General features: G+C 60.4%; 111 protein-coding genes and 1 tRNA gene (2 of these 112 cut by a window edge). 75 read left to right on the top strand and 37 right to left on the bottom strand.

All coding sequences use genetic code 11. From position 1 onward, the window contains the following. The 10 genes from ACQZ45_RS04800 to ACQZ45_RS04755 all read left to right on the top strand — a co-directional run. Nucleotides 1-869 carry the 3' portion of a putative monovalent cation/H+ antiporter subunit A gene (locus tag ACQZ45_RS04800; RefSeq protein ID WP_003512011.1) on the top strand. It extends 1,501 nt beyond the left edge of the window, so only the last 869 of its 2,370 coding nucleotides appear in the window; the start codon falls outside the window, past its left edge; its stop codon occupies nucleotides 867-869. Next, nucleotides 866-1,285 carry a Na(+)/H(+) antiporter subunit B gene (locus tag ACQZ45_RS04795; RefSeq protein WP_003512013.1) on the top strand — a complete coding sequence of 140 codons (420 nt, stop codon included), beginning with the start codon at nucleotides 866-868 and terminating at the stop codon, nucleotides 1,283-1,285. The genes ACQZ45_RS04800 and ACQZ45_RS04795 overlap by 4 nt, the downstream gene beginning before the upstream one ends. Continuing rightward, nucleotides 1,285-1,662, top strand: a complete 378-nt coding sequence (locus ACQZ45_RS04790) for a Na+/H+ antiporter subunit C (protein WP_080799100.1) — start codon at nucleotides 1,285-1,287, stop codon at nucleotides 1,660-1,662. The genes ACQZ45_RS04795 and ACQZ45_RS04790 overlap by 1 nt, the downstream gene beginning before the upstream one ends. Nucleotides 1,663-1,682: 20 nt before the next feature. Continuing rightward, nucleotides 1,683-3,260 (top strand): Na+/H+ antiporter subunit D, encoded by a 1,578-nt coding sequence (locus ACQZ45_RS04785; protein WP_003512023.1) that lies wholly within the window; start codon nucleotides 1,683-1,685, stop codon nucleotides 3,258-3,260. Beyond that, entirely contained in the window at nucleotides 3,257-3,736 is a 480-nt protein-coding gene (locus ACQZ45_RS04780) for a Na+/H+ antiporter subunit E (protein WP_003512024.1), read from the top strand. The genes ACQZ45_RS04785 and ACQZ45_RS04780 overlap by 4 nt, the downstream gene beginning before the upstream one ends. Continuing rightward, entirely contained in the window at nucleotides 3,733-4,119 is a 387-nt protein-coding gene (locus ACQZ45_RS04775; RefSeq protein ID WP_003512027.1) for a cation:proton antiporter, read from the top strand. The genes ACQZ45_RS04780 and ACQZ45_RS04775 overlap by 4 nt, the downstream gene beginning before the upstream one ends. Continuing rightward, entirely contained in the window at nucleotides 4,116-4,448 is a 333-nt protein-coding gene (gene mnhG, locus ACQZ45_RS04770; protein WP_003512029.1) for a monovalent cation/H(+) antiporter subunit G, read from the top strand. Before ACQZ45_RS04775 ends, mnhG begins: the two co-directional genes overlap by 4 nt. 431 nt (nucleotides 4,449-4,879) lie before the next feature. After that, nucleotides 4,880-5,308 (top strand): MucR family transcriptional regulator Ros, encoded by a 429-nt coding sequence (gene ros / locus ACQZ45_RS04765; protein ID WP_003512037.1) that lies wholly within the window; start codon nucleotides 4,880-4,882, stop codon nucleotides 5,306-5,308. Nucleotides 5,309-5,699: 391 nt separating this feature from the next. Beyond that, the gene (locus ACQZ45_RS04760; protein WP_003512040.1) at nucleotides 5,700-6,122 is read left to right on the top strand and encodes a helix-turn-helix domain-containing protein; all 423 of its coding nucleotides are present in this window, start codon (nucleotides 5,700-5,702) and stop codon (nucleotides 6,120-6,122) included. Continuing rightward, nucleotides 6,115-6,972, top strand: a complete 858-nt coding sequence (locus tag ACQZ45_RS04755; protein WP_113291417.1) for a DUF6456 domain-containing protein — start codon at nucleotides 6,115-6,117, stop codon at nucleotides 6,970-6,972. The genes ACQZ45_RS04760 and ACQZ45_RS04755 overlap by 8 nt, the downstream gene beginning before the upstream one ends. 4 nt (nucleotides 6,973-6,976) lie before the next feature. On the opposite strand, the gene ACQZ45_RS04750 is transcribed toward ACQZ45_RS04755, so the two are convergent. Together ACQZ45_RS04750 and ACQZ45_RS04745 are read right to left on the bottom strand one after the other, a co-directional pair. Beyond that, nucleotides 6,977-7,393 carry a SufE family protein gene (locus ACQZ45_RS04750; RefSeq protein WP_025592801.1) on the bottom strand — a complete coding sequence of 139 codons (417 nt, stop codon included), beginning with the start codon at nucleotides 7,391-7,393 and terminating at the stop codon, nucleotides 6,977-6,979. A 195-nt stretch (nucleotides 7,394-7,588) separates the two neighbouring features. Further along, nucleotides 7,589-8,014: a DUF5330 domain-containing protein gene (locus tag ACQZ45_RS04745; protein WP_025592804.1), complete on the bottom strand. Its 426-nt coding sequence runs from the start codon at nucleotides 8,012-8,014 to the stop codon at nucleotides 7,589-7,591. Nucleotides 8,015-8,499: 485 nt separating this feature from the next. On the opposite strand from ACQZ45_RS04745, the gene ACQZ45_RS04740 reads away from it, so the two are divergent. The 3 genes from ACQZ45_RS04740 to ACQZ45_RS04730 all read left to right on the top strand — a co-directional run bounded on the left by ACQZ45_RS04740 (nucleotide 8,500) and on the right by ACQZ45_RS04730 (nucleotide 11,391). Beyond that, entirely contained in the window at nucleotides 8,500-10,029 is a 1,530-nt protein-coding gene (locus tag ACQZ45_RS04740; protein ID WP_038490306.1) for a sensor histidine kinase, read from the top strand. Beyond that, nucleotides 10,001-10,924 carry a peptidoglycan-binding domain-containing protein gene (locus ACQZ45_RS04735; RefSeq protein ID WP_013635711.1) on the top strand — a complete coding sequence of 308 codons (924 nt, stop codon included), beginning with the start codon at nucleotides 10,001-10,003 and terminating at the stop codon, nucleotides 10,922-10,924. Before ACQZ45_RS04740 ends, ACQZ45_RS04735 begins: the two co-directional genes overlap by 29 nt. 113 nt (nucleotides 10,925-11,037) lie before the next feature. After that, the gene (locus tag ACQZ45_RS04730) at nucleotides 11,038-11,391 is read left to right on the top strand and encodes a DUF1491 family protein (RefSeq protein WP_013635712.1); all 354 of its coding nucleotides are present in this window, start codon (nucleotides 11,038-11,040) and stop codon (nucleotides 11,389-11,391) included. 58 nt (nucleotides 11,392-11,449) lie between these two features. On the opposite strand, the gene ACQZ45_RS04725 is transcribed toward ACQZ45_RS04730, so the two are convergent. After that, nucleotides 11,450-12,358 (bottom strand): DUF2336 domain-containing protein, encoded by a 909-nt coding sequence (locus tag ACQZ45_RS04725; protein ID WP_003512047.1) that lies wholly within the window; start codon nucleotides 12,356-12,358, stop codon nucleotides 11,450-11,452. Between the two features lie 555 nt (nucleotides 12,359-12,913). On the opposite strand from ACQZ45_RS04725, the gene ACQZ45_RS04720 reads away from it, so the two are divergent. Then, nucleotides 12,914-13,102, top strand: a complete 189-nt coding sequence (locus ACQZ45_RS04720) for a hypothetical protein (RefSeq protein ID WP_013635714.1) — start codon at nucleotides 12,914-12,916, stop codon at nucleotides 13,100-13,102. Between the two features lie 20 nt (nucleotides 13,103-13,122). On the opposite strand, the gene ACQZ45_RS04715 is transcribed toward ACQZ45_RS04720, so the two are convergent. Next, nucleotides 13,123-13,671, bottom strand: coding sequence for a DUF1254 domain-containing protein (locus ACQZ45_RS04715; protein WP_013635715.1), 549 nt, complete (start codon nucleotides 13,669-13,671; stop codon nucleotides 13,123-13,125). Next, complete coding sequence (locus ACQZ45_RS04710) at nucleotides 13,664-14,251, bottom strand: DUF1214 domain-containing protein (RefSeq protein WP_003512054.1); 588 nt, start codon at nucleotides 14,249-14,251, stop codon at nucleotides 13,664-13,666. Before ACQZ45_RS04710 ends, ACQZ45_RS04715 begins: the two co-directional genes overlap by 8 nt. A 108-nt stretch (nucleotides 14,252-14,359) precedes the next feature. On the opposite strand from ACQZ45_RS04710, the gene ACQZ45_RS04705 reads away from it, so the two are divergent. Next, a complete protein-coding gene (locus ACQZ45_RS04705) occupies nucleotides 14,360-15,748 on the top strand; it encodes a M20 family metallopeptidase (RefSeq protein WP_113291418.1) in 1,389 nt (462 codons plus the stop codon). Here ACQZ45_RS04705 and ACQZ45_RS04700 read toward each other — a convergent pair. Then, complete coding sequence (locus tag ACQZ45_RS04700; RefSeq protein ID WP_113291419.1) at nucleotides 15,745-16,353, bottom strand: LysE/ArgO family amino acid transporter; 609 nt, start codon at nucleotides 16,351-16,353, stop codon at nucleotides 15,745-15,747. The two genes, ACQZ45_RS04705 and ACQZ45_RS04700, sit on opposite strands and share 4 nt — an antisense overlap. Before the next feature lie 296 nt (nucleotides 16,354-16,649). Here ACQZ45_RS04700 and ACQZ45_RS04695 point away from each other — a divergent pair, with 296 nt between their 5' ends. Continuing rightward, nucleotides 16,650-17,549 carry a LysR family transcriptional regulator ArgP gene (locus ACQZ45_RS04695; RefSeq protein ID WP_065658145.1) on the top strand — a complete coding sequence of 300 codons (900 nt, stop codon included), beginning with the start codon at nucleotides 16,650-16,652 and terminating at the stop codon, nucleotides 17,547-17,549. A gap of 6 nt (nucleotides 17,550-17,555) precedes the next feature. On the opposite strand, the gene ACQZ45_RS04690 is transcribed toward ACQZ45_RS04695, so the two are convergent. Both ACQZ45_RS04690 and ACQZ45_RS04685 read right to left on the bottom strand, forming a co-directional pair. Further along, on the bottom strand, nucleotides 17,556-18,014 hold the full coding sequence (locus tag ACQZ45_RS04690) for a VOC family protein (protein ID WP_113291420.1): 459 nt from the start codon (nucleotides 18,012-18,014) through the stop codon (nucleotides 17,556-17,558). Between the two features lie 181 nt (nucleotides 18,015-18,195). Then, nucleotides 18,196-20,391 (bottom strand): transglycosylase domain-containing protein, encoded by a 2,196-nt coding sequence (locus tag ACQZ45_RS04685; protein ID WP_013635720.1) that lies wholly within the window; start codon nucleotides 20,389-20,391, stop codon nucleotides 18,196-18,198. A 255-nt stretch (nucleotides 20,392-20,646) separates the two neighbouring features. On the opposite strand from ACQZ45_RS04685, the gene ACQZ45_RS04680 reads away from it, so the two are divergent. The 4 genes from ACQZ45_RS04680 to cueR all read left to right on the top strand — a co-directional run bounded on the left by ACQZ45_RS04680 (nucleotide 20,647) and on the right by cueR (nucleotide 23,306). Then, a complete protein-coding gene (locus ACQZ45_RS04680; RefSeq protein WP_019564095.1) occupies nucleotides 20,647-21,126 on the top strand; it encodes a YcgN family cysteine cluster protein in 480 nt (159 codons plus the stop codon). 150 nt (nucleotides 21,127-21,276) lie between these two features. Further along, nucleotides 21,277-22,098: a class D beta-lactamase gene (blaOXA, locus tag ACQZ45_RS04675; RefSeq protein WP_003512067.1), complete on the top strand. Its 822-nt coding sequence runs from the start codon at nucleotides 21,277-21,279 to the stop codon at nucleotides 22,096-22,098. Between the two features lie 34 nt (nucleotides 22,099-22,132). Beyond that, nucleotides 22,133-22,741: a class I SAM-dependent DNA methyltransferase gene (locus tag ACQZ45_RS04670; protein WP_003512068.1), complete on the top strand. Its 609-nt coding sequence runs from the start codon at nucleotides 22,133-22,135 to the stop codon at nucleotides 22,739-22,741. A 139-nt stretch (nucleotides 22,742-22,880) separates the two neighbouring features. Continuing rightward, a complete protein-coding gene (cueR, locus tag ACQZ45_RS04665) occupies nucleotides 22,881-23,306 on the top strand; it encodes a Cu(I)-responsive transcriptional regulator (protein WP_065688126.1) in 426 nt (141 codons plus the stop codon). 28 nt (nucleotides 23,307-23,334) lie between these two features. Here cueR and ACQZ45_RS04660 read toward each other — a convergent pair whose 3' ends face one another. Then, complete coding sequence (locus tag ACQZ45_RS04660; RefSeq protein WP_065688127.1) at nucleotides 23,335-23,583, bottom strand: hypothetical protein; 249 nt, start codon at nucleotides 23,581-23,583, stop codon at nucleotides 23,335-23,337. Between the two features lie 175 nt (nucleotides 23,584-23,758). Here ACQZ45_RS04660 and ACQZ45_RS04655 point away from each other — a divergent pair, with 175 nt between their 5' ends. After that, nucleotides 23,759-25,147 carry an MFS transporter gene (locus ACQZ45_RS04655; RefSeq protein WP_162696069.1) on the top strand — a complete coding sequence of 463 codons (1,389 nt, stop codon included), beginning with the start codon at nucleotides 23,759-23,761 and terminating at the stop codon, nucleotides 25,145-25,147. A gap of 22 nt (nucleotides 25,148-25,169) precedes the next feature. On the opposite strand, the gene ACQZ45_RS04650 is transcribed toward ACQZ45_RS04655, so the two are convergent. The 3 genes from ACQZ45_RS04650 to ACQZ45_RS04640 all read right to left on the bottom strand — a co-directional run bounded on the left by ACQZ45_RS04650 (nucleotide 25,170) and on the right by ACQZ45_RS04640 (nucleotide 28,253). Then, the gene (locus tag ACQZ45_RS04650; protein ID WP_003512077.1) at nucleotides 25,170-25,343 is read right to left on the bottom strand and encodes a hypothetical protein; all 174 of its coding nucleotides are present in this window, start codon (nucleotides 25,341-25,343) and stop codon (nucleotides 25,170-25,172) included. A 57-nt stretch (nucleotides 25,344-25,400) separates the two neighbouring features. After that, nucleotides 25,401-27,119 carry a glycoside hydrolase family 32 protein gene (locus tag ACQZ45_RS04645; protein ID WP_038490330.1) on the bottom strand — a complete coding sequence of 573 codons (1,719 nt, stop codon included), beginning with the start codon at nucleotides 27,117-27,119 and terminating at the stop codon, nucleotides 25,401-25,403. 63 nt (nucleotides 27,120-27,182) lie between these two features. Next, on the bottom strand, nucleotides 27,183-28,253 hold the full coding sequence (locus tag ACQZ45_RS04640; protein ID WP_233284935.1) for a sensor histidine kinase: 1,071 nt from the start codon (nucleotides 28,251-28,253) through the stop codon (nucleotides 27,183-27,185). A gap of 177 nt (nucleotides 28,254-28,430) precedes the next feature. Here ACQZ45_RS04640 and ACQZ45_RS04635 point away from each other — a divergent pair, with 177 nt between their 5' ends. Then, complete coding sequence (locus ACQZ45_RS04635; protein ID WP_113291521.1) at nucleotides 28,431-29,891, top strand: protein adenylyltransferase SelO; 1,461 nt, start codon at nucleotides 28,431-28,433, stop codon at nucleotides 29,889-29,891. 137 nt (nucleotides 29,892-30,028) lie between these two features. Here the strand turns inward: ACQZ45_RS04635 and ACQZ45_RS04630 are convergent, their stop codons facing one another. Next, on the bottom strand, nucleotides 30,029-31,129 hold the full coding sequence (locus ACQZ45_RS04630) for a saccharopine dehydrogenase family protein (protein WP_003512083.1): 1,101 nt from the start codon (nucleotides 31,127-31,129) through the stop codon (nucleotides 30,029-30,031). 147 nt (nucleotides 31,130-31,276) lie between these two features. Between ACQZ45_RS04630 and ACQZ45_RS04625 the strand changes: the two genes are divergently transcribed. After that, nucleotides 31,277-31,708 carry an Lrp/AsnC family transcriptional regulator gene (locus tag ACQZ45_RS04625; protein ID WP_003512084.1) on the top strand — a complete coding sequence of 144 codons (432 nt, stop codon included), beginning with the start codon at nucleotides 31,277-31,279 and terminating at the stop codon, nucleotides 31,706-31,708. 104 nt (nucleotides 31,709-31,812) lie between these two features. Here the strand turns inward: ACQZ45_RS04625 and ACQZ45_RS04620 are convergent, their stop codons facing one another. Then, the gene (locus ACQZ45_RS04620) at nucleotides 31,813-32,184 is read right to left on the bottom strand and encodes a winged helix-turn-helix transcriptional regulator (RefSeq protein ID WP_019564087.1); all 372 of its coding nucleotides are present in this window, start codon (nucleotides 32,182-32,184) and stop codon (nucleotides 31,813-31,815) included. Nucleotides 32,185-32,327: 143 nt separating this feature from the next. On the opposite strand from ACQZ45_RS04620, the gene ACQZ45_RS04615 reads away from it, so the two are divergent. Further along, on the top strand, nucleotides 32,328-33,167 hold the full coding sequence (locus ACQZ45_RS04615) for an SDR family oxidoreductase (RefSeq protein ID WP_013635729.1): 840 nt from the start codon (nucleotides 32,328-32,330) through the stop codon (nucleotides 33,165-33,167). 26 nt (nucleotides 33,168-33,193) lie between these two features. Here ACQZ45_RS04615 and ACQZ45_RS04610 read toward each other — a convergent pair whose 3' ends face one another. After that, nucleotides 33,194-34,834 carry an alpha/beta hydrolase gene (locus tag ACQZ45_RS04610; RefSeq protein ID WP_065688130.1) on the bottom strand — a complete coding sequence of 547 codons (1,641 nt, stop codon included), beginning with the start codon at nucleotides 34,832-34,834 and terminating at the stop codon, nucleotides 33,194-33,196. Nucleotides 34,835-35,087: 253 nt separating this feature from the next. Here ACQZ45_RS04610 and ACQZ45_RS04605 point away from each other — a divergent pair, with 253 nt between their 5' ends. The 11 genes from ACQZ45_RS04605 to ACQZ45_RS04555 all read left to right on the top strand — a co-directional run bounded on the left by ACQZ45_RS04605 (nucleotide 35,088) and on the right by ACQZ45_RS04555 (nucleotide 43,540). Then, the gene (locus ACQZ45_RS04605) at nucleotides 35,088-35,615 is read left to right on the top strand and encodes a hypothetical protein (RefSeq protein WP_113291421.1); all 528 of its coding nucleotides are present in this window, start codon (nucleotides 35,088-35,090) and stop codon (nucleotides 35,613-35,615) included. Then, nucleotides 35,612-36,871 carry a DNA-packaging protein gene (locus ACQZ45_RS04600; RefSeq protein WP_162736160.1) on the top strand — a complete coding sequence of 420 codons (1,260 nt, stop codon included), beginning with the start codon at nucleotides 35,612-35,614 and terminating at the stop codon, nucleotides 36,869-36,871. Before ACQZ45_RS04605 ends, ACQZ45_RS04600 begins: the two co-directional genes overlap by 4 nt. A gap of 451 nt (nucleotides 36,872-37,322) precedes the next feature. Continuing rightward, complete coding sequence (locus tag ACQZ45_RS04595) at nucleotides 37,323-37,961, top strand: hypothetical protein (RefSeq protein WP_113291523.1); 639 nt, start codon at nucleotides 37,323-37,325, stop codon at nucleotides 37,959-37,961. Nucleotides 37,962-38,004: 43 nt separating this feature from the next. Further along, on the top strand, nucleotides 38,005-38,328 hold the full coding sequence (locus tag ACQZ45_RS04590; protein WP_003512096.1) for a Dabb family protein: 324 nt from the start codon (nucleotides 38,005-38,007) through the stop codon (nucleotides 38,326-38,328). A gap of 186 nt (nucleotides 38,329-38,514) precedes the next feature. Beyond that, nucleotides 38,515-39,681 (top strand): phage portal protein, encoded by a 1,167-nt coding sequence (locus ACQZ45_RS04585; RefSeq protein WP_003512098.1) that lies wholly within the window; start codon nucleotides 38,515-38,517, stop codon nucleotides 39,679-39,681. 187 nt (nucleotides 39,682-39,868) lie between these two features. After that, a complete protein-coding gene (locus ACQZ45_RS04580; protein ID WP_003512100.1) occupies nucleotides 39,869-40,189 on the top strand; it encodes a DUF6107 family protein in 321 nt (106 codons plus the stop codon). Between the two features lie 41 nt (nucleotides 40,190-40,230). Further along, nucleotides 40,231-40,821, top strand: coding sequence for an HK97 family phage prohead protease (locus ACQZ45_RS04575; protein WP_113291423.1), 591 nt, complete (start codon nucleotides 40,231-40,233; stop codon nucleotides 40,819-40,821). A 37-nt stretch (nucleotides 40,822-40,858) separates the two neighbouring features. Next, the gene (locus tag ACQZ45_RS04570) at nucleotides 40,859-42,127 is read left to right on the top strand and encodes a phage major capsid protein (protein WP_113291424.1); all 1,269 of its coding nucleotides are present in this window, start codon (nucleotides 40,859-40,861) and stop codon (nucleotides 42,125-42,127) included. 112 nt (nucleotides 42,128-42,239) lie between these two features. Beyond that, a complete protein-coding gene (locus ACQZ45_RS04565; RefSeq protein WP_003512105.1) occupies nucleotides 42,240-42,809 on the top strand; it encodes a head-tail connector protein in 570 nt (189 codons plus the stop codon). 3 nt (nucleotides 42,810-42,812) lie between these two features. After that, complete coding sequence (locus ACQZ45_RS04560) at nucleotides 42,813-43,148, top strand: phage head closure protein (protein ID WP_112681489.1); 336 nt, start codon at nucleotides 42,813-42,815, stop codon at nucleotides 43,146-43,148. Continuing rightward, nucleotides 43,145-43,540 carry a DUF3168 domain-containing protein gene (locus ACQZ45_RS04555; RefSeq protein ID WP_112681488.1) on the top strand — a complete coding sequence of 132 codons (396 nt, stop codon included), beginning with the start codon at nucleotides 43,145-43,147 and terminating at the stop codon, nucleotides 43,538-43,540. Before ACQZ45_RS04560 ends, ACQZ45_RS04555 begins: the two co-directional genes overlap by 4 nt. A gap of 7 nt (nucleotides 43,541-43,547) precedes the next feature. Here the strand turns inward: ACQZ45_RS04555 and ACQZ45_RS04550 are convergent, their stop codons facing one another. After that, nucleotides 43,548-44,747 (bottom strand): MFS transporter, encoded by a 1,200-nt coding sequence (locus tag ACQZ45_RS04550; RefSeq protein ID WP_162736161.1) that lies wholly within the window; start codon nucleotides 44,745-44,747, stop codon nucleotides 43,548-43,550. 107 nt (nucleotides 44,748-44,854) lie between these two features. Here ACQZ45_RS04550 and ACQZ45_RS04545 point away from each other — a divergent pair, with 107 nt between their 5' ends. From ACQZ45_RS04545 to ACQZ45_RS04445, 21 genes are all read left to right on the top strand, one after another. Further along, on the top strand, nucleotides 44,855-45,262 hold the full coding sequence (locus ACQZ45_RS04545; RefSeq protein ID WP_003512111.1) for a phage major tail protein, TP901-1 family: 408 nt from the start codon (nucleotides 44,855-44,857) through the stop codon (nucleotides 45,260-45,262). After that, nucleotides 45,262-45,618, top strand: coding sequence for a gene transfer agent family protein (locus ACQZ45_RS04540; RefSeq protein WP_013635742.1), 357 nt, complete (start codon nucleotides 45,262-45,264; stop codon nucleotides 45,616-45,618). Before ACQZ45_RS04545 ends, ACQZ45_RS04540 begins: the two co-directional genes overlap by 1 nt. Continuing rightward, entirely contained in the window at nucleotides 45,615-45,836 is a 222-nt protein-coding gene (locus ACQZ45_RS04535; protein ID WP_013635743.1) for a rcc01693 family protein, read from the top strand. Before ACQZ45_RS04540 ends, ACQZ45_RS04535 begins: the two co-directional genes overlap by 4 nt. A 97-nt stretch (nucleotides 45,837-45,933) precedes the next feature. Next, the gene (locus ACQZ45_RS04530) at nucleotides 45,934-46,515 is read left to right on the top strand and encodes a phage tail tape measure protein (protein WP_111783215.1); all 582 of its coding nucleotides are present in this window, start codon (nucleotides 45,934-45,936) and stop codon (nucleotides 46,513-46,515) included. Between the two features lie 90 nt (nucleotides 46,516-46,605). Further along, nucleotides 46,606-47,244, top strand: coding sequence for a TIGR02217 family protein (locus ACQZ45_RS04525; RefSeq protein ID WP_013635745.1), 639 nt, complete (start codon nucleotides 46,606-46,608; stop codon nucleotides 47,242-47,244). After that, nucleotides 47,241-48,125 carry a DUF2163 domain-containing protein gene (locus ACQZ45_RS04520; protein WP_113291425.1) on the top strand — a complete coding sequence of 295 codons (885 nt, stop codon included), beginning with the start codon at nucleotides 47,241-47,243 and terminating at the stop codon, nucleotides 48,123-48,125. The genes ACQZ45_RS04525 and ACQZ45_RS04520 overlap by 4 nt, the downstream gene beginning before the upstream one ends. Continuing rightward, entirely contained in the window at nucleotides 48,122-48,556 is a 435-nt protein-coding gene (locus ACQZ45_RS04515) for a C40 family peptidase (protein WP_113291426.1), read from the top strand. Before ACQZ45_RS04520 ends, ACQZ45_RS04515 begins: the two co-directional genes overlap by 4 nt. 17 nt (nucleotides 48,557-48,573) lie before the next feature. Continuing rightward, nucleotides 48,574-52,377: a baseplate multidomain protein megatron gene (locus tag ACQZ45_RS04510; protein ID WP_448742185.1), complete on the top strand. Its 3,804-nt coding sequence runs from the start codon at nucleotides 48,574-48,576 to the stop codon at nucleotides 52,375-52,377. Between the two features lie 34 nt (nucleotides 52,378-52,411). Then, nucleotides 52,412-52,618 carry a hypothetical protein gene (locus tag ACQZ45_RS04505; protein ID WP_019564069.1) on the top strand — a complete coding sequence of 69 codons (207 nt, stop codon included), beginning with the start codon at nucleotides 52,412-52,414 and terminating at the stop codon, nucleotides 52,616-52,618. A 139-nt stretch (nucleotides 52,619-52,757) separates the two neighbouring features. Continuing rightward, nucleotides 52,758-53,012, top strand: a complete 255-nt coding sequence (locus ACQZ45_RS04500; protein ID WP_003497070.1) for a hypothetical protein — start codon at nucleotides 52,758-52,760, stop codon at nucleotides 53,010-53,012. Between the two features lie 96 nt (nucleotides 53,013-53,108). Continuing rightward, a complete protein-coding gene (locus ACQZ45_RS04495) occupies nucleotides 53,109-53,780 on the top strand; it encodes a response regulator transcription factor (protein ID WP_003512135.1) in 672 nt (223 codons plus the stop codon). Continuing rightward, nucleotides 53,770-55,170 carry a sensor histidine kinase gene (locus tag ACQZ45_RS04490; protein WP_003512137.1) on the top strand — a complete coding sequence of 467 codons (1,401 nt, stop codon included), beginning with the start codon at nucleotides 53,770-53,772 and terminating at the stop codon, nucleotides 55,168-55,170. Before ACQZ45_RS04495 ends, ACQZ45_RS04490 begins: the two co-directional genes overlap by 11 nt. A gap of 107 nt (nucleotides 55,171-55,277) precedes the next feature. After that, nucleotides 55,278-55,706 (top strand): membrane protein, encoded by a 429-nt coding sequence (locus ACQZ45_RS04485; RefSeq protein WP_025592860.1) that lies wholly within the window; start codon nucleotides 55,278-55,280, stop codon nucleotides 55,704-55,706. A 143-nt stretch (nucleotides 55,707-55,849) separates the two neighbouring features. Next, a complete protein-coding gene (ccmI, locus tag ACQZ45_RS04480) occupies nucleotides 55,850-57,004 on the top strand; it encodes a c-type cytochrome biogenesis protein CcmI (protein WP_162736162.1) in 1,155 nt (384 codons plus the stop codon). After that, entirely contained in the window at nucleotides 57,001-57,513 is a 513-nt protein-coding gene (ccmE, locus tag ACQZ45_RS04475; protein ID WP_003512141.1) for a cytochrome c maturation protein CcmE, read from the top strand. Before ccmI ends, ccmE begins: the two co-directional genes overlap by 4 nt. Further along, on the top strand, nucleotides 57,510-59,504 hold the full coding sequence (locus ACQZ45_RS04470) for a heme lyase CcmF/NrfE family subunit (protein WP_003512142.1): 1,995 nt from the start codon (nucleotides 57,510-57,512) through the stop codon (nucleotides 59,502-59,504). The genes ccmE and ACQZ45_RS04470 overlap by 4 nt, the downstream gene beginning before the upstream one ends. Then, complete coding sequence (locus ACQZ45_RS04465; protein WP_025592862.1) at nucleotides 59,501-59,965, top strand: cytochrome c-type biogenesis protein; 465 nt, start codon at nucleotides 59,501-59,503, stop codon at nucleotides 59,963-59,965. The genes ACQZ45_RS04470 and ACQZ45_RS04465 overlap by 4 nt, the downstream gene beginning before the upstream one ends. Before the next feature lie 156 nt (nucleotides 59,966-60,121). Continuing rightward, nucleotides 60,122-61,675, top strand: a complete 1,554-nt coding sequence (locus ACQZ45_RS04460) for a Do family serine endopeptidase (protein WP_448742184.1) — start codon at nucleotides 60,122-60,124, stop codon at nucleotides 61,673-61,675. Between the two features lie 270 nt (nucleotides 61,676-61,945). Then, nucleotides 61,946-62,704: a response regulator transcription factor gene (locus tag ACQZ45_RS04455; protein WP_013635754.1), complete on the top strand. Its 759-nt coding sequence runs from the start codon at nucleotides 61,946-61,948 to the stop codon at nucleotides 62,702-62,704. A gap of 9 nt (nucleotides 62,705-62,713) precedes the next feature. Then, on the top strand, nucleotides 62,714-64,123 hold the full coding sequence (locus ACQZ45_RS04450; RefSeq protein ID WP_113291525.1) for an ATP-binding protein: 1,410 nt from the start codon (nucleotides 62,714-62,716) through the stop codon (nucleotides 64,121-64,123). A 191-nt stretch (nucleotides 64,124-64,314) separates the two neighbouring features. Further along, a complete protein-coding gene (locus ACQZ45_RS04445) occupies nucleotides 64,315-64,740 on the top strand; it encodes a thiol-disulfide oxidoreductase DCC family protein (RefSeq protein WP_003512153.1) in 426 nt (141 codons plus the stop codon). A 113-nt stretch (nucleotides 64,741-64,853) separates the two neighbouring features. Here ACQZ45_RS04445 and ACQZ45_RS04440 read toward each other — a convergent pair whose 3' ends face one another. Further along, entirely contained in the window at nucleotides 64,854-65,717 is an 864-nt protein-coding gene (locus ACQZ45_RS04440) for a MipA/OmpV family protein (protein WP_162736163.1), read from the bottom strand. Nucleotides 65,718-66,040: 323 nt separating this feature from the next. Here ACQZ45_RS04440 and ACQZ45_RS04435 point away from each other — a divergent pair, with 323 nt between their 5' ends. After that, complete coding sequence (locus tag ACQZ45_RS04435; RefSeq protein WP_113291429.1) at nucleotides 66,041-69,010, top strand: bifunctional [glutamine synthetase] adenylyltransferase/[glutamine synthetase]-adenylyl-L-tyrosine phosphorylase; 2,970 nt, start codon at nucleotides 66,041-66,043, stop codon at nucleotides 69,008-69,010. A 62-nt stretch (nucleotides 69,011-69,072) separates the two neighbouring features. Here the strand turns inward: ACQZ45_RS04435 and ACQZ45_RS04430 are convergent, their stop codons facing one another. The 3 genes from ACQZ45_RS04430 to pepN all read right to left on the bottom strand — a co-directional run bounded on the left by ACQZ45_RS04430 (nucleotide 69,073) and on the right by pepN (nucleotide 74,760). Further along, entirely contained in the window at nucleotides 69,073-71,409 is a 2,337-nt protein-coding gene (locus ACQZ45_RS04430; protein WP_019564062.1) for a PAS domain-containing sensor histidine kinase, read from the bottom strand. 238 nt (nucleotides 71,410-71,647) lie between these two features. Continuing rightward, complete coding sequence (locus ACQZ45_RS04425) at nucleotides 71,648-71,968, bottom strand: carboxymuconolactone decarboxylase family protein (RefSeq protein WP_113291430.1); 321 nt, start codon at nucleotides 71,966-71,968, stop codon at nucleotides 71,648-71,650. A 143-nt stretch (nucleotides 71,969-72,111) separates the two neighbouring features. Beyond that, nucleotides 72,112-74,760: an aminopeptidase N gene (gene pepN, locus ACQZ45_RS04420; protein ID WP_113291431.1), complete on the bottom strand. Its 2,649-nt coding sequence runs from the start codon at nucleotides 74,758-74,760 to the stop codon at nucleotides 72,112-72,114. A gap of 493 nt (nucleotides 74,761-75,253) precedes the next feature. On the opposite strand from pepN, the gene ACQZ45_RS04415 reads away from it, so the two are divergent. Next, on the top strand, nucleotides 75,254-76,192 hold the full coding sequence (locus tag ACQZ45_RS04415) for a DMT family transporter (RefSeq protein ID WP_003512165.1): 939 nt from the start codon (nucleotides 75,254-75,256) through the stop codon (nucleotides 76,190-76,192). Between the two features lie 161 nt (nucleotides 76,193-76,353). Here ACQZ45_RS04415 and ACQZ45_RS04410 read toward each other — a convergent pair whose 3' ends face one another. The 3 genes from ACQZ45_RS04410 to ACQZ45_RS04400 form a co-directional block, all read right to left on the bottom strand. After that, nucleotides 76,354-76,545, bottom strand: coding sequence for a hypothetical protein (locus ACQZ45_RS04410; protein WP_003497027.1), 192 nt, complete (start codon nucleotides 76,543-76,545; stop codon nucleotides 76,354-76,356). 153 nt (nucleotides 76,546-76,698) lie between these two features. Then, nucleotides 76,699-77,598, bottom strand: a complete 900-nt coding sequence (locus tag ACQZ45_RS04405; RefSeq protein WP_113291432.1) for a uracil-DNA glycosylase — start codon at nucleotides 77,596-77,598, stop codon at nucleotides 76,699-76,701. 43 nt (nucleotides 77,599-77,641) lie between these two features. Next, on the bottom strand, nucleotides 77,642-78,940 hold the full coding sequence (locus tag ACQZ45_RS04400; RefSeq protein WP_003512167.1) for an Hsp70 family protein: 1,299 nt from the start codon (nucleotides 78,938-78,940) through the stop codon (nucleotides 77,642-77,644). Nucleotides 78,941-79,239: 299 nt separating this feature from the next. On the opposite strand from ACQZ45_RS04400, the gene ACQZ45_RS04395 reads away from it, so the two are divergent. Beyond that, the gene (locus tag ACQZ45_RS04395) at nucleotides 79,240-80,217 is read left to right on the top strand and encodes a sensor domain-containing diguanylate cyclase (protein ID WP_162696048.1); all 978 of its coding nucleotides are present in this window, start codon (nucleotides 79,240-79,242) and stop codon (nucleotides 80,215-80,217) included. Between the two features lie 22 nt (nucleotides 80,218-80,239). Here the strand turns inward: ACQZ45_RS04395 and ACQZ45_RS04390 are convergent, their stop codons facing one another. Then, on the bottom strand, nucleotides 80,240-81,028 hold the full coding sequence (locus ACQZ45_RS04390) for an SDR family oxidoreductase (protein WP_065688149.1): 789 nt from the start codon (nucleotides 81,026-81,028) through the stop codon (nucleotides 80,240-80,242). A gap of 143 nt (nucleotides 81,029-81,171) precedes the next feature. Here ACQZ45_RS04390 and ACQZ45_RS04385 point away from each other — a divergent pair, with 143 nt between their 5' ends. From ACQZ45_RS04385 to ACQZ45_RS04370, 4 genes are all read left to right on the top strand, one after another. Beyond that, nucleotides 81,172-82,092 (top strand): cation diffusion facilitator family transporter, encoded by a 921-nt coding sequence (locus ACQZ45_RS04385; protein WP_003512170.1) that lies wholly within the window; start codon nucleotides 81,172-81,174, stop codon nucleotides 82,090-82,092. Between the two features lie 218 nt (nucleotides 82,093-82,310). Beyond that, on the top strand, nucleotides 82,311-83,075 hold the full coding sequence (locus tag ACQZ45_RS04380; RefSeq protein WP_065658115.1) for an isocitrate lyase/PEP mutase family protein: 765 nt from the start codon (nucleotides 82,311-82,313) through the stop codon (nucleotides 83,073-83,075). 504 nt (nucleotides 83,076-83,579) lie between these two features. Then, complete coding sequence (locus ACQZ45_RS04375; protein WP_003512172.1) at nucleotides 83,580-85,244, top strand: electron transfer flavoprotein-ubiquinone oxidoreductase; 1,665 nt, start codon at nucleotides 83,580-83,582, stop codon at nucleotides 85,242-85,244. Nucleotides 85,245-85,546: 302 nt separating this feature from the next. After that, complete coding sequence (locus tag ACQZ45_RS04370) at nucleotides 85,547-86,287, top strand: pentapeptide repeat-containing protein (protein ID WP_013635767.1); 741 nt, start codon at nucleotides 85,547-85,549, stop codon at nucleotides 86,285-86,287. Nucleotides 86,288-86,342: 55 nt separating this feature from the next. Here the strand turns inward: ACQZ45_RS04370 and ACQZ45_RS04365 are convergent, their stop codons facing one another. Continuing rightward, nucleotides 86,343-87,359, bottom strand: a complete 1,017-nt coding sequence (locus tag ACQZ45_RS04365; RefSeq protein ID WP_013635768.1) for a zinc-binding alcohol dehydrogenase family protein — start codon at nucleotides 87,357-87,359, stop codon at nucleotides 86,343-86,345. A 103-nt stretch (nucleotides 87,360-87,462) separates the two neighbouring features. Between ACQZ45_RS04365 and ACQZ45_RS04360 the strand changes: the two genes are divergently transcribed. Beyond that, on the top strand, nucleotides 87,463-87,852 hold the full coding sequence (locus tag ACQZ45_RS04360) for a winged helix-turn-helix transcriptional regulator (protein WP_003512185.1): 390 nt from the start codon (nucleotides 87,463-87,465) through the stop codon (nucleotides 87,850-87,852). Between the two features lie 120 nt (nucleotides 87,853-87,972). Continuing rightward, nucleotides 87,973-88,809, top strand: coding sequence for an undecaprenyl-diphosphate phosphatase (locus ACQZ45_RS04355; protein ID WP_003512187.1), 837 nt, complete (start codon nucleotides 87,973-87,975; stop codon nucleotides 88,807-88,809). 68 nt (nucleotides 88,810-88,877) lie between these two features. On the opposite strand, the gene mgtE is transcribed toward ACQZ45_RS04355, so the two are convergent. After that, the gene (mgtE, locus tag ACQZ45_RS04350; RefSeq protein ID WP_003512189.1) at nucleotides 88,878-90,251 is read right to left on the bottom strand and encodes a magnesium transporter; all 1,374 of its coding nucleotides are present in this window, start codon (nucleotides 90,249-90,251) and stop codon (nucleotides 88,878-88,880) included. 286 nt (nucleotides 90,252-90,537) lie between these two features. Next, nucleotides 90,538-91,782, bottom strand: coding sequence for an MFS transporter (locus ACQZ45_RS04345; protein WP_113291433.1), 1,245 nt, complete (start codon nucleotides 91,780-91,782; stop codon nucleotides 90,538-90,540). A gap of 235 nt (nucleotides 91,783-92,017) precedes the next feature. Here ACQZ45_RS04345 and ACQZ45_RS04340 point away from each other — a divergent pair, with 235 nt between their 5' ends. The 3 genes from ACQZ45_RS04340 (at nucleotide 92,018) to ACQZ45_RS04330 (ending at nucleotide 95,042) form a co-directional block, all read left to right on the top strand. Then, the gene (locus tag ACQZ45_RS04340; RefSeq protein ID WP_113291434.1) at nucleotides 92,018-92,926 is read left to right on the top strand and encodes a diacylglycerol/lipid kinase family protein; all 909 of its coding nucleotides are present in this window, start codon (nucleotides 92,018-92,020) and stop codon (nucleotides 92,924-92,926) included. A 209-nt stretch (nucleotides 92,927-93,135) separates the two neighbouring features. Further along, nucleotides 93,136-94,512, top strand: coding sequence for an aspartate aminotransferase family protein (locus tag ACQZ45_RS04335; RefSeq protein WP_038490419.1), 1,377 nt, complete (start codon nucleotides 93,136-93,138; stop codon nucleotides 94,510-94,512). Between the two features lie 59 nt (nucleotides 94,513-94,571). Next, complete coding sequence (locus tag ACQZ45_RS04330; protein ID WP_113291435.1) at nucleotides 94,572-95,042, top strand: OsmC family protein; 471 nt, start codon at nucleotides 94,572-94,574, stop codon at nucleotides 95,040-95,042. Nucleotides 95,043-95,254: 212 nt separating this feature from the next. Here the strand turns inward: ACQZ45_RS04330 and amn are convergent, their stop codons facing one another. From amn to ACQZ45_RS04305, 5 genes are all read right to left on the bottom strand, one after another. Beyond that, nucleotides 95,255-96,760, bottom strand: a complete 1,506-nt coding sequence (gene amn, locus ACQZ45_RS04325; protein ID WP_003512205.1) for an AMP nucleosidase — start codon at nucleotides 96,758-96,760, stop codon at nucleotides 95,255-95,257. 102 nt (nucleotides 96,761-96,862) lie between these two features. Next, nucleotides 96,863-97,036, bottom strand: a complete 174-nt coding sequence (locus ACQZ45_RS04320) for a hypothetical protein (protein ID WP_003509979.1) — start codon at nucleotides 97,034-97,036, stop codon at nucleotides 96,863-96,865. A 10-nt stretch (nucleotides 97,037-97,046) separates the two neighbouring features. After that, on the bottom strand, nucleotides 97,047-97,229 hold the full coding sequence (locus ACQZ45_RS04315) for a hypothetical protein (RefSeq protein WP_013635780.1): 183 nt from the start codon (nucleotides 97,227-97,229) through the stop codon (nucleotides 97,047-97,049). Between the two features lie 159 nt (nucleotides 97,230-97,388). Next, a complete protein-coding gene (locus ACQZ45_RS04310; protein WP_113291437.1) occupies nucleotides 97,389-97,985 on the bottom strand; it encodes a hypothetical protein in 597 nt (198 codons plus the stop codon). 121 nt (nucleotides 97,986-98,106) lie between these two features. Further along, nucleotides 98,107-98,445: a DUF2147 domain-containing protein gene (locus tag ACQZ45_RS04305; RefSeq protein WP_038490428.1), complete on the bottom strand. Its 339-nt coding sequence runs from the start codon at nucleotides 98,443-98,445 to the stop codon at nucleotides 98,107-98,109. 481 nt (nucleotides 98,446-98,926) lie between these two features. On the opposite strand from ACQZ45_RS04305, the gene ACQZ45_RS04300 reads away from it, so the two are divergent. Then, nucleotides 98,927-99,193 (top strand): SEL1-like repeat protein, encoded by a 267-nt coding sequence (locus ACQZ45_RS04300; protein WP_113291527.1) that lies wholly within the window; start codon nucleotides 98,927-98,929, stop codon nucleotides 99,191-99,193. 408 nt (nucleotides 99,194-99,601) lie between these two features. Here ACQZ45_RS04300 and ACQZ45_RS04295 read toward each other — a convergent pair whose 3' ends face one another. Together ACQZ45_RS04295 and ACQZ45_RS04290 are read right to left on the bottom strand one after the other, a co-directional pair. Next, nucleotides 99,602-100,714, bottom strand: coding sequence for a pyridoxal phosphate-dependent aminotransferase (locus ACQZ45_RS04295; RefSeq protein WP_013635783.1), 1,113 nt, complete (start codon nucleotides 100,712-100,714; stop codon nucleotides 99,602-99,604). A gap of 159 nt (nucleotides 100,715-100,873) precedes the next feature. Then, entirely contained in the window at nucleotides 100,874-101,221 is a 348-nt protein-coding gene (locus ACQZ45_RS04290) for a hypothetical protein (protein ID WP_013635784.1), read from the bottom strand. 328 nt (nucleotides 101,222-101,549) lie between these two features. Between ACQZ45_RS04290 and ACQZ45_RS04285 the strand changes: the two genes are divergently transcribed. Both ACQZ45_RS04285 and ACQZ45_RS04280 read left to right on the top strand, forming a co-directional pair. Beyond that, nucleotides 101,550-102,767: an NAD(P)/FAD-dependent oxidoreductase gene (locus ACQZ45_RS04285; protein ID WP_003512213.1), complete on the top strand. Its 1,218-nt coding sequence runs from the start codon at nucleotides 101,550-101,552 to the stop codon at nucleotides 102,765-102,767. 7 nt (nucleotides 102,768-102,774) lie between these two features. Further along, nucleotides 102,775-103,575, top strand: a complete 801-nt coding sequence (locus ACQZ45_RS04280; protein WP_003512214.1) for an aldolase/citrate lyase family protein — start codon at nucleotides 102,775-102,777, stop codon at nucleotides 103,573-103,575. A gap of 3 nt (nucleotides 103,576-103,578) precedes the next feature. Here the strand turns inward: ACQZ45_RS04280 and ACQZ45_RS04275 are convergent, their stop codons facing one another. Both ACQZ45_RS04275 and ACQZ45_RS04270 read right to left on the bottom strand, forming a co-directional pair. Continuing rightward, complete coding sequence (locus ACQZ45_RS04275; protein ID WP_192810515.1) at nucleotides 103,579-103,755, bottom strand: hypothetical protein; 177 nt, start codon at nucleotides 103,753-103,755, stop codon at nucleotides 103,579-103,581. A gap of 94 nt (nucleotides 103,756-103,849) precedes the next feature. After that, nucleotides 103,850-104,191: a hypothetical protein gene (locus ACQZ45_RS04270; protein WP_003512218.1), complete on the bottom strand. Its 342-nt coding sequence runs from the start codon at nucleotides 104,189-104,191 to the stop codon at nucleotides 103,850-103,852. 163 nt (nucleotides 104,192-104,354) lie between these two features. On the opposite strand from ACQZ45_RS04270, the gene ACQZ45_RS04265 reads away from it, so the two are divergent. From ACQZ45_RS04265 to ACQZ45_RS04255, 3 genes are all read left to right on the top strand, one after another. Then, nucleotides 104,355-104,445: transfer RNA gene (locus ACQZ45_RS04265), tRNA-Ser, on the top strand. Between the two features lie 778 nt (nucleotides 104,446-105,223). After that, the gene (locus tag ACQZ45_RS04260; protein WP_003512221.1) at nucleotides 105,224-106,264 is read left to right on the top strand and encodes a porin; all 1,041 of its coding nucleotides are present in this window, start codon (nucleotides 105,224-105,226) and stop codon (nucleotides 106,262-106,264) included. Between the two features lie 605 nt (nucleotides 106,265-106,869). Continuing rightward, nucleotides 106,870-107,916 carry a porin gene (locus ACQZ45_RS04255; RefSeq protein ID WP_003512223.1) on the top strand — a complete coding sequence of 349 codons (1,047 nt, stop codon included), beginning with the start codon at nucleotides 106,870-106,872 and terminating at the stop codon, nucleotides 107,914-107,916. A 145-nt stretch (nucleotides 107,917-108,061) separates the two neighbouring features. On the opposite strand, the gene ACQZ45_RS04250 is transcribed toward ACQZ45_RS04255, so the two are convergent. Beyond that, a complete protein-coding gene (locus ACQZ45_RS04250; protein WP_041694347.1) occupies nucleotides 108,062-110,134 on the bottom strand; it encodes a lytic transglycosylase domain-containing protein in 2,073 nt (690 codons plus the stop codon). Nucleotides 110,135-110,521: 387 nt separating this feature from the next. On the opposite strand from ACQZ45_RS04250, the gene dapA reads away from it, so the two are divergent. Further along, nucleotides 110,522-110,915, top strand: the start of a protein-coding gene (gene dapA / locus ACQZ45_RS04245) for a 4-hydroxy-tetrahydrodipicolinate synthase (protein ID WP_019565353.1). The gene runs 491 nt beyond the window's last position; the window shows 394 of its 885 coding nt (coding positions 1-394); the start codon lies at nucleotides 110,522-110,524; its stop codon lies off the right edge, out of view.

The raw sequence follows: 110,915 nt of genomic DNA, 5'->3' as shown, positions 1-110,915 counted from the left end.
CCCATATCGGCGTGCCGCTCGGCCTGTCGCTGCTGACGATCGCGCTCGGCATCGTCCTCTATATGCAGCTTTCCGCCGTTCGCGGCCTGATGGTGCGCACCTTCAAGGCGCTGGGTGCAGGGCCGGACAGGGGCTTCGATGTTTTCATCGAAACGCTGGTCAAAATCTCGTTCCACGTTGTCAGGCTTATCCAGCCCGGCAGGCTGGAATTTTACGTCACCGCCACTTTCGCCGTCATCGCCGTCGTGCTGCTTGCGCCGCTGTTTCTCTATGGCGAAATGCCGTCCATGCCGGCGTGGCCGCACGACATGAAAATCCATGAGCTGACCTTCATTGCCATTGCGGTTGCGGGCCTTGTCGCTGTCCTCACGGCGTCCAGCCGGCTTACGGCCATCATCGCGCTCGGCATTCAGGGGTTTGCGGTGGCGGTCATCTTCCTGCTGTTCGGCGCGCCCGATCTGTCGTTTACGCAATTCATGGTCGAAACCCTCTCCGTGGTCATTCTGACGCTGGTCATGACAAGGCTTCGTCTGTCGCCGTCAGACCACCGCGGCCCTGGCCAGAAGCTTCTGGACAGCACCATCGCCATTGCCTGCGGAACCGGCTTTGCCCTGTTCCTGATGCGGGCGACGGAAGCGTCGTTCGATAATCGCCTCACCGATTTCTACAACACCTATTCCAAGGTCATCGCCCACGGGGCGAATGTGGTGAACGTCATCATCGTCGATTTCCGCGGCACGGATACGCTGGGCGAGATTGCGGTGGTGATGATAACAGGCCTGGCCATTCTCGCGCTCATCCGCATCCGCCCGGCTGCTGCCATCAAGGGACCAGCAAAAATAGCGAAGAAGAAGGGAGCGCGGGCTTGAACACGCTTATCCTGCGCACCGTCGCCCCCGTAGTCACCAGCCTCATGGTGTTGTTTTCCATCTTTGTATTGCTGCGCGGCCATAACGAGCCGGGCGGCGGTTTCATCGGCGGGTTGATCGCGGTCTCGGCGCTGGCGATCTACGGCATCGCTTATGGTGTGGCCGCAGTCCGGCGCGCAATCGTGTACCATCCGCTGTCCATTGCCGGCGCGGGGCTGCTGTTGGCGATGTTGTCTGGTCTCGTCTCGATTGCAGCCGGCGTGCCCTTCATGACCGGGCTGTGGGTCTATCCGAGCCTGCTCGGTGTGGAAGTGCCACTCTCCACCGTCATGTCCTTCGATATCGGCGTTTATCTCGTCGTGGTCGGTGCCATCACCTCCATTGCGCTGGCTCTGGAAGAAAGGGATAGCGACTGATGGAAGCTGTTTTCTCCATTCTCGTCGGCATCTTCTTCTCGGTGGCGATCTATCTCATGCTCTCGCGTCACAGCATCCGCATGCTGCTCGGCATCGCCATTCTCGGCAACGCAGTCAACCTCCTACTGTTCACGGCGGGAAGGCTGACGCGCGAAGTGCCGCCGATCATTCCAACCGGCATGGACACGCTGCCGGCGGGTGCCGCCAATCCGCTGCCGCAGGCGCTTATCCTCACGGCAATCGTCATTTCCTTTTCCTTCTTCTGTTTCCTGCTGGTGCTGACCTGGCGCGCGTTCCAGGAATTGCAGACCGACGACACCGACGAAATGCGCACCGCAGAACCGGCAGGCGAGCCTTTGCCGCCGCTCGGTTATTGAGCGGGGCGGGGCACAGACACATGGCTTCATCCACCACTTCCGCAATATCAGATCTTTCCGCAGCGCTGGTCACGGCACCCGTGCCGCTATCCGACTGGCTGATCATCCTTCCCGTCGCGCTCTCAATCGGCGCAGGTGCGGTGCTGATGATGCTGCGCCACACCATGCGTCTGCATGCGCCCATTGCAATCACGGCACTTGTTCTGCTGGTACTGCTCGATGCTGCGCTTCTGTGGAAGGTCGTGACCCAAGGGCCGTTCACCATGGTCATGGGCCGCTGGCTGCCACCCTTCGGCATTGCCTTTACGGCTGATCTGACTGGCACGCTGCTGTCGCTCGCCGCCGCCATCGTAGCGCTGGCCGGTGCCATCCACGCCAGCGCCGATATCGACGCCAGCGGCAGGCGATACGGTTTTTATCCATTCCTGATGCTGTTGATGGCGGGTGTCACCGGTGCGTTCCTGACCGGCGACCTCTTCAACCTCTATGTCTGGTTCGAGGTGCTGCTGATCTCGTCCTTCGGCCTCATCGTGCTGGGCTCCACGCGCGAGCAGATCGATGGCGCGCTGAAATACGCCATCCTCAACCTCATCGGCACGACGCTGTTCCTGATCACGGTCGGTTATCTCTATGCCATCTTCGGCACGCTCAATATGGCCGATATCGCGCTGAAGGCGACGCAGCTGCGCGGCACGGCTCCGCTGATGACGCTTGCCAGCCTGTTTGCTCTCGCCTTCGCCATGAAGGCGGCGGCCTTTCCCGTGAATTTCTGGCTGCCCGCCTCCTATCACACGCCGCGCATCGTCGTTTCCGCCCTGTTCGGCGGCCTGCTTACCAAGGTCGGCATCTACGCGCTGCTGCGCGTCATGGTCATGCTGTTTCCGGTCGAGCGGGAGGAGCTGAGTATCGTCATCGCCATCTCTGCGGCGCTGACAATGGTGCTCGGCGCCATGGGTGCGTTGGCACAGAACGATATCCGCCGCATGCTCGGTTACATCGTCATATCGGGCATCGGTTACATGATGGCGGGCATCGCCATCGGCACGCCCTCCGGCGTTGCCGGCGCGATCTTTTACGCGCTGCACTCCATGGTGCTGATGACGGCGCTTTATCTCGCCGCCGGCCACGCCGCCCGCCTTGGCGGCAGTTTTACCCTGACTTCGCTCGGTGGCCTTTATCGGCAGGCGCCGTGGTTTTCGGGCCTCGCGCTCGCCTTGTTTTTCGCCGGTTCCGGCCTGCCGCCGTTTTCCGGCTTCTGGCCGAAGGTGGTTCTCGTCAAATCGGCGATCGATATCGGCGCCTGGTGGCTTGCCGCCGCCCTTCTCCTGTCCGGCTTCATCGCCACCATCGCCTTCGGGCGTGTCTTCCTCTTATGTTTCTGGCGCCCGGCAGTGGCCTCAACCGGCCAGGCGCCGTCGCTGCCTGCGTCGCCTCTGGCGGCCCCTTCTTTCGTCCCGCTGGTCGGGCTGACATTGCTGGTGGTGTTCTTCGGCCTGTTTCCGGAAAGCCTGCTCAATCTCAGCCAGCAGGCGGCTGCGGGGCTTGGCAACCCCGAAGCCTATATCCAGTCGGTGTTTCCCGAAGGGAGCAGACCATGAGCCGCTACATCCTGTTACTGCTCTTCGTTGGCGTATGGCTCGCCGTAAGTGGCAGCGTCACGCCGGCGAACATTCTCTTCGGCCTCATCGTCTCGGCGCTGGCTCTGGGCCTTATCCGTCACCAGATCCCCAAGGGCGGCCGTCATCGGCTGCGTCCGGTCCGCGTGCTGTCGCTGCTTATGCTGTTCTTCAAGGAGCTGGCGCTGTCGGCCTGGAAGGTGGCGGTGATGGTGACGCGGCCGAAGCTCGATGTGCAGCCCGGTATCTTCGCCTATCCGCTCAGGCTGACAACGGATTTCGAGATCACGCTGCTTGCCAATCTCATCACGCTGACCCCCGGCACACTTTCGGTCGATGTTTCCGAGGATAAAACAACGCTCTACGTCCACGCGATCGATTGCAGCAATATCGAAGCCGCAAAGAATGACATCCGAAACGGCTTCGAAAAAAAGATCATGGAGGCGTTTCAGGGATGACGCCGGAACTCATAGTTTCATTTGCAACTGTACTTGCCACGGTTGTACTGTCCGCTGCCTTTTTGCTGACAGTATATCGCGTCGTCGTCGGTCCGACCTTGCCGGACCGAATCGTCGCGCTCGACATGCTGGTCGGTATCGCCATCGGCTTCATTGCGGTTATCGCCATCCGCACCGGCGTCGATCTTTATGTCGATATCGCCATTGCGCTCGGACTGGTGGGTTTTCTCGCAACGGTGGCTTTTGCCCGCTTCGTCCTGTCGCGCGGTGCAGATGGCAGGCGCAGGACAAAGGCTGTTCTCGACGGCGAGCGGGCATCGGAAGTTGTTGAAAAGCCTGAAAAACAAGTATCCAGGCGTGGAAAAAGAAGGGGCGGTCGATGATGGGCTGGATCGTGGCTATTCTGGTTGCGGCACTGACGGTCTCAGGTGCCGCCTTCTCGCTGATTGCGGCAATCGGGCTTAATCGCCTGCCGGATGTCTACACCCGCATGCATGCGGCTTCCAAGGCGGGAACGGTGGGCTCAGGCCTGTTGCTGCTGGCCGTTGGCATTCATTCCACGGAAATATCGACGCTGGCACGGGCACTTGCCGGTTTCTTTTTCTTTGTTCTGACAGCACCGGTCTCCGCACATCTTCTTGCAATGGCTGCACACAAGGCAGGTTATCCACTTGCTGATAAATCGGTAGTTGATGACCTAAAGAAAATTTGAAGTTGAATTACCCCCTAATAATGGGGGGTCTTCGTTTTGCATTACTACTTGGCATAGTATTTTATTACCCGTGATTTTTTGTATTCCAATTAGACTGTTTTGAACTGAAAAAATCATAATAGGAATTTGACTTTTGCTGTTTTGATGCTATCCAAATTAAGTGTAAAATTGCTTATTGCGATTTGCATCTAGCCTCTTCATGGTCGGCATAGGCATTTTATTAATGTCTAATCTATGGTTGATCAGACCTTTGTTGGCCATGTCGCGGGCTACAAGTTGAATCTCGGATCAATTCGTTTCCGGTTTCGCTTGAAATCTAGGGGTAGATTTCACGTTGGTTTCAACAGGGCGAAGGAGGGGCACCGGGTAACTTCACATCGCTCGATGCGGCGTTCATCCGTGTCTGGAGATAAATAACAGGAGATACTTAAATGACGGAAACTGCATACGGTAACGCCCAGGATCTGCTGGTCGAACTGACGGCGGATATTGTGGCTGCCTATGTTAGCAACCACGTCGTTCCGGTAACTGAGCTTCCCGGCCTTATTTCGGATGTTCATACGGCACTCAGCGGAACATCGGCACCGGCATCGGTGGCGGTCAATGTTGAAAAGCAGAAGCCTGCTGTGTCCGTTCGCAAGTCGGTTCAGGACGATCATATCGTCTGTTTGGAATGTGGTGGCTCGTTCAAGTCGCTCAAACGCCACCTGACGACGCATCACAGCATGACGCCGGAAGAATATCGCGAAAAATGGGATCTGCCGGTCGATTATCCGATGGTTGCTCCCGCCTATGCCGAAGCCCGTTCGCGGCTCGCCAAGGAAATGGGTCTCGGTCAGCGCCGCAAGGCGAACCGTTGATTTTCTAAGACGGATTGTGTCGCGGCTGTATTTTCTCCCCGTCCGGGGAAAGATGGCCCGAAGCGCCGGATAAAGGGGACCTTGGCAGCATATTGCTGGCCTTGCCCCTTAACTCGCCGCCGTGACCTTTTCCCTTAGCAGGAGATGGCGGCAGGGCGCACATGCCCGCTCCATACACATCTTGCACCATAGTGTTATGTCCAGCTGGTCCTTAGACCGGCTTTTTTATTGCCGCGCGCAATTTCGGCAGAGGAAAAAAATCCTTGTCGAGGCGTCACCTTTATTCAAAAACAAAGCGAAATCAATCGCATGTTTTTCGACGCCAAATTTGCCCTTCCCCGCGTCCATCCTCAGGTGTATGAATTAATTCCTATTCGTAAAGGAGTTGCATATGCCTTCGGACATATCGTCTTTGCCTGCCCCCTTTCGGCCCTGTGTGCAGGTTGCCGATAGCAATTTCCGCCGTTTTCCGCCTGCTGCCGGGCGGGATGAGATTTCCCGGATTTGCCGGCTGGTCCGGCAACTGGCCGGGGAAATGGTGCAATTGACCGGCGATCGTGTGGCTGCGCGCCGGGACAGGCGGCGCACCGAATGCCATATCCGCCAGATCGCCATGTATGTGTGCCATGTGCAGCTCGGTATTCCCATGTCGGATATCGGCCCCTGTTTCGGCAGGGACAGAACGACAGTCGGCCATGCATGCCAGGTGGTTGAGGATCGTCGCGACGAACCCGCCTTTGACGAGTTCGTCGCCACACTGGAGCGGCTTTCCGGCAGCATTTTCAACGTGATGAAAGGTGTTCGGGATGAGTGAGACAAAAAGCGCTCCATCGATACTTCCCGATCCTGTCCTGTTGCGGCTCCTGCGCTGCATTGCTGCGGGCACGGCTGAGATATCGGAGGAGCGCGGCGATATGGTATTGCAGCGACCGGAGGCCGGGAACGGCAGGACAGGGCGTCCGGCGTTGCGGTTTCCGGCCGCCACGGTGCAGCTCGCCCTCTCTTCGGGGCTGATCGAGAGACGTGAAAACACGCTCTCCGCCGCGCCGCCGCTCGCCTCCTATTTGAAGCGCGCTATAGCCAGGGATCGCGACGAGATTTTTCAGGAACAGCACTGGGATTTGCAGACGGTGGTTCTGGATGTCGGCAAGGACAGGCAGCCGGCCCGGCGCAACCTCAATAGCTCGCCACTGACAGGCCTTTCACGGCTGAAGGAAAAGGATGGCACGGCATTCTTCCCCAGCGACGCCTTGCAGGCTGGCGAACGCCTCGCCGCCGATTTTCACCGCGCGCAATTGAACCCAAAGGTGACGGCAACTTGGGAACCGAAAATTGCAAGCCGCACGAAGGGGGAGGCGGGTGGCAAGCTCGATCTTACCGATGCGGCGATTTCCGCCCGGACGCGGTTTTTCCGTGCAGCCGATGCTATGGGGCCTGAACTTTCAGGTGTCGCCATCGATATCTGCTGCTTTGAAAAGGGGCTGGAGGCCGTAGAGCGCGAGCGGCAATGGCCGGCGCGTTCGGCAAAACTGCTGCTGCGGGCCGCTCTGCTATCGCTTGCCCGGCATTATGCGCCGCAAGCGCAACGCAGCAGAAGGACAAGCCACCATTGGGGCGACGAAGATTATCGCCCGCCGATGGCGCCAACGATGGCAAAAGAATGAAGGCTCAGGCGGTCAGAAGTCTCGCTTCCTCGCGGATACGTTTGACCATGGAACGCAGGCCATTGGCGCGCTGCGAGGACAAATGTTCCACCAGCCCGATCTTGTCGAACACCTCAATGGCGTCCAGACCGGCGATTTCGGAAGCTTTTTTACCGGAATAGACGGCAAGAACGATGGCGACGAGGCCGCGCACGATATGCGCATCGGAATCGCCCTCGAAGGTCATGAGAGGATCTTCCGCACCATCGCTGTGGCTGACGAGCCAGACCTGGCTTGCGCAGCCCTGCACCTTGTTCTCAGGCGTGCGCTTGTCTTCCGCAAGGTCGGGAAGCGCCTTGCCGAGTTCGATGACGTAACGATAGCGATCCTCCCAGTCGTCGAGGAAGGCGAAATCGTCAAGGATCGTATCGAGAGAGGCCATGTTGCGCGCCGTACCGTTCGTTATTGCCATGCTTTGCTACGATATAGGGCAAGTGTGGACGGTTTTGAACCATGCGGACCATGAAAAAGCCCACGGAAACAGGTTTCCGTGGGCAAGTTTGGCAGGCAGTCACGCAGGCGGACATATCCGGCTGCAGAGAAGGGGCGGCGCGGCGTCAAGCGGCGGCGCAAAATATCAGGGGGTGGGGCGCTTCTGCGGCAGGGGAATGATGGTGCCGGTCTTCAGCATGTCGGCATTCCCAGGGAATTCGACGCTGATCGCCGGTGCTGCGGCCAGTTTTTCGCTCTCGCTGGCGAGTTCGGCTGCGGGTGCCGTTTTATCACCGGATGCAAGCTGCGCGTCGAGCAATTCATAGGCGACCTTGGCGCCTTCCTTTGCCCGTTCACCGAGCGCGTGGAAGGTTTCGGCGCCCTTGACGCAGACGTCGGGTTTTTCGATGCAGATGGCGCTGACATAACGATAGGCCTCACCGGCTGCCGAAACGGCGCTGGGAATATCGAATGCCGAAGGTTCCTTGGTCGGATCGTTGCTGCTACCGAAATAGGACAGCGCGACCAGCACCAGCGAAAACCAGAATGTTCCTTTGATCAGAAACCACATTGTCAGACTACCCTGCCAGATGATCTTTGTTTTGAAGCCCCGCCCGTTTTGGGTCATCGGCCTTTGTCCCGTTTTTCGGGCTTGGAGAGAAGCTACAGGCGACCGGCGAACAGCCAATTGCAAAAAGCCGCGCAATTTAATTCAAATTGTATCTATTCTCCTCGCATCGGGACCGGCTCCAGCAATTCCGTCGCATTTTAACAGTCCATGTTAAGCATAATTGCGACAGATGCCGTCTGTTCCGGGCAAAAGTGCTCACCCGTGCTGCCACAAAGGTTAACGCGATGGCAAAAATAAAGCGAAATCCGTCGCTTACCCGTCATTAACCATGATTGTCAAAGCTTGGTTGAAATGCTCCGTAATGGGACTGCGGCGCATTTCGAGGCTGTTTGGTGCCGTTCTTTTTATCCATTCCTTAAGCCGCGGGCTTCTATTGTCGGAGCCGTTAGATCCGTCTCAGGGATTCAGGTTTGGTATTGCGTAATATGAGAAAAAAAGCGGTCGCATTGGTCGACCATGCCGCAGGCAGATGGCTTGCGCGTATGGAGGAGGACGCCGAAAGGCGTGCCGGCACCGTTGCGCGCCTGCGCCGCCTGTTTGCCTTCAGCGCCGTCGGCTTTCTGGTCGTTCCCGCCCTGTTCAGCCTCGTCTTCAGCCCCGCCATCGCGCTGCCCATCGGCGCCGCTCTGGTGCTGGCGCTCTATCTGGCCGCAGCCGCCCTGTTGATCGCCTTTTCGCGTCCTGCCCGTGGCGCAGCGTCCCTGTCCGCTCAAGCCGGCGACGATGACCTCGTTGCGGCATCACAGGTGCCCGGCCTCGTGCTCACCATCAATGAAAACGGCCTCGTCGAGCGCGTCTCCGGCCGCGACCTTGAAACGTTTCCAGCCGATCTTCAGGCCTGCAAGGGCCATGTCTTTGCCGAATATGTCTATGTTTCTGATCGCATCGAGCTGATGCAGGCTTTCGACCTTCTGCGGCAGGGCGAGGAAAAGTCCAGCGTGGAACTGCGGTTCGAAACCGGCGCGAAATCGCGCCAGGCGCAGTTCATTCACGCACGTATGGAAATGACGGCGATCCGCAATGCGGCCGGCAGGCTGCGCCGCGTCGTCGCCCAGCTCTCCGACGTCACCGAGATGGAACTTCTGCGCCGCGATGTCGCCCGCAAGGCGGCGGAGGCGGAATCGGCCAACGACGCCAAGTCGCGGTTCCTCGCTGCCGTCAGCCACGAGCTGCGCACCCCGCTCAACGCCGTCCTCGGCTTTTCCGACATTCTGGCGGGCGAATATTTCGGCCGGCTGGAAAACGACCGCCAGCGGGAATATGTCGGCTTGATCCGCCAGTCCGGCGCGCATCTCCTGTCGGTGGTCAACACCATGCTGGATATGAGCAAGCTGGAAGCGGGCCGTTACGAGCTGATGATGGAAAGCTTCCCGATCGGCGAAACCATCTCGTCCTGCGAGGCCATGCTCGGCTTGCAGGCGAAGGAAAAAGGTCTGACATTGACCAGCCGCATCCAGCGCGGTATCGGCGAAATCTCCGCCGACCAGCGCGCCATCCGCCAGGTTCTCATCAATCTGGCCGGTAACGCCATCAAGTTCACCGATGCCGGCGGTGTGGTGTCGATCGATGCTGCGCGCGAAGGCAGGATGCTGAAACTGACGGTCAGCGATACCGGCATCGGCATCGCATCCGACAAGATTGAACTCCTGGGCCAGCCTTTCATGCAGGTCCAGAACGAATATACCCGTCGCTATGAGGGCACGGGTCTGGGATTGTCCCTGGTCAAGGGTCTGGTGGCACTGCATGGCGGCACTTTCGCCATCACCAGCCAGCCCGGCGCGGGGACGGTCGTAACGATCATGTTGCCTGCCGACGGTTCCGGCATGGCAGGTGGCGAAAACGCTGAAACCGAATGCATGGTGGAGTTTCCGCCGCGCATCAAACGGCTCGGCGAAATGGCCGCGATTATGAGGAAGGATGGTGACGATGGCCCCGCGAAAGCGAAAATCGCCTAAGAAAACAACGGCCCAGATTGGCGCCGGGATTGTTTCCTTGGTGGTTTCGGCCATCGGGCGCGAACTCCTGCGCCGTCCGAAACTGGTGGGCGGCTCAGGCGCCTTCGTGGTCGTTTTCGGTTTTGTCGCCGCCAACGCGCTCTGGTACCAGCCGGGCGTTCATCCTTCTCCTTTCCTGCGTACCCGCGATGCGGCAAACCCGAACGGCATTGCCGGTTATCGCGCGGCAGAGCCGCTCGGCACGCAGGGTCATGTCACGACCTTCCGCATAGAACGCCCGAGCGAAACCGAAACGGCGCAGCAACCGGCGGCCGCAACGGCGACGCCTGCGACATCGGTTGCGGCGGAAAACCAGAAGCCGCAGCAGATCGTTGCCGATATTCAGGCCGAACTTAAAAAACGCGGGCTTTACGAAGGCGAGGCGGACGGCAAGATGGGACCGCGCACGGCTGCCGCCATCATGTTCTTCGAAGAAACGCTTGGCATGGAACAGACCGGCGAACCGACGACACGGGTGCTGGCGGCGCTCAGGATCGACGGCGCAACCGTCGCGGCAATCCCGAAGGATCGGCCTTCCGACGCCAACACCGGCGGCGGCGTTGAGATCGACCCGGTCGCGGCCGCAATCCGCAAGGCTGAAGCGCCTCGTCCCAAGGCCGAACCGGTCTCCTTGAACAGCGCTGCCGCCGCTTCAAAGCCGGTGAGCCGCGATCTGATTGCAAAGATCCAGCAGGGACTGATCAATATCGCCTATGCCGATGTGAAGGTGGACGGTGTGGCCGGCGAGCAGACCCGCAACGCCATCCGCCATTTCGAAAAACACTACCGCCTGCCGGAGACTGGTGAACCGAGCGAAGCCGTGCTGAAGAAGCTGAAATCGATCGGGGCGCTTTAGGGCACTGGGTCTCAATTCTCCCCATTCCTGTGACAAGCGCAGGAACGAGGAAAGAAGAGAGCGTAACAACACGGACAGGCAGCGGCCTGCCGCCTCCATCGAAAGCACCCCCAATGCGCCTCAAATCCGAAATCTTCGTATCAGCCCTTATCCGCCGCGTGTTTTCCGCTGGTGGTTTTGCCGCTGTCGAAAAGAAGGGTGCGGAAGAGGCCGGGGCGATCTTCATCCGCCAGCGCCTTCGTGATGGCCGCGAAAACCTCTATGGACCCGCGCCGCAGAGTTTTGCCGAGGACGAGCAAGTCCGGGCCGAACGCCGTTTCGAGACGCGTCTTGCAGGTGTGGAGGGGGAGGAAAGTACTGCTCTTCTCGAAAGGGAGCGGCGCTTCGACAGCGATCTGTGGGTCGTCGAGATCGAAACGGACGAGATCGGCACTCTCCTGACGCTGGTGGACCAACCGAAGATTTAAAGCGTGCAGCAGCTTTGCGCCCGGAATTGCTCCGGGCGAGGGGTGGCCGCCTTAACCCTCACGTCCCCGTTCTGTGAATGACAGGTGCGCTGTGGTTCGGTCGTTCGCGGCCGTGGGTGTAGCTGTCGGCGCGCCGCCAGCTTTCCACCCGCTCTTCGCATTCAATGATTTCGAGGCGGTCGAGCATGGCCTCGGCGCGGCTCATGTCGCCTTCGGCGGCGGCAAGATGCGGATAGAAGCATTGCAATATGAAGGCGGCTTCGGAAAATTCCATGCCGAGCCCGATGAGGGTGGTGGCGAGCTGCGTGCCTGATATGTCGAGCATGATGCGCTCCGACAGCCAGTAGCTGGACGACAGCGAATCCGCCAGCGTCACGGCAAACTGCCGCGCATCACGCTCGCGCGCGAACCGCACGAGCAGCGCTTCCTGCACGTCACTCAGGCGGCGCAGGCCAAGAACGTCGCTTTCCGGGCGGCTGAGCTGATGCGCCATCCGTTTGATGCGCTGGCGCATTTCCTCTTCCACGGCGGTGGATTTGATCTGGGCGTCTGCCGGCTGCGCAATGGCGGGCTCCGGCATGGCGGGAGGCGTCGCGTCATCGGGTCGCTTCAGGTCTTCCATGTGCCGCAGGCCGACTAGCGCGTCGATGACGGTCGGCGACAGGTCCTCGCGCCGCACGATGGCGCGCGCATGGGCGGCCCCTTGCGTGCGGGCAATGGTGATCAGCGTGTCGTCATCAAGGCACTTCGACGAAATCAGGAAGGGGGCGGCAATGGAAATCGGCTGGCAGGCGATGAAGAAGGCAACCGCCGAAGGCACGTTTGGATGCTGGGAAAGCGCTGCAATGGCTTCCCGCTTGGCCTCTTCGGTGGAAGCGTTGAAAAGCGGCATGAAAAGCTCGGCAAACTGCCGAAGGTCCGTTTTTGACGGATGGGGAACAGTCTCAAAATTCGTGACAGTGGCCATTAGCACCACATCTTTCTTCCTCACGGCTCTTGGCCTCTCAAGTTCTCGAAACCGGTCGGTCAACGCACTACCCAACAAAAACGCAAACACAATATCGGTTCAAATTAGAGCAAATCCGTTGACACCCTGTTAACTATGGGGGGTGGCAAGCGTTATTGTGCGTTTATCAACAAGGAAATTTTAAAACCTTCGTGACGGACAAAACGTCATGGAACCTTGCCGTCTCGCCTTTGTTTTCAACGGGTGCAGCTTTATGAAGGATAAGTTGGCGCCCGGCGATTAGGGTTAACGGATCATTAACCTCTGTCTGTTTCTAATTTCATGGGCAGTATTAGGATTCCATGTTATTCTGATTGATAGAATAATTTCGAAAATGGCATGCCGAAGCCTTGATATGCGCACGACACCTTGCAAAATCGCCATCGATTTTTGGGTCGTGCGAAAACCAGTCTGTGGGCTGGATTATGCGCAATGTGATGGTGATGAAATTCCCGACGCAAGACGAGGCTTGCGCGGTTCCCATGGGCAACATTGACTCCCGAAGAGGAGACGAGCATGGCAGTTATTATTCCAATCGCCGAAGCCCGACGAAGCCTGCGCCCGGCCGGAATGTCCGGCAAGGTTATGGGCCCGGCAAAGGTCGTGCTGTTTACCGGCGTGCGTTATGAAAAACGCGATACGGAACCGGCTGGCAAGGATGCGCGCAAGCGCAAGCCCGCACCGGAAACCGCCTTCAAATCCTGATTACGCTTGGTTGACCGGCGCTATTTCCAGGGTGTCGGCTGGCATTTCGCCTCGTTCAGGAACCGTTCCGCTTCTTCCCCGAAGCTCGGCTGCGGCACCATGGTCCGCAACACCACATACCCTTCCGTCTGATCCGATTCCGCCAGAATGGCCTGTGAAAGCGATGGCGGCTGCGCCTTGCGAATGGCCGCGATCTGCACCGAATCCGCCACCAGAATATCCATCACCCCGCCTGCGGACGTGCGGTCGTTCATGCTGAACACCTCGTTCGACGCCTTGTCGTAAACCGCGACCGACCAGAAGGGCACCGCGCCGATGGCCGTCAGCCTGACGGGCTTTTCCTCGATATTGAAGGTGCAGACGGCAACCCGCATGAAGGGATCGCCGCTTCCCAGCGTCTTTTTCTCCGTCGTCTCTTCGAGAAGATGAAACTGATGCGGCTTACCTTCCGCCAAGGCGCGGGTATAGGCGTCGCGATTGCTGAAATGCGGTATCGCCAGAAGAATGACGACATGCAGCACGGCGGCGGCGACAAGGCCGGTGAGGATGGCGAGCAGGGTCCTAAGCATTGCCACACCCCAGCTTGCGGATTTGCGGCATGGCGATGTCGATAAGGCCGGAACTGCCGGCAACCGGCGTGTCGAGCAGCGTCATGACCAGCTTGAATGTCTGCCCCTGCGGCACGGCCAGCCAGTTATAGGTCTGGGCATCGGGTGCAATGGTGATGTCGATGCCGCCATCGGCGCTGCGCAGCAGCGTGCGCGAATTGAGCGCAAAGGGTCGTCCGGCATCTTCCGCCAGAACATTGCCCTGCTGGTCTGCGGTATAGAGCGTCCAGAAGCGCGAGGGCGGCACGGCGCCCGCCAGCTGGTAACGGCATTCGCCGGTCAGGCGCTGGCCGTCGCTGTCGACGGAGGCGGTGAAGGCCAGCCCCTCGGCCGTTCCATAAAGCAGCTTGCCGGCATCGGCGCGGTGCGACTTGGCGTAGGGATCGGCCTCGATCGTCTGCGCTTCCGGAAAGGCATCCCATGAGCCGATGCGGATCGAGCCGAAGCCGGATGTCGCCTCAAGTGCTGCCAGCGTCGCGGCAATGCCGCCGCCAAAGGCGATCAATAGGGCGATGCCGACAAGGAATGGAACTCGAAACACGCTGTTTTCCCGTTTTTGAACAGGTCGAGGACTATCACTGATTCCCTGTTTGGAAAATGGTACGCCTTGTTTAGTCTTGATGGAAATGACCAGAAGAGGGATTCCACCATGTCGCGACAAGCCGCCATCGACCACGCCACCCGCTTTTTCGACGATGGCAGGTTCGAGCAGGACTTGGCGCGGCGCGTTTCGCTGCGCACCGAAAGCCAGGATAAGGCGCGCGGTGCCGAGCTGGCGCTCTATCTGGAGCGCGAAATGCAGCCCGCTTTCACCGCCATGGGGTTTTCCTGCACGATCCTGCGCGACCCGGCGGCGGATTTGCCGTTTCTGATCGCCGAACGTTTCGAGGATGAAGATCTCCCGACCGTGCTGGGTTATGGCCACGGCGATGTGGTGCGTGGTCTTGATGACGGCTGGGCAGAAGGCCTTTCGCCTTTCGTGATGTCCGAGCGCAATGGCAGGTGGTACGGGCGCGGCACCGCCGACAACAAGGGGCAGCATTCGGTCAACATGGCGGCGCTGAAAGCGGTGCTGGAGACGCGTGGAAGACTTGGGTTCAACGCCAAATATCTGATCGAGATGGGCGAGGAGAGGGGTTCTCCCGGCTTGAGGGAAGTTTGCCGGGACTATAGCGAGCGGCTGAAAGCCAATCTTCTGATCGCCTCCGACGGCCCGCGCCTGAATGCGGAGCGGCCGACCGTTTTTCTCGGTGCGCGCGGCGGCATTACCTTCGATCTGGTGATCGAGGCGCGGGAAGGCGGCCATCATTCCGGCAATTGGGGCGGGGCATTGTCCAATCCCGGCGTGCAGCTGGCGCATGCCATGGCAAGCCTCGTTGGCCCATCCGGGCAGATCCGCGTGCCCGAACTGGTGCCCGAAGAACTGCCGCAGGCCGTGCGTGCCGCGCTTTCCGATTGCGAGATCGATGGCGGCCCGGATGGTCCGAAAATCGATCCTGACTGGGGCGAGCCCGGCCTTTCCACCGCCGAGCGTGTGTTCGGCTGGTGTGCGCTGGAGGTGCTGGCCTTCGAGACCGGCAATCCGCGCGCGCCGGTCAATGCCATTCCGCCACGGGCATGGGCGCGGCTGCAATTGCGCTTCGTTGTCGGCATCGATCCGGAAGCGGTGCTGCCCGCCATCCGCCGCCATCTCGACCGGCAGGGATTCAGCATGGTGCGGATCGTACCCGCCGGCGACGAGATTTTCCGCGCCACGCGGCTTGATCCGCAGGACCCATGGGTCGGCTTCACTCTGAGTTCCATGGCCCGCACGACGGGCAGGAAACCGGCACTTCTTCCCAATCTGGGTGGCTCGCTGCCCAACGATATCTTTGCCGATATACTGAAACTGCGCACCATCTGGGTGCCGCATTCTTATCCCGGCTGCTCGCAGCATGCGCCGAACGAACATCTGCCGAAAGAGATTGCCCGCGAGGCGCTTGCCATCATGGCTGGGCTTTACTGGGATCTCGGAGAGGGAGATACCCCTCCGCTTTAAGCGCCCATGACCAGCTTGAAGGCGATGGCCCACATGGTGAAGGCGATAACCCCTTCGAGGATGCGCCAAGCGGACGGCTTTTCGAAGATCGGGCGCAGCCAGCGCGCGCCGTAACCCAGCGAAAAGAAGAACAGCAGGGAGCCGGTGGCGGCACCCGCCGCGAAGGTTTTTTCAAAGCCGGGAAATTGCGTGGAGATGGTGCCGAGCAACACGACGGTATCGAGATAGACATGCGGGTTGAGAAAGGTCAGCGCCAGGCAAATGGCAAGCGTCTGCCACAGGCTCGCCTCCCGCCTTTCCGCCACCGAAAGCACCTCCGACGAACGCAGGGCCGAATTTAGGCTTTTCGCGCCATACCAGATGAGAAACGCCGCACCGGCATACCGCATGATGGGATCGAGCGCCGGCATGACGGCGCTTATCCGCTGAAAACCGAAGACGCCGACGGTGATCAGCAGCGCATCGGAAATCGCGCAGGTGGCACAGACGGCAAAGACATGGGAGCGCGCCAGCCCCTGCTTCAGAACGAAAGCATTCTGCGCGCCAATGGCAACGATGAGGCTGAGACCCATCGTCAGGCCGGTGAAGAAGATCTGAATGTCCATGTGCTGGCTGCTGCCTTTTGTCTCTGCCTGTGCGGATGGATGATGCCACCGCTTCCAGACCGAGTGCTTTGATATTTCCCTCACATGGTTTAATCAAATTAAACAAACTCAGTTCAAGTAAGTAAATCTAATGACGGGCAAAAACTATGCGACAGTGCGATGTTATGTGCGGGCACCTCGCCTGACCCTCATTCCTGTGACAAGGACAGGAATGAGGGAAGAGGAGAGTGCTACTGCTACTGCCCGGACGCTTCCCGCCCACCACGCCCATATCAATCTTTACAAGGAGGCCTTTGATGCTGGACTATCCTTCCATGCGCGCCGTGGCGCTCGTGGCCCAGACTGGCAGCTTTGAGAAGGCGGCACAGGTGCTGTGTGTCACGCCCTCGGCCGTTTCCCAGCGTATCAAGCAGCTGGAGGAGCGCCTCGGCGTGGTGCTGATAGTGCGCGGTAATCCTTGCGTGGCGACGGAAAAGGGCGAATGGCTTTGCCGGCACATGGACCATGTCGGCATGCTGGAAACCGAACTGTTCCGGCAGCTTCCGGTTCTTTCGGAAGCGGGCGCGGCGGCAGAGCGTGTCACACTCAACATTGCCACCAATGCCGATAGTCTCGGCACATGGTTTCTCGACGCGGTTTCGAAATTCACCGGTGGCAGCGACTATCTCGTCAACATCGCGGTGGACGATCAGGACCATACGGTGGAATGGCTGCGCGGCGGCAGGGTGCTCGCCGCCGTCACCGCCCATGCCAAGCCTGTGCAGGGCTGCCGGGTCTTGGCTCTCGGTGTGCTCAGATATCACGCCACCGCCAGCCCGGCTTTCATGGCGCGCCATTTCTCCGATGGCGTCACGCCCGCCACGCTTGCCCGCGCGCCGGGGCTTACCTTCAACCAGAAGGACAGGCTGCAGGCCAGCTGGATCAAAAAAGCGCTGGGTGAGGATATATCCTATCCCACCCACTGGCTGCCCTCGACCGACGGTTTCGTGAAGGCAAGTCTTGCCGGCATGGGCTGGGGCCTCAACCCGGTGCAACTGGTGGGAGAGCACCTTCAGGCGGGGCGGCTTGTGGAAGTCGTTCCCGGCACGCCGCTCGATATCCCGCTTTACTGGCAGGTCAATCGGCTCGCCGCTGAACGCCTCGGCACGCTCACCGCCCATGTGGTGGAAACAGCACGGGCGGCGCTTCTTTCCTGAGGCAGATCAAATAGTCTGCCATTCGCTCCAGTTCAACACGCGCGGAATCTGCGGTTTTGCTTCGCCGCCAAGAAACGCGATATATTCCAGCGAGTGGCCGTCGGGATCCTTGAAATAGACGCTGGCTGCCGGCATCCATGGAAAGACGACGGGCTCGTCGATCTCGTTTTCGCCGTCAAAACCGAGCGGCGTTACGCCGGTACGGCGTAGATAGTCCGGTGCGGCGAGAAGCTGATCAAAATCGACGCTGAAGGCGATGTGCAGTCTCATATTGATGGGTGCGGAATGGATGGACCATAGGCCAAGCATCGAATGCCCACGTTCGCCGGTCCAGAAGAACGCCACATTCCGTTCAGGGAATCGTTGTGCCAGCTCCAGGCCGACAACATTACGATAAAACTCAACCGAGCGTTCCAGGTTCGAAACCGTCAAATGCGTCTCGAACAATGCTTTTACTTTCACCATTTCCTGTCCTCAATTGCCTTAGCGCTGCGCCTTTCGGGCATTCGCTTTCTTGCAATCGGACTGTGCAACCTCAACCATGATTGAGGTCAAGCACCAAATGTGGATTTTTCTAAAGCCGAGTGCAGGCAGCAATCTGGAGGGAAAAACGCCTTCAGCATTATGAGCCAAGGTTGCCAAGCCGTCACCGCCGGGCCGCATCCCCCGGGCCATCCCGCAACGACGCATCCGCAACCTTTTGCGTCGTGACGGTCAAAGGCGCGGCTTCCTTCATCTTCTTGGCGATGGAACGGATGACGCGGGTTGCTTCGGCCGAGAGCGAGCGTGGGCGGGTGAGTGCCGGCATGGCGGGTGCAGCGGTGGCGGATGCGGCAGCGACCTGGGCCGAAGGCTGCGGGCGCGCGCCTGTCGGCAGCGGGTTCTGGATGCCGGGAATGGGGCGCAGCTCCATGCCTTGATGGGCGTAGTCCATAAGCCGCTTGAAGGTCATGGCGGGAAGCGCGCCGCCGGTCATGTTGTTCATCGGCGTGAAATCGTCGTTTCCGAACCAGACCGCCGTGGTGTAATTGCCGGTGAAGCCCACATACCACGCGTCGCGGTAAGCCTGCGACGTGCCGGTCTTGCCACCGGAAACGATGCCGTTTTCAAGCGCGCCGCGCCGCGCCGTTCCCATCACGGGAATGGTAACAAGCATCTGGTTCATCTTCGAATTGGCCTCTTCGGAAAGCACCCGCTTGGCGGGTTCCTCGTCACGGCCGAAATCGTAGAGAACCTTGCCCTCGTAATCCAGCACCTGCTCGATGCCGTGGCGGCGCGATTGCATGCCATCGGCCGGGAACACGGCATAGGCCGTCGCCTGATCGAGAACCGTCAGTTCCGATGTGCCGAGCGGAATGGTCTTGTCGCTGCGCAGCGGCGTGGCGACGCCCATCGCCTTGGCGGTGTCGACGATCACCTGCGTGCCGAGGACGTCTTTGGCGAGACGCACCGGCACGGTGTTGTAGGATTTGGCAAGCGCCACCTGCAACGTCACCTTGCCCGCGTAGGAGCGGCCATAATTCTGCGGAGACCAGCCGCGCCAGGTCACGGGCGCGTCGGAAATCAGCGTCTCCGGCTTCATGCCCTTTTCCATGGCGGCCGAGTAGGTATAGACCTTGAAGGAGGATCCCGGCTGGCGCAGCGCCGCCGTCGCGCGGTTGAACTGGCTTTCGCCGTAGTCACGCCCGCCGACCATGGCGCGCAACGCGCCGCCGTTCTCGATCATCACCATCGCGCCCTGCTTGACGCGGTAGCCCTCGCCATACTCGCGCAGCTCCATTTCCATCGCCTGCTCGGCTGCCTGTTGCAGCCCGGTATCGATGGTGGTGCGCACGACGACGGTATGGTCCTTGAACCTGCCCTGCGCCGCCAGTCGCTGTACCTCGTCAAACGCCCAGTCGAGGAAATAATCCGGGGCCTTCACATCGGCGCGGTCAATGACGGTGGCCGGATTGCGCCGCGCGCCGATCACCTGACCCTCGGTCATCAGCCCGCTCTGCACCAGGTTGGAAAGCACGGTGTTGGCGCGCGCACGTGCGGCTGGCAGGTTGACATGCGGTGCGTATTTGGCCGGCGCCTTGAACAGGCCGGCGAGGATGGCGGATTCGGCAAGCGTGACATCGGTCAGGTTCTTGCCGAAGTAAAATTGCGCCGCCGCTGCCGCCCCGAACGTGCCGCCGCCCATATAGGCGCGGTCGAGATAAAGGCTGAGGATTTCCTTCTTCGACATGTTGGCCTCGAGCCACAGGGCGAGGAAGGCTTCCTTGATCTTGCGCTCCAGCGAGCGCTCATTGGTAAGGAACAGGTTCTTGGCAAGCTGCTGCGTCAGCGTCGAGCCGCCCTGCACCACGCCGCCGGCGCGGGCATTCTCGCTCATGGCGCGTGCAAGGCCAATGAAATCGATGCCGAAATGGTCGAAGAAGCGTCTGTCTTCGGTGGCCAGAACCGCCTTGATGAAATGATCCGGCATCTGGTCGATCGGGACGGAATCCTCATGGATGATGCCGCGATGGCCGATAGTGTTGCCGTAACGGTCAAGGAAGGTCACGGCAAAATCACCGCGATAACGCCAGTCCTTCTTGGTCTCCTCAAAGGCGGGCATGGCAAGCGCCAGAAGCACGACACAGCCGGCCGTTCCGAATGTCAGCGCGTCGCATGTCAGGTTGACGAGAAGCTTCTTCCAGCCGCGCACATGCAGTTTGCGCGAGGCAATGGTTACGTCTTCCCAGAAATCCACCAGCCTTGCCGCAGCCGTCCACAGGCCGGAGTCGATAAAGCTATCGATTCTCAGCAGGATGTGCCGCTTTTTGCGACCGTTTTTATCGTCTTTTTCTTCCTGCACCTGGCGATGTTTTCCTGTTCAACGCAACGCGGATTGTCGATGTTTCTGCGCTTCATCCAATTCCGGACGCAAAACCATGACATGGTTCTGCGGGAATTGCTTGACGCGACGGCCTCTCGCGGGTCAATGACCCATTGCCACTCGCCAAAATGCTAAAATATCGTACAAACCAGCCCTTGGCGATACGATATTAAGGATTAGGGATCGGTTAAACCTTGCCCTCCAAGAGATCAAAATGGAACGGAAATGTTAACGATGAATGACGCGCCGTTCTGGAAAACCAAATCACTGGAAGAGATGAGTGGCCAGGAATGGGAAAGCCTGTGCGACGGCTGCGGCCTGTGCTGTCTGAACAAGCTGGAAGATTGGGACACCGGCGAAGTGGTGTTCACGTCGGTCCGCTGTCAGCTGCTTGACGGTGAAAGCTGTCGGTGCTCCGACTATGAGAACCGCCGCGCCACCGTGCCGGACTGTATCCAGCTGGATTTGAAAAAGGTGCACGAAATCGGCTGGCTGCCGCCCACCTGCGCCTACGCGCTGGTACGCGATGGCAAGGATCTGTACTGGTGGCACTATCTCGTCTCCGGCGACGTGAACACGGTGCATCAGGCCGGCATTTCCGCGCGCGGCCGCACCGTCAACGAGCTGGACGTGGAGGTTGACGATTTCGAGGATTATGTGGTGGACTGGCCGCTCACAGTGGGTGAGACGGCGGGCGAAAAAGAGAATAGCTGACGGAAGTCGCCAATTTTCGTGTTGGTCCTATTCCTGCCCCATCGTTTTCTTAAGGCATGTTTCGGAAGCACGGCATGCCTGAAACAAGGGCCGCCGTTCATCCATTCCGGCATATGATCCGCAGAATGCGGACGAGGGACATCAAAACGCATGCGCTATCGGCTGCCCGCCATCGTTCTTTCGTGCATTGCCCTTCAGGGTATTCTGCCGCTTTCCGCCTCCGCCCAGCAATCGCAGGCTTTTGAATGCACGCTGGTCACCTCCATCGAGACCGGCGCTGTCATCAACCAGCAGGGCGCCTGCGATCAGCGCGTGGCGCCGGCCTCCACCTTCAAGGTGCCGTTGGCTCTGATCGGTTATGACGCCGGCATCCTGCTGGATGACAAGACCCCTGCATGGGACTGGAAACCCGGCACGGAGGCCCGCGCGCAGGACCGCAAGACGGTTGATCCGACCATATGGGAGCAGGATTCGGTGCTGTGGTATTCGCGCGAACTCACCCGCCGCCTCGGCCCGGAAAAATTCGCCGCCTATGTCAAACGTCTGGGTTACGGCAATGCCGATGTATCCGGTGAACCCGGCAAGAATAACGGTCTCACCCATTCCTGGCTCGGCGCTTCCCTGACCGTTTCCCCGGTCGAGCAGGTGGGATTCATCCGCCGCCTTCTGGCCGGAAATCTGCCGGTTTCGCGCGACGCGCAGGCAAAGACGCGGGCGATCGTGCCGGTGTTCGATGCGCCGGAGAGCTGGAGCGTGCACGGCAAGACCGGCACGGGCTTCATGCGCGACGAAAAAGGCAACCCCGACCGAAGCCGCCCCTTCGGCTGGTTCGTTGGCTGGGCGGAGCGCGAAGGCCAGCACATCGTCTTCGCAAGGCTTCGCGTTGCCGACAAGCCCTCGAGTGAACCGCTCGGCCCCGCAGTGCGCGACGCCTTCCTGCGCGATATTGCCCGGCTGGCGGTGCACAGATGATTACACGGCTGGCCAGCCCCAAGGAAAAGCGGACATGGCGGATGCCTCCAACGATGTGATCAAGCTCTACACCGACCATGGGGTTGATTTCGACAGGCTGCGCGGTCGCTCCCTCGCCGAAAAACCCTGGCTGGATCGGTTCACGTCGCTTTTGCCGCAGGGCGGATCCATCCTCGATATCGGCTGCGGTTCAGGCGAGCCGATCGCCGGCTACTTCATCGGCAACGGATATGACGTGACCGGCATCGATACGTCATATCCCCTGATAGAAATTTGCCGCACCAGATTTCCGGAAAAGCGCTGGGTGGTCGCCGATATGCGTGAACTCGTGTTGAGTTGCCGCTTCGACGGGTTGATTGCCTGGCATAGTTTTTTCCATCTGAAGGCCGACGATCAGCGCCGCATGTTCGGTATTTTCCGGCAGCACGCCAATGACGGCGCCGCACTGATGTTCACGGCCGGGCCGGGACACGGGGAAGCGACTGGGACCCTTCAGGGAAAACCGCTTTACCATGCCAGCCTCGCTCGCGAAGAATATGAAAGCCTGCTTGCCGCGCACGGGTTTCGACTTCTCGACCACATCGTCAACGATCCCGATTGCGGTGGGGCGACGATTTATCTCGCCAGACGTGTGGCGGCGTAACCATCGAATTCAGACCCTTGCCAGGCTCTCACGATTGTGCGTGCGATAAAAAATGTCGTTATCCCTTGACCTTCCCATGATGGGAATCCTTACATAGTAGCCATAAACGGGCGAAAGTCGCCCTGAGGGAAGTGGCATTATGAATATCGGACAGGCTTCGGATGCATCCGGCGTTTCCGCCAAGATGATCCGTTATTACGAACAGATCGGCCTCATCACCCCCGCCGCCCGCACCGGCAACAACTACCGGGTCTATGGCGAGCAGGACGTGCATAATCTTCGCTTTATCAAGCGGGCGCGCACGCTTGGCTTCTCGCTGGAGGAGACGGAAACGCTCCTGAAACTCTGGCAGGACAAGAGCCGCGAGAGTTCGGCGGTGAAGGACATTGCGCTCGGCCATATCGCCGATCTCGAACAGAAGATTGCCGAGATGAAGGGCATGGTGAAGACGCTGTCCCACCTTGCCCATTGCTGCGGCGGCGACCACCGGCCGGATTGCCCGATCCTCGATGATCTAGCGGCAGGCGTCGAAAAGGCCGTCCACAAGCCTGCGAAGGCCCACTGACGGCCGCATCCCGCCTCGCCGCCAGTCCCTAAACCTCGTCGAACGCACCGCCTTCGCGCGAGGGATTGCGGTCGATCACGCGCTCTTCCGCGTCATCGGGAAGGGCCTCGTCGCTTTCCTGATAGGGGTCGTCCTCGCTCTCGGCCTCTTCTTCCTCGATTTCATGTTCGATGGACTGCGGAATTTCTCCCTTTGCCGGAAGGGCGTCGATATCGAGATCGAGCAGTTCCTCGTCCATGGCGTCTTCGTTGAGAGGTGTGATTTTATTGCGGTCCATGGTGGTATCCTTTCTGTCTGGTCATTGCGCAAACGACCGGGGAGGCAGAGGGTTCCTGATGCCTGCAAGTTCGCTCGAGCGGAATAGGTGAAAAGGCGCCTTGACCTCAATGGTGCTTGAGGTTCTAGTTTGCCCGCCGTATCGCAAGAATGGAAAGGATACGGCTTTGACGAGTATGGAAATGACGGAGAAAAATAGCTGGTCGGAATTGCTTGGTGGGGCGAACCTCTCGCTTCTGACCGTCATTTCCTCCGGTATCGGCCTGCATGCCTTCAACCAGTTTGCAGTAGTCACGGCCCTGCCGGTCGCGGTGCGCGAGATTGGCGGCGCGGCCTTCTATAGCTGGGCCTACAGCCTCTATTTCGTCGGTTCCGTGGCAGGCGGTGTCACCGCCGTTCTGTTTCGCGAGCGTTTTGGCGCGCGCAGCGTTCTATTCCTGTGCTGCCTTATCTTCTCCTTCGGCTCCGTCATGTCGGCGCTCGCGGACAGCTTTTTATGGGTCGTCATCGGCCGGGCGTTGCAGGGACTTGCCGATGGCTTGATCGTGGCGGTGTGTTACAGCCTCATACCTGCCGGCTTTCGCTCGGCTCTACTGCCGAAGGTCTTTGCCATCGAGGCGGCCATCTGGGCGGTCGCGTCCTTCGTCGGGCCGCTCACCGGCGGGTTTGCCACGGAGCACATCTCCTGGCGCGCCACATTCCTGCTGTCTGCGCCGCTGATCGTGCTGCTGCTGGCCTATACGGCGATTGCGGTTTCGGCAGAACGGTCGGTCGCGACCTCGCGCAAGCCGATGGTGCCGCTGCTCCTTTGCCTTGTTGGCGCATTGGCTTTCTCCGCACCCTCCGCCTTTGAGGATGCCGGTCTGCGCATCATGTCGCTGCTGGTTGGTGCGGCCCTGTTGTGGGCATCGCTGAAGGCGGGCATCCAGCCTTCCACCGGCCTGTTCCCCAGGGATTCCTTCCGGTTGAAGACGGTACTTGGCAGCGGTTTCTGGGTGCTGTTCCTGATGTCCTATGCCCATGCACTCGGCAGCGTCTATCTCGCTTATGTCGCCATCAATCTCTGGCACCATGAGCCGACCTTCGCCGGTTTTATTGTCGTGACGATGCCGCTTGCCTGGAGCTTCGTGGCAATGCTGATCGGCAGCCTGCGTTCGGGCCGCCTGCGGCAGCTTTGCCTGCATTACGGACCCTACCAGATGGTGCCGGGTTGTGCGCTGCTGGGGCTTGGGCTGGCGACGGGGAACTGGCCGGAAATGCTGATCGGGCAAATATTGATCGGTTCAGCTTTCGGCATGTCCTGGGCAGGCATCAGCCAGGCAGCCATGGAAGCCGCGCCGGAAGAGGAACGCAAGATGACGGGCGCGCTGCTGCCTACGGTCGCGACGCTGGGTGCCGCGGCCGGTGCGGGCGCAAGCGGCACCGTCGCTGCCGCGAGCGATCTCGTTCTGCAGATCGATCGTGCGGATGTGACGATACCGATGCTCTATCTCTATGGGCTGGGTGTCATCGTCTCGCTTCTGGCGATCCTGACAACCCGCGGCTTGCGAAGCGGACAGCGCTGACGCCTCTGCGGCGTGTGTGCGGTTAAGACTGTGTGGTGGCGATGGTGATCGCCGCCAGATAAACCACGAAAGCCATGATCGCGACTGCGCCAATAATGATGACGACACCCTTGCCCGCGCGTTTTTTCTCGGTCTTGTTTTCGTTGGCTTCTGTCGGAAACAGGATGGGATCGCGGGAATCGCTGATTTTTGTCATGCCGTTTCTCCTTTGAGCGGTTGCTGCTTATCAACAGCAGATCCGCCAAAAGGTTCCTCACGGACGCAGCGCCCAGCTGGTGGCGTGCACTACAGCCCCCGGCGCTGCCTTGAGGAGCGCTGAACGCACGGGCTCGAAACCCTCTATGCGTTTTGTTCCCACATACCGGCCCCGGTTGGCGAACACTTCGATGGATCCGTAGTCCAGAAAGACGCGGATGTGCGAGGCCCTTGCCCCTCTGGCGATATAGTGCGGCGAGGGGCCATCGCGCCCGTCATCATGGCGGATCCACAGGCCCGTTTCATCGGCGATGAGGCCCAGTGTGACCACGGGATGATCGAGCACCAACTCGAACGGTGTGCCGGGCGAAGCAAGCTCGATCAGCATCTCCACCGCACCGTTGATGAAGGTGACGCGCTCCCCGGCCGCCAGCCGCGTGCGATCGACAATATGGCTTCGCAGGCTTTCCGCCGCACCGATGGGCGGGGTCAGTAGCTCGCCGTTCGAATAGTGGATCCGGCGCGGCAGCGTCATGGATGTCGGGAAATCGATCTCCGGATTGGCATCCGCCCAATTGGCGAGCCAGCCGATGCCGATGATGCTGTCGCCATCCAGAAACGCCTGGAAGGCGTAATTGTCGGTGCCGAAATCCAGCTCCTGCCCAAATTCCTTGGTGAAGACCTTGCCGTCGAACCAGCCGACATCGGCCATGGTCAGGTTCTTGCGGCCGGTTTCAGGGTCTTCTGAATGCATCAGCCCATAGACCAGAACCCAGCGCGTGGATCGGGCATTGGCCGGGCCGTCGAGCGGCAGAAGGCAGGGGCATTCAATGGCAGTGGTCTTGTAGCGCGTTTCCACCCAAAGCTTGCCCACATAGGTCCAGCCTGACGCCGCCGTCGGGTCCAGCGTCTCGTAAAGCAGGATGACGCCGCCACCGTCGCTCTGACTTCCGAGCAGCATTTTCCAAAGTCCATCCGGGCCGCGAAAGACGTAAGGATCGCGGAAGTCCGGCGTCAGCCCCTGTCCGTCCGGGCGATGGCCGAGAATGACTTCGGCCTGTCCGGCCATGATGAGATCGGAAGAAGTGGCGGTGAGCTGGATCTGCTGTTCGGGAATGCGATCCTGCACCTGCTCGGTGAAGAACACGCGGATGCCCGAACCTTCGACCAAAGGAATTGTCGAGCCGGAATAAGCGCCGCCGCGCTTGTCCGGCCGCGTTGTCAGGTCCTCTGAAGGGAAGAGGAAGATCGGCAGATGCCGCCAGCGCAGGTAATCGGAGGAAACCGCGTGGCCCCAATGCATGGTGTTCCAGCGCAGCCCGTGTGAATAATGCTGGTAGAACAGATGCGGCCGTCCTTCGAACCGGCCAAAGCCGTTCGGATCGTTCATCCAGCCGAAGGGCGGGCGGAAGTGATAGCTGTCAGGCAGTTCCGGTGCGGCATTGTCCGGCTTGGTATGGACGACGGTTATGCCGGTTTCCAGCACGTCGGCGGCGGTGAACCAGTAGATGACGGAAACGGCGGTCGTGACAGTATCGTAGCTCAGTTCCACATGGCCGCCGCCGAAGACCTGATAGATTCTAAATCCGAACTCTTCCGTGTTGAGGCTTGAAACCTCAGCGAATTTTCCATTCGCATTGGAAAAGGAGACGGCACCGGGTTCCGCCGGTTTTTTCGCCTTCAGCCATACATGGAAAGTGGCGTTAACAGGCAGATCGGTGTGCAGGATGCGGATTGCGCTTTCCGGCTCGGCGGCTACGGCTTCAACGACGGTCATTCCCGTTCCTTTCGTTGCGGCTACTTTGGTTCAGGAAACGCAACGAATGGGACGAAAGAAAGTTCAACCGCCAGAGGTTTCGCCGTCGCCAGCCTCGTATTTGCCATCCAGCTCGAACAGCAGCCCGTCTGGATGATAGAAGGTGCGGCCTTCGCCGGAGAAGTAAGCCGCAACGATCTGGTTGGTCAGCCGCGAGCCGAAACCCGTACGCGTCGGCGTCCTGACCGCAGGTCCGTCCGTCTCGCGCCAGCGCAGTTCGAAGCGGTCATCCTCGTCCAGCGTCCAAAAGATTTCGATTTTGCCGCTCTCGTTGGAAAGTGCGCCATATTTCATCGCGTTGGTGGCCAGTTCATAAATGGCCAGAGACAGGCCCAGCGCCTGTTGCGGCGCGATTTCCATGTCCGGTCCGGAAATCGTTACGCGCGCCTTGTCGTCGAGATGCGGATAAACGGACTCGCGGACAAGCGCGGAGATGCTGGCACCCTTTCCCGAAGCATGAATGAGGTTCTGGGCGTTGCCGAGTGCGGCGATACGTCTTTTGATGGTGTCGCGCGCATCCTCAAGCGTCTGCGAATGGCGCAGGGTGGCGCTGACGACCGCCGTGGTGATCGCCATCGTATTCTTGACCCGGTGGACGAGTTCGCGCCGCAGAAGATCCTCCCGGCTGCGGCCCTGCACCGCTCCGGTCGTGTCGACGGCTATGTCTATCAGCCCTGCGATCTTGCCCTGGTCGTCGTAAAGCGGGCTGTATGAAAAGGTCCAGTAGGTGTCTTCGGGGTAGCCGTTGCGGTCCATGACGAGATGCATGTCCTCGGCGAACGTGCCCTTGCCGGAGAGTGCCTGATCAACGAAGGGTTTCACATCGTTCCAGACATCGGACCAGATGATGTGAAACGGCTTGCCGAGCGCACCCTCTTCCTTCAGCCCAAGAAACGGGCGGTAGGCGTCGTTGTAGACGATGTTGAGGTCAGGCCCCCAGAACAGACAGATTGCATGGCCTTGCTTGAGGATCATCTGCACGGTGGTTTTGAGTGATACCGGCCATGTCTCTATCGGCCCCGTGCTTGTCGACGCCCAGTCGAAGCGGCGGATGGCCTCGCCCATTTCACTGTCGTCATAGGGGAACTCTGGCACGAATTTATCCTGCTTGCATTGCGGCTCATTCATTGGATGTTTGTATGTTCAAATATACCTGTAGTTCAAATTGATTTTTCCAAACTCCGCTGCGGCTTCCCGTAATTGTGGCTATTCACCCCTCGCAACCGGGCGGAAAAAGGGCCATATCAGGTAAAAGCAGGGAGTTTACCCGTGATCACATTCGACAATTCCTATGCCCGCCTGCCGGAAAGGTTCAGCGCCGCCGTCTTGCCAACGCCGGTGAAGGCGCCACGCCTCATCGCCTTCAATCGCGCGCTGGCAGACGAGCTTCTTCTCGACGTCTCAGGCCTCGACGACGACAGGCTGGCGGCGATCTTTTCCGGCAATGTGGTACCGCAAGGGGCCGAGCCGCTGGCGATGGCCTATGCCGGCCACCAGTTCGGCGGTTTCGTGCCGCAGCTCGGCGATGGTCGTGCCATTCTTCTCGGTGAAGTCATCGACAAACACGGCAAACGTCGGGATATCCAGCTGAAGGGCTCCGGCCCGACGCCGTTTTCGCGAAGGGGCGACGGGCGCGCGGCGCTCGGCCCGGTGCTACGCGAATATATCGTCTCCGAGGCAATGTTCGCGCTCGGCGTTCCCGCGACAAGGGCGCTCGCCGCCGTCCTGTCCGGTGACAGGGTGCAGCGCGAGGTGGGTCTGCCGGGCGGGGTTTTCACCCGTGTTGCGGCAAGCCATATCAGGGTCGGCACCTTCCAGTTCTTCGCCGCGCGCGAGGATGATGAGGGGATCAGAAATCTTGCGGATCATGTGATTGACCGCCACTATCCCGAAGTGAAAAACGCGGACAATCCCTATCTCGCCCTGTTGCAGGGCATCGCCCAGAGGCAGTGCGAACTCATCGCCCGCTGGATGATGGTTGGCTTCATCCACGGCGTGATGAATACCGACAATATGGCGATCTCCGGCGAGACGATAGACTTCGGTCCATGCGCCTTCCTTGACGAATACAATTCTAACAAGGTGTTCTCCTCCATCGACGCACAGGGGCGCTACGCCTTCAACAATCAGCCGGGCATCGCCCAATGGAACATTGCAAGGCTGGCGGAATGCCTGTTGCCGCTGCTTGACCCTCAAGTGGAGAAAGCAGCCGAACTCGCAAACGCCGTGCTCGCTGATTTCGCCGCCGCGTTTCCCAAGCGCTGGCTTGCCGGCATGCGCGAAAAGCTTGGGCTGACGGGCGAAGAGGAGGGCGATATCGAGCTGGTGCAGGCGCTTCTTTCGCTGATGCAGGCATCGGAAGCCGATTATACGCTGACCTTCCGGCGTCTTTCTCACGCGGTAGAGGGCGATGCCGAGCCGTTTCGCGGCATGTTCATCGATATCGCGGCGGCGGATGCATGGCTGGCGCGCTGGCGGGAGCGGGCCGGGCGGGAAGAAGTTTCTGCCTCCGAGAGGTCGCGGGCGATGCTCGCCGTCAACCCGGCCATCATTCCCCGCAACCACCGCATCGAGGAACTGATCGAGGCGGCGGTGGAAGACGGCGATTTCGAACCGTTCCACGCCATGCTGGCGGCGATTGCCACGCCATTTGAGGAACGGCCGGACAATTTCGTCTACATGCAGCCGCCGATGAGCGATGAGAAGGTGTTTCGGACCTTTTGCGGGACGTGATTTGGGAGAGGCATTCCGCCGCTCGTCGTCATGCTCGGGCCTGTCCCGAGCATCTGCGACCTATCGATTTCGTGAGACGTTAGATCCTCGGGACAAGCCCGAGGATGACAGTGTCGGGGCCGATTGCTCCCCTTAACTCACCCAACCCGGGCCAGCGGCTCATGCGCGCCGTAATATCTTCCAAACCGGTTTTCCAGGAATTTCGGCAGGGCCACTTCTTCCTGCCGGACAAATCCCTTCTGCGGCAGGGCGCCTTCCGCAAGCAGGTCGAGAACCGTGCAGATACCGGCTGCGGTGGTGATCTGGATTGCGCTCATCATCCGGCCGGAAACGGGGCCGGCATAGACCTTGTTGGCATAGGTTTCCTGCAGGAACCGGCCGTTGCGGGTGCCGCAGACGGTAACGAAGACAATGACCACGTCCTGCATGGTGCCGGGCAGGGCGTTTTCGAACAGGTCCTTCAGCACATCGCGGCGGTTGCGCAGGTTGAGGTCGTTCAAAAGCGCCTTCATGATTGCGACATGGCCGGGATAACGGATGGTGCGGTAATTCATCGTCCGCACCTTGCCTTCCAGCGTCGCACATAGCGTGCCGAGGCCGCCCGAGGTGTTGAAGGCCTCATATGTCACGCCGTCGAGCGAGAACTCTTCGCGCTCTTCCAGCGCCGGAACGGCGGTGAGGCGGCCTTCGACGATGGCTTCGCAGGGCTCGATATACTCGTTGATCAGCCCGTCCGTGCTCCATGTAAGGTTGTAGTTGAGCGCATTGGACGGATATTGCGGCAGCGCGCCGACACGCATGCGCACGCTGTCCAGCTTGTCGAACCGGGCGGCAAGATCTGCGGCGACGATGGAGATGAAACCGGGGGCGAGGCCGCATTGTGGAATGAGCGCGGTCTCAGCTGTTTCCGCCAGTGCCTTGACCTTGCGGGTGGATTCGACGTCTTCAGTCAGATCGAGATAATGCGTGCCGACTGTAACCGCAGCTTCCGCAATGCCCGCCGTCAGGTGGAAGGGCGCAGCGGAAAGCACGGCGAACTTGCCTTTCAACAGCGCTTCCAGCGCCGGACGGTCGCCAATGTCGACGATTTCAGTGTCGACACGCTCATGCGCCGGCACATTCGTCAGCTGGTCTGCCGAGCGATCGGCAACCGTGATGCGATAATCGCCGGTGACAGCCAGCATCCAGGCGATGGCTGAACCGATATTGCCCGCGCCGATGACGACGATGTTTTTCATGTTTTTGTTCCCCGCAGTAAATTCATATGCCTCTGCGCACCGGATGCGCTTCATAGACAGAATGCCAGCTTTTTTGGACGATTCGCAGCTTCACTATGTGCGGATAGCGGGTTAATAATGGACAATTAGACGACAGGATTGGTCATTATGACGATTGCCGACAAGGACCGGGCGCTGCTCGCCCTGCTTTCCGAAAACGCCCGCATGCCGGTGGCGGAACTGGCCCGCAAACTTGGCCTTTCGCGCACCACTGTGCAGGCTCGCATCGAGCGGCTCGAGGCCGAAGGGGTGATCGCCGGTTATGGCCTGAGACTTTCGGAAAGTTATCTTTCCGGGCTGGTGCGCGCCCATGTGCTGATCACCATCGGGCCAAAGGCGCTGCCTGGCGTGACGGCGGCGCTCACCGCCATCAAGGAGGTGACAACGCTGCATTCGGTCAGCGGCACTTTCGACCTGATCGCCATTCTGGCAGCACCTTCCATTCTCGACCTTGACCGGTTGATCGACAGGATCGGCGCGCTGGACGGCGTGGAACGCACGCTATCGTCGATCATTCTTTCCACGCGGATTTCGCGGTAGGCGTTGGAGGGTTTGGCAGGTAAAAGGTGGACGAGTGCCCGCAATGCTCTCGTCTCCCCTCATTCCTTTGACAAGCACAGAAATCAGGAAGGTGGGGGTCTGCCTTAACCTAACCCACCCCTCTCGTCATAAGCCTTCTGCGCCGCCAGCACCGCGTCCATATTGCCCTCCGCCCAGTGGGCCAGTGCCGCAACCGTGTCGGTCAGTGTGCGTCCGAGCGGCGTCAGGGAATATTCGACCGTGACCGGCACTGTCGGAAAGGCCTGCCGCGAAATCAGGCCGTCGCGCTCGAGCTTTTTCAGCGTCTGAGACAGAACCTTCTGCGAAATGCCCTTGATTTCCCGCCGCAGCAGGTTGAAGCGCACCGCGTCCACCCGAAGCTTGTCGAGGATCAGCAGTGCCCATTTGTCAGCGATCCTGTCCAGCACCATGCGTGTGGGGCAGCGATCCTCGTAAACGTCATAGACATGTTCCATGGGTCTCATCCCGCTCTGAAAAGCCCGGGTCGGTTTCCTTGAGGATACCAGATAACCGGAAAGTGCTCTCTTTTCCTGATTTCGAATACGCAGTACGTATGTTTTCGAAACATGGTTTCTACTAGATACTACGGAGATTTGAGATGACTGGCAAGATACTCGTAATCGGTTCCACCGGCACCATCGGCACGCCGCTGGTAAAGGCGCTTCTGGCCAAGGGCGAAAGCGTGAAAGCAGCCTCGCGCACCGGCAAGGCAGCCGAAGGCGCGGAAGGGGTGCGCTTCGATTACACCGACGCCTCGACCTACACGGATGCCTTCGATGGCGTCGATCGTCTGTTTCTGATCCTTGCTGGCGGGCGTCTGGATGCAATCGACGCGCTGACGCCGGTTGTCGAGGAAGCTGCCCGCCGCAATGTGAAGATCGTGTTCCTCAGCGTCTTCGGCGTCGACGCCGACGATTCCATTCCCTATCGCCAGGTGGAACTGAAGATCATCGCTTCCGGCGCGCCTTACGTCATTCTGCGCCCCAACTGGTTTGCCGATAATTTCCACACCTACTGGAAGGCCGGCATCGAACACGGCCAGATCGCCGTTCCGGCAGGCGAGGGCAAGTCGAGCTTCATCGACGTGCGCGACATCGCCGACAGTGCGGCGGCAGCGCTGACCTCGACGGCTTTCGACAATAAGGCGTTCAACCTGACCGGGCCGAAGGCTTTGAGTTACGGCGAGGCGGCCGCGATCATCTCGCAGGCCATCGGCAAGCCGGTCGGCTATAGCGCGGTTTCGGACGATGTTTTCATCGGCATTCTGACCGGCGCTGGCGTTCCGAAGGATTACGCCGCCTTCCTCGCGTCGATCTTCTATCCGGTGCGCGAAGGCTGGACGTCGGCGGTCACCGGTGATGTCGAGACTTTGACCGGCCACGCACCGCGCTCGCTGGAAACCTATGTGGCCGACCATGTGGCCGCGCTGAAGGACTGACGCTAAGAAACGACACGCCCGTCGCGTCACGCCGGATCGGTGGAGCCGCGGCGGGCCTTGAACAACATCTTGAGCCGCTGGATATCATCCGCATTCCAGCCCTGCGGTGCGGTTACCTCCATCCACGCATCGATATAGTGCTCCGGCGCGTAGACATGGCCGTAACCGATCGGCGCCGTGGTGGCGGCGGCAACATCAAGACCGAGCTGCAGCAGGGTCACGACGGGGAACCAGCGGAAGGATGTGGAGACGTCAGGGCCGTGATGAACCATCCATTGCGGTCGCCGGTAAAGCGATGCGGCCTCGAAGAAGGTGATCGGGTCGCTGGCATATTGCAGATAGACGATGCGCATCGGGCCCCACTTCGCATCAGGCATATGCGCAGTGGTATATTGGTTGGCGAAGCGGATGACCGAGGAATCGCGGAAACGCGGCAGCCATTCCGGCGTACCCGCCACGCGCCCATTGGTGGCCATGCGCCATGTGGGGCTGGAAAAGGGCGGACCGCTCCACAGCGCACCCTGGAACGGGTCCGAGAGCACGTCGTAAAGATCGGATGATTTCTGCGAGTTCAGCGAACCGAGGCTCAGCCCGTGCAGATAGAGTTTCGGGCGCGTCTCCTTCGGCAGGGTGGTCCAGTAACCGTAGACGGCCTGAAACAGCGCGCGCGCCGTTTCCACACCGTAATCCGGTTCGGTCAGAAGCGCGATCCAGCTGGAAAGATAGGAATATTGCACGGCAACGCTGGCGATATCGCCGTCATGCAGATATTCGACCGTATCAAGCGCTTCCGGATCGATCCAGCCGGTGCCGGTGGGAATGACGACCAGCAACACCTTGCGCTCGAACCCGCCAACCCGCTTCAGCTCCTCCAGCGCAAGTGCTGCCCTTTCCTCGGGCGTTGCCGCAGAATTCAGGCCTGCATAGACCCTGAGCGGTTCCTTGGCCGGGCGGTGGGTGAAGGCGGAAATCTCTTGTGCCTCCGGCCCGCCGGCCACAAATTCGCGGCCTCTGCGGCCAAGCGATTCCCATGTCATCAGGGAAGCGCTGCTGCCGGTTTTGAGCGCATCGGAAGGGCGCGGTACATCCGGCTCGATCAGCGCATCCACCTGTTTCAGCGAGGAATCGGCAAACTTCAGGCCGATATCGAAGATCAGACCGTTCAGCAGCATCCATGACAGCACGATGGCGGCGGCTATACCGAGCACATTGGCGAGCCGGCGCGGCAGGAAGTGACGGCTGCGCACCGAGAAGAATCGCCGGATGAGCTGGAAAAGCCGTCCAGCGCCGATGAGGAGGGCGGAGACCAGCACCGCAACGCCGCCAGTCTTGGTGGGGTGGGCGCTGGACAACGGATCTAGCTCCATCAGGATACGGATGGAATTCTGCCAGTCTTTCGCCTGCCAAAGAAACGCGATCGCCGTTATCGCGCTGGCAAGGGCGATGAGAAAGCGGATGCTGCGCCGGTTATGGCGCGAGGGGTGGGGCAATTCCAGATAGGTCCAGATGGCGGTGAGCGCCACGCCGATCAGATAACCGATGGCAAAGGAAAATCCGCACAGCACACCCTGCATCAGCCATGTGCGCGGCAGAAGAGACGGCGTGAGCGAAGCGCAAAACAGAATAGTGCCAAAGACGATGCCGGTTGCCGAAAGACCCGCAAACAACCGCCCAACCCATTGTTTCAACAACTTGACTTGCCCCTTTTTCCCGCCGTCTGGCACGAGTGTAGTATGCGGCGGGCGAGGGTGCAAACCCTGTTAGCAGGATAAAAATCACAATTATAGGAAAATAATCCTTTACAGCGTGACGGTGGTTTGATAGGTTTAGGTCACAGTCGGAGATTTGCGGCTGAGCGGCAAAGGTCGGTTTATCCGATGCTCTTTCCGCGACACGTCATTTCTCTCGCAGGTCCACCTCATGGCAAATATCCGCAATTGTGATCTGGCGCTCCACGGCGTCTGGCAGGAAAGCTGCGCCTATGGCGGCGAGGGCAGGCTGGAGGCCGCACCCGAGATAAAATCGCGGGCCGACAAGCTGGCTGCCGAAGATGCGGCGCGCAATGGCAATCTGCGGCAATTGCTGAACGAGCTGACGGTGGAGATGCGCGAACAGTTCTGCATGTACCGCAACCTGCGGCAGACAAGCGAAGCGGCATTTTTATCAACGGTGGAGGATGCCTCGGGCAAACAGGCGCGCGCCGACGTGAAGGCCGCAACGGATCAGCTTTCGCTGATTGTGCGCACACTGGAACGGATCGATGCCCTGCAACGGGTGCTGGCAGAAGAGAGGCAGGCTCTTGCCGGCGAGGACGAAGCCGATACCGAACATTACGAAATGGCGGTGGCGCATTTCCTCAAACGCATCGACGAACTGGCGGAACAGAAATGCCGCGCGAGGCTGGAGGTCGATTTGGCTCGTAGTGCATCAACAGAAGCTGACACATGACGGATGTTTCGAGCGAACCCCAACTGCAAAAGCAGGTCTTCACCCTTCTGCGCGACTGGCGTTTCATCGGCAACCTGCCGCAACAGCCGCCTGAGGGTGACTGGCGGACGTGGCTTCTGATCGGCGGGCGCGGATCCGGCAAGACCCGCGCCGGGGCCGAATGGGTGCACAGGATTGCGTCCGCCGGCAAGCAATCTGATTTGCGCATCGCGCTTGTTGCGGAAACCCTGGGGGATGCCCGTGAGGTGATGATCGACGGCATTTCCGGTATCTGCCGTATCGCCCGCCGTTGCCGCCCCGCCTTCGAGGTATCGCGCCGCCGGCTCATCTGGCCAAACGGGGCCATGGCGCAGGTGTTTTCCTCTGAAGACCCAGAAAGCCTGCGCGGCCCGCAATTTCACATGGCTTGGGCCGATGAACTTGGAAAATGGAAATATCCGCAGGAAACCTGGGACATGCTGCAATTTGGCCTGCGTCTTGGTGAGGCCCCACGGCAATTGGTGACGACGACGCCACGGCCCATTCCGCTCCTGAAGGCGCTTCTCGCCGACCCTTCGAGCCGGGTGGCCAAAATGCCGACGGCGATGAATGCGCAAAATCTCTCACCCGGTTTCCTGAAAGCCATGCACGACCGTTACGGCGGCACGCGGCTGGGGCGTCAGGAAATCGGCGGCGAACTGATTGATGAGCGCGAAGGCGCGCTGTGGAAACGTGCCGATCTGGAAGCGATTGTGGAAACCGACCATGAGCCGCTGGCGCGGATCGTGGTCGCGGTAGACCCGCCCGCCGGTATCGGTGAAAATTCCTGCTGCGGCATCGTGGCGGCCGGGCTTGGCATATCAGGCAAGTTGGTCGTGCTTGCGGATTGTTCGGTGGAAGGTGAAACACCGGCCGGCTGGGCGCGGGCCGTTGTCGCTGCCGTTCGCCGTCATGAGGCCGACCGGGTGGTGGCGGAAGTCAATCAGGGCGGCGAGATGGTGCGGGCAATGTTGCAGAGCATAGACGCCAATCTGCCGCTGACCCTTGTGCGGGCAAGCCGGGGTAAGTTCACCCGCGCCGAGCCGGTGGCGGCACTGTACGAACAGGGCAGGGTACGCCACGCCGCACGGTTTGAAAAACTAACCGACCAGATGGCGGATTTCGGACCCCACGGTCTTTCATCCGGACGCTCGCCCGACCGGCTGGATGCGCTGGTCTGGGCAATAACGGCGTTGACGACGAGTGTTGCGAGTGAGCCGAGGGTGCGCGGAATGTGATATCGGCGATTATTGGCCCCATGAATGAGAGCCAATTGCCCATCTAGCCGATGCATATTGGTTCTTCTCCCCGGCGGGGGAGAAGAAATCCGGGTCGCCGTTAACGCCCAAAATCGGACGTCTGGCAGATGCTACTTCTTCGGAGACTGCGCGGGTTTCGGCTGAGAACCGGTTTCGCGCATCTGGCGCCACTCGTTTTCGAGCCGGTCATAAACGGTCTGGGGGATTGTCGCTGTCATGGTGGCATTCCTCCTTGAATGGTCAACGCTGCGGAAGTGCGCGGTGAATGGAGTTAGCGCGCTAAGGGTCCGCAACTCAAGGAATTTTTTACCTCAAAACCCCGGTCAGCGGATTAAAATCGATTAGGATTTTTTCAAATCGATTTAGTTCTGACGGCCGTCATGTGGAAAAAACAGAGGGTGATATCGCCCCCGATTTTCAGGAGCCGGCTGTGGCCTATGACGAGGCGCGATTCTTCGCGTCGGTGCGAATTTCCATCTACGGTGGTCGCCTGCGAGCTGCACAGCTTGACGGCACGAAGACGATCCTGGCCGGCTTCGGCAAGGCCCTGCCGGGCGGTGATCCCCGCTGGCTCGCCTACATGCTGGCCACCACTTTTCACGAGACGGCTGCGACCATGCAGCCGGTGCGCGAGACATTGGCGGCAAACGATGCCGAGGCGATCGCAAGGCTGGACCGGGCCTTTGCGGCAGGCAGGCTGCCCATGGTGCGCAAACCCTATTGGCGGCCAGACGCCCACGGCAAAAGCTGGCTCGGGCGCGGTTTCGTGCAACTGACGCATCGCCGCAATTACGAGGCCATGTCGCAGATGACCGGTGTGGACCTTCTGGAGCGTCCCGAGCGCGCCATGGAACCGAATGTGGCAACCGCGATCCTGATCCACGGCATGGTATCCGGCAGCTTTACCGGCCGGAAGCTTGCCGATGTCTTCGAGGGCAAGCGTGAGGATTGGGAGGGTGCGCGCGCCATCATCAATGGCCGCGACCGGGCGCGGCTTGTCGGGGACTACGGCCGGGCATTTCATCGCGCCCTTTTGGCGGCGCGGATTGAACCGGCGCGGGCCAGATGATAACCCGTTAGCAAGCGCCGCAAGGGCCATATTCGAATTTTGCATGACAGGTGACACCGTGATCCGCCATATCGTTTTTTTCACCGTTCCCGAGGAAAACCGCGACGCCGTGCGCAAGGGGCTCTCCGGCCTCACCGCCATACCGCATTCGCTGAAGCTCGAAATCGGCGAGAATGTGAAGAAGGACCAATGGGGCAATTCGGTCGATTTCATCGTCTATGGAGAGTTCGAAAACGAGGCGGCGCTCGCCGCCTACAAAGCCGACCCCGCTTATGATCTTTCGACGCGCACGGTGAAGCCGCTGCGCGAGACGCGGGTTGCCGCTGATTTCAACAGCGATACGGCAGTGAAAGCGCCAATCCGGTAAGTTTCGTCAAGACTCGGGCCCTCCACCCTCATTCCTGAGCCTGTCACAGGAAGCCAGCCGACGCGCGTCTGCGCGGCAAAAAGAGTGCTTTCAGTCCAAAAACTTGGGCTGGCTGAATCCCTGTCACGAGCACAGGGATGAGTGCCTGGCGGGAAACTGAGCCCGCATTAAAACAAGGACAATTCCATGCGATTTCCGTTTTCCCTGCCGTGGCGGCGCCCGGCGGATGGCAGAGCCGTGCCTGAACGCAAGACAGCGGCGGGCGGCTTCATGGCGGTTGCGGCGCAGGGTGGGCAGGCATTCTGGACCGGCCGCTCCTATGCCGCACTCGCCCGCGAGGGCTTCATGAAAAACCCGGTAGCGCACCGCGCCGCCCGCATGGTGGCAGAAGCCTCCGCATCGGTGAGCTGGCTGCTTTACGATGGCGATGAGGAGATCGGCGATCATTCGCTGCTCGCACTTCTAGGCAAGCCGAGCGCTCATTTGGGCGGGCCGGACTTTTTCGAGACGCTGTATGGCCATCTGATGTTGGCTGGCAACGCCTATATCGAGCCGCTAGTGGTCGGCGAACGACTGCGCGAGCTGCATCTTCTGCGGCCGGACCGGGTGAGCATCATCGAAGGCGCGGATGGCTGGCCCGTGGGTTACGATTATCGTGCCGAGGGCCGCGCCATCAGGCGCATTGCCTCTGAACGTGACGGGCTGGGGCTGCTGCACCTGAAGCTTTTTCATCCGCTGGACGATCGGGCCGGGTTCGCGCCACTTGCTTCGGCGGGCGCGGCTCTCGATCTGCACAATGCCGCAAGCCAGTGGAACAAACGTCTGCTCGACAATTCCGCTCGCCCTTCCGGTGCACTGGTCTATCAGCCAAAGGAGGGTGGCAATCTCTCCACCGAGCAATATGAGCGGCTGAAGCGCGAGCTGGAGGAAGGTTATCAGGGCGCGATGAATGCAGGCCGGCCGCTTCTTCTGGAAGGCGGTCTCGACTGGAAGGCCATGGGGCTTTCGCCGCGCGACATGGATTTTCTGGAAGCGCGCAACGGTGCCGCACGCGACATAGCGCTTGCACTCGGCGTACCGCCGATGCTGATCGGCATTCCCGGCGACAATACCTATGCCAATTACCAGGAGGCAAACCGCGCTTTTTATCGTCTCACCGTGCTGCCGCTGGTCAACCGCACGGCGGCACGGCTCTGCGGCTGGCTATCGCCGATTTTCGGCTCCGGGCTGCGGCTGGAACCGGATCTCGACAGGATCGCCGGTCTTGCCGGTGAGCGGGACGCCCTGTGGACAAGGATCGGCGCAGCGTCGTTTCTGACCGACGAGGAAAAGCGGGAGGCGGTGGGGTATTAGCCACCGTGCTTGAGCCACCTGGCCGCGTCTTCGACCAAATTCTGAACCAGCGGAATCGTTTTGTGAGGTTCGCCGTTCAAGCGATTCTGAAGACTCGCGAAATGGCGTTTTGAAACTGCACACCCGACCTGCGGGCGACGCGACGCGTCTGTCCGATTTTTCACATCCTAAACCGGAATGATTACCCATGTCTGAATTCGCCAATGAAGGCGGCATCTGGGCCGCCCGCATCACCGGTGCCGTCGCAGGCGCGGGTGTGTCGCTCGTCTACCTCCTGCCGAAAAGCAAACGCGAGGCGGCGAGCCGTTTCGTGACCGGCGTCTCCTGCGGCATGATCTTCGGCGGCCCCGTGGGCCTGTGGATCGTGCAGCAACTCGAGATTGCCGGCGCGCTTTCAGGCCGGGAAATCATGGTGGCGGGCTCTGCCGCTGCCAGCATGGTGGCCTGGTGGGGGCTTGGCCTGCTGGTGCGCGTGGCCGACCGTTACAACGCCCGTCCGCGCGCTTAGCCTCCACGCGGCACCCCCTTTTCACATCGCAGGAGTTTCCCATGCACGTCTATCGCGGGCCGCGCCCCGCCACGCGCAAATTCGCCAATCTGGAACTGCGCGGCATAGCTGGCGACGGCACGTTTTCCGGTTATGCCAGCGTCTTCGGCGAGGTCGATCTCGGCCGCGACGTGATCGAGGGCGGCGCTTTCCGCCGCTCCATCGAGGAACGCGGTGCGGGCGGTATCCGGATGCTCTACCAGCACGATCCGGCCGAGCCGATCGGCGCATGGCGCACCATCCGCGAGGATGAGCGCGGGCTTTACGTGGAAGGTGTTCTCGCCCCCGGCGTCGCCCGCTCGCGAGAGGTCCATTCGCTGATGAAGACAGGCGCGCTGGACGGGCTTTCGATCGGTTTTCGCACGGTACGTTCCAGCAAGGAGGGGCGCTCCGGCAAGGCGGCACGCTCTGGCGTCAGGCGCATTCTGGAGGCCGATCTCTGGGAAATCTCTGTGGTGACCTTTCCGATGCTGCCGTCCGCGCGGGTATCGGATGTCAAACACGCCCGCTTCTTCCGCGACCGCGAAACCGAGCTGGTGCGCACCATGCGCCGCGCGGCGCGTTCGCTTTTCGACACAGCCTTCAAACGCTGACTTCCTCCCAAACACTTCCGAAAACAAGGATGGCGACATGACAGACCAGATGACCAAACCGGCCGCAATGACGGTCGCGCCGCAGGTGAAGGCCGTGCCCGATACGATGACGGCGGCCTTCGACGAATTCATGGAGGCCTTCGAGGCCTTCCGCGACACCAACGACCAGCGGCTTTCCGATATCGAACGCAAGATGGGGTCCGACGTCGTGACCCGCGACAAGCTCGACCGCATCGACAAGGCGCTCGATGACAACCGCAAGATCATGGACGATCTGGCGCTCAAGAAGGCGCGCCCGGCGCTCGGCCGCAAGCAGGCGCATTCCCTCGATACGGATGAGCACAAGGCCGCCTTCGAGGCCTATATCCGCCGGGGTGAGGAGGGCGCGCTGCGCGATCTGGAGGCCAAGGCCTTTGCCGGATCGACAGGCGCCGATGGTGGTTATCTGCTGCCCACCGAAACGGATGGCGAGATCGGCCGCCGCATGACGGCGATTTCACCGATCCGGTCGCTGGCGACCGTGCGGCAGGTTTCCACTGCCGTGCTGAAGAAGCCGTTTTCGCCGGGTGGATTTGCCACCGGCTGGGTTTCTGAAACGGCGGCTCGCCCCGAGACGACGACACCGAAGCTCTCCGAACTTTCCTTCCCGACCATGGAACTCTACGCCATGCCTGCCGCAACCCAGGGGTTGCTGGATGATGCGGCCGTGGATATCGAGGCCTGGATCGCCTCGGAAGTGGACATTGCCTTTGCCGAACAGGAGGCAGCGGCGTTCATCGCCGGCGACGGCACCAACAGACCGAAGGGTTTCCTCTCTTATACGGCCGTCGCCAATGACAGCTGGAGCTGGGGCAATATCGGTTATGTCGCCACCGGTGTTGCGGGTGGCTTCGCCTCCGCGGGGCCAATGGATGTGCTGCTGGATGCCGTCTATGGGCTGAAGGCAGGCCACCGCCAGAACGGCAACTTCGTGATGAACCGCAAGACGCAAGGCGCGCTGCGCCGCTTCAAGGATACCAGCGGCGCCTATCTCTGGCATCCGCCCGCTGCCGCCGGGCAGCCAGCCTCGCTGATGGGCTTTCCCGTGATGGAGGCCGAAGACATGCCGAATGTCGCGGCAAACAGCTTCGCCATCGCTTTCGGTGATTTCCGCGCCGGTTACCTCGTGGTGGACCGCACCGGCGTGCGCATCCTGCGCGATCCCTATTCGGCAAAACCCTATGTGCTGTTCTACACCACCAAGCGCGTGGGCGGCGGCGTGCAGAACTTCGAGGCGATCAAGCTGGTGAAGTTCGGGGTGAATTGACCACAATCTTCCCCGTCACCCCGGACCAAGTCGGGGGTGACGGCGTGCGGATGCTACATTTTCGCCAAACGCTTTCGGCCGGAATTCTTTCTGTCCCATATCCGGAGACCCCATGACCTATGCCCTCATTCATCCGCCGCAGGCGGAGCCGCTGACGCTTGCCGAGGTGAAGGCGCATTTGCGTCTCGACGGCGGCGACGAGGATGCGCTGCTGGCTGCGCTGATCCGTACCGCCCGCGAGCATCTGGAACGTACGACAGGACTTTGCCTGATACGCCAGACCTGGCGGCTCTATCTCGACCGGTGGCCGCCGAGTGGCATGATTCTGATTGGTAAGGGACCGGTGCAAACCATCGAAACGATTCTGGTTTTTGACGGTCAAGGGCGCGCGGCCGACATCACAGCCGCCGACAGATTGCTTGACGGCGAGGCGCGCCCGGCGCGGCTGTGGCTGCGCGACCCGCCAGCCCCCGGACGGGTGATGAACGGCATCGAGATCGACTTCATTGCCGGTTACGGTGAGGCGGGAACCGATGTGCCCGATACGCTGAAACGCGCCATGCTGATGCATGTGGCCCAGATGTTCGCCTTCCGCGGAGCCGTTGCTCTGGAAAATCAACCCGCAGCGGTTCCGGCCGGTTACGAGCGGCTGGTGTCGCCGTTCTGCCGTGCGGGGCTCTGAGCCATGAACCTCGTTTTTCTCGACCCCGGCAAGCTTACGGCGCGGTTGGAGCTGGAGGTGCGCAGTGAGGTACCGGACGGGCAGGGTGGGGCCGCGGAAAGCTGGAGTTTCCTGGGTTCGCTCTGGACGGCCATCGAACCTGTTTCGAATGCCTCGCATGAGCGGGCCTCGGCTGAGGGCGTAACAATCACCCACCGCGTCTGGCTGGTCTGGCGCAGCGACATTGCCGCCGGCATGCGCTTTCGCAAGGGACGGCGCATTCTGGCGATCCGGGCCGTGATGGATCCGGACGAGACCCGCCGTTTCATCGTCTGCCGCTGTGAGGAGGAAAGCCCGTGAGCGCCGCAAATGTGCTTCTACAGGCGATTTTCGCAAGACTTTCCGGCGACGCTGCTCTGATGGAGCTCATCCCCGGCGGTATCGTCGACCGGCTTTTGCCGCGCGCCGTCCTGCCCTTGATCGTTATCGGCGAACTTGAAAGCCGCGATTACTCGACGGCGACGGAAAAGGCCGAAGAACATTTTCTGTCGCTCGACATCTGGAGCGATGCCAATGGCCGCAGGTGCGCGGGTGAGATTGCCGGGCGGGTGAAAACCCTGCTCGACGATGCCGCCCTTCCGCTTGTCGGTATCTCGCTCGTCAATCTGCAGCTTCTCTCGAGCCGTTCGCGGCGCGAGCCGAAGACACGGAACTTCCTCGCAGAAATGCGTTTCAGGGCGGTAACGGAATAGGGTCGGTTCAGGAATTCTGTTTGCGCACGGTGCGCCAAAGCACGATCAGCAGCAGAAACGAAATGCTGATCAGCACGGCGGCGATGGTGAGCATGGCCGCCACCCCGCCGCGATCCAGCGCCAGCGTGAAAATGACGGGCGCCACGGCAATCGCAAGGTTCTGCGGCAGGGAGATACGCGCGGCCTGAAGGCCATATTGTTCCGGTGAAAATACTGCGAGCGGCAACACCGCGCGACTGACGGTGAGCACGCCCGCGCCAAAGCCGAAGAAAATGATGAAACCGATGAAAGCGGGCATGGCCGGGGCAAAAACGAGCAACAGCACGAAGGATGCGAGCAGCATACCTAAGCCGATCATGCAGGTGACGAAGGGATTGCCGTGTTTTCCAAGCAGAAAATCCAGCCCGCGCGCCATGATCGCAAGCACGCTGCGCACGGCTGCCAGTTGCACGGCGAGCGATTGCGATGCGCCGGCATGGACCAGCAGCAGAGGCAGGAGCGGCGAAAAGCCAAAGGCTGTGAAGGCGCTAAGCGTCGTCATTGCCGCCAGAAGTAGAAAGGCGCGCCGCGTATCGACAGGCGATGTCGAGACAGCAGCGGTTTTCGACGTGCCTGGAGTATTGCTCGTCCTTCGTCCGGGAAGGACAAAAACATAGAGTGGCAGAAGCACGAATATCTGCAGACAGGCATATACTAAAAGGGTGCCGCGCCAGCCCAGGTGCTGATCTGCGACGGTGGTGACGGGTAGGAAAACCGCTGCCGAAAGCCCGGTAAACACCATCAGAAGCGTCAGCGACCGGCCACTTTCCGCGCCGACACGTTCTACCACAGCCGTATGGGCCGCCGTCGTCAGGCCGCAGGTCGCGGCCAGACCCATCACGATCCAGCCGAGGACATAGCTGATCACGCCGCCCGCAAAGGCGAGCACGACAAAACCCGCCGTGAACAGCAACGAACCCGCCACAAGAACAGGGGCGGCACCACGGCGCACCAGCGTTCTTCCCAGAAGCGGGCCGCAGAGGGCGCTGATCGTCATCATGACGGTGAGACCGGCAAAAACGACCTCGTTTGCGATGGCCAGTTCCTGTCCGATGCGTGGCCCCAGTATGGCCAGCATGTCGAAACCGGTGCCCCAGCTGACGACCTGCCCAACCGCAAGCACGCCGATAAGGCGCGCGCGAGACGTGAAGGGGGTGGCATCAGACATGATGAAAATCGCGGGTGCGAGATGCGGGAATGCTTTTGGTAGCAGGCCAGTTGCGACCCGGCAACATCAAACGAGACGACATCAATCGAAACGAGAGGGAGAACACCATGGTGGCGCAGAAGGGCAAGGACCTGCTGCTGAAGTTCAACAACGCCGGCTCCTATGTGACCGTGGCGGGGCTCAGAACCAAGCGTCTGGCCTTCAACGCGCAGGCGGTCGATATTACCGACGGCGAAAGCGCCGGGCGCTGGCGCGAGCTTCTGGCCGGCGCCGGCGTGCAGCGGGCATCGCTGACGGCGTCGGGCATCTTCAAGGATCAGGCAAGCGATGCGCTGGTGCGTGGCGCATTTTTCGCCGGCTCCATTCCGGGCTGGCAGATCGTCATTCCTGACTTTGGCACGATCACCGGGCCGTTCCAGATCGTCGCGCTCGAATATTCCGGTCGCCACGATGGCGAAGTGCAATTCGAGACTGCGCTGGAATCGGCCGGTTTCCTTAATTTCGGAGCACTGTGATGCCACAAGGGTTGCGTTACGGGCGGGCGAACCGCCATCGCGGCGAGATCGAGGCGCTGATCGATGGCGAAAGGCGCGTTCTTTGCCTGACGCTCGGCGCTCTCGCCGAACTCGAAACCGCCTTTCAGGCCGATGATCTCACCGCGCTCGCCGAACGTTTCGCAGCCGGACGTATGAAGGCGACCGATATGATACGGGTGATCGGCGCAGGTCTGCGCGGCGCGGGCAACGTGTTTTCCGATGAGGACGTGGCCGCAGCCACGGTGGAAGGCGGCCTTGCCGGCCACGCCGCCATCGTCGCCGATCTCCTGACAGCCACCTTTGCCGGTTCGAGGGGCACACCGCCGGACCCTTGAGTGCCGCAGCAGGTGAGGTGGGCGATCTGACGCCGCGTCCTTTTCCCTGGGAGGCGGTAATACACACCGGTTTCCACCTGCTGCGGCTTTCCTCCGAAACCTTCTGGCGGCTGACGCCAAGGGAGTTCTTTGCCATGACCGGCGGCATCCGCCCCGCTTTCCACACCCTCGACCGCCCGGCGATGGATGCGATGATGCGGCGGTTTCCGGATGGGTGAGTGTGGTTTGCTATTTTGGGGGGCGTGCATCTTTCGTGAAAACGACCAGGCAATTCAAACATCTACGGCTCCGTTTTGAATCAGAAAGGCAAGCGTGATGGCAGGCGAAGTATCGATTGCGGACAGTCGCGAGGAAGCGGAAGCGCTCTCGGAGGTGATGGGTGATCTCGAACGGCGTTCCGAGCGGTTCGGGGCGGCGTTGACTTCTGCCATGCAGGCCGCGGTGACGGGCGGCAAGGGGTTGGATGACGTGTTGCGCGGGCTTGGCGAACGGCTCTCCGGCATTGCGCTTTCCGCCGGGCTGAAGCCGCTTGAGAACATGATCGGCAATGCTGTGGGCGGGCTTTTGAATGGCGGCGGTTCGCTGTTTGCCTTTGCCGATGGCGGGGTGCCGGGACGCAGTATCACGCCCTTTGCCGATGGCGGTGTGGTCGCAAGCCCGGCCTTCTTCCCGATGGGCGGCGGGCTTGGCCTGATGGGCGAAGCGGGTGCCGAGGCGATCCTGCCGCTGAAGCGTGGTTCGGATGGGGCGCTCGGTGTTGCCGCACCGGCGGGTGGCGGCGGCGCGCAGATTGTTTTCAATGTGACGGCGACGGATGCGGCGAGCTTCAGAAAAAGTGAAGGCCAGATCGCCGCCATGCTGGCGCGCAGCGTCGGGCGTGGCCAGCGCGGCCTGTGACGGATTGGACCTCCTCCCCGCAAGACCTCTGTGTCGAGCGTGATCCTTCCATCTTTCCCAGACTATCAAAACGAATCCAGGAACAACGACATGGCGGCATTTCATGAAGTGCGGTTTCCGCTGAGGCTGGCGCTTGGCGTGAGCGGCGGGCCGGTAAGGAGAACCGATATCGTCAACCTTTCCAATGGGCGGGAGAACCGCAACCAGCGTTGGAAGAATGCCAGACGCGCCTATGACGCAGGATCGGGCATTCGCTCCGTTGCCGATCTTTACGAGGTGCTGTCCTTTTTCGAGGCGCGGCGCGGTGAACTCCATGGTTTTCGGTTTCGCGACCCGGTGGATTTCAAATCATGTCCGCCGGGCCAGACACCTGCTGCAAGCGACCAGAAGATTGGCACCGGTGACGGCACGACGACGGCTTTTCAGCTGGTGAAGACCTATGCCGATGCGGGCGGTTCTTTCACCCGGCGGGTAGAGAAGCCGGTCGAGGCTTCGGTCATCATCTCAGTCGATGGGGTGAAAGCCGTCTTGTCGGATTTTTCGGTCGACCATGCGACCGGTACGGTGACGTTTCGCGCCGGTAAGGCGCCGCCTGCCGGTGCCGCAATCCGGGCCGGTTTCGAATTCGACGTGCCGGTGCGATTTGCAATCGACCGCATCGACGTGAACCTTACCGCCTTCGAGGCGGGCCGCATTCCCTCCATTCCATTGATGGAAATCCTCCCATGAAGACCATTCCTGCCGCTTTTGCCGAGCATCTGGCGGGCGAGGCCACGACCACCTGCCATTGCTGGAAAGTGACGCTGAAGGACGGCGAGGTCATCGGTTTTACCGACCATGACGGGACCCTTTCCTTCGCCGGTACTGCCTATCTGGCCGCAAGCGGCTTTGGTGCGAGTGACAGCGACAGCGAGGCCGGACTTGGCGCGAGTGCGGGCGAAGTGACGGGCGGCTTTGCCAGTGAGGCGATTTCCGAAAGCGATCTGGCCGCCGGACGTTTCGATGGTGCGCAGGTGGCGCTCTACCTCGTCAATTGGCAGGCGCCGGAACAGCATGTGCTGCTGAACATGCGCGAAATCGGCGAGGTGACACGGGCGGGCGGAGCGTTTCGTGCCGAGCTGCGCAGCATCGCCCATCGTCTTTCCCAGCCGCAGGGCAGGGTCTATGGGCGGCGCTGCGATGCCGCCCTTGGTGATCGGCGATGCGGCGTCGATCTCAAGCGATTTACCGGCACCGGCAGCGTTGCGGGCACGGACGCGGCGGGCAACCTGCTGGTGACAGGGCTGGACGCTTTCGCCGATGGTTTCTTCAGCCGTGGGAAATTGCAGTTTCTGAGCGGCCAACTTGCCGGCAAGGGTTTCGATCTCGACGGCCACGAGAAACGCGATGGCGGCACGCTTCTGTCCTTGTGGCTCGCTCCGGAGCAACCGCCGCAGCCGGGTGATGTTTTTTCCGTCATCGCCGGTTGCGACAAGCGTTTTGCGACCTGCAAGGCGAAATTCGCCAATTACCTGAACTTTCGTGGCTTTCCGCATCTGCCGGGGGCGGATTTCGCCTATTCCTACGCCAGCAGCGGCCAGACCCATGACGGCGGGGCGCTGTTTCCATGAGCAGTACCTCAGAAAAAGTGCTGGCGGTCGCGCAAGGCTGGATCGGCACGCCCTACCGGCATCAGGCGTCGTTGCAAGGCGTTGGCTGCGATTGCCTCGGCCTTGTCAGGGGCATCTGGCGCTCGCTTTACGGCGAGGAACCGGAACTGCCGCCGCCCTACGCACCAGATTGGGCCGAGCGGGGCGGCGAGGACCGGTTGCTGGAGGCCGCGAAACGTTATTTTTCGGCGGTGCCTGATATGGAAGAGGCTATGCCGGGCGACCTGCTGCTGTTCCGCTGGCGGGCCGATGCAGCGGCGAAACATCTCGGCATCCTCGCCGGGCCGCAGCATTTCATCCATGCCTATGAACAGGTGGCAGTGGTGCGCTCGGCGCTGGTGCCCGGCTGGAAGCGACGTATTGCCGGCGTCTTCCGTTTTCCCGAACCCTGACATTTTTCGAGGCGACCATGGCGACCATTCTCTTTCAGGCGGCGGGTGCAGCACTCGGCGGCGTTTTCGGCCCCGTGGGTGCCATCATCGGCCGCGCGGCTGGCGCGCTGGCAGGCCATGCCGTCGACCGCGCGCTGCTTTCGAACGGGCGGACGGTGTCCGGCGCCCGGCTTTCCACAGCGCGTATTCCGGGTGCGGACGAAGGCGCGGCCATCAACCGGCTTTACGGCACGGCGAGGATCGGCGGTACGCTGATCTGGGCGACGCGCTTTGAGGAAAGCGTCGAGGTGACGCGTCGTGGCGGCAAGGGCAATCGCGGCCCGAAGGTCGAGTCCTTTCGCTATTTCGCCAATCTCGCCGTCGGGCTGTGCGAGGGCGAGGCGGCCATGGTGCGGCGCGTCTGGGCCGATGGGCGGGAACTGGACCTGAGCGCCATCGAGATGCGCTTTTATCCCGGCAGCGAGACGCAATTACCGGATCCGCTGATCGAGGCAAAACAGGGCGCAGGCAATGCACCCGCCTTTCGCGGGTTGGCCTATGTCGTGTTCGAACGCCTGCCGCTTGACAGCTATGGCAACCGCATTCCGCTGATGCAGTTCGAGGTGGTGCGACCGGTCGGCCGGCTGGAAAAAGCCATCCGTGCCATCACCGTCATTCCCGGTGCGACGGAACACGGTTACGCCACGGCGCAGGTTTCGGAACGCACCGGCATGGGCGAAAGTCGCATCATGAACCGCAATTGCCTGACGGCCTTGACCGACTGGCAGGCCGCGATCGACGAATTGCAGGCGCTGTGCCCCAATCTGCAAAGCGTGGCGCTGGTGGTGAGTTGGTTCGGCACCGACATGCGCGCGGGCGAATGCCGCATTCTGCCGGGTGTGGAAGTGGCGGGTCGCGACAGGGAAAGTGCGGCATGGTCCGTCGCCGGTGTTTCGCGCGGGCAAGCGCATCTCGTCAGCCATCACGGCGGCGGCCCGGCTTATGGTGGCACGCCGGATGATCAAAGCGTTGTGCAGGCGATAGCCGACCTCAAGGCGCGTGGTCTGAAGGTCTGCCTTTATCCATTCGTGATGATGGATGTGCCAGCCGGCAACGGCCTGCCGGACCCCTACGGCAAAGGCGAGCAGGACGCCTATGGCTGGCGCGGACGCATCACCTGTTTTCCGGCACCGGGCCTGGCAGGTTCGCCCGACCGCAGTGCAGGCACGCGCACGGAGATTTCCACCTTCTGCAACCGCACTGAGGGGTATCGCCGCATGGTGCTGCATTATGCGGCGCTGGTGGCGCAGGCGGGTGGGGTGGATGCCTTCCTGATCGGCTCGGAGCTGCGCGGGCTGACAAGCCTGCGCGACCATAACGACGCCTTTCCTTTCGTGGAGGAACTGGTGCGGCTGGCGGCGGATGTGCGCGCCGTTGTCGGGTCGGCAACGAAACTGACCTATGGCGCGGACTGGAGCGAATATTTCGGCTATCAGCCGGCGGACGGTTCCGGCGACGTGTTCTTCAATCTAGATCCGCTGTGGGCAAGCCCTGATATCGATGCCATCGGCATCGACAATTACATGCCGCTTTCCGACTGGCGCGACGAGGATGCCGCAAACGGCAATCCTGATGGTATGAGCGGCCCGGACGATGCTAGCGCCTTCCGTTATGCCATCACGGCGGGCGAGGGTTTCGACTGGTATTACGCCAGCCATGCCGACCGCGCGGCGCGGCGGCGCACGCCCATCACTGATGGTCTCAAGGGCAAGCCGTGGGTATTCCGCTACAAGGACCTGCGAAGCTGGTGGCAGAATGCCCATTTTGACCGGGTGCGCGGTGCGGAGAAGTTGACGCCAACCGCATGGGTGCCGGGGTCGAAACCGATCTGGTTCACCGAACTCGGCTGCCCGGCGGTGGACAAGAGTGCGACGCGCCCGAATGTCTTTCCCGATCCGAAATCGGCGGAAAACGCTTATCCCTATTTTTCCCGCAGAAGCCGCGCCGACAGCCAGCAGCGACGGTTTCTGGAGGCGCATCTCGACCATTGGAGGGGGAAGGGGGATGCGGCGATGGTGGATCCGAACCGCGTCTATATGTGGACCTGGGATGCGCGGCCGTTCCCCGCCTTTCCGCAGAACGGCGCGGCCTGGAGCGATGGGGCCAACTGGCGTACCGGCCATTGGCTGAACGGCCGGCTTGGGACTGCCACACTTGCCGATACCATCGCCGCGATCCTGACGGACCATGGATTTTCCGGCTTCGACGTCTCCGCCGTCAGTGGCGATCTGACGGGATATGTGCAGGGCGACGTGAACTCGGCCCGCAACCTCCTGGAGCCGCTGATGTCGGCGTTTCAGGTGGATGTGGCCGAGGACGGCGGAACCCTGCGCTTCCGCTCTCGCAATACGGCGGTTCTGCCCGTGCGTGACGCTGCCGTATTGGCCGATCTGGACGACGAACCGCTGTGGTCGGAAAATCGCGGCCATGACAGCGATTTCGCCGCAGAGGCCGTGCTGACCTCGTTCAATCCGGCGCTGGACTACGAGCAGGCGAGCGTGCGTTCGCGCCGTATCGACAATGCCGGCAGCCGCGTCATGCGGCTCGACCTTAGCGCAGCACTCCCGGCGGAAACAGCGGAAGCCGCAGCTGAGGCCCTGTTGCGTGACAACAGGCAGGCGCGGCGCACGCTGCGTTTTGCGTTGCCGCCCGCAGATATCGCTCTGGAACCCGGCGATTGCATCCGTCCCCCGCAGAATGTGTTTTCGGAGGCTCCGGCAGGGAGGTTCCTGGTCAGCCGGATTGAGGACGGTACTGTACGGCAGGTGGAGGCGCGCGCCTTTTCCGCCGCATCCGCTGCTTTTTCGGGCGCTGTGGATGAGCGTCGTGTTGGCGGGGCAAACGGCGCGGAAGGTTTTGCCCCGGAGGTGCTGTTTCTCGACCTGCCGCGCCATGACGGCACAGCGTCTGAAAATTCGGCGCAGATTGCCGTTTTTGCACGGCCATGGCGGCCAATCGTCGTTTCGTCCTCCGCCGGCACGGAAGGCTACCGGCAGCGCGCCGTGCTTGACCGGCCCGCGATGATCGGCACGCTGGCCATGCCGCTGACATCAGGCCCCTCCGGCCGTTTCGACCGGCAAAACACCATCCTGATCGATCTGCCATCCGGCGAGCTTTCCTCGGCCACGGAGCTTTCGGTGCTGAACGGCGAGAACCGCATGGCGGTGAGGGCCGCAAACGGTGTTTGGGAGATCATCGCTTTCGCGCGCGCAGAGGAAATTGCGCCCGCGCGCTGGCGGCTTTCCGCTTTGTTGCGTGGGCTTGGCGGCACGGAAGATGCGTTGGCCATTGGCGCGCCGGTGGGCGCCCCTGTCGTGGTGCTGGACGCGGCGGTGCAGCCGCTCGGTCTTGCCGCGACCGAACGCGGACGGCGGCTGAACTGGATCGCCGAGGCGGCGGGAATGGCGGGCGCCCCCGCCGGTCCTTTTATTTTCGAGGGTGGCTTGCGGGCTGAAACGCCGCTCGCGCCGGTGCATCTTGCGGCCGAGCGGCGCAGGGACGGCATTTTGCTGCGCTGGGTGCGCCGAGGCCGGATGGAGGCCGATGGCTGGGACGCGAGCGAGATACCGCTGGAAGAGCCGTTCGAGCGTTACCGCGTGGAGGTGCTGGATCGCGAGGCCGTTCGACGCACGGCAGAGGTCTCCGAACCCTTCTGGCTGTACCCCAAAGCGGGCGAACTCACAGATTTCCCGACCTTGCGGGATCACATTTCCGTGCGTGTCCGTCAGCTCGGCCGTGCGGTGCCTCTGGGAGTGGCGGCGCACGCCGTTCTCCCACTCTGACAACCACCTGAAAAACAACGCAAAGGACGAGATTATGGATAGTACCAAGGCATGGTATCAATCGCGCACGATCTGGGGCGCCCTGGTTGCGGTTTTCGCACCGCTTTTCAGCGTCGCTGGTCTTGATCTTCCCGCCGGCCTGCACGGCGAGCTGGCGGAGGGACTGGTGACCGTTGCGGGCGGAATTGGCGGCCTCGTCGCACTTTACGGCCGCCTTTCGGCAACCCGTGCCATCCGCTGACGCCACTAGCGCCCATACCGTCCTCGCCGTGCGTCGTGGCGTCGGGGGCGGCATTCATTTGCCATTCAGACGCTTTGCGCTACATATTCGGTCACAATACGGTTCGAGACGCAGCCGATTTTTTTGGAAGATTTGTGCAATGGCATCACCTCTCATCATCGCGACGCTTGCAGCCGGGCTTTCCGGTTTCACGGCGCCCGAGGCTGATTTGCAGGGCCATTACATTCTGGCTGCAAGCGATTGCGGCGCGGCCGTTGCCCGCGTGGTGCGCGAAACCGGTGGTCAGCTTCTTTCGGTCTATCCCTCCGGTGACGGTCAGTCCTGTGTAGTTACCGTTCTCGTCCAGGGTAATGGCGAGCGCCCGCGCAAGGTAACGATGCGCGTGCCGATGTAGCCTTGCCCGCATCGCCGAAATATCGGAAAACAATCCGACACAGTTAGCATGACCGGCGACGCGCGCGCGGGCCGGGACGTAAGGAAAGGGCGGATAATGCGTATTCTCGTGGTTGAGGACGATGCCAATCTCAATCGTCAGCTGACCGACGCGCTGAAAGAAGCCGGTTATGTTGTCGATCAGGCATTTGACGGCGAGGAAGGCCATTATCTCGGCGATACCGAACCCTATGACGCGATCGTTCTCGATATCGGCCTGCCGCAGATGGACGGCATCACCGTCGTCGAGAAATGGCGCGCGGCGGGCAAGGCCATGCCGGTCCTCATTCTCACCGCCCGTGACCGCTGGAGCGACAAGGTGGCGGGCATCGATGCCGGTGCCGACGATTACGTGACCAAGCCCTTCCATGTCGAAGAAGTTCTTGCCCGCGTGCGTGCGCTCATCCGCCGCGCCGCTGGCCACGCTTCCTCCGAGCTCGTCTGCGGACCGGTCAAGCTCGATACCAAATCCTCCAAGGCAACGGTCAACGGCGTGACGCTGAAGCTCACCTCGCATGAGTTCCGCCTGCTTTCCTATCTCATGCATCACATGGGCGAGGTCGTCTCGCGCACGGAGCTGGTCGAACATATGTACGATCAGGATTTCGACAGGGATTCCAACACGATCGAGGTGTTTGTCGGACGTTTGCGCAAGAAGCTCGGGGTTGATCTGATCGAGACCATCCGTGGCCTCGGTTACCGGATGCAAGCGCCGGCAGATGCGAAGTAGCTCTCTTACCGCCCGCGTTCTTCTTCTCGCCTCGGCCTGGTCGGCGCTGGCGCTGGTGGTCATTGCCGTCGTGATCTCGACGCTCTACCGGCAGGGCGTGGAGCGCAGCTTCACCGATCTTCTGCGGGCGCAGCTTTATAACGTCATTAATTCCGTGACGATTTCGAACGAGAATACGCTGGCCGGCAGCCCGCAGCTCGGCGATCTCCGGTTCTCGCAGCCCGATACCGGCTGGTACTGGGTGGTGGAGCCGCTCGGCAATTTTCAGACGGCACCGCTGGTCTCCTCTTCGCTCGGCGTCGCGTCCTTGCCGGTGCCGAGCATTATCGATGCTCCCTTCGATAACAGATACGAGCGGTTTTATGCCGTGACCGACGAGGCGGGCAACAAGGTGCGGGTGGCAGAAACGGAAGTCGTGCTGGATGGTGAAGGCCGTGCGGCGCGTTTCCGCGTTTCCGGCAACCTCAATGTCGTTGAAGACGATGTGCGCAATTTCTCCAACAGCCTTTATCTGGCGCTCGCCGTCTTCGGCGTCGGCAGTCTGGTCGTCAATGGCCTTGCGATTCTCTACAGTCTGCGGCCGCTCGATCAGGCCCGTCTGGCGCTCGGCAAGATCAGGGGCGGGGAGGCGGAAAGCCTCGAAGGCGAATTCCCGCGCGAAATCCAGCCATTGGCGAACGAAGTCAATGCGCTGATCGACAGCAACCGGCGCATCGTCGAGCGCGCCCGCATGCAGGTCGGCAATCTCGCACATTCGCTGAAAACGCCGATTGCCGTGCTTCTGAACGAGGCCCGCACGCTGGAGCCGCAGCATGGCGATCTGGTGCGCGCGCAGGCTGACGCCATGCAGGCGCAGGTGCAATCCTATCTTTCGCGCGCCCGCATCGCCGCCCAGCGCGGCTCGATCCTTGCCCGTGTGGAAGCGGAGCCGGCGCTGGAACGGCTGGTGCGCGTCATGCGCCGCCTCAACCCCGACAAGCAGTTCGAGCTGAATTTCGAGCATCCGGGGGCGGTGCTGGGCATGGAACAGCAGGATCTGGAGGAGATCGTCGGCAATCTTCTCGAGAATGCCGCGCGTTTTGCACAGACCAAAGTCGTCGTCACGCTTGCGACCGGCACTCACCCGTCCTCCGACCCCGAAATGGGCCGGCGCTCATGGGTGGAGTTGATCGTGGAGGATGACGGGCCGGGGCTGGAGCCCGGGCAGATAAGCGAAGCGATGAAGCGCGGCAGGCGGCTGGACGAAAGCCGTCCTGGCACCGGCCTCGGATTGTCGATCGTTTCCGAAGTGGTGTCTGAGTACCATGGCCACTTTTCCCTCTCGCGCAGCGGGATAGGTGGCCTGAAAGCCGATCTGATTTTGCCTGGCCTCTCGAAAGAGCTTGCGTGAGGCAAGAAAAAAGGCAAGAAATTCAATGCCGATATATAACGCGCGGTGCGGTAAGGAAAAGAGGACAGGGTTTGGTTGACGTGTATGATGGCTGCCGCTCCGTGACGATGCGTTCGCTGGTGTCACGCCCGGCACTTCTCTCGATCCTGTGCGTATCGATGCTGAGCGCCTGCACCACCACGGGCACCCGCTCGGCCGGTGGCAGCCTGTTCGGCGGTTCGGCACAACCTTCAACGCCGTTCCTTGCCAACATGCAGGGCGGCATTGTCGGACGAAGCGGTCTGCAGCTCGAAAAGGGCGACCGCACCAAAGCGCTCGAGGCCGAATATCGCGCACTGGAAACCGCCCCGGTCGGTACGCCGGTGACATGGACCGGCGACGATGCCAGCGGCCAGGTGGTTGCCAATGCGCCCTATCAGGTGGGCAACCAGAATTGCCGGCAATATTCCCACACGCTGACTGTCGATGAAAAGGAAACCCGGGTTCGCGGTGCGGCCTGTCGCAATGCCGATGGCAGCTGGTCTCCTTTGACGTAAATCAAGGTCATGGACCTTTCCGAGTGACAGGAAGGGCTATAGCGGTGCAGCTGGACGCCGGGCGGTGCGGCGTGATGTCTCAAATTCGCGTCATCTCCGCGCTTCATGTTTCCATGTGCCGTGCATTCGAGTAATTGAGCCTTATGTTCTGGATTGTCGTTGCGATATTGACGGCGGCTGTCGCCATCGTCCTGATGTACCCGCTGATGCGGAAGACCGAGGTGTCGCAGACGCGCCGCGACGGCGAGGTTGCAGTCTATCGCGACCAGCTTGCCGAACTGGACCGCGAGCGTGCCGCTGGCCTGATCGGCGAGACGGAGGCGGAATATGCCCGCGCCGAAATCGGCCGCCGGCTGCTTGCCGCAGCCGATACCCGTCAAGACGCTGAAAGCAGCGCCCGGCCGCTGCGGCACAATCTCGCCGTAACCCTGATTACCGTTTTGCTGCCCGCACTTGGCCTCTGTCTTTACATCTGGAAGGGAAGTCCGGAAGTGCCGGACATGCCGCTCGAGGCGCGTCTGGAGCAACCCGGCAACGACATGAACCTTCTGGTCGCCCGTGCCGAGCGGCACCTGGCCGAAAACCCCGACGACGGTGCAGGCTGGGATATCCTGGCGCCGATCTATTTCAAGACGATGCGGCTTGGCGATGCCGAGCTTGCCTATCGCAACGCGCTTCGTCTGCAAGGGCCGAGCACGGAACGGCTGACGGGACTTGGCGAAACACTGGTGGCGAGCAATGACGGCATCGTCATCGAGGCTGCGCGTGAGGCCTTTGCCGAAGCCGAGCGGCTTAGACCCGGCAATCCACGCGCCCGCTTTTATCTGGCGCTGTCGCTGGAGCAGGCGGGCAAGGCGCAGGAGGCGCGTGCGGCCTTTGCAGCACTGGCGGCGGATGCACCAGCCGGTGCGCCATGGTTGCCGCTGGTGCGGGAACATATCGCCAGAACCGGCGGCGAGGCAGCGCCCGGCCCGACCGCAGGCGACGTGGCGGCGGCGAAAGACATGACGCCCGCCGACCGGCAGGCGATGATCGAGGGCATGGTGGCGAGCCTCGACGCCAAGCTCAAGGAAAATCCCGGTGATTTCGAAGGCTGGATGCGCCTCGTGCGCGCCTATTCCGTCTTGAACAATGCAGCGAAGGCGGGCGAGGCACTGAGAGCCGGTTTGCAGATTTTCCCGCCTGAGGGCGAAGAAGGTAAGCAGCTTCTGGCGCTGGCGAAGGAATTGGGAGTTTCCGCCGGACCCGTTCGCATGGACGGGCAAGGGCGCGCGATGCCGCAGGGAGTGACGCAATGACCCGCAAACAGAAACGGCTCGCAATCATCGGCGGCGGCATGAGCTTCATCGTCGCGGCCGTGCTGCTCGTCATGTTCGCTTTCGGCCAGTCCATAGCCTATTTCTACATGCCGGCCGATCTGGAAAAGACGCCGGTCAATCCCGGCACCCGCATCCGCCTTGGTGGGCTGGTGGCGGAAGGCTCCGTCAAGCGCGGGGAGGGCCGCACGGTGAGCTTCACAGTGACTGACGGTGAAGCAAACGTGCCCGTCAGCTATACCGGCATTCTGCCCGATCTTTTCCGCGAGGGGCAGGGCGTGGTGACGGAAGGCGTTTTCGATGCCGCGACCCATGGCTTTGTTGCCGACAGCGTTCTGGCCAAGCATGACGAAAACTACATGCCGAAGGAAGTGGCCGACCGGCTGAAAGACAAGGGCCTGTGGCAGAACACCGGAGAGGGCGGGCAACCTTCCGGCGCAGCGCCTTCTCCTGCGGGAGCGTCAGCCGACAAGACCGGAGCGATAAAATGATCAATGAGATCGGCCACTACGTTCTGGTTCTGGCACTCGCCGTGGGGCTGATCGTCTCGACGCTGCCGGTGATCGGCGCGCGCCGCAACGACCGTGCGCTGATGGATATCGCCTCGCTCGGCTCCGTCGTGATGTTCCTGCTCGTGGCCTTGTCCTTTGCGGCGCTGACGCGGGCCTATGCGGTTTCGGATTTCTCCGTGCGCAACGTCTGGGAAAACTCCCATTCGCTGATGCCGATGCTCTACAAGTTGACCGGCGTCTGGGGCAACCATGAGGGCTCCATGCTGTTATGGCTGCTGATCCTGGTGTTTTTCAGTGCGCTCGTTGCCGTCTTCGGTCGCAACCTGCCGGAAACGCTGAAAGCCAATGTGCTGTCTGTACAGGCCTGGATTTCCGTCGCTTTCCTGCTGTTCATTCTGCTCACCTCCAATCCGTTCATGCGTCTGGAGCGGGTGCCGGCCGAAGGGCAGGACCTGAACCCTATCCTTCAGGACTTCGGCCTCGCCATACATCCGCCTCTGCTTTATCTCGGTTATGTCGGCTTTTCCGTCTGTTTCTCCTTCGCCGTCGCTGCACTTCTGGAGGGCCGGATCGATGCGGCCTGGGCGCGCTGGGTAAGGCCGTGGACGCTCGCCGCATGGACCTTCCTGACGGCAGGTATCTCCATGGGATCTTACTGGGCCTATTACGAACTCGGCTGGGGCGGCTGGTGGTTCTGGGATCCGGTTGAAAACGCCTCCTTCATGCCATGGCTTGCGGGCACCGCACTGCTGCATTCGGCACTCGTCATGGAAAAGCGCGAAGCGCTGAAAATCTGGACCGTGCTTCTGGCGATCATGACCTTTTCGCTGTCGCTGCTCGGCACCTTCCTCGTGCGCTCCGGCGTCTTGACCTCCGTGCACGCCTTCGCCACCGATCCGAGCCGCGGCATCTTCATTCTCGGCATCCTTACCGTTTTCATCGGCGGAGCTTTCGCGTTGTTCGCATGGCGGGCGCCCTCGCTGAAGGTGGGTGGATTGTTCGCGCCGATCTCACGCGAAGGGGCGCTGGTCCTCAACAATCTGATCCTGACGGTCTCGACCGCAACGGTACTGATCGGCACGCTCTATCCGCTCATTCTCGAAACGCTGACAGGCGAAAAAATCTCGGTCGGCGCGCCGTTCTTCAACCTCACCTTCGGCCTCCTGATGATCCCGGTCCTGATCGTCACGCCCTTCGGGCCGATGCTCGCCTGGAAGCGCGGCGATCTTCTCGGCGCTTTCCAGCGGCTTTATGTGGCCGCCGCCATTGCAGCCCTTGCCGGGCTGACGCTCTGGTACGTAGAGAACGGCGGCCCGGTGCTCGCCGCACTTGGCATCGCAGCCGGTTTCTGGCTGATCTTCGGGGCGCTTGCCGATCTCTGGTATCGGGCCAATTTCGGCAAACTGGCCTTCGGCATCGCTTTTCGACGCCTCAAGGGCCTGCCGCGTTCGGCCTTCGGCGCCGCACTTGCCCATATGGGGCTTGGCATCACCGTGCTCGGCATCGTCACCGTCACCACCTTCGAGACCGAAACCGTTCTTGAAATGAAGCAGGGCATGGAGGCGAAGGCGGGCGGCTACAGTCTCACCTTCGATGGCATCCGCCATGCCGTCGGCCCTAATTTCACCGAGGATCGCGGCCATTTCACCATACGCAAGGCGGGTGTGGAAGTGGCCGACGTCTGGTCCTCCAAGCGGCTCTACACCGCACGGCGAATGCCGACCACGGAAGCGGGCATTTTGACCTTCGGCCTCAGCCAGCTCTACGTCTCGCTCGGTGACCCGATGGCGGATGGCGGAATGGTCGTGCGCATCTGGTGGAAACCCTTCATCCTGTGCATCTGGGGCGGCACGCTGTTCATGATGGCCGGCGGTTTGATATCGCTCTCCGACAGGCGGTTGAGGGTGGGCGCACCGAGCCGCAAGGCGAAGCCGGCAAAAACGGCCGCGATGCCGGAGGCGGCGGAATGAGGGAGGTTGTGGCGGGGCTCACGCTCCTTCTCGTTCTCATGTTTACGTCATGGCCGGCCTTCGCCTTCAACCCGGACGAGGTGCTGAAAGACCCCGCACTGGAACAGCGCGCCCGCAATCTCACGTCTCAACTGCGCTGCATGGTCTGTCAGAACCAGTCGATCGATGACAGCAATGCCGAACTGGCACGGGACCTGCGCGTTCTGGTGCGGGACAGGCTGGTGGCAGGCGATAGCGATCAGGCTGTAGTCGACTACGTCGTGTCTCGTTATGGCGAATTCGTGCTGCTGAAACCGCGTTTCAGCCTGCGCACCGCACTTTTGTGGGGCGCGCCCATCGTTCTGGCGCTTGCGGGAATATTCGCCATCCTCGTTTTTTCGCGTCGGCGCGCCACCCAGGAGCGGCCGGAAAAACTGAGCGCGGACGAAGAAGAGAGAATTCGTAATCTCATTGAAAAATAACTGATTTTCATATCCGTCCTCGGTTCTTTTTCAACATTACGGTTTTTTCATTCGTCAGACACTTCGCTGTAAGGTGTCGCCTCCTATATCTTCATCATCCACCGCTTCTCCCCCGGTCAAACGGGTTCCAGTCTGAATGAAGAAAGAAGGTACACCATGTCTCACTCGCAAAACGGACGCTCCTCGCTGAAGACGGTTCTGAAGGCAACGACCGTTGGCGGTCTTGCCGCGCTGATGCTTTCCACAGGCATCGCCGCACCGATCGTTCATTCCTTTGCCGCTCCGGTCGAGGTGACTGCGCCGCAGGTTCCGAGCTTCGCCAATGTGGTCGAGGCGGTTTCGCCCGCCGTCGTCTCCGTTCGCGTCCAGTCGAACGTGCAGCCCGCTTCCGATGATTCCAGCAACTTTTCCTTCAATTTCGGCGGCCGTGGTCTCGACCAGCTGCCGGACGACCATCCCCTGAAGCGCTTCTTCAAGGAATTCGGCGGTCCCAACCAGGACCGTCCCGACCGTGGTCCGAACCGTCACCGTGACGGCAAGGGTCCGCTGCGCCCCGTCGCTCAAGGATCCGGCTTCTTCATCTCCGAAGACGGTTATGTCGTCACCAACAACCACGTTGTCGATGACGGCTCCGCCTACACGGTGGTGATGAATGACGGCACCGAACTCGAAGCCAAGCTCGTTGGCCGTGATCCGCGTACCGATCTGGCGCTGCTGAAGGTCGATGTGAACCGCAAGTTCACCTATGTGCAGTTTGCCGACGATAGCAAGATTCGCGTCGGTGACTGGGTCGTAGCCGTCGGTAACCCCTTCGGCCTCGGCGGCACGGTAACCTCGGGCATCGTTTCTGCCCGTGGCCGCGATATCGGCTCCGGCCCCTATGACGATTACCTGCAGATCGACGCCGCCGTGAACCGCGGCAACTCCGGTGGTCCCGCCTTCGATCTCAACGGTGAAGTCGTTGGCATCAACACCGCGATCTTCTCGCCCTCCGGCGGCAATGTCGGTATTGCTTTCGCCATCCCGTCGTCCGTTGCCAAGGACGTGATCGCCGACCTGCAAAAGGACGGCAAGGTCGAACGCGGCTGGCTCGGCGTGCAGATCCAGCCCGTCAGCAAGGACATTGCCGAGTCGCTTGGTCTTGCCGAAGCGAAGGGCGCGCTCGTCGTCTCGCCGCAGTCCGGTTCGCCGGGCGACAAGGCTGGCATCAAGCAGGGTGACATCATCACCGCCGTCAATGGCGACCCGGTCAAGGATGCCCGCGATCTGTCGCGCCGCATCGGCAGCATGACGCCAAACAGCAAGGTTGAAATCTCGCTCTGGCGCGGCGGCAAGTCGCAGTCGGTCACCGTGACGCTTGGCGATCTCGCAAGCGACGATGCCTCCAAGGCAACGCCGGGCCAGGAAAACGACAGTGGCAGCAAGCCTTCCAGCGCAAAGGTGCTGTCGAGCCTCGGCCTGACGGTTGCGCCCGCTGACGACGGCAACGGCCTTGCCATCACTGATGTCGATCCGGACAGCGACGCCGCTGCCCGTGGCCTGAAGACGGGTGAGAAGATCACCTCCGTCAACAACCAGCAGGTGGCTTCTGCCGCCGATATCGAGAAGGTTCTCGAGCAGGCGAAGAAGGACGGACGCTCCAAGGCGCTGTTCCAGATCCAGACGGACAGCGGCAGCCGCTTCATCGCACTGGATATCGACCAGGGTTGATAATCTGAGATGCGACGCCGGTTCTTCTTCGAGCCAGCGTCGCTCGGGACTGTGTCTCCCCTTGAGGGCGGGACAGAGCATGTGGAACGCGCGTGCCGCTTGTTTCTTCTCCGCTAGGGAGGAGAAGGTCGTGGCAGCGGGATCAAGGGCAAGGCCAGCGATAGACCGCGCCCTTGCCCCCTCATCCGACCCTTCGGGCCACCTTCCCCCCGCCGGGGAGAAGACAAGGACCCACAAAGCCGGTCCAGTCAGAACCGAGGAGGAAATCTCATGGAAAACAAGGTTCAGGAAATGTCTGTCGCATCTGTTTCCGGTTGTGCGGAAAAGGGCGAGGGCGCTATTGTCCCGCACATGAAGATTCTTGTTATTGAAGACGATCTCGAGGCTGCGGCCTATATGACCAAGGCGTTCCGGGAAGTCGGTATCGTTGCCGACCACGCGAGCGATGGTGAAAGCGGCCTGTTCATGGGCTGCGAGAATTCCTATGACGTGATGGTGATCGACCGCATGCTGCCGCGCCGCGACGGACTTTCCGTCATCAGCGAGCTGCGCCGGCGCGGCATCGAAACGCCGGTTCTCATTCTTTCGGCGCTTGGGCAGGTGGACGACCGCGTGACCGGCCTGCGTGCCGGCGGCGATGATTATCTGCCCAAACCCTATGCCTTTTCCGAACTTCTCGCCCGCATCGAAGTGCTGGGCCGCCGCAAGGGCAAACCCGAACAGGACATGGTCTACCGTGTCGGCGATCTCGAACTTGACCGGCTTTCCCACGATGTCCGGCGCGGTGGCAAGGAAATCCTGTTGCAGCCGCGTGAGTTCCGCCTGCTGGAATATCTCATGAAGAATGCCGGCCAGGTGGTGACCCGCACCATGCTTCTGGAAAACGTCTGGGATTATCATTTCGACCCGCAGACCAATGTCATCGACGTGCATGTGTCCCGCCTTCGTTCGAAGATCGAAAAGGACTTCGAAAAGCCGCTGCTGAAGACCATTCGCGGCGCGGGTTACATGATGAAGGATGAGGGCTGATTGGCGAAAATGGTCCGCCTCAGAATATTGTTCCGGTCAACAGCGGTGCGCCTTTCTGCGCTCTATATCCTGCTGTTTGCGCTCTGCGCCGCCTTTCTGGTCTTTTATGTCACCGCCCTTTCCGAACGGCTGCTGAACCAACAGACGCGTGACGCGGTGCTGCAGGAAGTGTCGGATGTGCAGCGCATCTACAATCGCGGCGGCATCAACCCGCTGTTGCGGATGATGGAGCGCCGTGCCCGCCAGCCGGGGGCGAGCCTTTACATCATCGCCGGCCCCAATGGCGAAATCCTTGCAGGCAACGTCGCTTCCGTGCAGCCCGGCGTGTTTGACAAGGAGGGCTGGACGGGTTTCCCCTTCCGTTACGAACGTTATTCCGAAAGCGGCGACAGCGTGCAGCATATGGCGACCGCCAATGTCTTCATGCTGGACAACGGCCTGCGCATCCTGATCGGCCGCGATCTCGGCGAACCCACCAAATTCCGGGCGCTGGTGCGCAATGCACTGATGGTGGCGCTTGCCATCATGAGCGCCGGTGCGCTGCTCATCTGGTTCGGCATCGGCCGCAATGCCTTGAAACGCATCGACCGCATGTCGGCAGCGACCAAGAAGATCATGGCCGGCGATCTTTCGCAGCGCCTGCCGCAGGGCCGCTCCGGCGACGAGTTCGACCGGCTGTCCGGATCGCTCAACGCCATGCTCGGCCGTATCGAAAAGCTGAACGAGGGCTTGCGGCAGGTGTCCGACAATATCGCCCACGACCTCAAGACACCACTGACGCGGCTGCGCAACAAGGCGGCCGCCGCATTGGATGACAACGACGAGACGAAACGGCGCGCGGCACTCGAAGGCATCATAGCCGAATCCGACCAGTTGATCCGCACCTTCAATGCATTGTTGATGATTTCCCGCGTCGAGGCCGGCTCCATCGCCGCCGAAATGACCGATGTGGACATGTCGGCAATCGCCGCCGACAGCGCCGAACTTTACGAACCGGTAGCCGAGGACGCGGGACTTACGCTTGAGGCCGAGATCGAACCCGGTCTTTCGGTGCAGGGCAACCGTGAGCTGATCGGCCAGGCGCTTTCGAACCTCATCGACAACGCCATGAAATATGCCTGCGAATGCGAGGGCGACAAGAAACTCATCGTGCGTCTGGTGAGCGAACCGGACGGCATCGTGCTGTCCGTCTCCGATAACGGCCCCGGCATCCCTGCCGACAAGCGCGGCGAGGTGCTGAAACGTTTCGTGCGGCTGGACGAAAGCCGCTCCAAACCCGGCACGGGGCTCGGCCTGTCGCTGGTGGAGGCCGTGATGGAATTGCACGGCGGATCGCTCGCGCTGTCGGACACCGACACTACGAATTCCGTCTGCCCGGGCCTGACCGTCTCGATGATCTTTCCCGTTTCGACCCAGTAAGCCGCGCTGTCCAACGCCGCCGACACCAGCACCGGCTGGTCACCGCTATTTGTGCGGAAATTCGTTCACCTCCGAGAAATAATCGTCTCTCGAGATTGAATTGAAAGATGATCGGAAGAATATCTTATAAGGTTCTACAGCTGCACTTTATGAGGGGATCGCATCGCGATCGGCAAAAGGACTTATGATCGATGGCAAACATGGCCCCCTTGGTCGGCGACCACCATGGACCGATCATTCTGTTCGATGCCGAATGTGTGCTGTGTTCCGTGAATGCGCAATTTGTGCTGCGGCATGACAAGGCCGGATATTTCCGGCTGGCCTCCATGCAGGGAGCCGTCGGCACGGAAATCTACCGGCGGCACGGAATGGACCCCAAAAATCCGGTCAGCCTGCTCGTCGTCGATGGCGAGAGGGTGCGACAGGACAGCGACGGTGTTCTTGCTATCTATGAGGCGCTTGGCATGCCCTGGCGGCTGCTTGGCATGTTGCGCATAATTCCCGCATTTCTGCGCGATCCCGTCTATCGTTTTGTCGCCCGCAATCGCTACCGTTGGTTTGGAAAACGCGCGCAATGCTGGGTGGCGCCGCCGGAATACAGGGACAGGATTCTCTGAACTTAGCGACGATCCTCCGCCCAGGGCAGGCGACAATTTCAGGCGGCGGGACAGACACGTGACGGCGTTGCGGAGATGGTTACGCATCCCCGCAACGCCACGTCGCCATCGGGTCAGAACGTATAAGCCACGCCCACCATCGCAAACGGCTGAATATCCTTTTTCGAAAGGGGGCTGTCCTTGGCATCGCCCAGCAGGAAGCCAACACCGCCGGCGCCGGTGATCGACCAGTTCTCGGTCATAAGATAAGTGAGGGAGGCGCTGGCGTCGATGCGCTTGAAGCCTGCCTTGGCGTCATAGCGGCGCAGGCCGGAACGGGCGGATTGGGCCGAGGTGACGCCGAAATAGGATTTCATGTGCTTGTCGTCCGCCCAGGTGGCGGAGAGGTCCGCGCCAAGGATGAACTGGTCGACTTTGTGCGAAACGCTGGCGCCGACGGTTGCGGTCAACCCTTCGCTGCCGTTGATGGTCTTGTCCACCTTCGCATAGACCTCGAAGGGGTCGATGCCATAAGCGATAACACCGCCGACCACGCCGCCCGCCTTGATGTCACCCATTCCGCGAAGATTTTTCTTGTCGTCCTTTTCCTTGCGCCCGGCTTCCCAGCCGCCCTTGACGCCCAGTCTGAAGCCGTTGCTGTTCAGCAGGTTGACGGTGACGCCGCTGAAATCGATGCTCAGCGTATCTCCATACTCAACGGAAACCAGGGGAACCGCGCCTGCTTCCAGCTTGTCCGAGCCCTCATATTTGGGAGCGTAGGCAGCACCCATGCCAAGTGTGATTTTCCACTCACTGGAACTGCTGTAGCGGGCATTGTCGAAATTGCCCTGCGGTTCGGCGAACCTGTCCGATTTGCCGAGATCAGCAGCGAGGACGGGCGTGCAGACGGCCTGCGCCAGGGGCAGCGCGGTCAGGCACAACGCCATTGCACGCAGGTTCTTTTGCCATTTCACTGTAAAAATCTGTTTCATGATCATATCCGTTGCAGCATCAAGCGTTGCAAAACCTGGGAGTCGGGTTTCGTTGAGCAGGACGCTACGTGGGCATAATTGCGGAGACATTACGCGAGATTGCCGGCCAGGACTGAAATGGCGCTTCCGCAGGCCGGACCGCGGAAAAGATCGGCAAAAACGGTTTTCCTGATCGCAAAGCGCCACGCATTTGTTACAACGCGGAGTGTATGCGCCCGGAAGCTTCGACAATGCGTGGCGGCAGGACGATTTTGCGGGGAGCGATCCTTCCTGAGAATCAGGCACGGTCGAAGCGCAAGGATGGGTCGCTCGGGAGAGGGAGAGAGACAGTGACGAAACGGGAAACCGCTGAAAGGCGGCTGAGCGAGGTTCTGCCGGGAGTTATCCGCCCCTATACGCAGACGGAACTGAAATCCGTTCTCTCCACGCTGAAGGATATCGCCAAGGGCGAGCCAGCTGTGGCCGCGCTTCTTGCCGCCGAAAGCCCGCTGAAGGACTTCATCGCTGCGGCTTTCACGCTGTCGCCCTATCTGCGCGATATGGCGGCGGCGGATGAGGGGCTGCTGACGCTCGCGATTTCGAAGCCGCTGGAGCCACTACTGGCCGATCTCGTCCGTGAAGCGCGCGATTGCTGGAGGCCGGGGCAAGAGGGCGGCGTGCCCGTCGAAAACGAGGTGATGTCGCGCTTGAGGATCGCCAAGCGTCGGCTTTCCTTCGTCGCAGCGCTTGCCGATCTGGCGCGCATCTTCACCGCCCGCGATACCACGCGCTGGCTGAGCGACATGGCGGATGCTTCGCTGTCGGCCGCCATCGACCACCTGCTGCTTGTCGGCCATGAGACCGGCAAGCTCAAACTGAAGAACGTGGCCGCGCCAAGCGAAGGTTCCGGCCTGATCGTGCTTGGCATGGGCAAGCTCGGCGCGCGCGAACTGAACTATTCCTCGGACATCGACGCAGTGGTGTTCTTTGAACCTTCTGCCGGCATTATCGACGATCCGTATGCTGCGACGGAGAATTTCGGCCGCATGATGCGCCGCCTCGTGCGTATCATGCAGGAACGCACGGCAGACGGTTACGTCTTCCGCACTGATCTCAGGCTCCGGCCAGACCCCGGCTCGACGCCGCTCGCCATTCCAGTGGAAGCGGCGCTGCTTTATTACGAGGGCAGGGGTCAGAACTGGGAACGCGCCGCCTATATCAAGGCGCGGCCGGTGGCGGGCGATCTGAAGGCCGGTGACAATTTCCTGCGCGAACTGACACCTTTCATCTTCCGCAAATATCTCGATTACGCGGCGATTGCCGATATTCACTCCATCAAGCGGCAGATCCATGCGCATAAGGGCCATGGCGCGATTGCGGTTAAGGGCCATAACGTCAAGCTCGGACGCGGCGGCATCCGCGAGATCGAGTTCTTCGCGCAGACGCAGCAGCTGATTGCCGGCGGACGTATGCCGGCGCTCAGGGTCCGCGCGACGCAGGAGGCGCTGGCGGCGCTCACCGAAGCGAAATGGATCGATGCCGAAACGCGCGACAGCCTGACGGACGCCTACTGGTTCCTGCGCGAAGTGGAACACCGCATTCAGATGGTGCGCGACGAGCAGACCCATGTGCTGCCCGACACCGAAACCGAACTGAAGCGCATTGCCTTCATGCTCGGTTTTGAAGATACCAAGGCGTTTTCCGAGAAGCTGGAAAAGGTGCTGCGGCTGGTGGAGCGCCGTTATTCGGCGCTGTTCGAACAGGAGACGAAACTCTCTGGTGAGGCAGGCAATCTGGTCTTCACGGGCCAGAAGGACGATCCAGATACGCTGAAAACCCTCTCAGTACTTGGTTTTCAGCGGCCGGAGGATATTTCCCGCGTCATCCGCACCTGGCACAATGGCCGGTACCGGGCAACGCAATCGGTCGAGGCGCGCGAGCGGCTGACGGAGCTGACGCCGGATCTGCTGCGCGCCTTTGGCGAAAGCAAGCGGGCGGATGAGGCGCTGCTGCGCTTTGATAATTTCCTCTCCGGGCTGCCGGCGGGCATCCAGCTCTTCTCGCTGCTCGGCAACAATCAGGCGCTGTTGTCGCTGCTGGTGACGATCATGTCGTCGGCCCCGCGCCTTGCCGAAATCATCGCCGCCCGCCCGCATGTTTTTGACGGCATGCTGGACCCGGCGCTGATGAGCGACGTGCCGACGCGCGAATATCTTGCCCAGCGCATGGGCAATTTCCTTTCCAATGCCCGCCACTACGAGGATATTCTCGACCGGCTCCGTATTTTCGCCGCCGAGCAACGCTTTCTCATCGGCGTGCGGCTGTTGACAGGCGCGATCCGTGGCGAGATCGCCGCCCGCGCCTTCACCCATCTTGCCGATCTGGTAATTGAAGCGGCCCTGAATGCCGTTCTCTCGGAGATGGAGACGGCGCATGGGCCATATCCGGGCGGGCGCGTGGCCGTGATGGGCATGGGCAAGCTCGGCTCCTTCGAGCTGACCGCGGGTTCGGATGTCGACCTCATTCTCCTCTACGATTACGACGATGCCGCCCATGAATCGACCGGCGCAAAACCGCTCGATGTGGTGCGTTACTTCACTCGCGTCACCCAAAGGCTGATTGCCGCACTATCGGCACCCACAGCCGAGGGCGTGCTTTACGAGGTGGACATGCGGCTTCGCCCCTCCGGCAACAAGGGGCCGGTGGCGACGCGCATTTCCGCCTTTGAGAAATACCAGCGCGAGGAAGCCTGGACCTGGGAACATATGGCGCTTTCCCGCGCTCGCCTGATCTGTGGCGAAGCCTCGCTGATGGAAGATGCGCGCGGCATCATCGCCTCGGTACTGTCCCAGAAGCGCGATGTGGCGAAAGTCTCAGCCGATGTGCTGGAAATGCGAAGTCTCATTGAACAGGAAAAGCCGCCGGAAAATATCTGGGATTTCAAGCTCATCAATGGTGGGCTGATCGACCTCGAATTCATCGCCCAATATCTGGCGCTGGTCGGTCCTGCCAGGGGTCTCCAGCCGCACGAACCGGGTCGCAACACGGCAGAGGCATTGCAGGTGCTGGCCGCCCCGGTGATGGAGCAGCAATCCTTCGACGACTGCATGGCGGCGACGGCGCTTTACACCGAGATATCGCAGATCGTGCGGCTGTGCATCGACGGTGCTTTCAATCCGAAGGAAGCCCCTGCCGGTCTTATCGATCTGGTTTGCCGGGCCGGGGATTGCCCGGATATTTCCACGCTGGAGGGCGAGGTGAAGCGGCTGGCGAAGGTTGTCAGGAAGGCGTTTGTGGCAACGGTGAAGAATGGCGGGTGATAGTGGGTATCGCGCGTTCTGCCGTCACTTACTGCAACGCAGCGGGCATAGCCCAATATTCCTCAATGCACCGTGCCACAGCACCCTGCCGCATGCGGGATGATAATCGTCACCACCGTGCCTCTGCCTTCGCAGGAGCGGATTTTCATCGTGCCACCATGCAGCCTGACGAGCGAGCGCGAGATGGCGAGCCCGAGGCCTGAGCCGCCCTGGCTTTTGGCGTATTGGCTCTGCACCTGCTCGAAGGGCTGGCCAATCTTGTCAAGCGCCTCGGCGGGAATGCCGATGCCGGTATCGGCGATGGTGAGGATCATGGCGGCCTGATGCACATGGGTGCGCAGCGCTACGCGGCCGCCATTACCGGTGAACTTCACGGCATTGGACAGAAGGTTGAGCATGATCTGCTTCATGGCGCGGCGGTCGCCCTGCATCGTCAGCCCGGCGCAGACCTTCTGCTGCACGGTGATGTTCTTCTGTTCCGCCTGGATGGCGGTCAGCCGCAGGGTTTCCTCGATCAGCGGCGCGAGATCGATTGTCTCGCGGTTGATCCGCATATGGCCCGCTTCGATCTTGGACATATCCAGAATGTCGTTGATGACATTTAGGAGGTGCTTGCCGCTGTCGTGGATATCCCGGGCATATTCGGAATATTTCGGCGAGCCAACCGGCCCGAACATCTCGTTTTGCAGGATGTCGGAAAAGCCGAGAATGGCGTTGAGCGGCGTGCGTAGCTCATGGCTCATATTGGCGAGGAATTCGGACTTTGCGAGGTTTGCCGCCTGGGCGCGCTCTTTTTCGGCGAGATAATTGGCGTTGGCGTCTGAAAGCTCCGTCTTCTGCCGCTCCAGCTTATGCTGCGAGGCGGAAAGATCGCCGATGGTGGCCATCAGCCGGCGTTCGGAGTCACGGAGGCGCTCCTGATGGCGTTTCAGAAGCGTAATGTCGGTGCCGACGGAGACGAGGCCGCCGTCACGGGTGCGGCGTTCATTGATCTGTAGCCAGCGATCATCGGCAAGCTGCACTTCCGTCATGCGCGAAAGGCCGGACTGATCGGGGTCCGCAACGCGCCGCTCCACGACCGGGCGCGCCGCAGCCGCCTGCACGGCGCTCTTTTCGGTGCCCGCTACCAGAACGCTGTCCGGCAGGCCGTAAGCCTTCTGGTAATGGGTGTTGCACATGACGAGACGGTCATTCTTGTCCCACAGCACGAAGGCTTCCGAGGTGGATTCGATGGCGTCTGCAAGGCGCTGGTCTGCCTCGGCATAACGTTGCGCAAGGCGGTGCTGCTCGGTCACGTCCATGGCGATGCCGATGACGCGCGGGCCGTTATTGGTGCGGATGACCTGGGCACGGGCACGCAGCCAGACATAGTGGCCTTTCGCGTGGCGCATGCGGAAGATCTGGTCGATCTGGCGCAGATCACCGCAGCCGACAGCACGAGCAAGCTCGTAGAGGTTTCCATCTTCGGAATGCATCATGCGCGCCGCATCCGAAAAGGACAGCGGTGCGGCCTTCGGCGGTCTGCCGAGGATTTCGTAGAGCGAGCCCGACCAGAACATGCGCCGCGTGGAAAGATCGAAGTCCCACAGGCCGCAGCGGCCACGTGACAGCGCCGTCTCCACCCGCAGGTTCGATTCGGCGAAGATGTCGTCGGCATCGCGGGCGCGTTTGACCTGCATGTAATAGGCGTAGAGTACGACGAGAAGGATCGAGGAGATTCCGGCAAACAGCGTCACGTTCATGGCGATTTCGCTGCGCCAGAAAGAACGGATCGGCTCAAGCGAGCGCGCCGCGATGACCATGCCGCCATCGTCCCCGAAGGGGATCATCGTCGCATAATGCGGCTGGTTGTCGATATTCGTTTCGATGGTGCCGGGCGCGCCGGGAAAACGCTGAACAATGGCGATTTCGGGAAGCAAAGCCGGCAGGGAGGTGCCGATATAAAGCGTGGCGCCCTTGCCGGCGCCGGCGAAAATCCGGCCGTTACTGCCCGACAGAAGCACCATGGTGCCATCAGCAAGGCTGCCCGAAGGCAGCGCTGCGGCAAGGCTCGCCTCTGCGCGGGTGCGCTCTTGCGAGGCAAAGACAATACCGTTGTTGATAAGGGCTGCTTTGGCCGTCAGCGCTGTCAGTGCGGTAGAGTGGCGGGCTGCCTCTTCCATGCGGCTATATTCGGCAACAATGCCCAGCATGCGTGACGCCGCGATGACGACGAGAAATGCAAGAATGAGAATGGGAATGAGGCGCTTCAGCAGGGTCTCGACCTGCGGCATCGGGCGGTCGGAGCCGTTCATCAAACCCATCAGGTCGCTGGAAAGCCTTTCGCCCCAGGCCGCAAGATCAGAAAATTTGGCATACGGCCGCTCATCGCCCGCAGTCGCCCGCCGCACGTTCGTCATTGTCCCGCCTTCAAGATATCCCCACTGATTCGAAGCGCCGCCGCTCGAATAGGCATAGTGAATCAAATGCGATTCGCCGTGTCCAGAGGCAAAAGTTAAAAGAATTTTAACCCCTTGAACCGACTCCGTATTTTTTCGGGACAGCGCGTTACGGTCTGCACAGCGGCGCCAGGCATTGGAAAAACCGACACCCCGATAGTCGGTCTGGGACGTTCCGGCGTGTTACGTCCGGTGGTTCTCAAGCCTTGTCGAAAGCTTCGAGAGCAGGTCCAAGTGCGCCGAGAACGCCGTTTCCGGCGGCAGGAAGCCCGGTCAGCACCGCGCTGATGATATCGTCACGGCTTGCGCCATGCGCTTTGGCTTCCAGCACATGAAATGCCACACCGCCTTCAAGCCGCAGTGCGGCAAGAATGCCGATATAGACCAGGCATTGCGTCTTGGCATCCAGCGTGGACGCCGCACCCAGCCCCTGCACGGCCTGAAGCCATACAGCCTGATGGGCCGGGGCTTCGGCGATGAAACGCTGGAACGAATTGCTGGTGTTGGAAATATCCGTCATTTGAAATCCCTTTCCGCTTGCGGCCGCGTTCCGGCCTGTCGCTGACGATTGTGTCGCGCAACGCGTTGCGCCGCCTTGACGGAAATCAAGACGGCGCACACGCATTGTCCGGAATAGGGGAGTTGGCGAATGTTCGCCGGGTATTATCCTTTAAGAATACGCCCGACGATATCGCTGACATCCGTCGAAAGACCTTTTGCTTCGGCGATCGTCGAAAGTGCTGCCTTGGCGTGTTCGGCGCGGCTTGCTTCCAGCGACCGCCAGGAGCGCATGGAGGTGAGAATGCGCGCGGCAAGCTGCGGGTTACGCTTGTCGATGGCTATGATCTGCTCGGCGAGGAACCGATAGGCGGCACCATCGGCGCGGTGGAAACCGGTCGGGTTGGAGAAGGCGAGCGTGCCCACCAGCGACCGTACCCGGTTGGGATTGGAAGCTATGAAGTGTTTCGACGTCATCAGCGCCTTGATACGTTCCAGCGCGCCGTCGCCGGGAATGGCGGCCTGCAGCGAGAACCATTTGTCGAGAACCAGCGCATTGTCGGCAAAGCGGGCTTCGAAGGCGGCAAGCGCCTCCTTTGTCTCCGTGCTGTCGGGGAAACGTTGGGTCAGCACACCAAGCGCGTGCGCAAGATCGGTCATGTTGGTGGCGCTGGCATAGGCCTTTGCCGCCCTGTCAGGCGTTCCCTCGGCAAAAGCAAGGAAGCTCAACGCGCCGTTGCGAAGCGAACGCCGTCCGGCGCTGTCGGCATCGGGGCTGTAGGCTTCACCATTGCTGTCGCTGTCGGCGAGCCCGCGGAGCGTCTCGATACCGGCCGTGGCAATGGCCTTGATCGTCGCGTTGCGTGCCTTGTGGATGGCGTCCGGGTCGGTATTGCCGCCCAGTTCGCGAGCGATGTCCGTTTCGCTCGGCAGCGCCAGCGCCTGTGCCCGGAAAGCGGGTTCAAGCGAAGCATCGCCGACGATTTCGATCAGCGTTGCGATGAGGTCGGCGTCCGAGCTTACTTCTTGGCCGTTCTGCACGGCCCTGGTAGCGGCAATCAGCGCCGGCAAAGCGAGATCGGTAAGCGCCTGGAAACGGGCAAACATATCCGTCTCGTGCCGGGCAACCTGCACCAGATCGGCAGCACTCTGTTCGAAATGCAGGTTGATCGGCGCCGAGAAGCTGCGGTTGAGCGACAGCACTGGGCGCGATGAAATGCCGGAGAAGGAGAATGTCTGGTTGCGTTCGGTCAGATGCAGCACGCCGTCGCGGTATTCGCCGCCCGTGACAGCCTGCGGCTCGGCGATCTGGCCATTGTCGAGAATCAGCGCCAGCGAAAGCGGAATATGGCGCGGTTGCTTCACCGGTTGGCCGGGCGTTGGTGCGACGGTCTGTTCCAGCGTCAGCCTGAAGGTCGCCTTGGCGGCATCGTAAGCGGAGGAAACGGAGACGAGCGGCGTGCCGGCCTCGGTGTACCACAGCGAAAACTGCGACAGGTCGCGGCCGCTGGCATCGGCAAAACTCTTGACGAAATCCTCAACAGTCGCCGCTTCGCCGTCATGACGTTCGAAATAAAGGTCCATGCCTTTCTTGAAGTCGTCTTCGCCAAGGATCGTGGCGATCATGCGGGTGACTTCGGCGCCCTTTTCATAAACGGTCGTCGTGTAGAAGTTGTTGATTTCGCGATAGGTATCGGGGCGTGGTGGATGGGCCAGCGGACCGGAATCCTCTGGAAACTGCTCCGATTTCAGGTGACGCACATCGGCGATGCGCTTGACCGGGCGCGAGCGCATGTCGGCGGAAAATTCCTGGTCGCGATAGACCGTCAGGCCTTCTTTCAGGCACAGCTGAAACCAGTCGCGGCAGGTGATGCGGTTGCCGGTCCAGTTGTGGAAATATTCATGCGCGATGATGCGCTCGATATTGGCGTAGTCCGCGTCGGAGGCAGTTTCCGGGTCGGCCAGCACGAATTTGTCGTTGAAGACGTTGAGACCCTTGTTCTCCATCGCGCCCATGTTGAAATCGGACACGGCGACGATCATGAAGATATCGAGGTCGTATTCACGGCCGAAGCGTTCCTCATCCCACTTCATCGAGCGCTTCAGCGCATCCATGGCATAGGCCGCGCGCGGCTCCTTGCCATGCTCGACATAGATCTTCAGCGCCACTTCGCGGCCGGAAAGGGTGGTGAACGTGTCTTCCACCACGCCGAGATCGCCGGCGACAAGCGCAAAGAGATAGCTGGGTTTCGGGTGCGGATCGAACCAGGCTGCAAAGTGGCGGCCTTCATCGTAATTGCCGCCGCCGAGGAAGTTGCCGTTCGACAACAGCAGCGGATTGCCCTCCTTCGCGGCGATGATCGTCACCGTATAGGGTGCCAGAACATCGGGCCGGTCCGGGAAATAGGTGATGCGGCGGAAACCTTCCGCCTCGCACTGGGTGCAATAAACGCCGTTGGTGCGGTAAAGCCCCATCAGCTGCGTATTGACCTGCGGATTGATGTAATTGGTGACACAGATCTCGAAGGGCGTCGCCGCAGGCAGATCGCGGATCGTCAGGCTATCGGGCGTCGCGTCATATTGGCTTGCGGGAATGTCCACCTGATCGAGCAGCAGGCCCGAAAGCGTCAACTCGTCGCCATCGAGAACGAGCGGCGCTGACACATCGACGCCCTCTCGGCGATGAAAGATCAGACGGGCTTCGACCTTGGTATTCTTGGGGTCGAGTTCGAAGGTGAGATCCACCCGCTCCAGAACGAAATCGGTGGGGCGGTAATCTGCCAGGTGAACGATCTGGCCCGTGTCTGTTCGCATGACTGTTCCTGAATAACTTTGTCGTTGTCCTCCGGGCATCATGTCGTCATAAGGCCCGGATGTAAAATAGGTAGAGTATTCGTCACAATCATGTGCGCATCGGGAGGACGTTCTGTCCTGCCATGGAAGGCTTTGCCGGCCCTGCAGACGATCCTGCCGCTGCCGGACCTGCGGACCATGCCAGCAAATGTTGAACGATTGCTGAAATTGTATTTTATTTTCTTCAAATTTTAGCGCGTGTCGCTTTTGGTCTGATTCTCACGTCGCCATCAGGGCTGAAGGCCTGAACAATGGGGGTGAGGAGGCCACAAGCCGGGGAAAGCAATCCTGCGCATCACCAGATCAACGGAATTCATGGGTAAATAACATTTTTTGTTGTAAAGCGCTTCGGGAATGCTCTAGCCTTGGGCAAATCCAATTCCCCCGCGTCGTCCTCCCCCGCATGAACAATCTCCCGATGGCGTGTTTGCGCAGCCGATATGAGTAACTGCCGATGAACGCCGAACCGACAAATCCCTTTCGGGGGATAAGCCTGAAGCTGATTTCGGTTGGCTTTTTTCTGGTGATGCAGACTTGTATCAAGGCCTCCGGTCCCGATGTGCCGGCCGGTCAGATCACTTTCTTCCGCTCCGCTTTCGCCATCATCCCCATCGTTGTTTATCTTGCCTGGCTGCATGCGCTGACGAGCGCGCTGCACACCAACAATCTCATCGGCCATTTCAAGCGCGGGTTTCTCGGCATTCTCTCCATGGCCTGCGGGTTTTACGGGCTGACGCTGCTGCCGTTGCCGGAATTCATCGCCATCGGTTATGCCTCACCGCTGCTGGCCGTCGTGTTCGCCGCCTTCATCCTGCGCGAGAAGGTGCGCATCTACCGCTGGAGCGCGGTTTTCGTTGGCATGATGGGCGTGCTGGTTATCCTGTGGCCGAAGATGACCCTGTTGCGCGAAGGCGGTTTTGCTGCGGGCGAGGGGCTGGGCGCGATTGCCGTGCTCTGCGGGGCAGCACTTGGCGGTCTCGCAATGATCCAGGTGCGGCAACTGGTGGAAACGGAAAAGACGCCGACCATCGTTCTCTATTTCTCGCTCACGGCCACCTTGCTGTCGCTCGTCAGCGTACCCTTCGGCTGGAGCGCTCTGGATACCAAGCAGGCCGTGCTGTTGATCACCAGCGGCATTTGTGGCGGCGTTGCACAGATCTTTCTGACGGAGAGCTATCGCCACGCGGAGGTCTCCACTATCGCGCCCTTCGAATACAGCTCCATCGTTTTCGGGATAGCGGTCTCCTATATCCTGTTCGGAGACATTCCAACGCTCACCATGCTGATCGGCACGGCAATCGTGATTTTCGCCGGCATCTTCATCATTTTCCGCGAGCACCAGCTGGGCCTGGCGAGACGCGCGGCACGCAAGGCCTCCACGCCGCAGGGGTGACGCACCAAATTTGGCGGAGGTCGCAAACATGCGGCATCGTCGGCGCCAGAGCCGTTGTCGTGTCGGCGCCTAGTCCCGCAAATGCAAAAGGCGCCTTCCCGAAGAAAGACGCCAGCGCGCAATCAAAGATATGGACCGGTTTTACACCGGCCTGAGTGCTCTCAGCGCTCGCGGAAATCCGCAAAGACAGCTGCAGGACGTGTCACGCGAACCTGCTGCATGGCAGCACGTGCGGTCATCTGTTCGTTAGCGGCAGCGCCGAAACGATGGTAACCCTGACTGGAGCGAGGGCCGAGGCCCGCCAGTCGGAGCGTTTCAAAGCCGGAATGTACCGGACGGAAGCGAGTGGTCATTGCCTTGGTTCCTTAAACCGAATTCCTCCCAAGACACAGGCTGGCTTATCGCAGTGCAGCATGGATTCGGCAAGCCGGGTCAGCGCGCCGCTGTTATGCGTAATACGCATGGCTTTTTTCATACTTCGTTTACTCTGAGTAAGAATCAGGCAATCAGCCTTCGGAGATTTTTGCCTGAAACGCCAATAAATCCTGCCATGCCAATGACTTACTGGCAGGTGCGTTTAGAAGTTCCTGCGGATGCAGGCTCGCCAGCGCCGGTAAAACCAGGTGCCCGGCTGCGACATCACGCCACTGTCCGCGCAGCGTATGGATCGTTCCGGTGCCGCCGAAAAAGAAACGTGCGGTCAAGTTGCCAAGAAGCAACAGGTGTTTCGGCTCCGCAAGTGCGATCTGGCGCTCGATGAAGGGGCGGCAGATATCCATTTCGGCCTGAGTCGGCGGGCGGTTGCCCGGTGGACGCCAGGGCACGACATTGCCGAGCATGATGCGTGCGCGGTCAAGGCCGATAGCGGCCAGCATACGGTCGAGCAGCAGCCCGGTCTTGCCGGCAAAAAGCTGGCCCTCGCGGTCGTCATCCGCATCCGGCATCGGGCCGATCACCATGACGGCGCAAGCAGGGTCGCCTTCGGTGAATACCGTGTTGCGGGCGCTGTTCTTGAGGTTGCAGCCGCTGAAACCCTCAAGCGCGATTTTCAGTTCGGAAAGCGACCTTGCGCTTTCAGCCGCAAAACGGGCAGCCGCCACGGCCTGTTCGTCCGGCATGGCAACATTCTGCTGAAGTGCCGGAGCAGGCGGCGCGCCTCTCGTCGGCGCGCTGCGACCTGCCGTCTGCCGCTGCGGAGCATCGGCACGACGCTCCGTGCCGCTGTCCATCTGGTGTGCGGGCGCAGAACTTTCCTGACGCGCTCCCGGTCGGGCAGGGCGGGAGGCGGCAAATTCGGCGAAACGGTCAACAGGTCCGTCTTCCAGCAACCAGTCCACGCCCGCATCCGCATGGAAATGCAGAAGCGCGGCGAGTTCGGCCGGGGAGAGGTCGTGAGCGGCGATCATGGGGTGAAATTATCCCATGTTCCCCGCCCGGGGAACCCGTAAATCACGCTGTCCAGCGCTGAATGTCACCGCTTTCGCCGATCATGGCCAAACCATGGGCAATCGAGAGCAACTCGCCGCCGGTTTCGATCCGGTCCGCGTCGAAACGACGGGTGAAAAGCTCGCGCACCGCCGGCACGAAGGAGGTGCCGCCGGTGAGGAACACCTTGTCGATTGCCTCAGGCGCGACTTGCGTCTTCTCCAGAACCTCGTCCAGCGCGCCCTCGATCTTGGCGAGGTCGTCGGCGATCCAGTTGTTGAAATCGCTGCGCTTGACCATTTTGCGACCGGCCTTGCCGAGCGGCGCGAAGTTGAATTCCGCTTCTTCGGCCGAGGACAGCGCCATCTTGGTGGCGGAAATCGACTGATAAAGCGGATAACCCTCGTCATGCTCCACGAGATCGATGAAAAGTTCGAGCTTGTCCGGCTCCAGCGCCGAGCGCACCAGCGATTTCAGATCGGTGAATTCTTTCGAGGTCTTGAAGATAGACAGCTGGTTCCAGCGACCGAAATTCACGTAGTAGCCGGAAGGCACGTCCAGCACCTTGTCGAAGCTCTTGAACTTGCTGCCCTTGCCGATTTCCGGCGAGACCAGATTGTCGATCATGCGGAAGTCGAAATGGTCACCGGCGACACCGACGCCGGAATGGCCGATGGGGGTGGCGGAAAGTTTGCCGGCATGGGTCTCGAAGCGGATCAGCGAATAGTCGGTGGTGCCGCCGCCGAAATCCGCCACCAGCACATTGGCGTCCTTCTTCAGGCTCTGGGCGAAATAATAGGCGGCCGCCACCGGCTCGTAGACATAGTGGATTTCCGGAAAACCGGCACGCGTCAGCGCTTCGTTGTAGCGGGAGAGCGCCAGCGTCTCATCCGGATTGCTGCCGGCGAAACGCACGGGGCGACCGGCGATGACGGTCGAGACGTCGCTTGGCCACTCTGCGCCCGCATAGGTTTTCAGCTTGCGCAGGAACACGTCCATCAAATCCTCGAAGCTCTGGCGCTTGGCGAAGATCAACGTGCCCTGAAAGAGCGGCGAGGCCGCAAATGTCTTGATCGACTGCAGGAAGCGGCAATCGCCCGCATTGTCGATGAATTGCCTGATGGCAGCGTGGCCCGCTTCCACGTGCAGGGCAGCCGCACCAAGGCCCGAATCCTTCATGAAGGAGAGCGCGGTGCGCATGCTGTCATCCGTGCCCGCGCTGCTGGTAAACTGCATGGAGCGGCTTTCGCCGCCGCCGTCGGAAAGAGCCATGACCGTGTTGGTCGTGCCGAAATCGAGGCCCAGTGCCCGCTTTTGCGTCATCGCCATATCCTTGTCGCCGATAGAAATGCTCGCCCGGCCCAAAGGCGGCCCGGCGTGAGAATAAGGGACGCATTTGGCATCCCGATGTCAGAGGAGGGCGGTTGATTGCACAGGCCCGGCAGAATGGCAAGCGCCACGTCTCGGTTTATTAAAACATTAGAATAAAGTAATTTTCCGTTATAAATACAGTTTCGCCATGCAAATTAAATATTTTTTCGCAATCGCAAAGTATAAATAAAGGCTATATCCTCAGGGAGCTTTCTTAATTGTAGCTGTCGCGTTGTAACCCGGAAGTCCAGATGTCCCGCAAGCAGGCATGTTCCGCCCTCCAAGATGTGCCGCCCGGGCCGGAGGTCCTCGTTCGCGGCGACGTGGAAATTTTCCATTCCCAGCTTATGAACCTCATGGCGTCATCGCAGCAGGGTTATGCCCTTTTCGATGGCAGCGACGAGTTGCGCTTTGCCAATGCGGCCTTCCGCGAGGCGCTGGGCATGGCTCCGGACGGTTTTCCGAGCTGGATGGAGCTGATGCGCGGCGGGTATCGCAGCTCGACAGGAACGGCGGTCGAAACCACCGATTTCGAACTGTGGTTGCGCTCGGCGCGGACAAGGCGCGGCAAGTTGCCTTACCGCACCATCGAAACCAGCCTGAACGATGGACGCTGGATGCTGACGACGGAAACGACGCTGCCGGGCGGCTGGATGTTGTGTGTCGTGACCGATGTTTCCGAGCTTGGCATCCAGTTGCGCGATCTGCGGCAGGAGCGCGACAGGGCGCTGAAATCGGCGCTGAGCGACGAGCTCACGGGCCTCGGCAACCGCCGCTATGCCATGGATATCCTCAACCAGATGCTTGGCCCCAACAAGGCGCAGGCGCTTGCGGTGATCATCATGGATATCGACCATTTCAAGGCGGTGAACGACCGTTTCGGGCATGCCTGCGGCGATCTCGTCCTTAAGGATTTCGCCACCCGGCTTTCCGCCGCGATCGGCCGGGACGATCTGGTGGGGCGGATCGGCGGTGAGGAGTTTTTGCTCGTTCTCAGCGGGTCGCGAATGCTGAGCGCGGAAAGCACCATGCAGAAGCTGCTGGCGACGTTGACCGAGGCATCGCCGCTGAGCGATGTGCCGGATTTCCGTTACAGCTGTTCGGCCGGCATTGCCTTTGCCGATCCCGGCGAGAGCGCGAGCGATGTGCTGCGCCGCGCCGACACGGCACTCTACGAAGCCAAGAATACCGGCAGAAACCGCTTCGTAGTCTACGGAGCGGCCTCTTGACCGCTCCGGCGTCGCACCGGCGTCAGTTCGATTTCGCCGCGCCGCCATCCACCCGCAGCATTGTGCCGGTGATGTAGCTTGCCGGAACCGAGCAGAGGAAAGCCCCGGCGGCGGCGAATTCTTCCACCGTGCCAAGCCTGCCTGCCGGAATGCTCTTGACCGAAGCCTCGCGGATTTCCTCCATGCTTTTACCCAGGCGCTTGGCATTGGCGCCATCCAGCTCGTCGATGCGGTCGGTATGGATGCGGCCGGGCAGAAGAAGGTTGGAGGTGATGCCGAAACCGGCCACTTCGCTCGACAATGTCTTGCTCCAGCCCACCAGCGCCCCACGCAGCGTGTTGGAGAGCGCCAGATTGGGGATGGGTTCGAACACGCCGGAGGAGGCAACGGTCAGGATGCGGCCAAAGCCCTGTTTCTTCATCTGCGGCAGCAGCGCATTGGTGAGCGTGATGACGCGCAGCACCATCGACTGGAAGAAGCTCTCCAGCTTCTCGGTCGTGATCTCCTGCGCAAGACCCGGCGTCGGGCCACCGGTGTTGTTGACAAGAATGTCAATGCCGCCGAGCTTGTCGTTCACGGCCTGAACCATGGCCTCGACGAAATTGTCGTCGCCAAGATCGCCCCGCACCCAGTCGGCCTTGCCCTTGCCGAGTGCATTGATCGTCTTGCAGTTCGCGTCCAGCTTTTCGCTGCTTCTGCCAACGAGAAGAACATGCACGCCTTCATTCGCCAGCGCCGTGGCGATGCCCAGCCCAAGGCCGCGAGAGGAGGCGAGAACGAGGGCGCGTTTGCCGGAAATGCCGAGATCCATGGGTTTTGTCCTGTCTTGTTTGCAGCAGATCAAAGAATCGAAGCGTGACTACAGGCGAAAACCGTCCACAGTTTTCGCTATCCCGCTCCATCTGTGCTGTTTATAGGAAGGCGGCGCCCGCTTTTGAAGGTTAAATACGCGTCATGACCGAACAATCTCTGCTGAAATTCTCAATTGCCATCACGGTTCTTCTGGCCGCGTTCGGCATTGGTGCAGGCCTGTTTTCCGGCTCTTTCGCGGTGGTGTTCGATGGCGTTTATGCCCTGACGGATGCCTTCATGACGGTGCTGGCGCTACTGGTGGCGCGGCTGATCGCGGCTTCCGCCGCCCCACGGCCCGGTGGCCGGCTGGCAGAGCGTTTTACCATGGGCTTCTGGCATCTGGAGCCGATGGTCCTCGGCCTCAACGGCACGCTTTTGATGGGCGCTGCGATCTATGCCCTGATCAACGCCATCGACAGCCTGATGGACGGCGGCAGATCGATCGAGTTCGATTACGCCATCATCGTCACCTTCGTCAGCTTTGCCGTTTCGCTCATCATGGCATGGTTCGTCAAACGCCAGAACCGCAGACTGAAATCGGCCTTCGTGGCGCTGGACGCCAAAAGCTGGCTGATGAGCGCGCTCCTGAGCGCGGCCCTGTTCCTCGCCTTCGCCATCGGCTACGGGCTGACGGGAACGGCGCATCAGTGGATCGCGCCCTATATCGACCCCGCCGTTCTGGCGCTGGTCTGCCTCATCATCATTCCCATGCCGCTCGGCAATGTGAAGCAGGCGCTCGCCGACATCCTTCTGGTGACGCCTTTTGAATTCAAGCAGCATGTGGACAGGGTAGCGGCCGAAACCGTCGAAAAATTCGGCTTCGCCTCGCACTATTCTTATGTCGCCCGCGTGGGGCGAGGCCGCCAGATCGAACTCTTCTTCATCGTCCCGAAAAACTGGCCACCCCGGCGTCTCGAAGAATGGGACGCGATCCGCGACGAGATCGGCGATGCACTCGGCGGCGAGGGGACGGATCGGTGGCTGACGATTGTGTTTACGACGGATGAGGAATGGGCGGTTTGAACGGGATGTTTGATTTTAGCTGCTTGCGGTACTCATCCTGATTCGCAAGTAGAGGACTCTCGTAATTTTAGACAAAAAGAAATAGGTGCCCGAAAATCGGCGTTCTGAGCATTTTCCCGGTGCTAGTCGTTTCCAGGTAACGGCCGCGGCCTTTAGAACAGGCGACGGCTGATCGAAATTGAGCGAAAGCTCAAAGATAGCACACGGGAGACACCAAAATGAGCAATCAGATTGAACGTGCAGAAAAGTTTCGAAGCTTGCACATTCCGGGCGATCCCATCGTCCTTTACAACATCTGGGATGCAGGAAGCGCGATGGCCGTTGCCCGCAGCGGTGCGAAGGCCATTGCAACCGGAAGCTGGTCCGTTGCTGCCGCGCAAGGCTATTCGGATGGTGAGGAGATGCCGCTCGATGACGCACTGGCGGTCGTCGCTCGAATAATGAAATGCATCGATCTGCCTCTCACTGTGGATTTTGAAGGCGGTTATTCGAGTGATGCTGCAACGGTCAGGCGCAACGTAGGTCGTCTGCTCACCCTCGGCGTCATCGGATTGAACTTCGAGGATCAGGTGGTGCACGGGACGGGCCTCTATGATGTCGATTATCAGGTGGACCGGCTTCGAGCTATTCGCAGCGCTGCCGAAGACCACCGTGTCCCGGTCTTCATCAATGCGAGAACGGACGTGTTTCTCAAGGCAGATGAGGGCATCGATCATGCGGTCTTGCTGGATGAGGTGCTCGCTCGCGGGGCAGCCTATAAGGCGGCAGGAGCAGATGGTTTTTTCGTGCCCGGGCTAAAAGACAAAAAGCTGATCAAAGAAATATGCGACCGCACGACTTTACCGGTCAATGTTATGATATCGGGCGACCTGAAAGATATCCGAGAGCTGGCAGACCTTGGTGTGGCCCGGATCAGTTTTGGCCCCACGCCATACATCAAAGTTGCCGGAGACTTGGAAAACAGCGCACGCGTTTTTGCCTGAAAGCAACTCTTGTACTGACCTGATCTCGTCATTGCTGAGGTCAGAGTCGGAAGAGCGGCGTTAGCCCGGCTGGGTCGGCCTTGGCGGAAAAACACTTTGCAGCTCGAGTTTTCGGCCGACTGGATGGCTGGGAGTGCGAGCTGCAATGAACGGCGGGAAGCGTCCTGACCGCCCTGGCGACTTAGGCTCGGTGCAATCCTTGGAATTGGCAATCCTTTGCCATCAAATAATGACAAACCTTGACGCCCACCCACTCAACTCCTATTCTCAATCTTACGTGCACGTAAAAGTAATAAAATACTCATCAGGTTGTCTGACAATTGAGTGGCGTGCGACATGTTTTGCCGCTATGGAAGCTCGACAAAGGCGTCGTGCTTTGCGAAGACAGGCTAGGGCGAATGTGTTGTCGCAGACGGGCTTTTCGGCCAGTGCAGGCAACACGGTGCGAATGCCGGAAGCGGATATAACAACAGCCGGATGGGACCGGCGAGGTGAGAGGACAAGATGACGGAAGCGATGGAACTGCCGGAACGCGAAGCGATGGAATTCGACGTTGTGATCGTCGGTGCGGGTCCTGCGGGCCTTGCCGCCGCGATCCGTCTGAAGCAGGTCGAGCCGGAGCTTTCGGTCGTCGTTCTGGAAAAGGGTGCTGAAGTCGGCGCGCATATTCTCTCAGGTGCCGTGGTTGATCCCATCGGCATCGACCGGCTTCTGCCCGGCTGGCGTGAGGAAGAGGGGCATCCCTTCAAGACCGAGGTCAAGGACGACCAGTTCATGTTCTTAGGCCCTGCGGGCTCCATCCGTCTGCCGAACTTCATGATGCCGCCGCTCATGAACAATCACGGCAATTATATCGTCTCGCTTGGGCTGGTCTGTCGCTGGCTGGCGGAAAAGGCGGAAGCGCTCGGCGTCGAGATCTATCCGGGCTTTGCCGCCACCGAAGTGCTTTATAATGAAGAAGGCGCAGTGATCGGTGTCGCCACCGGCGATATGGGCATCGAGAAGAACGGTGAACCCGGCCCCGCCTTCACGCGCGGCATGGAGCTGCATGGCAAATATGTGCTGATCGGCGAGGGCGTGCGCGGTTCGCTCGCCAAGCAGCTGATTTCCAGGTTTGACCTTTCGAAAGATCGCGAACCGCAGAAATTCGGCATCGGTATCAAGGAACTCTGGCAGGTCAAGCCGGAACACCACAAACAGGGCCTCGTGCAGCACTCCTTCGGCTGGCCGCTCGGTTTCAAGACCGGCGGCGGCTCGTTCCTCTATCATCTGGAGGACAATCTCGTCGCCGTCGGCTTCGTGGTGCATCTCAATTACAAGAACCCCTATCTTTATCCTTTCGAGGAATTCCAGCGCTTCAAGACGCATCCGGCTATCCGTGACACTTTCGAGGGCGGCAAGCGCATTTCCTATGGCGCGCGCGCGATTACCGAGGGCGGTTACCAGTCGGTGCCGAAGCTGACTTTCCCCGGCGGCGCGCTGATCGGCTGTTCGGCCGGGTTCGTCAATGTGCCGCGCATCAAGGGCAGCCACAATGCGGTGTTGTCGGGCATGCTGGCGGCGGAAAAGATCGCCGCGGCTATTTCCGCCGGTCGCGCCCATGATGAAGTGGCCGAGATCGAGGCGGAATGGCGCGACGGCGATATCGGCAAGGACCTGAAGCGGGTGCGCAACGTCAAGCCGCTGTGGTCGAAGTTCGGCACGCTTGTTGGCGTCGGCCTTGGCGGTCTCGACATGTGGACCAACCAGCTGTTCGGTTTCTCCGTTTTCGGCACGCTGAAACACGGCAAGACGGATGCGCAGAGCCTTGAGCCGGCCTCCAAACATAAGCCGATCGCCTATCCGAAACCGGACGGTGTTCTGACCTTCGACCGGCTGTCATCGGTGTTCCTGTCCTCCACCAACCATGAGGAAGACCAGCCGGTGCATCTTCAGGTGAAGGATATGGACTTGCAGAAGCGTTCCGAACACGACGTCTATGCCGGTCCTTCGACGCGTTATTGTCCTGCCGGCGTTTATGAGTGGGTGGAGAAGGACGGTGAGGAGGTCTACGTGATCAACGCGCAGAACTGCGTGCACTGTAAGACCTGCGATATCAAGGACCCCAACCAGAACATCAACTGGGTGCCGCCGCAGGGTGGCGAAGGGCCGGTTTACGCCAATATGTGATCGCGGTGCTGGTCTGCCGGCAACCTTCGTCTTGCCCGGGCTTGCCCCGGGCATCTGCAACCGATTGATTTCACGATACGTGGTTGGATCCTCGCGACGAGCGAAAGGATGACGTCTCGTGCGCGAGGCATCGAAAGTCTCGTCCCCCCTAGTATTTGTGGATTGCCCTTCGATTTCTTACATATAGGATGTTGGGGTGTTGTAGCTTTGCATGGTCCATGGATTGTGGGCTAGGGATGCGGTAACGCCTTGAATGTGCATATGTTGCGTTTGGGCCGTCGCCCGGCGGCAGGAGTGATGGAATGTCCGGCTTTCAGAGGCTGAATATCGTGCGGAATACAAGGATCGTCGCCGGTCTGGCGGCAGGTATGGTAGTTGCCGTTTCGCTCAGTGGCAGTCCGCTGATGGCCGCCAGCTGCCGCGCCGACGCCATGGCCGGCATCGACTGGCGCGAATGCAACAAGCGGCTCCTGATGCTGGGCGGCAGCAACCTCGATTCGGCGATGCTTTACGGCACGGATTTCACCTATACGGATTTGCGCGGCTCCTCGCTGAAGGGCGCCAATCTTGAAAAGGCGAAACTCATCCGGACGGCTCTTGGAGAGGCGAACCTGCAGGGCGCCAACCTGACGAAGGTGGAAGCCTACCGCAGTGACTTTTCCGCCGCCGACGCCACCAGCGCAAAATTCATCAATGCGGAAATGCAGCGGACCAATTTCAACAAGGCCAAGCTGGACGGCGCAGATTTTACCAAGGCTGAACTCGGGCGTGCCGAGTTTCAAGATGCCAGCCTGTCCGGCTCGAAATTTTCGCTGACCAACCTGTCGCGTGCCAGCTTCCAGGGCGCAAAGCTCGGCGGCGCGGTGGATTTTGCCAACGCCTTCCTGCTGTTGACCCGCATAGAGGGGGTCGATCTTTCCGCCGCCACCGGCCTTGAGCAGAAACAGATCGACATCGCCTGCGGCGACGCCAAGACAAAACTGCCGAGCGGCCTGACGACGCCTGCCGCATGGCCATGCCCGGAAGATCCGGAAGACGATTGACCGGGAAGGGCGCGCTTTATCAGGCGCGCACCTCCCACTTCGTGTGACGTGAAGATCAAAAGCCCGAAAGCACGATCTTGCCCTTGGCCGTGTTGCTTTCAATCAAGGCGTGGGCCTTGATGAGGTTTGCGGCGTTGATGGTGCCGAAAACCTCGGTCAACGTCGTCTTGATCTTGCCGGCATCGACCAGTTCAGCAACGTGATTGAGCAGCTTGTGCTGTTCGATCATGTCGGGTGTCTGGAATACCGCGCGGGCGAACATCATTTCCCAATGGATTGAAACGCATTTGCGCTTGAACGCCATGGCGTCGAAACCGCCGGCCGGGTCGTCGATCAGCGCAAAACGGCCCTGCGGCGCAATGGTCGCCACGCTGTCTGCGGCGTGAATGTCGCTATGGGTGGTCGAGAATACGAAGCCCGGTGCACCAAGGCCAAGCGCTTCCACCTGCGGGGCAATCGGCTTGCTGTGATCGACGACATGATGCGCGCCGAGGTCTTTGGCCCATTGCATCGTTTCCGGCCGCGAAGCCGTGGCAATGACGGTGAGATCGGTCAGTGCGCGCAGAAGCTGGATAGCAATCGAGCCGACGCCGCCGGCGCCACCGATCACCAGAACAGCATTTGCCGCACCCGGAACGGGCTCTGTCACCCGTAGCCGGTCGAACAGCGTCTCGTAGGCCGTGATCGCGGTCAGCGGCAGTGCCGCTGCTTCCTCGAAATTCAGCGACTTCGGTTTGGCGCCGACGATGCGCTCATCGACCAGATGGAATTCGCTGTTGGAGCCGGGGCGGTTGATGACACCAGCGTAAAACACCTCGTCGCCGGGCTTGAACAGCGATACCTTGTCGCCGACGGCTTTCACCACGCCCGCCGCATCGAAGCCCAGCACGCGGGCAGCACCGTTTTCCGGCGCCTGGTTGCGGCGAACCTTGGTGTCAACAGGATTGACCGAAACGGCCTTCACCTCCACCAGAATATCATGCCCCGTCGCCTCCGGCTGCGGCAGGTCGAGGTCGATAAGGGCATCCGTTGCGGTGATGGGCTGGCTCGTCTTGTAACCGATGGCGCGCATGAACAGTCTCCTTTGCTTGTTTGCGTGCCTCTTACTTGATACATATGAACATCGATCGCAAGAATGCACATTTTGTGATGATACATACAAAAAGGATACTGTGATGTCGCGACCGCGCGCCAAGCTTACCGGCAATTTTCCGGGCTGCCCGGTGGAGTCTGCCTTGAGTTTTCTCGACGGCAAATGGAAAGGCGTGATCCTCTATCACCTCATCAACGAGGGCACCCTGCGCTTCAACGAGTTGCGCCGCCACATTCCAAGCGTCACCCAGCGCATGCTCACCAAGCAGCTGCGGGAACTGGAAGAGGCGGGCCTGATTTCGCGCACCGTCTTCCCGGTGGTGCCGCCGCGCGTGGACTATGCGCTGACGCCACTTGGCGAAACCATGAAGCCTGTGATCTCGGCGCTGAAAAGCTGGGGCGACGCCCATGTTGTGTGCAAGAACGGCGCGAAGTACACCCTTCATCCCGAGGCTGCGGAGAAGGCAGCCTGAAAAATAACGGGTAAAACCAAGCCCTCCGGCACTTCTTTTTCATGGTGCGATGCAACACGGATTTGCCCGGTTTGATGCATAATGCTGCGAATTCGATTCGCAGCAGGGACATCAAATCACATGAGCATCGGTTGGTTGGAGGCCGGATTTCTCGGCCTTTTGCAAGGACTTACGGAATTTCTTCCGGTTTCTTCAAGCGCGCATCTGAGGATAGCCGGGGAGTTTCTGCCCTCCGGTGCGGATCCGGGCGCCGCCTTCACGGCGATTACGCAGATCGGCACGGAAGCGGCGGTGCTGGTCTATTTCTGGTCCGATATCATGCGGATCGCCGCCGCCTGGCTCCGGCAGAACCTTCGCCTCGGACCCTATGACAAGTCCGATGCGCGGCTTGGCTGGCTGATCATCGTCGGCTCGGTGCCGATCGTGCTGCTTGGCCTGTTCTTTAAGGATGCCATCGAGCATTCGCTGCGCAATCTCTATATCACCGCCGTAATGCTGATTGTCTTCGGCATCATTCTCGGCGTCGCCGACAGGATCGGCAAGAAGCGCTACAAGCTGAACCAGCTGATCTGGCGTGATGGCATCCTGTTCGGTTTCGCGCAGGCTATGGCGCTCATCCCCGGCGTCTCGCGCTCGGGCGGCACCATCAGCGCCGGCCTGCTGTTAGGCTACACGCGCGAGGCGGCCGCACGATATTCCTTCCTGCTCGCCGTTCCCGCCGTGTTCGGTTCCGGTTTCTACCAGCTGTTCAAAAGCATCGGCGAGGAGAACCCTGTAGGCTGGGGCCAGACGGGGCTTGCAACCCTGATCGCCTTCGTCGTCGGTTACGCCGTGATCGTTGTCTTCCTCAAGCTGGTCTCCACCAAGAGCTACATGCCCTTCGTCTGGTACCGGGTGGTCATCGGCGTCATTCTTTTGGGACTTCTCGGAACGGGCGTTATCAGCGCCGGCGGTTGAGGGGTGCTTGCCCTGTCAAAAACTCTGCAAATGAAAAGGCCCGCTCTTTCGAGCGGGCCTTTTGTGTTTCAGAGCAGCGTGCCGCTGAGGATCACCAGCGCCACCGAGAAGTAGATGACGAGGCCGCTGACATCCACCAGCGTGGCGACGAACGGCGCAGATGCGCTGGCTGGATCCAGCCGCAGACGCTGCAGCAGGAATGGCAGCATGGAGCCGGCCAGCGAGCCGAAGGTGACGATGCCGACGAGTGCGGCAAAGACGGTGGCGCCCACCAGCAGCCAGTGGTCGCCATAATCATAAAAGCCTGCCTGCTGCCAGATGGTCAGACGCAGGAAGCCGATGGCGCCGAGAATGCAGCCGAGCGTCAGGCCAGTCGGGATTTCCCGCAGCAGCACCCGCCACCAGTCCGAAAGCTTCAGTTCGCCGAGCGCCAGTGCCCGGATGATGAGCGAGGTGGCCTGCGAACCGGAGTTGCCGCCTGATGACATGATGAGCGGAATGAACAGCGTCAGCACGACGGCTTTTTCCAGCTCGCCTTCAAAATGCTGCATGGCGCTTGCCGTCAGCATTTCACCCAGGAACAGGGCGGCAAGCCAGCCAGCGCGCTTGCGGATCATGTCCGGAAAGCCCATTGCCATATAGGGCTTGCCGAGTGCTTCCATACCACCGAACTTGTGGGCGTCTTCCGTGGTGTCGGCGATCATGGTGTCGATCACGTCGTCGACCGTGACGATGCCGAGAATGTGCGAATTATCGTCAACGACGGGAAGCGCCAGAAGGTCGTGCTTGCGGATGAGCCGGGCAACATCCTCCTGCGACATCAAGGGGCTGGCACAGACGATGCCTTCCTTCGATGCGACGGAGAGAATGGAGGCGCCGGCCTCGCCGGTCAGCAGGCGACGCAGCGTCACGACGGTGGACAGCGTTCCGTCCTGCGCCAGCACATAGATGGCATAGACCGTTTCACGCGACCGCTCGACGACGCGGATGTGCGAAAGGGTCTGTTCCACCGTCCAGCTATCCGGCACGCTGACGAATTCCGTGGTCATGATCGAGCCGGCGGTGCGCGGCGGATAACCCATCAGATGTTTGATGGAGAGCGCGGTCGTGCGGTCCAGCCGGGAAAACAGCTTTGCGCGGGGCTCTTCGTCCATTTCCGCCATGACGTCGGCAACGCGGTCGTCTGACATCAGGTTGACGAAGCGGGCGGCCTGGTCAAGCGGAATACCGGCAATGATGGCGGCTGCGTCATGCAGTTCCGGCCGGTCGAGAATGGCGACGGCCTTTGCCTGCGGCATGGCGAGCAGGGCGGCGACTGCCTCATGCGTATCGAGTGTGTTGAGGTGCTCGACGCGTTCTGCAATGGTGGTGGAACCGGCATTTCCGCTGCGGAGAAGACGTGCGGCCTTGCTGGCTCTCTGGGAGAGGGTGTGGAAGTTCATGATTGCTCACCTTTCCGTCGATTCGCCGATTACGACGAACGCGGTGGTGAGCCGACAGGTGCCGGATCAGTTCCCGTTCGCCGCTTTCGGCAAAGGCAATCGACTACTACTGTCGCTAGACATCAAATGATGCTCCGTTAAAATCCGCGCTGTGCCGGGTCACGGCCCGCGCGTAACGCCGTGTTGCGCCCGAAACCAAAAAGAGTCAAGCGAGCCGATCGTGAAATTTCCGTAAGGTTTATTGCAGGTGCCGGAACGGGTGTTGCGGCCGCTGAAAAACCGGCTTTCAGCCGGCTTTTGCGCGCCGTTCGACGGTGACGGACACAAGGAAAACGACAAGCCCGAGAAGCGAAAGAACAGCGCCCACATAACCGGTGGAGGCATATCCATAGCCCATGGCGATGACCATGCCGCCAAGCCATGCGCCGAGCGCGTTGGCGATGTTGAAGGCGGAGTGGTTGGAGGCAGCCGCAAGCGTCTGCGCATCCGCTGCCACATCCATCAGCCGCGTCTGCACGGCGGGGCAGGCGGCAAAACCGCAGCCGATCAGGAAGACGCAGAGACACATCATGAACGGGTCATGCGCCGTTATGCCGAACACGGCCATGACCACCACGTTAAAGGCGAGCATGCCGCCGATCGTGCCGTTGAGCGAGATATCGGCCAGCCGCGAGCCGACCACATTGCCGACATTCATGCCGATGCCGAAGAGGGCGAGCACCATGGAGACGGTGGAAACCGGCATCATCGCGACATCGGTGGTGGTCTTGGCGATATAGCTGAAAACCGAGAACATGCCGCCGAAACCGACCGATGCGATGGCGAGCGTCAGCCACACCTGCACGCGGCGGAAAGCCCCGAGTTCACGCCAAATGCTGGCACCTTCCTCTACCCTGTCGCGCGGCTGGAACAGCCACAGCAGGGCGACTGTCAACAGCCCGATGCCGCCCACCAGCATGAAGGCTGCGCGCCAGGAAAGCATCTGCCCGAAGAAAGTGGCAAGCGGCGTTCCAAGCAGCGTGGCGATGGTGAGGCCGAGCATGACGCGGCCAACGGCGCGGGCACGTTTGTGGATTGGCGCCATGGAGGCGGCCACCAGCGCTGCAACGCCGAAATAGGCGCCGTGCGGCAGGCCGGTGATGAAGCGCAGCACGGTGAAGCTCAGGAAATCAGGTGCGACGGCGCTCAAGATATTGCCGAGCGCGAAAAGTCCCATGAGGCCGAGAAGCAGGGTGCGCCGCGTCATGCGCGCAGCCAGCACCGCGATGATGGGAGCGCCGATGACGACACCCAGCGCATAGGCCGTGATGACGTAACCTGCCTGGGGCACCGTGACGCCATAGGTCGTTGCGACGTCAGGCAGCAGGCCCATGATGGCGAATTCGCCGGTGCCGATTCCGAAACCGCCGGCGGCAAGCGCCAGTTCGATGAGTGCGACGGCAAACGGCGTCAGTGCCACGGCAGGCCTTGCCGCAACAACGGTTTCACTCTCCGCCTCGAGGCGGGCTTCCGACAAATTCGAATGGCTCATTGCGACCTGAAAAGGGGGAGGACCCCACAGAAAAAAGGGCAAGACCGTATGGGAACGGCCTGCCCTGACTGGAGATGCGCGGTCATGAAAATGACCTTAAGTGATATCTAACATGAAATGATGCATTGCGGTAGAGCGATTCTCGGCAAAAGAGCATCTTCACGCGATGGTGTTTGGAACCCTATATAACCCCAAGCATTTACGCGCGGCTGCCTCACAGGATCAGGTTGGAAATATGAAGCTCATTGCAATTTTCAATCGTGACGGCGGCACCTTCCGCACCACGGATATGGATGCCTATTGCGACCACGCCCGCGAGGTCTTTTCCCGCGCCGGCCACACGATCGACTGCCGCGTGGTCTCCGGCAAGGAAGTTGTCGAGGAGATGGAACGCGCCGCCGATGAGCCTGATATCGAAGGCATCATTGCCGGCGGTGGTGATGGAACGATTTCGGCCGCTGCCGGTATCGCCTGGAAACACGGCATCGCGCTCGGTATCGTACCGGCCGGCACCATGAACCTGTTCGCCCGCTCGCTGAAGCTGCCGCTCGATATCCGCCAGGTCCTGGAGACACTGGCGAATGGCGAGATCGCCAATGTCGATATCGCCAGCGCCAACGGCCGTCTTTTCGTCCACCAGTTTTCCGCAGGCCTGCATTCGCGCATGGTGCGCTATCGCAACAACCTCGCCTTCGCCTCCCGCCTTGGCAAGATCAAGGCAAGCGTCCGCGCCGCCATCAGCGTCATTCTCAATCCGCCGGTCTTCGAGGTGGAATATACGGTCAATGGCAAGACGCAGCGCCGCAAGGTGTCAGCAATTTCCGTCTCCAACAATGAATTCGGGCAGAACTCGCTTCTGGTCGCGGATAATGTCTCGGGCGGCCATCTCGGCTTCTATCTCACCGATCCCCTGCGCCCCTCGGGCGTCGCAAGGCTCGCCTTCGACATCCTGCGCGGCAAGCTGAAGGAAAACGCTGCTGTAACGGCCACGACCGTCACGGGTGTGGAACTTCATTTCCCCAAGAAGCGCCATGACGTGCGCTGCGTCATCGATGGCGAATTGCTGCCGATGGAGCGCGACGTGGCACTTGAAGTCCATGCCGGCGAATTGAAGGTGCTGGTGGGGCGAGGGGGCTTGGCGTAGCGCACCACCTCGATAACGGTGCAATCGAACCTGCTTCAAGATAGCGGCGTATTTCTTCGCCCGGTGGGGAGAAGTAACAAGCGGCAAGGCCGACTCATCGTCTCGATCCCCCAAAAAACGCCAGTCTTGCCAAATCGAAGCCGCCCGGCCATGTTCGGTTGGGTGCGGCTCCGGAAGGCGCCGTCGTCTTTGCGGGAGTGCGACCTGTCATGAATGAAGTCTCCAAGCCGGTGTCCAACCTTGCCGCCATCGATGCCGCCCATCACCTGCACCCCTTTTCCGATATGGGTAAGCTGAACGCGAGCGGCACCCGCATCATCGAGCGTGCAGAAGGCGTCTTCATCTATGACAGCACCGGCAAGAAGTATCTCGACGCCTTTGCCGGACTATGGTGCGTCAATATCGGTTACGGACGCCGCGAGATCGCCGATGTCGTGCAGCGCCAGATGAACGAACTGCCCTATTACAACGCCTTTTTCGGCACTACGACACCATCAGCCACACTTCTGGCTCAGAAGATCGCTTCCCGTGCCGGGCCGAAGATGAACCATGTGTTCTTCACCAATTCCGGTTCGGAAGCCACGGACACCTGGTTTCGCATGGCGCGGGTCTACTGGAAGGCGCTCGGCCATCCGACGAAGACCAAGGTGATCGCTCGCCGCAACGGCTATCACGGCTCTACGGTCGCCGGCGCTTCGCTCGGCGGCATGAAGTGGATGCACGAGCAGGGCAATCTGCCGATCGAGGGTATCGCCCATATCGGCCAACCCTATTGGTATGCGGAAGGCGGCGATCTCTCACCCGCGGAATTCGGCCTGAAGGTGGCCCGCGAACTGGAAGCGAAGATAGACGAGCTCGGTGAAGAGAATGTCGCGGCTTTCGTGGCGGAACCCATTCAGGGCGCCGGTGGGGTCATTGTGCCACCGGAAACCTACTGGCCGGAAATCGCCCGCATCTGCAAGGCGCGCAACATTCTGCTGGTGTCCGACGAGGTGATCTGCGGTTTCGGCCGCCTCGGTTCCTGGTTCGGCTACCAGCATTTCGGCGTGGAGCCGGACCTCGCGCCCGTCGCCAAGGGCCTGTCATCCGGTTATCTGCCGATTGGCGGCGTCCTCGTTTCCGACCGCGTGGCGGAGGTGATGTTGTCCGAGGTCGGTGATTTCAACCATGGCTTCACCTATTCCGGCCACCCCGTCTGCGCCGCGGCTGCTCTGGAAAATATTCGTATCATCGAGGATGAGGGGCTGGTGGAACGGGTGCGGGATGATATCGGCCCTTATTTTTCGCAAGGCTGGAAAAGCCTCACCGACCACGAGTTGGTGGGTGAGGCAGTGAATGTCGGCCTCATGGGTGGCCTGCAGCTTGCGGCCGACAAGGCGACCCGCAGGCGTTTTGCCAAGCCGGATGACATCGGCACCGCCGTGCGCAACCATTGCCTGGCAAACGGCCTCGTCATGCGTGCCACCGGCGACCGCATGCTGGCATCACCGGCGCTGACGATCAGCCGCTCGGAGGTGGACCAGATCATCGAGACTCTGCGAAAGGGGCTCGATCACCTGCGCGATACACCAGAGCATTTCCAATAAAAGCGCGTAGTTGTTTTACGTCCGGGAAATGCGACAAAAAACTCTAAGGGAGAAATGAAATGGCAGGACAGGAACATCACTATGCCGTTCAGGTGAAGTGGACCGGCAATCGCGGCAAGGGTACCTTGGGATACCGTGACTATGAACGCGACTACACGATTTCCACGTCCGGGAAAGCGGATATCGCCGGCTCTTCAGATCCCGCCTTTCGCGGCGATGCCTCCCGCTGGAACCCGGAAGACCTGCTGGTTGCCTCGCTCTCGGCCTGCCACAAGCTATGGTACCTGCATTTCTGCTCCGTCAACGGCATCATCGTTGAAGACTACGTCGACAATGCCGAAGGCACGCTGGTTATGGAAAAGGACGGCGCCGGGCAGTTCAGCGAGGTGGTGTTGAAACCGGTCATCACCATCTCGAAGGGTGATCTTGCGCGGGCTGATGAGCTGCACCACGATGCCCACGACAAATGCTTCATCGCCCGGTCGGTGAATTTTCCCGTGCGTGTGGAGGGGACGGTGAAGGTGGTTTGAGACGGATGTAGGTGCTTCCCCAGCGCGCCTAGCGGATTATTTTGCTCGGCCCGAATTCAACGTCATCCTCCGGCTTGACCCGAGGATCCATAGTCGACCGGTGGTGGATCCTCTGGTCAAGCCGGAGGATGACGACGGAGAGGTTTCCAGCCTTTGCAGCGCCTCAAGGTGTCTGAGCAACATCACCACCTTGAGGACATGGATGCGCAAATTTACTGGAACGCCGTCTCGTAGAAGCTTCTGAGCTTGCGCGAATGCAGCGTTTCCGTTGGCATGGCGGCGAGTTTCTGCACGGCGCGGATGCCGATCTGCAGATGCTGGGCAACCTGCGTGCGGTAGAACTCCGTCGCCATGCCCGGCAGCTTCAATTCGCCGTGCAGCGGCTTGTCGGAGACACAGAGGAGGGTGCCGTAGGGCACGCGGAACCGGAAGCCGTTGGCCGCGATGGTGGCCGATTCCATGTCGAGTGCGATGGCGCGCGATTGCGACAGGCGCTTGACCGGGCCCGCCTGGTCGCGAAGCTCCCAGTTGCGGTTGTCGATCGTGGCGACGGTGCCGGTACGCATGATGCGCTTCAGCTCGAAGCCCTCGTAACCGGTGACTTCCGCAACCGCACCTTCCAGCGCCAGCTGCACTTCCGCCAGAGCCGGGATCGGCACCCAGACCGGCAGGTCGTCGTCCAGAACGTGATCCTCACGCACATAGGCGTGTGCCAGCACATAATCGCCAAGGCGCTGGCTGTTGCGCAGGCCGGCGCAATGGCCAACCATCAGCCAGGCATGCGGGCGCAGCACGGCGATATGGTCGGTGATCGTCTTGGCGTTGGAAGGGCCAACGCCGATATTGACCAGCGTAATGCCGGCATGGCCCTTTTTCTTCAGGTGATAGGCTGGCATCTGCGGCAGGCGGCCAAGCACCGCATCCGTGTCCGGCCTGTCGGAGCCAGCGGGGGTGATGATGTTGCCCGGCTCCACGAAGGCCGTGTAGCCTTCGCCACCATTCTTCATCAACTGCCGCGCCCATGCGGCGAATTCGTCGATATAGAACTGGTAGTTGGTGAACAGCACGAAGTTCTGGAAATGGCTGGCGCTCGTTGCCGTATAATGGCTGAGGCGGGCCAGCGAATAATCGATGCGCTGCGCGGTGAACGGCGCAAGCGGCGCGGGTTCGCCGGGCACCTGATCATATTCGCCATTGGCGATGAGATCGTCGGTGTTGTTGAGATCGGGCGTGTCGAAAAGATCGCGCAACGGCACGTCGGACAGCGAGGATGCCGCCGCCGCCTCGACATAAGCGCCTTCGCCGAAGGCGAAATGCAGCGGAATGGGCGTGGCCGATTCGGCAACCGTCACCGGAACGCCGTGGTTCTTGATCAGAAGCCCCAGCTGCTCTTTCAGGTAGTGGCGGAAAAGCTCCGGCCGGGTGATCGTCGTCGTATAGACGCCGGGGGAGGTGACATGGCCATAGGAAAGGCGCGAATCGACATGACCGAAAGTGGATGTCTCGAGGCTGACCTGCGGATAACAGGCGCGGTAGCGGCCGGTAATCGGGGCACCCTTGGCAAGTTCGGTGAAGGAGTTGATGAGGAACGCCGTATTGCGTTCGTAAAGCGCGGTCAAAGCCTCGACAGCTTCTTTCGGGTCCGTGAACGTCTGCGGCGCGAAAGGCTCGGGGCTGATGAAGGAGAAGGGCGGAATCGTTCGTTTTGCTATTGTCATGGCCCATTATAGGAGGCCTATTTCGACAGGCAAGCGACAGAAATACGAAGAAACTGAAAAGAAACGGAAAAATGGCTGCGGCAAAGGGCGGGCGGTGAAATCTCAGCCGAGCGCGCCGCGTTGCAGGCTCATCAGCAGCACGAAACCCGCGCCTTTGGATGCCGGGCGGGGATCTGCCTTGTAAACTGCAAGTCCCGCCACCGGGCCTAGAAAGATCGATGCCATCAGCACCAGTCTCAGTGCGGAAAACAGGCCGTTGGAAAAGCTCGTCGTCATCGGCCGGTCCTCACAGCACGACGGGGCAATTGGCGGCGGGTGCCGGGCTGTGCTGGCAGGCAAGCGCCGCACCTGCATTCACCCGCTGAAAGCTGCGGTTGGGATTAACGACGAGCGAGGCGAAGGACATGGCGAAGATCGCCATGAGAAACGCGAAGATTGCCAGCCGGCTGATCAACTTTGTCATGTCCATTCCCCTTTATTGGAGTTCATGGACAGAGTTTTGCCACACTCGGACTGAACGGACCCTGAGACCCCGGTTCATATGGTGTTCAGGGAGATTAACGGGATACTTCCAGTGTGAATTAGGGCGGTGGCTGGCTTCAGCGGCCTCAAATTGCCTTCTTTTGCATCACGCCGGAGAAGCTACCGCACGGGCTGTGAGTTCGTTGACGAGGCCATCGAATGCTTCGGGATTGGCGATGTCGACGATCGGAACGTGATGGTGTCGCGCGGATGCCAGCATTTCGGTATTTTCGCGCAGGGACCGCTCAATGAAGGCGTCCATGATCCGGCGCTGGCCCGCCGTCGCATCTTTATATTCTGCATGCGCGCGCATTCTGTCGGAGAGAAAGTCATTCTGTGCGTGAAGAAAGACCCCGGCAACCGTTCTGCCCAGCAGGGGCGCTATAAATTCCGGCCGCAATGCCGCGCCCTCGAAGATGACGATATTGCCGGTGCCTGTCTTGCTGTCGATCAGCCCGCGCACAAGCGGCCAGATATTCTGGTGATGCACCTTCAGAAACCAATGGATCGTTTCTGCCGACAGCTGCCTGTAATATTCCTCCACAGGCGCGGGTACGCCCGGCCATGGCCTCCCGGGGTGGCGTGCCAGGCTGTCGGTTGAAATTGCCTCGCAGTGGAGTTTTTCGCTTAACAGGCCGGCTAGGGTGCTTTTGCCGACATGGGACGTACCCGAAATCAGGATTATGGAAAGGGTGGCAGGCATGCGTCGCTCTTAAGAGTGTTCGTTCGGGCCGCGACGATACATCAACGGATATATGCGTTACACATGACGTCCGTCTGCGACGACGGACAGGCTGTTACAAGCCTGTCCGCCGCATCTTATCTCACAACCGCGTCCAGGTCTGGGATTTGCACAGGATTTTCAGCACGCAGCCCTTCATGCTCAGCGAATTGCCGGAAACGGTGCCGGAGCCGCTATAGGTCTTGTCATTGGCGGGATCGGTAATATCGCCCGAATAGCTGTTTCCCTTGCCGGAAAGCTTGCCGATCTGTTTTCCCGCATGTTTGCCTGTCTTCAGCGTCACGCAGAAAGCTGCGCCGCAGGGGCCGATTACGGCTGTCTCGCCGCTCGCCGTCTTCCAGTTGCCTTCAATGGGCTCAGCAGCAAGAGCAAGGTTGCTGCCGATCAGCAGGCCTGCGGCAATCATCATCACACGCTTCATAAAAACTCCTCCGTCCATGTCGCGCTTTCTTTGCCCGTTTCGTCCTCCGCACGGGCATGCGGATAGTATTTGACGTTCACGTAAAAGGAAACAGAAAATTCCAGCTGCGAGACGGCATTTGCGTCGGTCAGGAGAGTGGGAGAGGGGCAATTCGAAAAACCGTTGTTTGGATCGTGGTGAATGAAGGGTTGAAATCCAATTCTAAAGTTTTCGTAAAATTCGCTCGAAAGTCCTTAATTTCCGCACCTCGTGATATTTAACAAAAACCCAATTTTACCAATCGTTTGCAGTTTGTTTGCGGCCCATTAATCATGCCTTTTAAGCGCCCGTTGAAAGCCTCATGACATATTGGGGTCATCAAAAGCGCAGGGAAAACCTGCCGGCCGGAAGAACAAAAAAGCCGCGAAAGACGGCAGTTCCAAAGGTTAGCCTCGACAAGAAGGCAATTGATGAAACAGGCGAGAAGACAGGGATTAAAACGATGGCACGCTTTGAAATTCGCGATATCGAAATGGCAGTTTCCGGTGGCGAAACCCGCGCCGACACCCTTTGCAATCTCGGCCTGGTCTATGCGACCGGCCGGGGATGCAAGGTGGATCTGGTCGCGGCCCACAAATGGCTCAACATCGCCGCGATCCGCGGATCGGAAAGAGCCGCTTCGCTGCGAGCAGATCTTGCTCGCAACATGACCAAGGCGGAACTGGCCGAAGCGCTGCGTGCCGCACGCGACTGGATGACGATGCACTGACGCACCTTATCCGCGACAGAATTTCCGGTCCGGTTCCCTCCAGTCCCGATGACCGGTACAAACGAAAGTAAACCCGAAGGGGAATGCGGCGAGGGCTTTGAAAAGGAGCTTTTGCGCTGACACATCAAACCGCGACCGGCAGGAACAAGGCCGGCGCGGTTTTCTTATGTCTGGCGATGTCGGTTGATGGAAAACGATTCGCGAACAGTGGTTTGTCAGAGGATGTTGAATCGATGCACGCAATGGTCGATCGCACCATATGCCGCCTGGCTCGCCACCCTCATCCCTTTGCCTGCCACGGGGATCCAGCCGGCACACGTCCGTGTGGCGAAAGACTCCTCTCAGCCCAAGGACTTGGGCTGGCTGGATTCCTGTGACAAGAACAGGAATGAGAAGGCACGCGAAACCTCAACCCAGCGCCTTGATAACCTTCGGCAATGCCTGTTCAAAAAGATCAAGCTTGTCATCAGGTCCCACACTCACACGAATGCAGCGGTTGAGCGGCGCCACGCCCGGCATGCGGATGAACACGCCATGTTCCATCAAGCCGTCGACGATGGCGCGGGCGTAAGTGCCGTCGCGCTGGCAATCGATGGTGACGAAATTGGTTGCCGACGGCAGGGGCGAGAGGCCGTTACTGCGGGCAATCGCGGAAATGCGATCTCGAGCCACCGCAATTTTTCCAACGACGTCATGCAGATAGGCCTGATCCTTCAGCGCCGCCAATGCGCCGGCGACCGAAACGCGTGCCATGCCGAAATGATTGCGGATCTTGTCGAAGGCTTCGACATTGCCGAGCGTGCCGATGGCATAACCCACGCGGGCGCCGGCAAGCCCATAGGCTTTCGAGAAAGTCCGCATGCGCAGGATGTTCGGTTGGCCGATAAGGGCGTCGATGCTTGGCACGGCGCTGGCAGGTGCGGTCTCGCAATAGGCCTCGTCCAGAATGAGCAGGCAGGTTTCCGGCAGCGCACGGGCAAAGGCCACGACCTCGCTTGCCTCCCACCAGCTTCCCATCGGATTGTCGGGATTGGCGAAATAGACCAGCGGTGCATTTTCCCGGATGACGAGATCGAGAAGCCCGTCGAGGTTCTCGTGATCGTCGACATATGGCGTGGTCACGAGTTTTCCGCCAAAGCCGTTCACATGGTAATTGAAGGTAGGATAACCGCCGAGCGAGGTGACCACCGGCGTGCCCGGCTCAACGATTAGCCTGGCGATCTCACCCAGCAAACCATCGACACCGCCGCCAATAGCGATATTGCCACGCGAAACGCCGTGGTGGATGGCGAGTGCTTCCTTCAGTTCGAAATTTTCCGGATCGCTGTACATCCAGGTCTCGGCCGCCGCATCCCGCATGGCCATAAGCACGGATGGGGCAGGACCGAACCCGCTTTCATTGGCGCCTATCCGCGCTTCCACCTTCAGGCCGCGGCCCCGCTCGATGGCTTCCGGGCCGACGAAGGGAACGGTTGAAGGAAGAGAGACGGCAAGCGGCGTAAGACGTGAGAAAGCGGACATTGGCTGAGATTTCCAGTACCTGTTTGAAAACCCGGCACACAATAGGTGCAAAAAAACCGGACGCAAGTCGCGCCCGGTTTCCGGATGGCTGTTTTGGAACAGTTTTTTCCACCGTCGCGCCGTGAGAGAAAAACTCGGCCGCGAATCGGCCGATGCGGCTCAGACGCTGGTCTCGAAACTCAGCCTGCGCACATGGTGCAGGAACTCCGCGTCGATCAACATGTTGAATCCGATGGTGACCTTTTCCTCTTCCCTGCGGATCAGGTTGCAGCCGATCTCATCGCGAATGCCGAGAATTTCCAGATAGAAATTAGTGGGCATCTCCAGATGAGGGCTGACCTCGATCTCTGCGCCGTAAAGCGAGATGCTGCGCACCAGGCAGCGCATGGTATCCTTGGCGCTGAGGTGATGCCCGATGAAGGTGATCTTTCCGGGCCGGTCGATCTGAAACTTCTCGTATTGCTCGTCCTGCGGGACGCTTTGACGGTGATCAATATGTAAAGCCATGACAACCTCCCGGATTGCCTTTTCCTGATGCCGATTTTAACGCGGCTTCCTTGCCAGTGCGTGAAGGAAATCCGCGCAATTGTCTGTTGTGCGTCTCGACATGGGCCAGACCGCCTGTCGGAAGCCGATGTTTCCCTTGAGGAAATGCATCCGGCTCCTTCCGGTTGCAAGGGTGTCGCAGTCTGGGGTGATAATGTGTCATGCTTGCACCGGGCTGGTGGCGCTGTACGGTTGACGCGGGCCGTACTTGGCGTTACGCCTGATCCCGCAATATGGCTTCGCAGGGTGCGGCAAATCTGCCCATTGGCGATTGTTCTGGGAGTGAAATGTGGCGGGAAGGCTGGTAATCGTCGGGGCGGGGCAGGCCGCTTTCGCGCTGGCGGCAAAGCTCAGGGCGCTGAAGGATGAGCGCCCCATCACCATAATCGGCTCGGAGGATGCCTATCCTTATCAACGGCCGCCACTGTCGAAAAAATACCTTTTAGGCGAGATGAGCTTCGACCGGCTGATGTTTCGGCCTGAGGAGTGGTACGCGGAAAACAATGTCGATATCCGGCTCTCCACCTTCGTGGAGGAGATAGACCGCGCTGCCAAATCCGTTCGCATGCAGGATGGCAGCACGCTTTCCTACGACAAGCTGGTACTGGCGACCGGTGCTGCACCCCGCGAGCTGCCCGCCAGCATCGGTGGCGATCTCGAAGGTGTTCTGACCGTTCGCGACAAGCGCGATGCTGACCGGCTGTTTGAGGAAATGAAACCCGGCCGCAGGCTGCTGGTTATCGGTGGTGGTTATATCGGTCTGGAAGCGGCAGCCGTCGCCCACAAGCTCGGTCTCGAGGTCACGCTGATCGAAATGGCCGACCGCATTCTCCAGCGCGTGGCGGCAAAGGAAACCGCCGATATCATGCGCGGCATCCATCAGGAGCACGGCGTCTCCATCCGCGAAAAGACCGGCCTCGTGCGGCTCGTCGGCATGGCTGGCCGAGTAGCCGCTGCCGAGCTTTCCGATGGTTCGGTGCTTGACGTGGATTTCGTCATCGTCGGCATTGGCGTAACCCCGAACGATCGCCTTGCCCGCGAATCGGGCCTCGATGTCGGCAATGGCATCGTGGTGGATGAACACACCCGCAGCTCGGACAAGGATATCCACGCGGTGGGCGATTGCGCGTTGCTGCCGTGGCGGGGCCAGCTTGTGCGTCTCGAATCAGTCCAGAACGCGGTTGATCAGGCCGAGGCCGCCGCGCATGTACTGGCAGGCGCTGAAGTCGCCTATGATGCCAAACCCTGGTTCTGGTCTGATCAATACGAGGTGAAGCTGCAGATCGCCGGCTTCAACCTCGGTTATGACGAGACGGTGCTGCGGCCCGGCGCGCGCGAAGGCAGCTGGTCGGTCTGGTATTTCCGCGACGGGCGATTCGTGGCGGTCGACGCCGTCAACGATGCCAAGGCTTATGTTTCCGGCAAAAAACTGCTCGATACCGGCGCTGAGCCGGATCGCGCCATCCTGGCGGACCCGTCCGCCGATCTGAAATTACTGCTTTCCTGAGGACATCATGCCCGCTCCCGAAAATCGTTTCAAAACAGCCATCCACGCTGGCAGGCCGCAAATCGGTCTCTGGCTCGATATGGGTGAGGCCATCACGGCGGAAATTGCCGGAACAGCGGGTTTCGACTGGCTGGTCATCGATGGTGAGCACGGCCCGAACGATCTTCGCAGCATCATCGACCAATTGCGCGCTCTCGCCACATCGCCCGCCGAACCGGTGGTGCGTGTGCCCGTTGGCGAAAGCTGGATGATCAAGCAGCTGCTGGACGCAGGCGCCCGCACGCTTCTGGTGCCCATGGTCGATTCGGCGGCGCAGGCTGAAGCTTTGGTCAGCGCGATGCACTATCCGCCGCGCGGCATTCGCGGCATGGGGGCGGCGGTTGCCCGCGCCTCCGCCTTCAACACCATAACCGATTATGCCGACAGTGCGTCCGACAGCGTGTGCCTGCTGGTGCAGGCCGAAACGCGCGTCGCGATCAATGATCTCGACAATATTCTTGCGGTGGAAGGTGTGGACGGCATCTTCATCGGCCCGGCCGATCTTGCTGCGGATATGGGCTATCTCGGCAGGCTGGATGAGCCGGAAGTGCAGGCCGTAATCGAGGCAGCGATCGTCAAGATCGTCGCGGCCGGCAAAGCCGCTGGCATTCTCACCTTCAACGAGACCTTCAATCGCCGTTATCTGGAACTCGGCGCATCTTTCGTGGCTGTTGGCGCCGATGTTACGGAGTTTTCAAATACACTGCGTGCGCTTTCCAGCCGCTACAAGGGCGGGGCAGCGCCTGCGCCATCCAAATCCGGATATTGAGTCTTAGTCATCGTTGCTGGCGTTCAGCTTTTCCGGCGGAATGCCTTCTTCGCCGGAAGCGAGATAACCATTATTGATGAGTGCGGCGCGGACGATGCGCTGGATAGCCTCATCCCTGTCAATGCCGTGATCTCTCGCGAAATCCAACAATGCTTCTTCAAGATCGCTGCTAAACATCATTTCCGCCCCCGGTCGTCAATTCTCTGAAATAAATGCGAACAGGCAAGGCGGAACGTATCCCGCCTTGCCTGAATTCTAACCTCTAGTGCGGCAATCAGCGCCAGCGGTAAAGGCTGCTGTTCGAAGAACTCTGCTGCGTACCAGCGCCGACCGCATAACCGATCGCAAAGCCGAGTGCGCCGACGATCGTCAGCAGTGAGGTTGCAGTACCGGGGTTTTCCTTGACTGCTTCCACAACGTTCTGGCCCTGGGCGCGCACATTGCTTGCCGCCTTGCGAACGCGGCCACGAGCCTCATCCAGAAATTCGGATGCATCTTCACCAACGCCTTCCGCACGAGCGGAAACGGACTTGGAGAGAGACGAAATCTGCGAACGCAACTCCGCAATCTGGTTTTCGATCGTATCTTCGACAACATTCAGTTTGGTCTGAGCCATTAGAACACCTCTTTTTGTTACCGAAGCCAGAACGTGCCGGAAGAGAAGAAGTTCCCCAATCGCCCGCAAAGTTTCGCTGGCGGGTGTTCGGCCAACAGGTTTTTCGGCTTCTTGGCGAAAAACCCTTGCATTCATTTTTTTAAAGCAATAATCAGGCCGCACCGGAGAGGTGGCCGAGTGGTCGAAGGCGCTCCCCTGCTAAGGGAGTATACGTCAAAAGCGTATCGTGGGTTCGAATCCCATCCTCTCCGCCATTTCGGCACGAAGCCTGAAATTATAAATCTCCCTAAACAGCTACTTCTTCCAAGCAGACACCCAAAGCATGCGTTTCCGCATGCCAGTTCGTTCTTCAGCGCGTTTCGCGAAACTCCGGCCCCCAGCGATAAACCGCAGGATAGTGGAGAGAGCTAATGCGCCGACGCGATTCTGCCCCTCGTTTCTTGCAGGCAGTTACAAAGCACTCTGTACCCAAGTGACGCACACTCGTATCCCGCGCCGTTTTCGCGACTCGTCCCATAACGCTTGCGGACGCAATCGGCCAAACAATTGAAGTGCCGGAGCCTGCGAGCCGAATCGTTGATCGGGGAATCGGTGGCGAACAGCTCGGGTTTCACTGTTGTTTCTATGTGCGCACCAGGGTGCCATACTAAGGGTGGGGCTGGAACGGGGCAAAAGTTTCCGTCGCCCTTCCCCTGCGGGGCAAGGGATCTCTGAAAAGGCCTATAGTTTAGAAAGACCTTGTTAACCGCGCTAACTAACGGATTTTCAAGTCATTTCTTAACGCATGGTAAAGCCGCCTATGGGCCGTGTGCCCACTGTGTGCTGTTTCCGCAACAAACCGAAATGAAGCATGTACGTAAATGCGCTTTATCGGATGTTGGCGATTGCAAGCGGCGAAACCTTTTGTATTTTCACGACCAGAAGCGAGGCGGTGGATCGTTTGGCTTCTAAGAACACGGGAATGGGGCAGGGAATGCTGTCCTTCGGCAAAAGTACCCAGACCCACTTAAAAACTTTGACTGGAGGTCAATCATGAACATCAAGAGCCTTCTCATCGGCTCCGCTGCGGCTCTCGCAGCAGTATCCGGCGCTCACGCTGCCGACGCTATCGTCGCTGCTGAGCCTGAGCCCCTGGAATACGTTCGCGTTTGCGACGCTTTCGGCACCGGCTTCTTCTACATCCCGGGCACCGAAACCTGCCTGAAGTTCCAGGGTTACGTTCGTTTCCAGGTAGACTTCAAGAATGGTAACGGCACGAGCGCTGGCACCAACAACGGCGGCACGTCTGATTGGGACGCTTTCACGCGCGCTCAGTTCGAAGTTGACACCCGTACCGACACCGAACTCGGTGCTCTGCGTGGCTTCATCGGCTTCCGTGGCAATGCCGACAACGGTTCTGCTTCTGGTTCCAGCGTTTTCGTTGACCAGGCCTTCATCGAACTCGGCGGCCTGAAGGTCGGTAAGTTCTACAGCTGGTGGGACGATGGCCTTTCTGGCGAAACGGACGAGCTGTCTTCCAACGCTCTGTTCAACTCCATTCGTTACACCTACGACGCTGGCTCGTTCTGGGCAGGCGCTTCGGTTGACGAACTCGAAGGCATCTCTGTTGGTCCGTTCAACGAATCCGACAACAACGTTGGTGTTGCTCTCGGCGTTGGCGCCAAGCTCGGCGCTGCTTCCTTCCAGCTCATCGGCGGCTACGACACCGACCGCGAAAACGGCTCCGTTCGCCTGATCGCAACGGCTGACGTTGGTCCGGGCACGCTCGGTCTGGCCGGTGTTTGGGCTTCTGGCGCAAACGCTTACTACAACGTCTCCGAGTGGGCAGTTGCAGCTGAATATGCCATCAAGGCAACTGAAAAGCTGACGATCACCCCCGGCGCGCAGTACTATGGCAACTACGGCCTCGTTTCCTTCGACGACTTCTCGAACGACGACGGCTGGAAGGCTGGTCTGACGGTTGATTACAAGATCACCCAGGGCCTCTCCACGAAGATCGCTGTTAACTACGTTGACATCGACAACCGTGACGACCAGGTTACCGGTTTCGTGCGCCTTCAGCGTTCGTTCTAATCTGATCTGACATTGTCAGTGAAGGAAAGCCCGGCTCTCGAGCCGGGCTTTTTCATTTTCTGTCAATCTGCCCTCGGAAGGCGCGTGTGACGCATCACTGCAAAGGTGGTCAGCCACGATTGATTGCAGCGCTCCGAGTCCATTTTCTCTGACTGACGTCAGGCGGCGTCCATGGCTGCCGATTCGTTCAGTATCTCTTGCTTGGGCGCAATATATCAAGCGGGGCGGTGAGGCGGTTCCGAGCGCCGAGCGTGTCCAAATCTACAGCCCCGTAAATCGCTCTTTTGACAAGTTCGCGTGGCCTGATCGCGTCGATATCCTGCTTGCGGGCCGAGTCTAGCTCGCGAGGAAATTTTGCCATTCCTCGTAAGTATGTGAAATAAATAAGAAATTAACGACTCATTAAGAATTGGAGTTGGGGAAATTAGAATTGTAGCTATTTCGCAACAATGCAAAACTAAGGGCACCTTACTGTCTTCCTTTTGTCACGATTGCGATTGCCTGTCCGGCCGGTTTTGGCTCTAATCATCTCCATAAGCGGCACGCATCGATTTGTGTTTCCCACTCGCTGCTTAGAAGATTAAGCGTTTGACTGGAGGTCAACCATGAACATCAAGAGCCTTTTGATCGGCTCCGCTGCGGCTCTCGCAGCAGTATCCGGCGCTCACGCTGCCGACGCTATCGTCGCTGCTGAGCCTGAGCCCCTGGAATACGTTCGCGTTTGCGACGCTTTCGGCACCGGCTTCTTCTACATCCCAGGCACCGAAACCTGCCTGAAGTTCGGCGGTTACATCCGTTTCCAGACCGACTTTAATCGTGGTAACGGTTCAAGCGCAGGCACCGCTGCTGGCGGCACGTCTGACTGGGATTCGTTCACGCGCGCTCAGTTCGAAATCGACACACGCACCGACACCGAACTCGGCGCTCTGCGTGGCTTCATCGGCTTCCGTGGCAATGCCGACAACGGTACCGCTTCTGGTTCCAGCGTTTTCGTTGACCAGGCCTTCATCGAACTCGGCGGCCTGAAGGTCGGTAAGTTCTACAGCTGGTGGGACGACGATCTGAATGGCGAAACCGACATTCTGTCCACGAACACCCTGTTCAACTCGATCAAGTACACCTATGATGCAGGTTCTTTCCAGGCTGCTATCTCGGTTGACGAGCTTGAAGGCCAGTTCGGTCAGTTTCGTTACGATCCGGATAACAACGTAGGTATCGGTGGCATGATCGGCGGCAAGTTCGGCGCAGTTTCTGCCAACTTGATTGCCAGCTACGACTTCGATGCCGAGAACGTTGCGGTGCGCGGCATCCTGTTCGCAGACGTTGGTCCGGGCACGTTCGGCCTCGCAGGTGTATGGGCTTCGGGTGACAACGCTTACTACGCAAAGTCTGAATGGGCTGTTGCTGTTGAGTATGCTGTTAAGGCTACCGACCGCCTGACCATCACGCCCGGCTTCGAATATCTGAGCAAGCTCGACGTCAACCCGGTTGATGGTGACTTCGTTGGTGACCGTGATGCCTGGACCGCTGGTCTGACGGTTGACTACAAGATCACCGAAGGTCTGAGCACCAAGGTTACCGCAAACTACTACGACGAAGATGGCGCTGACGATCAGGTCACGGGCTTCGTTCGCCTTCAGCGTTCGTTCTAATCTGATCTGACATTGTCAGTGATGGAAAGCCCGGCTCTCGAGCCGGGCTTTTTCGTTTGAGTGCGGTAAATCCTGAAAACAAAAAAAGCACCGGGCCTGCCGGTGCTTCGATATTTTGACAGTAGTCAACTGATGAACCGGTCTTCTATCCCGCCCGCCCATGACGCAGGTCATCGACAATATCAGCCTGTTGCCCCAGCCTCGTCTTGTAGACCTGATAATTCTCCATCACCCGCTGCACGTAATTGCGGGTTTCGGGGAAGGGGATGCGCTCGATCCAGTCCACGACATCGTCGATAGGCTTGCCGCGGGGGTCGCCATAGCGGGCGATCCATTCCGGCACGCGTTTCGGGCCGGCATTATAGGCGATGAAGGTGAGGATGTAGGAGCCGCCGAAACTGTCGATCTGTTCGCCGAGATAATGTGCGCCGAGCGTGGCGTTATATCCGGCGTCGCTGGTCAGCATCGCCTGAGTGTAGGGCAAGCCGTGGCGCCCGGCCACGCCCTTGGCGGTTCCCGGCAACAATTGCAGTAGTCCGCGGGCATTGGCAGCGGAGACGGCGGCCGGGTTGAAGGCGCTTTCCTGCCGGGCGATGGCATAGGCAAGCGCCTTGCCGGAGCCGGCAATATTGGCACTGGCGGGAATGACACCGAGCGGATAGGCAAGGGCGGCCGCGTCGATGCCGCGGCTGAAGGCCGTCTTGCCGATTTGCAGTGATACCTGATGGTTGCCGTTGCCCTCCGCCCTTGCTGCAAGAATGGCAAGCTCGCCCGGGCTGTCGAGCTGATCTGCCAATGACCTGTAGAGGCTGTCGGCCCGCCAACCGTATCCTGCGGCTTCCAGCCTGTCGATGGCCCGCACCGCTTCGCGGCCAGCAAAGCGTTCACGGTCGGCAGCGCTCGGAGCAGGGTATGTGACGTTCAGCGTCTTTGCATCGATTCGTGCGGCGGCAAGCTGGCCGTAAAAGGTGCCGGAATGGGCAGCCGCCTTGGTGAAGAAATCGCGGGCGTTGCCCGGCCCGCCCACTTCCGCCGCCCGCCCAAGCCAATAATAAGCCCGCGAGGCGGAAAGTGGCCGGTTCGAGGTCTGCAAAAGGGTGTTGAAGTGGCGTGAGGCCGTCGCGGGATCGCGCAGTGCCCGCAACGCGTACCAGCCGGCATGGAATTCCGCATCGGCAACATCGACGGCTGATGTGGCCGAATGATTGGCGACGATGCGATAGGCTTCGGCAAAATCGCCGAGATCGGCGACGCCGCGCGCGATGATTCGCCGCTCGTTCCACCACTCGCCGGGATTGACGAGTTTTGCCGTGTCCTTCGGCGCCTGCTTTAAAAGTGCTGCGGCTTCCGGATATTTCTGCTGGTTGCGCAGATTTTCGATGCGCGCGAAGAGAAAAGCAGGGTCGCTGCGCAAGTTGGCGTCAACCTTGCCCAGCAGCGCCACGGCATTGCCTGAGCGCTGCAGCACGGCGGCCCAGGCATTGTAGAGCGATTGCGCCTTGCCGAGATCACCGAAACGTTTCGCCTGGCCGATTCGGCTGCGATACATCAGATAATCCATCCGCGCCTTGTGGTCGGCGGGCGTCAGATAAGTGGGGAACTCAGCAAGAACACGGTCTTCCATGTCCTTGTCCATGCCTTCGCTCACCCAGAGCTGGCGAATGAGGCGTTGTGCTTCCAAAGCCTTGCCGGAAGAGGTGAGGGCCTTGGCGAGCACAACGGTGCCCTCGGCTGTTTCCGGCCGGCCGCTGCCAAAAGCGGCGAGCACCTGGGGTGCCGGTGGATTTTCGCGGTAAAGCGCCTTTTCGGAATTGGCGCGCAGCGTCGCCGCACCCGGCCACCCCGCCAGTTCGCTCTGGGCTGTAGTGATTTCGGCGGAAGGCACGTCCTTCTGCCCGGAAATGGCAATCGCCCAGGTAAGAATATGCCGGTCGAGACTGCCTGTCTGCATGGCGTTGCGAAGGGCGATTGCGCGTGTCGTGTCGCGGCTGGAAAGCGCATCCAGTCCCGCTTTAAGCTGGCTTGCATCGTCAGGCCGGTTAAGGCGTGGTATGGCGCCGGTAATTTCGGGCGAGGCCGGCATGAAGGCGGGAACAGCAGGCGCATTCGGCTTCACATAGGGAAGCGGCACGGCAGCTTCCGGCACGGGGCCGGCCAGCGCGTTCCAAACGGTCGCGGCAAGACCTGCCGCCATCAATCCCCAAACTGTCTTTTTCATACCGCTCTTCATCACTGGACGGAAACAATCGACCTTCTTGTATTGTCGTTTCATTGCAGCGGGATTGCGAAATGCGCCAGTGCGTTGCACCTATGAGTTTCGCCTCAGATCCCGCTCTGGAATCTACGGAGACTGTGCTTAACGAAACCTTACTTTCCGCTCGGCACTCCAATCAACTTTTATTCACCGGTCTGCGAGCGGCGCAAAATTCCACCGCCTCGTTTTTTGCCTGCCGCGTGAGCTTCCGCGACTGTCACACTTCCGACAATTTCGGACAAAATAGGCTGCCTTTGCGCTTGTCGGCGCCAAGGGCTGGCACTAATGTGTGCCGGTTTTAACCATCGAATGCGGCCGAAGCATGAACCGGCTCGGCGCCAGGAGCTTTGTATGTTCAAGGGATCAATTCCCGCCCTCATTACCCCGTTTACGGACAATGGTGCCGTGGACGAACAGGCATTTGCCGCCCATGTGGAATGGCAGATTGCCGAAGGCAGCAACGGACTTGTGCCTGTGGGCACGACGGGGGAATCTCCAACCCTGTCCCATGACGAGCACAAACGTGTGGTCGAGCTGTGCATCGAGGTAGCGGCGAAACGGGTTCCGGTCATCGCGGGCGCTGGCTCCAACAATACCGATGAAGCGATCGAACTTGCCCTGCACGCGCAGGATGCCGGCGCGGATGCGCTGCTGGTGGTCACCCCCTATTACAACAAGCCGACGCAGAAGGGGCTTTTCGCCCATTTTTCCGCAGTTGCGGAAGCGGTGAAACTGCCGATCGTCA

The sequence above is a fragment of the Agrobacterium sp. 16-2014-1-2a genome, from assembly GCF_053522705.1.
Note: the sequence above shows the minus strand (reverse complement) of the source record. Positions and strands in the feature narration are given on the sequence as shown.

Coding starts and splice junctions, on each gene's coding strand:
- ACQZ45_RS04260 (WP_003512221.1), top strand. CDS start 105,224: ATGAACATCAAGAGCCTTCTCATCGGCTCCGCTGCGGCTCTCGCAGCA.
- ACQZ45_RS04735 (WP_013635711.1), top strand. CDS start 10,001: ATGGCCCCGCGAAAGCGAAAATCGCCTAAGAAAACAACGGCCCAGATT.
- pepN (WP_113291431.1), bottom strand. CDS start 74,760: ATGCGAACAGACACGGGCCAGATCGTTCACCTGGCAGATTACCGCCCC.
- ACQZ45_RS04495 (WP_003512135.1), top strand. CDS start 53,109: ATGCGTATTCTCGTGGTTGAGGACGATGCCAATCTCAATCGTCAGCTG.
- ACQZ45_RS04405 (WP_113291432.1), bottom strand. CDS start 77,598: ATGATCGCCGCTCACGACCTCTCCCCGGCCGAACTCGCCGCGCTTCTG.
- ACQZ45_RS04250 (WP_041694347.1), bottom strand. CDS start 110,134: ATGAAAAAGACAGTTTGGGGATTGATGGCGGCAGGTCTTGCCGCGACC.
- ACQZ45_RS04720 (WP_013635714.1), top strand. CDS start 12,914: ATGGCAGTTATTATTCCAATCGCCGAAGCCCGACGAAGCCTGCGCCCG.
- ACQZ45_RS04740 (WP_038490306.1), top strand. CDS start 8,500: ATGAGAAAAAAAGCGGTCGCATTGGTCGACCATGCCGCAGGCAGATGG.
- ACQZ45_RS04450 (WP_113291525.1), top strand. CDS start 62,714: ATGGTCCGCCTCAGAATATTGTTCCGGTCAACAGCGGTGCGCCTTTCT.
- ccmI (WP_162736162.1), top strand. CDS start 55,850: ATGTTCTGGATTGTCGTTGCGATATTGACGGCGGCTGTCGCCATCGTC.
- ACQZ45_RS04590 (WP_003512096.1), top strand. CDS start 38,005: ATGACAGGTGACACCGTGATCCGCCATATCGTTTTTTTCACCGTTCCC.
- ACQZ45_RS04500 (WP_003497070.1), top strand. CDS start 52,758: ATGGCATCACCTCTCATCATCGCGACGCTTGCAGCCGGGCTTTCCGGT.
- mnhG (WP_003512029.1), top strand. CDS start 4,116: ATGATGGGCTGGATCGTGGCTATTCTGGTTGCGGCACTGACGGTCTCA.
- ACQZ45_RS04775 (WP_003512027.1), top strand. CDS start 3,733: ATGACGCCGGAACTCATAGTTTCATTTGCAACTGTACTTGCCACGGTT.
- ACQZ45_RS04375 (WP_003512172.1), top strand. CDS start 83,580: ATGACGGAAGCGATGGAACTGCCGGAACGCGAAGCGATGGAATTCGAC.
- ACQZ45_RS04505 (WP_019564069.1), top strand. CDS start 52,412: ATGGATAGTACCAAGGCATGGTATCAATCGCGCACGATCTGGGGCGCC.
- ACQZ45_RS04275 (WP_192810515.1), bottom strand. CDS start 103,755: ATGATGTTTAGCAGCGATCTTGAAGAAGCATTGTTGGATTTCGCGAGA.
- ACQZ45_RS04730 (WP_013635712.1), top strand. CDS start 11,038: ATGCGCCTCAAATCCGAAATCTTCGTATCAGCCCTTATCCGCCGCGTG.
- ACQZ45_RS04430 (WP_019564062.1), bottom strand. CDS start 71,409: ATGACGAACGTGCGGCGGGCGACTGCGGGCGATGAGCGGCCGTATGCC.
- ACQZ45_RS04655 (WP_162696069.1), top strand. CDS start 23,759: ATGGAAATGACGGAGAAAAATAGCTGGTCGGAATTGCTTGGTGGGGCG.
- ACQZ45_RS04490 (WP_003512137.1), top strand. CDS start 53,770: ATGCGAAGTAGCTCTCTTACCGCCCGCGTTCTTCTTCTCGCCTCGGCC.
- ACQZ45_RS04725 (WP_003512047.1), bottom strand. CDS start 12,358: ATGGCCACTGTCACGAATTTTGAGACTGTTCCCCATCCGTCAAAAACG.
- ACQZ45_RS04745 (WP_025592804.1), bottom strand. CDS start 8,014: ATGTGGTTTCTGATCAAAGGAACATTCTGGTTTTCGCTGGTGCTGGTC.
- ACQZ45_RS04630 (WP_003512083.1), bottom strand. CDS start 31,129: ATGAAAAACATCGTCGTCATCGGCGCGGGCAATATCGGTTCAGCCATC.
- ACQZ45_RS04355 (WP_003512187.1), top strand. CDS start 87,973: ATGAGCATCGGTTGGTTGGAGGCCGGATTTCTCGGCCTTTTGCAAGGA.
- ACQZ45_RS04560 (WP_112681489.1), top strand. CDS start 42,813: ATGAACCTCGTTTTTCTCGACCCCGGCAAGCTTACGGCGCGGTTGGAG.
- ACQZ45_RS04650 (WP_003512077.1), bottom strand. CDS start 25,343: ATGACAAAAATCAGCGATTCCCGCGATCCCATCCTGTTTCCGACAGAA.
- ACQZ45_RS04380 (WP_065658115.1), top strand. CDS start 82,311: ATGAGCAATCAGATTGAACGTGCAGAAAAGTTTCGAAGCTTGCACATT.
- ACQZ45_RS04570 (WP_113291424.1), top strand. CDS start 40,859: ATGACAGACCAGATGACCAAACCGGCCGCAATGACGGTCGCGCCGCAG.
- ACQZ45_RS04785 (WP_003512023.1), top strand. CDS start 1,683: ATGGCTTCATCCACCACTTCCGCAATATCAGATCTTTCCGCAGCGCTG.
- ACQZ45_RS04255 (WP_003512223.1), top strand. CDS start 106,870: ATGAACATCAAGAGCCTTTTGATCGGCTCCGCTGCGGCTCTCGCAGCA.
- ACQZ45_RS04455 (WP_013635754.1), top strand. CDS start 61,946: ATGGAAAACAAGGTTCAGGAAATGTCTGTCGCATCTGTTTCCGGTTGT.
- amn (WP_003512205.1), bottom strand. CDS start 96,760: ATGACAATAGCAAAACGAACGATTCCGCCCTTCTCCTTCATCAGCCCC.
- blaOXA (WP_003512067.1), top strand. CDS start 21,277: ATGCGCTATCGGCTGCCCGCCATCGTTCTTTCGTGCATTGCCCTTCAG.
- ACQZ45_RS04660 (WP_065688127.1), bottom strand. CDS start 23,583: ATGGACCGCAATAAAATCACACCTCTCAACGAAGACGCCATGGACGAG.
- ccmE (WP_003512141.1), top strand. CDS start 57,001: ATGACCCGCAAACAGAAACGGCTCGCAATCATCGGCGGCGGCATGAGC.
- ACQZ45_RS04460 (WP_448742184.1), top strand. CDS start 60,122: ATGTCTCACTCGCAAAACGGACGCTCCTCGCTGAAGACGGTTCTGAAG.
- ACQZ45_RS04575 (WP_113291423.1), top strand. CDS start 40,231: ATGCACGTCTATCGCGGGCCGCGCCCCGCCACGCGCAAATTCGCCAAT.
- ros (WP_003512037.1), top strand. CDS start 4,880: ATGACGGAAACTGCATACGGTAACGCCCAGGATCTGCTGGTCGAACTG.
- ACQZ45_RS04390 (WP_065688149.1), bottom strand. CDS start 81,028: ATGGATCTCGGCATTTCCGGCAAACGCGCCCTCGTTCTCGCCTCCTCT.
- ACQZ45_RS04565 (WP_003512105.1), top strand. CDS start 42,240: ATGACCTATGCCCTCATTCATCCGCCGCAGGCGGAGCCGCTGACGCTT.
- ACQZ45_RS04295 (WP_013635783.1), bottom strand. CDS start 100,714: ATGTCCGCTTTCTCACGTCTTACGCCGCTTGCCGTCTCTCTTCCTTCA.
- ACQZ45_RS04695 (WP_065658145.1), top strand. CDS start 16,650: ATGCTGGACTATCCTTCCATGCGCGCCGTGGCGCTCGTGGCCCAGACT.
- ACQZ45_RS04290 (WP_013635784.1), bottom strand. CDS start 101,221: ATGGCTTTACATATTGATCACCGTCAAAGCGTCCCGCAGGACGAGCAA.
- ACQZ45_RS04700 (WP_113291419.1), bottom strand. CDS start 16,353: ATGGACATTCAGATCTTCTTCACCGGCCTGACGATGGGTCTCAGCCTC.
- ACQZ45_RS04300 (WP_113291527.1), top strand. CDS start 98,927: ATGGCACGCTTTGAAATTCGCGATATCGAAATGGCAGTTTCCGGTGGC.
- ACQZ45_RS04315 (WP_013635780.1), bottom strand. CDS start 97,229: ATGGACATGACAAAGTTGATCAGCCGGCTGGCAATCTTCGCGTTTCTC.
- ACQZ45_RS04440 (WP_162736163.1), bottom strand. CDS start 65,717: ATGATCATGAAACAGATTTTTACAGTGAAATGGCAAAAGAACCTGCGT.
- ACQZ45_RS04340 (WP_113291434.1), top strand. CDS start 92,018: ATGAAGCTCATTGCAATTTTCAATCGTGACGGCGGCACCTTCCGCACC.
- ACQZ45_RS04410 (WP_003497027.1), bottom strand. CDS start 76,545: ATGACCACTCGCTTCCGTCCGGTACATTCCGGCTTTGAAACGCTCCGA.
- ACQZ45_RS04585 (WP_003512098.1), top strand. CDS start 38,515: ATGCGATTTCCGTTTTCCCTGCCGTGGCGGCGCCCGGCGGATGGCAGA.
- ACQZ45_RS04790 (WP_080799100.1), top strand. CDS start 1,285: ATGGAAGCTGTTTTCTCCATTCTCGTCGGCATCTTCTTCTCGGTGGCG.
- ACQZ45_RS04515 (WP_113291426.1), top strand. CDS start 48,122: ATGAGCAGTACCTCAGAAAAAGTGCTGGCGGTCGCGCAAGGCTGGATC.
- ACQZ45_RS04540 (WP_013635742.1), top strand. CDS start 45,262: ATGCCACAAGGGTTGCGTTACGGGCGGGCGAACCGCCATCGCGGCGAG.
- ACQZ45_RS04550 (WP_162736161.1), bottom strand. CDS start 44,747: ATGTCTGATGCCACCCCCTTCACGTCTCGCGCGCGCCTTATCGGCGTG.
- ACQZ45_RS04755 (WP_113291417.1), top strand. CDS start 6,115: ATGAGTGAGACAAAAAGCGCTCCATCGATACTTCCCGATCCTGTCCTG.
- ACQZ45_RS04580 (WP_003512100.1), top strand. CDS start 39,869: ATGTCTGAATTCGCCAATGAAGGCGGCATCTGGGCCGCCCGCATCACC.
- ACQZ45_RS04310 (WP_113291437.1), bottom strand. CDS start 97,985: ATGCCTGCCACCCTTTCCATAATCCTGATTTCGGGTACGTCCCATGTC.
- ACQZ45_RS04680 (WP_019564095.1), top strand. CDS start 20,647: ATGAATGACGCGCCGTTCTGGAAAACCAAATCACTGGAAGAGATGAGT.
- ACQZ45_RS04485 (WP_025592860.1), top strand. CDS start 55,278: ATGCGTTCGCTGGTGTCACGCCCGGCACTTCTCTCGATCCTGTGCGTA.
- ACQZ45_RS04360 (WP_003512185.1), top strand. CDS start 87,463: ATGTCGCGACCGCGCGCCAAGCTTACCGGCAATTTTCCGGGCTGCCCG.
- ACQZ45_RS04530 (WP_111783215.1), top strand. CDS start 45,934: ATGGCAGGCGAAGTATCGATTGCGGACAGTCGCGAGGAAGCGGAAGCG.
- ACQZ45_RS04620 (WP_019564087.1), bottom strand. CDS start 32,184: ATGGAACATGTCTATGACGTTTACGAGGATCGCTGCCCCACACGCATG.
- ACQZ45_RS04400 (WP_003512167.1), bottom strand. CDS start 78,940: ATGACGCAAAAGCGGGCACTGGGCCTCGATTTCGGCACGACCAACACG.
- ACQZ45_RS04345 (WP_113291433.1), bottom strand. CDS start 91,782: ATGAGCCATTCGAATTTGTCGGAAGCCCGCCTCGAGGCGGAGAGTGAA.
- ACQZ45_RS04415 (WP_003512165.1), top strand. CDS start 75,254: ATGAACGCCGAACCGACAAATCCCTTTCGGGGGATAAGCCTGAAGCTG.
- ACQZ45_RS04445 (WP_003512153.1), top strand. CDS start 64,315: ATGGCAAACATGGCCCCCTTGGTCGGCGACCACCATGGACCGATCATT.
- ACQZ45_RS04330 (WP_113291435.1), top strand. CDS start 94,572: ATGGCAGGACAGGAACATCACTATGCCGTTCAGGTGAAGTGGACCGGC.
- ACQZ45_RS04525 (WP_013635745.1), top strand. CDS start 46,606: ATGGCGGCATTTCATGAAGTGCGGTTTCCGCTGAGGCTGGCGCTTGGC.
- ACQZ45_RS04385 (WP_003512170.1), top strand. CDS start 81,172: ATGACCGAACAATCTCTGCTGAAATTCTCAATTGCCATCACGGTTCTT.
- ACQZ45_RS04780 (WP_003512024.1), top strand. CDS start 3,257: ATGAGCCGCTACATCCTGTTACTGCTCTTCGTTGGCGTATGGCTCGCC.
- ACQZ45_RS04545 (WP_003512111.1), top strand. CDS start 44,855: ATGGTGGCGCAGAAGGGCAAGGACCTGCTGCTGAAGTTCAACAACGCC.
- ACQZ45_RS04750 (WP_025592801.1), bottom strand. CDS start 7,393: ATGGCCTCTCTCGATACGATCCTTGACGATTTCGCCTTCCTCGACGAC.
- ACQZ45_RS04510 (WP_448742185.1), top strand. CDS start 48,574: ATGGCGACCATTCTCTTTCAGGCGGCGGGTGCAGCACTCGGCGGCGTT.
- ACQZ45_RS04425 (WP_113291430.1), bottom strand. CDS start 71,968: ATGACGGATATTTCCAACACCAGCAATTCGTTCCAGCGTTTCATCGCC.
- ACQZ45_RS04615 (WP_013635729.1), top strand. CDS start 32,328: ATGACTGGCAAGATACTCGTAATCGGTTCCACCGGCACCATCGGCACG.
- ACQZ45_RS04705 (WP_113291418.1), top strand. CDS start 14,360: ATGTCGCGACAAGCCGCCATCGACCACGCCACCCGCTTTTTCGACGAT.
- ACQZ45_RS04395 (WP_162696048.1), top strand. CDS start 79,240: ATGTCCCGCAAGCAGGCATGTTCCGCCCTCCAAGATGTGCCGCCCGGG.
- ACQZ45_RS04305 (WP_038490428.1), bottom strand. CDS start 98,445: ATGAAGCGTGTGATGATGATTGCCGCAGGCCTGCTGATCGGCAGCAAC.
- cueR (WP_065688126.1), top strand. CDS start 22,881: ATGAATATCGGACAGGCTTCGGATGCATCCGGCGTTTCCGCCAAGATG.
- ACQZ45_RS04335 (WP_038490419.1), top strand. CDS start 93,136: ATGAATGAAGTCTCCAAGCCGGTGTCCAACCTTGCCGCCATCGATGCC.
- ACQZ45_RS04365 (WP_013635768.1), bottom strand. CDS start 87,359: ATGCGCGCCATCGGTTACAAGACGAGCCAGCCCATCACCGCAACGGAT.
- ACQZ45_RS04645 (WP_038490330.1), bottom strand. CDS start 27,119: ATGACCGTCGTTGAAGCCGTAGCCGCCGAGCCGGAAAGCGCAATCCGC.
- ACQZ45_RS04520 (WP_113291425.1), top strand. CDS start 47,241: ATGAAGACCATTCCTGCCGCTTTTGCCGAGCATCTGGCGGGCGAGGCC.
- mgtE (WP_003512189.1), bottom strand. CDS start 90,251: ATGAACTTCCACACCCTCTCCCAGAGAGCCAGCAAGGCCGCACGTCTT.
- ACQZ45_RS04470 (WP_003512142.1), top strand. CDS start 57,510: ATGATCAATGAGATCGGCCACTACGTTCTGGTTCTGGCACTCGCCGTG.
- ACQZ45_RS04605 (WP_113291421.1), top strand. CDS start 35,088: ATGGCAAATATCCGCAATTGTGATCTGGCGCTCCACGGCGTCTGGCAG.
- ACQZ45_RS04465 (WP_025592862.1), top strand. CDS start 59,501: ATGAGGGAGGTTGTGGCGGGGCTCACGCTCCTTCTCGTTCTCATGTTT.
- ACQZ45_RS04760 (WP_003512040.1), top strand. CDS start 5,700: ATGCCTTCGGACATATCGTCTTTGCCTGCCCCCTTTCGGCCCTGTGTG.
- ACQZ45_RS04280 (WP_003512214.1), top strand. CDS start 102,775: ATGCCCGCTCCCGAAAATCGTTTCAAAACAGCCATCCACGCTGGCAGG.
- ACQZ45_RS04670 (WP_003512068.1), top strand. CDS start 22,133: ATGGCGGATGCCTCCAACGATGTGATCAAGCTCTACACCGACCATGGG.
- ACQZ45_RS04600 (WP_162736160.1), top strand. CDS start 35,612: ATGACGGATGTTTCGAGCGAACCCCAACTGCAAAAGCAGGTCTTCACC.
- ACQZ45_RS04625 (WP_003512084.1), top strand. CDS start 31,277: ATGACGATTGCCGACAAGGACCGGGCGCTGCTCGCCCTGCTTTCCGAA.
- ACQZ45_RS04690 (WP_113291420.1), bottom strand. CDS start 18,014: ATGGTGAAAGTAAAAGCATTGTTCGAGACGCATTTGACGGTTTCGAAC.
- ACQZ45_RS04320 (WP_003509979.1), bottom strand. CDS start 97,036: ATGACGACGAGCTTTTCCAACGGCCTGTTTTCCGCACTGAGACTGGTG.
- ACQZ45_RS04370 (WP_013635767.1), top strand. CDS start 85,547: ATGTCCGGCTTTCAGAGGCTGAATATCGTGCGGAATACAAGGATCGTC.
- ACQZ45_RS04270 (WP_003512218.1), bottom strand. CDS start 104,191: ATGGCTCAGACCAAACTGAATGTTGTCGAAGATACGATCGAAAACCAG.
- ACQZ45_RS04715 (WP_013635715.1), bottom strand. CDS start 13,671: ATGCTTAGGACCCTGCTCGCCATCCTCACCGGCCTTGTCGCCGCCGCC.